Here is a 114,747-nt window from a genome sequence, read left to right on the forward strand (position 1 = left end):
TTCACGAGGCTCACCGAAAGGCGTAGCTCACGAGGCGGAGGCGGCCTCGGCGGTCTCCCGCGCCCACCGGTAGTCGGCCTTGCCCGCCGGCGAGCGCACCATCTCCGCCACGAACGCGTACGTCCGCGGCACCTTGAACCCCGACAGCCGCTCCCGGCAGTGCGCGTCCAGCTCGGCGGCCGTCACCGTGACGCCGGGACGCGGCTCGACCACGGCCGCCACCCTGCTCCCCCACCGCTCGTCGGGCACCCCCGTGACCACCGCGTCGAAGACCGCCGGATGCCCCTTGAGCACCGCCTCCACCTCCTCGGGGAACACCTTCTCCCCGCCGGTGTTGACGCACTGCGAGCCCCGGCCGAACACGTTGACCGTGCCGTCCGGGTCCACCGTGGCCAGGTCGCCCGTCAGCAGCCAGCGCGTCCCCTCGGCGTCGGTGACGAACGTGCGGGCCGTCTTGTCCGGGTCGTTGTAGTAGCCGAAGGCGATCCGCCCGGCCTTGGCCACGGTGCCGAGCTGCCCGGAGCCGGGCTCGACCGGCCGCAGCCGCTCGTCGAGCACCGCGATGCCGGCGTTCGGCCGGTAGCGCAGGCCCTTCTCCGGGGTCGAGCCGGGCACGCCGGAGGCGGTGAAGCCGGACTCGGTCGAGCCGAAGTTGTCGAGGATCATCACGTGGGGCAGCAGTTCCTGGAGCCGGTCGCGGACGGACCCGCTGAGGATGGCCGAGGTGGAGCTGACCACGCCGAGCGAGGACAGGTCGCGGCCGCCGCGGGCCAGCTCGTCGGCGAGCGGGCGGGCCATCGCGTCGCCGGTGATGTTCATCGTGAACACCTTCTCCCGCTCGACCGCCCGCCACACGCCCGCGGCGTCGAACCTGCGCACGTACACCAGCGTCGCGGCCATCCAGAAGCCGATGAAGGTGGCCATCTGCGCGGCCCCGTGCATGAGCGGCGGCGTGGCCATCATGACCAGGGGTCCCGCCGTGGCCGCCGCCCGCACCACCTCCTCGGGCGTGGCGCGCGGCTCGCCGTACGGGTTGCCGCCGCCGAAGGCCATGAACATGTCCTCGACCCGCCACATGGCGCCCTTGGGCATGCCGGTCGTGCCGCCGGTGTAGATGATGTAGACGTCCTGCCCGGAGCGCGGCGCGAAGCCGCGCTCGGCCTTGCCGCTCTCCAGCGCCATCCAGTACGGCACCGCGTCCGCCACGGCCGGAGGCCCGCCCACGGCGACGAGGTGGCGCAGCGTCGGCACGTCCTTGGCCACGGCCGCCACCCGGGCCTCGAACTCGACGTCGTAGATCAGGGCCCGGAGGTCGGAGTCGCGGTAGAGGTAGAGCAGCTCCGCCTCGACGTACCGGTAGTTGACGTTGATCGGCACGGCCCGGATCTTCAGCGCGGCCAGCAGCCCCGCGACGTACCCCACGCCGTTGTACAGGTGCAGCCCCACGTGCTGGCCGGGCTCGACGCCGCGCTCCAGCAGGAAGTGCGCCAGCCGGTTGGCCTCGGCGTCCAGCTCGGCGTAGGTGCGCCGCTCCTCGCCGCAGACGACGGCCACCCGGTCCCCGGCGACGTCGGCGACGCCCTCGAACAGGTCGGCGTGGTTGAACTCCATCAGGGCCGCTCCCGTCCGACGATCCACATCGCGAAGAACTGGGCGCCGCCGCCGTAGGCGTGGCCGAGCGCCAGCCGAGCCCCGTCGACCTGGTGCTCACCGGCCATGTCGCGCACCTGGAGCGCGGCCTCGGCGAACCTGATCAGCCCGGAGGCGCCGATGGGGTTGCTGGACAGCACGCCGCCGGAGGCGTTCCACGGGATGTCGCCGTCGAGGGCGGTGGCGCCCGACTCGGTGAGCTTCCAGCCCTCGCCCTCGGCGGCGAAGCCGAGGTTCTCCAGCCACATCGGCTCGTACCAGGAGAACGGCACGTACACCTCGGCCACGTCGATCTGCCGGCGCGGGTCGGTGACGCCGGCCTGCCGGTAGACGTCGGCGGCGCAGTCCTTGCCGCCCTGCGGGTTCACGGTGTCGCGGCCGGCCCGGAAGATCGGCTCGGAGCGCATGGCGGTGCCGTGGACCCAGGCGGGCGTGCCGGTGACGGCCGACTCCGAGGCCAGCACCATCGCGCAGGCGCCGTCGCTGGACGGGCACGTCTCCAGGTAGCGGATCGGCTCCCACAGCATGGGCGTCGACTCGACCATGGCCCGGTCGATGCCGGGGATCCTGAGGTGGGCGTACGGGTTCTTCAGCGCGTTGAGCCGGTCCTTGACCGCCACCAGCGTGCCGATGTGGTCGGGTGCGCCGGTCCTGCGCATGTACTCCCTGATGTGCGGGGCGAAGTAGCCGCCCGCGCCGACCACCAGCGAGGCGTTGAACGGCAGGTGCGTGGACAGGGCCCAGGTGGCGTTGGACTCCGACTGCTTCTCGAAGGCCACGACCAGCACCCGGTCGTGGACGCCGCCCTGCACCAGGCTCGCGCCGACCAGCGCGGTGGAGCCGCCGACGCTGCCCGCGGTGTGGACGCGCATCATCGGCTTGCCGGCCGCGCCGAGCGCGTCGGCGAGGTACGCCTCCGGCATCATGACGCCCTCGAACAGGTCGGGCGCCTTGCCGACGACGACGGCGTCGATGTCCTTGAACGTCAGGCCGGCGTCCTCCAGCGCCCGGAGCGCGGCCTCGCGCACCAGCCCGGCGATCGACACGTCGCGGCGCTTGGTCGTGTAGCGCGTCTGCCCCACGCCGATCACCGCACAGCGGTTGCCCATCTCAACCCTCCAGGACCGTGACGAGGTTGTGCTGAAGGCAGGGGCCGCCGGCGGCGTGTCCGACGGTGCGCGACGCGGTGCCGTCGTGGATGCGCGCGGCCGCCGCGCCGATACGGATGAGGCCGGCGGCCATGACGGGGTTGGCCGCCAGCGGGCCGCCGGACGGGTTGACCACCGTGTCGGCGGGCAGCTCCAGCGCCCGGCGCAGGATGATCTCCTCGTGGGCGAACTGGGTGTGCAGCTCGGCCACCTCGACGGGGCCCTTGCCGACCCCCGCGGCCCGGGCGGCGTCGGCCGCGGAGGCCGACCGGGCGAGGTCCCGCATCCCCAGGTAGTGGGGCTCGATGCGGTGAGCGATGCCCCTGATGTATGCGGGACGGGCGCACAGCTCCGCGACGGCGTCGCCGGCCGCGAGCACCACCGCGGCCGCGCCGTCGGTGATCGGCGCGACGTCGGAGGCCCGCAGCGGCTCGATGTCCGACACGCGCGACGGCACGACATCCGATGCGCGCGACGGCACGACATCCGATGCGCGCGACGGCACGACATCCGATGCGCGCGACGGCACGACATCCGATGCGCGCGACGGCACGACATCCGATGCGCGCGACGGCGCGACATCCGATGCGCGCGACGGCGCGACGGCGTCCGTGAGCTCGTCCGGCAGGTCCAGCGCGTACGGGTTGTCCCGCCCGGCGGCCCGGCTGCGCCGGACGATCGCGTCCAGCTCGGCCCGGTCCGCCCGGACGGCGGCGGCCTGGAGCGCGGCGAAGGACACCTGGTCGAGACCGAGGGGCGCCAGGTAGTACGGGTCGAGCTGGAGCGTCATGATCGAGCGCAGGTCGCCGAGCGACGACTTGCCGAAGCCGTAGACCAGGGCGGTGTCCACGTCGCCGTGCTGGAGCCGCACCCACGCCTCGTACAGCGCCCAGGCGCCGTCCATCTCGACGTGGCTCTCGGAGATCGGCGGCCAGGCGCCGAGCGCGTCGAGCGCGGAGACGAACGAGAACGGCGCGCCCGCGAGGTAGTCGCAGCTCCCCGAGCAGGTGAAGCCGAACCTGCGCAGGCCGGTCCGCTCCTTGACCTCCTCGATGACCGGCAGGATCAGCTCGGGCTCCGACTGGCCGCTGTCGGAGGCGGTGTGCTCGGTCTGGGCGAAGGCGACGATGGCCACGTCTCTCATGACAGCTCCGCGTCTTCCTCGCCGGTGGGGGTGAACCACCGGACGTTCGCCATGGACAGCGTCCGCTCGCTCTCCGGGACCCACTCGGCGCGCACCCGCATGCCCTGGCGCACCTCGTGCGCGGGCACGCCGCCGACGAGCGCGATCATGGGGATGTCCGCGCCGTCGAGCAGGATGTACGCCGAGACGAACGGCACCTCGGGGGCCCGCGGGTCGGGCAGGTTGTTGATGGCGAACGTGGTGATCGTGCCGGTGTCGGGCAGCTCGACCTGCTCGGCGATGCGGGTGCCGCACTCGGGGCAGGAGGCGCGGAAGGGCACGTACACCTTGGCGCAGGTGGCGCACCGGCCGCCGAGGAAGACGCCGCGCCGGACGCCTTCGAGGAAGGTCCGCAGCGCGCCGCCGGCCTGGATGCGGTACTCCGGCCGCACCGGCGAGACGATCATCGTCACCTCGGGCCGGAAGCAGGCGATGTCGGTGATCCCGCCCTCGCGCCGCTCCCGCCACACCGGCCAGACGCGGGCGCCGGGCCGCAGCGCCTTGGGGTCACCGGCGTCCACGGCGTGGACGAGGGTCGTGTCGGCGCCGTCCAGCCTGATCAGCGCCCAGGCGAACGGCCGGTCGAGCGGGTGCTCGGGGCGGGGCTCCTGGACCCACGCCGACGCGGTCACCGTGCCGGCCGGGCCGACCTCGACGTACTCGTCCGTGACGGGGTCGCCGGTCGCCGGGTCGTACTCCAGGGGCGGCACCAGCACCCGGCCCTCGGCGGTCCTGACCCCGACGATCCGGCCGGCGCGCAGCTCCGTGAGGAAGCGCCCGATCACCGGTCCCGTGGTCCGGGTGTACCCGCCGGGGAACTCCAGCACATGCCGGGCGACCAGCGGCTCGCTCGTCTCCACACGCCCTCCGCTCCGTTGTCGGTGCTCGGTCTCGGGTCCTCGTCAGATGGCGCGATCGCGCCCCTCCCAGTACGGCGCGCGCAGCTTGCGCTTGAGCAGCTTGCCGTTGGGCTCGCGGGGCATCTCCTCGATGAAGTCGACCGTCTTCGGCCACTTCATCCGGGCCAGCCGCCCCTCCAGCGACGCGAGCAGCTCGGCGGCCAGCTCCGGTCCGGGCTCGGCCCCGGGGGCGGGCTCGACGACGGCCTTGATCTGCTCGCCCCACTCGTCGTCGGGGATGCCGAAGACGGCCACGTCGGCCACCTTGGGGTGGATCATCAGCTCGTTCTCGATCTCGGCGGGGTAGATGTTGGCCCCGCCCGAGATGATCATGTCGGACTTGCGGTCGCACAGGTAGAGGTAGCCGTCCTCGTCCAGGTAGCCGACGTCGCCCACGGTGAAGTGGTCCTGGAGGCGGTTCTCCTCGGTCTTGGCCGGGTCGCCCTTGTACTCGAAGCCCGCGCCCATCATCTTCATGTAGATCGTGCCGGGGGTGCCGGTCGGTACGGGCTTGCCGTCGTCGTCCACGATGAGCAGCTCGCTGATGGGCCACGCCTTGCCGACCGTGCCCGGGTGGGACTTCCAGCCCTCGGGGGTGGCCAGGGTGCCGCCGCCCTCGGTGGCCGCGTAGTACTCGTAGATGCAGTCGCCCCACCACTCGAACATGGCCCGCTTCACCGGCACCGGGCAGGGGGCTGCGGCGTGGATCATCCACTTCAGCGAGGACAGGTCGTAGGCGCGCCTGGTCTCCTCGGGCAGCGCGAGGAGCCGCTTGAAGTGGGTCGGCACCATGTGGGAGTTGGTGACCCGGTGGCGCTCGCAGAGCCGCAGCGTATCCTCGGCGTCCCACTTGTCCATGTAGACGAGGGTGTGGCCCATGTGCAGGGCCGTGCCGCCGAACTGGGTGACGGCGGTGTGGTAGTTGGGCGAGGTGACGAGGTGCGCGTTCGGCCGGCCGGCCGTGATGCCGAACAGGCCGAGCAGGAACGTCATCATCTCGGCGGCGTCGTCGGGGTCGAGACCGCTCAGCGGGCGGCGGACGCCCTTCGGCTTGCCGGTGGTGCCGGAGGTGTAGTGCATGGTGAGCCCGGCCGTGCGGTCGGGCGGCGCGGTGTCCGGCTGCCCGCCGGTCAGGTCGGTGAGGGGCCGGAAGCCGGGGAGCTCCGCGCCCTCGGGCAGGGCGAAGCGGCGCTCGGGGGCGATGGCCTCGGCGCCCCGGGTGCCCTCGGCGGCGTAACGCGGGTGCACGAAGAACGCCTTGGCCTCGCTGTCGGAGACGATGTAGGCGATCTCGGGGCCGGTCAGGTGCCAGTTGACGGGCGTGTAGTACCACCCGGCCTGGAGGGCGGCCAGGTAGAGGACGAGCCCGTCGGCGCCGTTGGGCACCAGGCCGCAGATGCCGTCCCCCGGCCGCAGGCCGAGCTCGCGCAGGCCGTGGACGAGGCGGTTGGAGCGGGCGAGCAGGTCGCCGGCGCGATGCTGCGTGCCGTCGGGGTCCACGGCGGCGATCCAGCCGGGATCCGCCTGCGCCAGCCTCCAGAAACCGAGCGTGCCCATGGGTACTCCTCGTCAGTGGTCGAGGCGCCGGGAGACCGGGGATCGCCACAGGACTCCGGCCTGCCAGGCGGAAACGAGAACTTGTTCTCGTTTGCTTGGGCAGCGTAACCCGGTCGGAGAGAGCAGAGCAAGCGCTTGATCGCACGAGGACGGCACCTTTCGCGCGTCGCGCGCCGGGGTAGGATCACTGCCTACCAAGCGCTTGATACAAGCATCCGGAGGCGTCCGTGGAGCTCCTTCCGATCAGTACCCCGCACTGCCGCGTCGAACGCGACGGCCACGTCGTGGTCGTCACCATGAACCGCCCCGAGGCCCGCAACGCCCTGTCCTCGGACATGCTGGTCGGCCTCGCCTCGGCGTGGGCGTACGTGTCGGAGGAGGCGGGGGTCCGCGTCGCGGTCCTGACCGGCGCCGAGGGCACGTTCTGCGCGGGCGCCGACCTCAAGGCGATGGGCACGCCGTCCACCGACCCGGACGTGCAGGCGCGGGCCGCGCGCATCCAGAACTTCCACTGGAAGGGGCTGCTGCGCGAGGAGATGCCGACCAAGCCGGTCGTGTGCGCCGTCGAGGGGTACGCGGTGGCCGGCGGGACCGAGCTGCTGGTGGGCACGGACCTGCGGATCGTCGCCGAGTCGGCCACGCTGGGGCTGTACGAGGCCAAGCGGGCGCTGTTCCCCATGGGCGGCAGCGCCGTGCGGCTGCCGCGCCAGATCGCATACTGCCACGCCATGGACCTCCTGCTCACGGGCCGGTCGATCACGGCGGCGGAGGCGCTGGCGATGGGACTGGTCAACCGGGTGGTGCCGGACGGACAGGCCCTCGCCACGGCCCTGGAGGTGGCGGCCGACATCGCCGCCTCGGGGCCGCTGGCCGTCCAGGCCATCCTGCGCACGTACCGGGACACGCTCGGCCTGCCGGAGGTCGAGGCGCTGAAGGTGTCGGACGACCTGGGCTGGCCGGTGATCGGCTCCGCCGACGCCCGCGAGGGCGCCCGCGCCTTCAAGGAGAAGCGCTCGGCCCGCTACCAGGGCAGGTAAAGCATGTAGCCCCTCGCGCTACAGGGAGCTACAATACTGGCATGAAGGTCATCACTCAGCGCGAGTTCCGCAACGACTCCGCCTCGGTCATGGATCAGGTGGAGGCGGGCGAGGTCTTCCACATCACTCGCAACGGCGTCGAAGTGGCCGAGCTGCGGCCACTTCCCCGCCGACGCCGCCTCAGCGCCGAGGAGCTCATCGCCAAGCATCGCACTCTGCCCCGCGTCGACCACCCCGCGATGCGCCGTGAGGCCGACGAGTTCTTCGGCACCGAGGATCGCCTCGAAGCAGACCCCTGGGAGGGGCGCGATGCCTGACCGCCATCCTCGCGGAGTGATCGACACGTGCGTCTACATCGACCTCGCCGAGCTCTCTCCTGACGCACTGCCGGAGATCCCGGAACTCACCGCCCTCACCCTGGCGGAGCTCCACCAGGGTGTTGCCATGGCGAAGACCGCGGCTGCTCGCGCCGCTCGCGTCGAGAAGCTGGGGGCGGCCGTGGTCGATTTCGAGCCACTCGCCTTCGACGCCGAAGCGGCGGCACGGTACGGCAGTCTCGTGGCCCTGACCATCGAGGCCAAGCGGGATCCCCGGCCGCGACGCGTCGACCTGATGATCGCGGCGATCGCGTCGAGCCGGGGATTGCCCCTCTACACCCGCAACACCGATGACTTCGTCGGCCTTGAAGGGCTGGTCACCGTGGTGCCCGTGTGACCTTTCAGTCGCCGGTGATGCGCTCCAGGCGCTCCAGGGCCTCGCTGTACTGCTCCATCAGGGAGTACATGACGTCGCGGGTGGAGCGGACCTGGTTGGTGAGGCCGATGACCTGGCCCGCCGGGAAGGTCGCCAGCTCGGAGGCGCCCGAGCGGCCGATCCGGCGCAGGGCGTCCGACACCAGCATGAACTGCAGCGGCATCGGCAGCGTCCCCGGCGACTCCTGCGACTCCCAGGCGTCGGTCCACTCGTTCCTCAGCAGCCGGGCCGGCTTGCCCGTCCAGCTCCGCGAGCGCACCGTGTCGCGCGAGGTGGCCTCCAGGATGCGCTGCCTGGCCATCTCGGGCGTGTCGGCCTCCTCGACCGTCAGCCACAGCGAGCCCGTCCAGACGCCCTCGGCGCCCAGCGCCATGCCGGCGGCCATCTGGCGGCCGTCGCCGATTCCCCCGGCGGCCAGCACGGGCACGTCCACGGCGTCCACGACCTGCGGGATGAGCACCATGGTGGTGATCTCGCCCGTGTGGCCGCCGGCCTCGGTGCCCTGGGCGACCACCACGTCCACGCCGACCTCGACCTGCTTGCGCGCGTGGCGCGGGGTGGAGGCGAGCGCCGCCACCTTGACCCCGTGGGAGTGGGCCAGCTCGACGACGTCGGCCGGGGGCGGCCCGAGGGCGTTGGCGAGCAGCGCGATCGGGTGCCGGAGCGCGACCTCGACCTGCGGCCGGGCGGTGGCGTCGGTCCAGCCGAGCAGGACCTTGCCGGCCTCGGCGTCGGCCGACAGCGGCGGCACGCCGTACGAGCCCAGCAGGTTCTCGACGAACGCGCGGTGCCCCTCGGGGATCATCGACTGGAGCCGCCCGACCAGCTCCTCCGCGGGGAAGTCCGCCCCCTCGTACGAGGCCGGCATGACGACGTCCACCCCGTACGGCTTGCCGTCGACGTGGTCGTCGATCCACTTGAGCTCCATCTCGAGCTCTTCGGGGGTGAAGTAGAGGGCGCCGAGGACGCCCATCCCGCCGGCGCGGCTGACCGCGGCGACGACGTCCCGGCAGTGGCTGAACGCGAAGATGGGCAGCTCGATTCCGAACATGTCCGTGACACGTGTCCGCATGGCCCGACAATACGACCGGATTACGGCTAACTGCAACGCGTTCTACTCTAGAACCTTTGGTCGGTACCCGTCAGTAACATCGAATCGGAACGCGTTCTATTAACGCGGCGTGACACCGGGCCTCGCGGCGCCGCGAACGTCGTGACGCCGGAACGCGGAAAGGCCCGCGCCGTGGGCGCGGGCCTTTCCGGATCGGGGGCGGAGAGTCAGGCGGACGCCTGCGGGGAGCGACGGCCGAGCAGGATGCCGGCGCCCACCAGGGCGACGCCGACGATCAGCAGCACGAGCGGGACGATGTTCCGCAGCAGGTTGATCTTCGACTTGCCGTCCTCGGCCTGCGTGACCAGGTCGTTCACGGTGCGGTCGGTCATCTTGACGTCCGCGACGAAGGCGGGTGAGCGCTCGACGCCGTCCTGGGTCTTGAGCACCTCGTGGCGCTGCTGGTCCTGCCGGACCGGGCTGCCGGTGGTGGGCTCGATGTAGTACGTCACCTTGCCGTCGTACCAGCGGTCCACCTGCACCATCGCGGTGCCGGTCATGCCCAGCACGTTGGCCGGGGCGCTGCGGGTCTCGGTCTTGGTGGGCGGCACGGTCTGCTCGAAGACGTAGACGGGCAGGCCGTCGACGGTGTCCTCGCGGACGAACTGCGCGTCGAACGCCTTGCCGGCCGTGGAGTTGAACACCCGGTAGGTCTTCTTCTCCGTGTCGAACGGGAACTTGTAGATCTGCCCTTCCAGCGTCACCGGGGTCTTGCTGATGTTGACGTTGCAGCAGTTCATGCCGACGCCGGTGTACTTGTCGAAGGCGCTGCGCCGGTCGCTGATGACGATCTGCGGCCGGTGGTTGGTGACGTCGTTGACGATGGTCGCCTCGTCCCAGACGACCCGGCTGGAGTTGGCCTCCTTCACGTCGCCGCGCGTGGTGACGATGACGTCCAGGTCGGCGGTGAGGACCTTGAGATCCTGGGTGGAGAAGTACTGGGCTCCCTTGGCCTCCAGTCGCGTGACCCCCCACTGGTTCGCCGGGGCGGAAATGATCTTCCCCGCGGCCCAGAACTTCATGAGGGGCGCCAGGGCGATGAAGAAGGCACCGACCCCGATGAGGACGAGCGTGGAGATGCGACCCATCAAAGGCCTCCGCGATCCTAGAACCTGTTGTCGTCTTGCCGGAACATCCGGCATCAAAGTATGACAGTGAGTGACATGCGTCACTGGCCGGTACGGAGCCGCAATCAAATTGATAGAAACAGGTTCTATCGTGGTTCTCCCTATGAAAGCGGGAAATATGCCCATGCGCGCTGACTTGGCGCGGTCCATCCGGCTCTTCCGGGCGTTCCGCACGGAGCAGGGCGACCAGCAGGGCTACTACACGACGCTCGCGGCGGACACGGCCGGGCTCCTGCGCCGGTACGTGGACCTGCGTGACCGGCTCGTGCTCGACGTGGGCGGCGGTCCGGGCTTCTTCGCCTCGGAGTTCCGCGGTCACGGCGCCCGCTGCGTCTGCGTGGACGTGGACGCGGGCGAGCTGGCCGGCCAGGGCGCGCCCAGCGGCGGCGTGCTGGGCAGCGCGCTCGACCTGCCGCTGCGCGACTCGTCGGTGGACGTCTGCTTCTCCTCGAACGTGCTGGAGCACGTGCCGGAGCCGTGGCGGATGGCCTCCGAGATGGTCAGGGTGACCCGGCCCGGCGGCCTGGTCTTCCTCGCCTACACCAACTGGCTCTCCCCCTGGGGCGGTCACGAGACCTCGCCCTGGCACTACCTGGGCGGCCACCGCGCCGCCCAGAAATATCAGGAAAAGTACGGCAAGCCGCCCAAAAACCACTTTGGCCGGAGCCTCTACCCCGTCTCCGTCGCCCACGGCCTGCGCTGGGCGCGCGGGGACCGGCGGGTCGAGCTCGTCGACGCGTTCCCCCGCTACCTGCCCTGGTGGTACCGCCCGATGCTCAAGGTCCCGATCGTCAGGGAGTTCGCCACGTGGAATCTGGTCCTGGTCCTGAGAAAGCGCCCGTGACGACGGCATCCGCCCCGTCCTCCGAAGAAACCGCGCCCGCCCAGCCCGCGGTCCCCGAGGGGAGCACGCCGAAGGCGGCCGCCCCGAAGGAGGCCGCCCCCAAGGAGGCCACCTCGAAGGAGGCCGCCACGGAGGCCGCCCCCAGGGATGCCGCCCCGAAGGAGGCCGCCGCCGAGGGCGGGGAGCCGCCCGGGCCGCCCGGCGAGCTGCGCGTGGCGCCGCTCGACGCGCCCGCCCGGCGCGACACCGCCCTCGACGGCATCCGCGCCCTGGCCGCCCTCGGCGTGTGGGTGCTGCACGTGGCCGGCAACACCGGCGTGATGTACCGCGACGGCATGTTCGCCTGGATGACGACCCGGCTGGGCATCGCGGTCCCGATCTTCTTCCTGCTGTCCGGCCTGCTGCTGTACCGCCCGTGGGCGCGTGCGGTGCTGGAGGACACCCCCGCGCCCCGCGCCGGCGGCTACCTGTGGCGCCGCGTGCTGCGCGTCATGCCCGCGTACTGGGTGGTGACGACGCTCGCGCTGCTCGCGTGGAGCTCGCTGGACGCCGGCGGCTGGGCCAAGTGGCTGCTGCTGCTCCAGAACTACACCGAGCAGACCCGCGCCCCCGACGGCCTCTACCAGATGTGGACGATGCCGATCGAGATGGCCTTCTACCTGGTGCTGCCGGTGCTCGCCTGGCTGCTGCACCATTGGGCCCGGCGCGGCGGCAACCGGGCTGTCCGGCTGCTCGGCGGCATCGCCGTGCTCCCGCTGGTCTCGATCGGCAGCGCGGTCGCGGCGCACGTCTTCGACCAGCCGCAGCTCGCGCTCTGGCTGCCGCACCACCTCATCTACTTCGCCGCCGGCATGGCCATGGCCGTGCTGTCTGTGTGGATCAAGGAGAGCCGGGTCGTCGACGCGCTCGCGCCGCAGCTCCTCGTCCTCGCGCTGCTGCTGTACGTGGTGCTGAGCACCGAGGTGGCCGGCCCGCGCACGCTCGACCTGCCGAGCCTGTCGCAGTCGATCTGGCGGATGATCCTGGAGGCCACGGTGGCCGTGCTGGTCGTCGCGCCGTTCGCGCTGGCGGCCCGGCGCGACTCACTGCGGCACCGGGTGCTCGGCAACCCGGTCACCGCGTACCTGGGCCGGATCTCCTACAGCTTCTTCCTCTGGCACGCGCCGGTGATCACCCTGTACTACAAGGTGACCGACAGCCAGCCGTTCAGCGGCGACTTCGTCAAGGTGGCGATCCTGACGTTCGTCGGCTCGCTCCTCGTGAGCGTGGCCAGCTACCACCTCATCGAGGAGCGGGCCCTCAAGCTGACCGGGCGCCGGTCAGCATCGGCTCCTCCGCCGGAAGCTCCGGCGGAGCGCCCGGCTGAGCCGGTTCGCTGACGAGCCGGCCGAACAGCACGCCCATGGCGGCGCAGGCGACGAGCTGCGGGACGTGGTCGGTGAGCACGTCCACGTCCGCGCCGTAGTCGCGCAGCGCCATGGCCGCGGCCAGCGACGCGGTCGCGAGGCAGAACAGCAGCGCCGCGGCCCAGTGCGGGGCGAGCCACCGGGGCAGCGCCCGCCGGGCCGGGGTCCACAGGACGGCGACGACGGCGGCCAGCACCACGAGCATGCCGGCCCAGCCCGCCACCCAGGCGCCGAAGGCCATGCCCGCGGCGATCGCGTACGGCATGCGCCAGCCGGACAGCCGCGAGCGCCCGGCCTCGGCGGTCTCCATCACGTGCTCGGGGCGCGGGCCGCGCATCACCAGGGCGAGCAGCGCGAGCACGGCGATGCCGCCCAGGCCGAGCGCCAGGGCCAGCCAGTACGGCCGGTCGGGCCCGTACTCCAGCCGGACCGTCCCCGAGGTGCCGGCGGGCAGCTCCCACGCCTGCTTCCAGCCGTCGATGCGGACCGGCCGCAACGTCTGGCCGTCGAGGCTGGCCCGCCAGCCGGCGTTGTAGTTCTCGTTGACCACGAGGAAGGAGTCCTTGGGCGCCGTCACCCGGACCTCGCGCTCGGACTGCGTCCACGTGCCGGGGGCCGCGGCGCCCTCGACCTGGAGCGGCTGCTCGGGCAGCGCGCCGACCACCAGCCCGTCGACGGCGAACGGGTCCCAGCCGGCGGCCCGCACCCGGTTGTCGCCCGCCGAGAGCGTCACCCTGCCGCAGCCGGTGAAGCGGACGGGCCGCTGTTCGAGCAGGTCGGCGTAGGTGCCGGTGACCCGCGTCTGGACGACCTTGCCGTTGACCCGCAGCTCGGGGCCCTGGCCGCAGGGCAGCCGGAACGGGATGCCCTGGGGCCGGCTGGCCGGGCTGACGCCGGGGATGATCAGCTCGGTCACCTGGAGGCGCCGCGACACGGGGAAGAAGCGCAGCTTGAGCTGGCTCGTGGTGATCGGCTTGAACCTGATGACGCCACCGGCGTCCACGCGGCCGCTGCGCACCGGGCCCTTGTCGCCGGCGATGATCATGTCGAGCGGCTGCTTGTCGCCTCCGGGCCGGGCGACCTGGAGGCGGGAGATCGTTTTCTTGCCGTTCCAGCGCAGGGTGAGCGTGGGCTCGGCGTCGCTGGGCGAGGGCACCCAGGTGGTCGCGGCGTCGGCGTCGAAGGCCGATCTCGGCGCGACCACGGGGTCCTTGCTGATCTGCGAGGTGCCCTGGACGCGGGTGAGGTCGGCGCTGAGCCGGCTGTAGCGGTCGACGAGGGCGGAGTCGCGCAGGATCGCCGTGCCCTGCAGGGTGGCGGCGTGCCGGCGCTCGGCGGTGAAGGTGCGGTCGAACCCGGCGCCCTCCTCCCCCGGCCGGGCGAGCAGCGGGTTGCACACCCACCGGTCGCGGTTGCGCATGCACTGGGGGCGCGCGTCGAGCCCGCGGTCCATGACGTACGCGTCGCCGCTGCGGCCGGGCAGCCTGATCGTGCGGCCCGGCAGCACGCCGGGGATCGTCATCTCGGTGATGCCGACCCGCTGCACGAAGCTCCAGTCGCTGCCGTACGTGGCGAGGATCGTGATCTTCAGCCAGGTCGTCGTCCCGGGCGGGGCGTGCAGCGTCTGCGGCTCGTTGGTCTGCCGGACGTCCTGGACGAGCCGCCCGGCCTCGGTCTCCACGGCCACCCGCCTGATCGACTGGCCGAGCAGCACGTTGTTGGTGAAGGTGACCTTGAAGTCGGGGATCTCACGGGGCTGCGGCAGGTCGACGCGCAGCCACTCGCCCTGGGGGCGGTGCCAGCCGCCGCTCTCCCAGCCGGTCTCGTAGTCGCCGTCCATGGCCGCCCACGGGCCGCGGCCGGGGGTGCTCAGGCCGGAGATCGCGTCGGCGTCGGCCACCGAGGAGGAGGCGGTGATGGCGGAGATGCCGTCGTACTCGGCGGTCGCGGTCTCCTCCAGCCAGTCCTTCTCCAGCAGGTCGAGCGCGCGCACGCCGGTGAAGTCGGCGCGCCGGTCGGCGGTCAGCGTGGGCGTCCAGTTCGTCCGGATCTCGCCGAACTGCCGCTCGCGCAGCCGCAGGGCGTCGCTCACGACGGTCGGCACCTCGTACGTGCTCGCGTCGTCGTTGACCAGCACCGGGCCGGTGCCGAGCAGCCCGAGGTCGCCCATCGTGAGCAGCGAGTCGGGGCCGCCGCGCACGCGCACCGCGTCGCCCGCGGCCTCCACGCCGACCAGGTCGGAGTTGCCCGCCACCTCGTACAGCTCCAGGGCGGGCGCCGGCCAGTCCACGGAGTCGACCGCGTCGTCGGTGAAGCCGTCACCCACCTCGCCGCCGAACGCGCGGATGCGGCTGATGCCGGGCGACTCGCGCAGCGTCTCCTGGACGCGGGCGGGCCAGGCCCCCTGGAGGTTGGCGCGCATGAGGTCGTTGCGGACCAGCAGGTAGTGGACGCCGAGGCGGCGCAGCACCTCGGTGAGTCCGGCCGAGCCCTCGCCGGAGGTGAGGCGCTGGTCGACGGCGTCGAGCAGCCGGGTCAGGCCGACCGAGCCGGCGGCCGTGACCTGGCGGGTGGTCCAGCGGGCCTTGAACAGCGGCTGCATGGGGTCGTCCACCGGGCGGCCCCACAGGTACTCGCCGAACTTGGCTCCGGGCACGACCAGCACGCCGTCGTCGCCGGCGTTCTCGTTGATCCAGGCCGCGGCCTGCCGCCAGTAGAGCGGCACCTCCTTGAACGAGCCCGGCATGGCGAGCCCCTGGTTGAAGACCGGGAGCACGAGCCCGGCGACGGCGGCCAGGGCGACCACCCGCACGGGCAGCCGGACGTTGGCCCGCAGGCGCGCGGCCAGCGGCAGCCCGGCGGTGGGCCGCGCGGCGCGGGCCCGCCGATGGGTGACGGCGAGCAGGTGGGCCAGGCCGAACGCCATCGGCAGCCGCACCAGCGGGTCGAACTTGCGCAGGTTGCGCAGCGGCGCGAGCGGACCGTCGAGCAGCCAGCGCATCGGCTCGGCGACGATCGGCTCCAGCGCGCTCGTGTGCCCGGCGACCAGCGTGGTGACGCCCACGAGGAACAACGTGATCACGAAGCCGCGGCCGGGCAGGTCGCGGCGCACCAGCCCGGCCAGGCCGAGCGCGGCCAGCACGCCGGTGACCACGACCATGGCCGCCGAGGTGGCGATGGCGTAGCCGGGCGGCTGCTGGTCCACCCCGTTGACGGTCAGGAAGCGCACCCAGTCGGAGGTGCCGCGCAGCACGTTCGTCAGCGAGGTGACCGCCGTCGTCGTGGACGCGTTCTCGGTGTAGGGCAGGAACGAGAACGCGTACCGGCCGACGAGCAGCAGCGGCGCCCACCAGAACAGCGTGGCCACCGTGACCGCGCCCGACCACCAGCCGAGCATCCGCCAGCGCGGCACCGGCCTCGGCCGGGTCAGGATGTAGACGACCGGGGCGACGAGCACGGCGAGCACGGCGACGGCGTTCACGCCGCCGCACAGCGCCACGGCCAGCGCCGAGCGGATCGCGCCGCGGGCCCGCTGCCCGGTCTCCGAGGCGGTGAGCAGCGGGATGAGGATCCACGGCAGCATCGCGGCGGGCAGCCACTCGATCGAGATCTCGCCGAGGATGGACAGCGCGCGCGGGGCCAGCGCGTACGCCAGGGCGCCGGCGATCCGGGTGCCCGGCGTGCCGATGCCGAGCTGCCGCGTCAGCCGCTCCACGCCGAGGAAGGCCACGCTGAGCAGCAGCGTCAGCCAGAGCCGCTGGGTCACCCACGGCTCGACGCCGATCAGCTCGCCGAGGGCGAAGAAGGGGCCCATGGGGAAGAGGTAGCCGGCGGCCTGGTTCTGGAGCTGGCCGAAGTGCTGGAGGTCCCACAGGTGGGCGGCGCGCTCCAGCCAGCCGAGCGGGTTGAGCGCCAGGTCGATCTTGGTGTCGCCCATGATGCTGCCGGGCCTGGTGGTGAACGTCAGCACGGCGAACCCGAGGCAGCAGAGCAGCAGCCACAGCCGGTGCCGGGCCTTGTCGGTCACCACTCCCGCCGTCTCGGCGCCTACCACCGCTCCTCCCTCAGGGGCGCCGGGACGGCCCGCACGGGGGCCGGCGCCGGACGGCCGCGTATCAGCTCGGCCATGCGCTCCGCGCTGCTCTGCCACGAGAACCGGGCCGCCCACGACCGGCACCGGTCCGCGTACGCGTCGCTCCGGCCGCCGGCCAGCTCGTCGAGCGCGGCGGAGACGCCCTTGGCCAGGTCGGTGCCCTCGGGCAGCAGCCAGCCGGTCTCGCCGTGCCGTACGGCGTCGCGCAGCCCGTCCACGTCGAAGGCGACCGTCGGGACGCCGAGCGCGGCGGCCTCCAGCACGCACAGCCCCCAGCCCTCGCCCTGGGAGGCGTTGACCTGGAGCCAGGCGGAGGCGATGAGCCGTTCCTTGTCCGCTTCGGACAGGTATCCGTGCATGGTGACGCCCTCCGGCAGCCGGGCGCGCAGGCGCGCCTCATCGGGGCCCCGGCCGACGACGTCCACGGTGAGGCCGGGCCAGCGCTCCCTCAGCTCGGCCACGGCGTCGATGAGCAGGTCCACGCGCTTGTGCGCGACGAGCCGGCCGACGCAGACGAGCCGGGGGGCGGCGCTCTTGCGGATCTCGGCGGGCGCGCCGACGCTCACGCCGTTGGGGACGATGTGGATGGGTCCGGTCCAGCCGAGCCGCCCGCGCATGGCCTCCACGGTGGACGGCGAGACGGCCACGCTGCGGTGGCGGTGGTAGGTCCAGCGGGAGACCGGCCCCTCCAGGAAGCGGCCGACCGCGGCGAGCCAGCGCGGCAGGTGGACGCCGAACTGCCGGTCGTGGACGTGGTGGACCACGCAGATCACGCCGGTGCGGCGGGACAGCACCCACGGGGTGAAGAACGGGATCCCGTTCTGGCAGTCGAGCACCACGTCGAACCGCGAGCGGCGGGGCAGCAGCCAGGCCAGTACCCGGGCGTAGACGGAGAACGGCCCGCCCATGCGGGCCAGCCGTACCCCGTCGATCTCCTCGCGGGCGCGCTGCCCGGGGGCGCGCGCGGTCACGAAGTGAACGGTGTGGCCCGCCGCCGCGAGGCGGCGGGCCATCTCCCACGCGTAGGTCTCGGCGCCTCCGGCGGCCGGATGCCACGGATCGCGCCAGTTGACGACGGCGATGTTCACGGATATCCGACGGGGTCGAGCGGCGGCTCCCAGGCGGGAGCGGCCGCCGCGCGCGGCTCCAGGCGCAGCGTCAGCCAGATCCGGCCGAGCTCCAGCACGATGCCGGCGCTGTGCCGGGCCGGCGAGAAGCGCGAGCCGGGCATGTCGCGCCACTGCACGGGGATCTCCAGGATGTTCGCGCCCCGGTCGGCGCACCGGGCGAGCAGCTCGACGTCGAAGGCGAAGCCGGGCGTGCGCAGCCGGGCGGCGACCTCGCGGGCGAGCGCGCCGTCGAAGAACTTGAAGCCGCACTGGGTGTCGCTCACCCCGCGCACCAGCGCCCTGGCCAGCGCGCGGAAGCCGACGGCGCCCAGCTCACGAACCCGGCTGTGCCGGTTCTCCACGTCGGAGAAGGCGTGGGCGCGGGAGCCGACGACCACCCGCTCCCCGGAGAGCAGCAGACCGAAGGCGACGTCGATGGCACTCAGGTCGGTGGCCATGTCGGCGTCCAGGAAGCCGACGAACGGAGCACGGGTCTCCAGCAGGCCGGCGCGGACGGCGGCCCCCTTGCCGGGGACCTCGCACCGGGTCAGCCGGACCGGGACCTTCCCCCGCGGCCAGGTCCTGACGATCTCAGCGGTGGAGTCCGTGCTGTTGTTGTCGACGACGATGACGGCGGTCGGGAACGGCATGCGGGCAAGCTTCGCGCACAGCTGCAGGAGCCCCCCGGGGAGTCGTCCTTCCTCGTTGTAGGCAGGAATGACGATCTCGAGCAGTGGTGGTCGGCTCGTCCTCTCGTCCCCTTGGCGGGAGGGCGGCATGACGGTGGTGACTACCGGTCGCCGTAGTTGTAGAGCGGCTGGTTCACGGGCGTCGCGGTGGCGCCGGTGAAGGAGACCGTCGTGACGGTCGCGACGAGGGCGGCCACGGCGATGCCGATGATCGCTGCTAAGAGGATCTTTATCACTGGGGGGTTCCTCCTGGGGCGCGGCACTTGCGGGGGACCGTCACCAACCTAGAACCAATTCTCGCTACTCGGAAGTAGCTAAACGAAATCTTAATAAAGCCACTGATCAATGGACCTATTCGGACGAACCTTGAGCAATCGGCCCGCCGAAACGATACAGCCGCAGGTCAGGAGTGTCCACGAGCAGCCGGGCCCCCTGGAGCAGGCGGTCGAAGTCGCGGCGCTCGGCCGGGGTCCCCGCGTCCACGACGACGTACCGGAACCCCGCTCCCGCAAGGCGTGGAGCGGGCGCTTCTAGTACGCGTTCTACCATTTGCGCCCGTTCGTCCTCGCTGGGTACGACCATGTCGCCGACGCGGACGGTGTCGTTGGCGACCACCTCCCGGCCCCGGCCGCCGAAGAAGCGCTGCGCCGGGTCCAGCACCGGACGCCCGCCGTTCCAGGGGAAGCGCCGGTACGACTCGAACGGCAGGACGAGCACGTCGCCCGGCTCGGGGTCGCGGCGGATCGTCTCGCGGGCGGCCGTCCAGCCCGCCGGGTACGCCACCGCGCGCAGCGCCCCCGCCCCGCCCCACGCCATCGTGGGCAGCACGGCCAGAGGCACGGCCACCAGCACAGCAACCAGCACGGCAACCCACCGGCCGCCTTGCGCGAGCGCCCGGGACGCCGCGGCGGCGGCCAGCCCCAGGCCGGCGGCCTCCAGCAGCGCGAGGGGCGCGACGAACTGCTGGGCGTCCCGGAACACCGCGAACCCGCCCCAGAGGTGGATCAGCCAGGTGAGCACGGCCCGGCCCGGAGCGGTCACGCCCAGGCACGCCACCCCGAACCCGGCCACCGCCGCCGCCACCAGCCCCCACCGCCAGGGCACCTCCGTGTCCCGGAGTACGCCTGCGTCCCTGGGGACGGCGCGGCCCCGCCGGGAGAAGCCGGCGAAGGCCGCGAAGCCCGCGATCCCGGCCAGGGCGAGCAGCAGCCGCGCCGCCGCGCCGACCGGCGTACCGAACCCGGCCGGCACCGCGTACGCGTTCCAGATCCCGCCCAGCGCCAGCACGCTGCCCACCGCACCGAACGGCCCGTCCGCCCGCGCCGCGAACGCCTCCACCCCGACCCCGTCGCCCGTCACCGCGCCTGGCCGCAGCAGCGCCGGCACCAGCCACGGCAGGCTGAACGCCCCCAGCACCAGGCCCACCACGGCGACCCGGCGCACCCTCGGCCACCAGGCCGAAGGCGCACCCGGAAGGGCCGCGACAGGAAGAGCCGTCAGCGCCGTGACCGTCATGGCCGCGAACCCGCCCACCGCCGCGGGCAGCACCGCCACCGCGAGCCGCCTCACCCGCAGGGCCGGGGACGACGCCGCGGCCACCACCCACGGCAGCCCCGCGTACCCCAGCAGCAGCGCCCACTGCCCCATCAGCAGCCGCTCGGCCACGTACGGGTTCCACACGTAGAAGGCCCCGGCCACGAGCCCCGGCCCGACCCCGTCCGACGGCACCAGCCGCGCCGCGCCCGCGCAGCCGAGCACGAAGACCAGCAGCAGCACCGCCTTCTGCACCAGCTCACCCGGCAGCACGGCCGACAGCGCCGTGACCACCGCGTCGCTCGGCACCACCCGGGGCGCGCCGCCCGACAGCCCGAACGTGAAACGCGAGAACTCCGGGTCCGGCACGAACACCATGTCCTGCGCCAGCACGAACCCCCACCCCAGCGCGGGCCCGAGCGCGAGGCAGCCCAGCACGAGACCGAGCAGGGCGGCGGCCGGGGTGCGGGACATCCCGCTATGACATCACAACCACACAACGGGCATTCCACCTCAATCCCCGCCTGGATACGCTTCGCAGCGGGGAACCGGGGGGACCGCTCAGCGGGAGGACGGGGTGACGAGCGAGGAGGCGGCGGCGGCCCGCCCGAGGCAGGACGAGAAGACGGCGGCTCGGCCGCCGCAGGACCAGGAGACGCCGGCTCAGCCGCCGCAGGGCGAGACGGCGGCCCGTCCGCGCCGGCACGGCGACATCGTGCTGGCCGCGGCCATCGCCATGATCGCCGTCCAGCTCGTCTGGCGGTTCGACTTCATCCGCCGGACCTACTTCCGCCAGGACGACTTCACCTTCATCGCCCGCGGCCTGGAGCACGGCCTGACCTGGGACTACCTCATGCGGGTGGACTACGGGCACCTGATGCCGGGGCCGTTCGCCATCCACTGGGCGATGGGACGGGTCGGCGTCTACAACGACGTGCTCGCCCACCTCGTCACGCTCGGCCTGCTCGCGGCCGCCGCGTTCGCGCTGCTGAGGCTGCTGCGGCTGCTGTTCGGCACGCGGCCGGCGATCCTCGTGCCGCTCGGGTTCTACCTCCTGACGCCGCTGCTGGTCTCGTCGCTGTCGTGGTGGGCGGTGGTCATCGAGACGCTGCCGTTCCAGATCGCGCTGGCCATGGCGCTGGGCTCGCAGGTCCGCTTTGCCCGCACCGGACGCTTCCGGCACGCGCTGGCCGTGGCCGCCTGGGCGGTGCTCGCCATGGTGTTCTTCGTCAAGGCGCCGTTCATCCTCGTGCTGGCGTTCGTGCTGACGATCGGCTGGTTCCCCGGGGCCCGCCGCCGCGCCGGCGCCTGGCTGCTCCATCTGGCCGTCGTCGCGGGCTACGCGGTGGTGTTCTTCCGGCAGCTCTTCACCTCCGTGCAGCTCACCAACGACACGGTACGGCCGGCCTTCCCGGACCCGGGCGTGGCCGCGAGCTTCGCCTGGAAGCTGCTGTCCGCCGCGCTGGTGCCGGGAGCCCTGGGCGGGCCGTGGCAGTGGTACCCGATCAGCGAGGACTACGCCATCGCCGCCGCCCCGCAGGCGCTCGCCTGGGCCGCCCTGGGCGTCGCTGTGCTCGCGGTGGGCGTGTCGCTGTGGTACCGCAGGCGGGCCTGGCTGGCGTGGCTGACGCTGCTCGGCTACTTCGTGCTGGCCGACGTGGTGCCGGTCATGATCGGGCGCATCGTGCAGCTCGGCCCCGACCTCGGCGGGCAGGAGCTGCGGTACGTCTCCTCGACCGCGATGCTGCTCGCCGTCGTGATCGGTCTCGCGTACATCCCGGTCCTCGGCGAGCGGGCCCCCTGGCGGCGCCCGGCCCCCGGGCCGCGCCGGCTGCCGTGGGTGCGCGCCGCGCTGCGGTACGCGTGGGTGCCGGTGGCCGCCGCGTTCTTCGCCGGCTCGGTCTGGACGGCCGTCGCGTACACGCGGATGCCGCTCGGCGACCACGTGAAGAGCTACGTCGCGACGGGCCGCGCCGCGCTCGCCCGCGCCCCGATCAACGCGGTCATCCTGGACGCGCACGTGCCCGCGCGGGTGGTGCTGCCGTTGTTCTTCCGCGACTACGCGCTGGTCTCCCGGGTGCTCGGCCCCGTCGCGCCCAACCCGGTGACCTGGACCCGGCGGCTCACCGGCCCCGTGGCCAACCCGCTGGCCTTCGACGACGCCGGCCGCCTGCGCCCGGTGGACATCCAGGGCATGACGATCCCCCAGCGTGGCGGCTGCACGCCGGTCTCCTCCCGGGAGAAGCGTTTCCGGCTGCCCGCGGCCGTGCCGGACGGCGAGTGGACCGTGCAGGTCGGCTACCTCAACCCCACGCCGTCCACGATCGCGGTGCGGCTCGGGGGCGGGGTGACGACGGTGCCGGCGGGCAAGGACTTCGGCTGGACGTTCGCCACGGTCAAGGGCGGCGGCGCCGACGTGGCGATCCGCACGCTCGACGGCCGTACGGTGTGCGTGGGCGAGATCAGGCTCGGCGTGCCGCGCCCCGCGGCGAACGGCACCCCGACCCCGCTCCAGCCGGTCGGCCCCTGAGCCTCCCGGTCCGCCCCGCGGATCCCCCGTGGGGGGCCGGTCGATCGGTGGCCGGCCCCCACCCCTACGCGGCCCCCGCGGTCAGCGGCCGGGCTCCGGGTCCCGGGGCAGGCCGAGCATGCGCTCGCCGATGATGTTGAGCTGCACCTCCGTCGTCCCGCCGTAGATGGTCATGGCGCGCGTGGCGAGCACCGCCCGGTTCCAGTAGCCGGCGTCGCCGAGCGACATGTCGGCCGCCACCACCGCCGCCCGGCCCAGCAGCGAGACCGCGGTCTCCGACACGTGCTGGGCGTGGGCGGTGGACAGCAGCTTGCGCACAGACGCGTCGGCGCCCGGCTCCGAGCCGGCGAGCTGCTTGAGCGTCACCCGCAGCGACAGCGCGTTGATCGAGTGGCCCTCGCAGATCACCTCGGCGACCTGGTGCGCCTCGACCGGGGTGAGCTCTCGCCCGAGCCGGCCGGCCAGCCCCAGCAGGTCGGGCACCGACGCCCCGGTGCCGCCCGAGCCCGAGGAGAGCGAGACGCGCTCGTTGGACAGCGTGTTGCGCGCCACCCGCCAGCCGTCGCCGACCGCGCCGACCACCAGGTCGTCGGGCACGAAGACGTCGTCGAGGAACACCTCGTTGAACAGGTTCTCGCCGGTCATCTCGGTCAGCGGCCGGACCGTCACGCCGGGGGCCTTCATGTCGACGAGGAAGTACGTGATGCCCTCGTGCTTGGAGCCGGCCGAGGAGTTGCGGGCGATGCAGATGCCCCACTCGGCGACGTGCGCGACGGAGGTCCAGATCTTCTGGCCGTTGAGCCGCCAGCCGCCCTCGACCCGCTCGGCCTTCATCTGCAGCGAGGCCAGGTCGGAGCCGGCTCCGGGCTCGGAGAAGAGCTGGCACCAGATCATCTCGCCGCTGAGCGTCTGGGGCAGGAAGCGCTCCTGCTGCTCCGGCGTGCCGTACGAGACGATCGACGGCACCACCCACGCGCCGATGATCATGGCGGGGAGGCGTACCCGGGCGGCCTTCAGCTCCTGCGCGATCAGCACCTGCTCCAGGGGCGAGGCCGCGCGGCCCCACGGCTTGGGCAGGTGCGGCATGACGAAGCCGCGCGCGGCCAGCGCGCGCTTCTGCTCCGCGCCCTCCAGCGCCTTGATCTCGGCGATCTCGGCGCGGATGGACTCGCGCAGCTCCTCGGCGCCCTCCGGCAGGTCGATCTCCATCTCCCGGGACACGCCGCGCAGCGCCAGGTCGGTGACCGTGGCGGCCCAGCCGGCCGACGGGCCGAGGAGCGCGCGCAGCGTCAGCGCGCGCCGGTAGTAGAGGTGGGCGTCGTGCTCGAAGGTGTAGCCGATGCCGCCGAACGTCTGGATCGCGTCCTGGGCGCACCGCACGGCCGCGTCGGGCGCCATCACCCCGGCGATCGCGGCGGCGTACTCCAGCTCGGCGCCCTCGGCGCGGGTGGCGTCCCAGACGGTCGCGCGGGCCTGCTCCAGCGCCACCAGCATCCGCGACAGCTTGTGCTTGATGCCCTGGAACTGGCCGATCGGGCGGCCGAACTGGACGCGTACCTTTGCGTAGTCGGAGGCGGCGCGCACGCACCACGCGGCCAGGCCCGCGGCCTCGGCGCCGAGCAGGACGGCGGCCAGGTTGCGCACGTCGAGGCCCTCGACGCCCTCCAGCACCCGCCCGGCGGGCACGCTCACCTCCGCCAGCTCCACCTTCGCCGACGACCGGGTGAGGTCCAGGGACTTCAGCGGGGTGACGGCCGCGGCGGCGGCGTCGAGCGCGATCCACACCTCGCCGCCCCCGGCGGAGACGGGCAGCACCAGCACGTCCGCGGACGCCCCGCCCAGCACCGGCTCGACGGAGCCCGAGACCACCAGCGACCCGTCGTCGGCGAGCGTCCCCGTCAGCCTGTCGGCGTCGCCGAACGCCGCGCCGGTCAGCGCCACGGCGCCCGTGAGCGTGCCGTCGGCGAGGCCCTGGAGGAGGTCATGGCGCTTGGAGGCGTGCACCACCGCGCTCGCGAGCACGGTCGGCACGTACGGGCCCGGCGCCAGCCGCTCGGCCAGCGCCTCGACGGCCACCGCGGCCTCCAGCAGCCCGTAGCCGGAGCCGCCGGCCTCCTCGGGCAGGTGCAGCCCCAGCAGTCCCTGCTCGGCGAGCCCCGACCAGAACGAGGGCCGCTCGTCCGTCGGGGTCCGCGGCGGCTCGGCGGGGATGTTCCGCTCGGCCCAGCCGCTCACCGACTCGCGGAGCGCCTCGTGCTCCTCGTTCAACCCGATCGCCATAGCTCATCCTCCAGCCGCGGTCCCGGTCATGCCAGAACCATATTCTAGAGGATGCTTCTGGGGCTAAGGGAAGACGTTCACCAGGCGACGGCGGCCGGCATGAGACGCCGGTGCGCGGGCCCGCGCACCGGCGTCGCCGAGCAGTTGGATCTCCTGACCTCACCCTCTAGGCGGGGGCGATCCGCTCGGCCAGGGTGTTCAGGTCGCGCCAGCGGGACTTGCCGCTCTCCGGGATCGAGGCGAACAGCATCGCGGGCTTCGCCCGGCCCGCGTTCACGACCGAGACGAGGCCCTGGGCCACCCGCCGCCCGTCATCCGTCTCGTACGCCACCTCGAAGGCGAGCGTCCAGCCCTTGCCGAGGGCGGCCCGCTCGGAGCCCGTCCAGGTCAGGGTGGCGCCGGGCGGGTACTGGGCGGCGAGCGCCCACTTCGCGGCGCGCGCGGCGAGCTTGCGGTAGTCCGACTCCTTCGCCGGCGGGGTCGCGGGCGCGGCGCCCGGCAGCGGCGCCGAGCCGATCAGCGCGCCCGGCGTGCCCGGCGCGGCGGCCTTTCCGGCGCGCTGCGCCACCGTGAACGGCGCGACCATGGCCGTCTTCCACGGCGAGCCGAGGCGCGGGTAGGACAGGCCCGCCTTCTGGTCGTCCACCAGGCCGATCACGACCGAGGCCGTGCCGGGCAGCACGGCGTACTCCTTGGCGGCGGGCACGGACGGCAGCGCCGCCGCGACCTGCGACCGCGCCGCCGAGGCGGTGGCCGACGGGGCGGCGGCCGTCGGCTCGGCGGCGGCGGGCGGCGGCGGGATCGAGCCGCCCTGCGGCTGCTGGTCCTTGGGCACGTCGCCGGAGAAGAGGATGAAGATGAGGAGCACGGCGGCCACGGTGGCGATGATCGCGCCGAGGAGGTAGACGACCCGGATGGGGATGTCACCGATGCGGCTGACCAGGCCGGACTTGGGCGGCACCGGGGGAAGGGTCGGCGGCATGGGGTACTGCTGCGGCGAGGATCCCGGCCCCGAGCCCATCCGGGTCGCCGCGCCCGCCCACGTCCCGGCCCCCGACGGACCGCCCTGCGGGCCGGAGCGCGGCTGCGGGGTGTAGGGGGGAGCGCCCTGGGGTCCCGAACGGGGCTGCGGACCGTACGGCGAAGCGCCCTGGGGCCCCGAACGCGGCTGCGCGCCATAGGACGGACCACCCTGGGGTCCGGAGCGCGGCTGCGGACCGTACGAGGAACCAGCCTGAGGACCGGAACGAGGCTGCGGACCGTACGAGGAACCAGCCTGAGGACCGGAACGAGGCTGCGGACCGTATGGCGAGGCGGGCTGCGGGCCGGGCGGCGGGGTGGGCTGGGGGCCGGAGGGCGGGCTCTGCCGGGGCCCGGACTGCGGCGCCGGCCCCTGCTGCGGCCCCTGCTGCAGCGGCCGCGACGGCGGCTCCGTGGGACCGGACGGGCGGGGCGCGGGCGGCCGGGAGATCCAGACCGTCTCATCCGCGGCGCCGGCCGTCTCGTCCGCGGGCACGACGATCTTCCGGAAGGGGGTCGTGGGAGCATCTTGAGAGGGCTGCTGGTCACCGACGTCCGCCATGACCTTGAGGTTACGTCACTTCACGCCGGGATATTTCCGCCATGTCCTGCCCAGAATTTTATTCTGTAAGCGACGGCCCCCACCCGCACGCCGCGACACATCGGCAAACTCCCCCCGACCCCCTCCAACGGGACAAACGTCACAATGGCGTATCTTTCTCCGCACACCGGGCAGGTACCAGCGCATGAGGAAGATCGTCGCAGGATTCGCCATGACCATCCTGCTGACCGGCTGCGCGGCGCTCCAGTCCGCCGGCGCCGCCGGTCCCACGACGCCCTCTGGAGGCGCCCCGTCCACTGCCACGGCCACCGCCCCGTCCACCGCCCCGTCCACCGCGACGACCAGCCCTCCGGCCGGCGCGGGCGCCCCGCCGTCGCCCCAGGCGCTGGAGTCCGCGTACGAGCAGGTCATCAAGGAGGTCCTGCCGTCGATCGTGCAGATCACCACCAAGGTGGGCCTCGGCTCCGGGATCGTGTACGACACGGCGGGCCACGTCATCACCAACGCGCACGTGGTCGGCGAGGCCACGCGGATGCAGGTGACGCTCGCCACCGGCGGGGCCGGCCGCAGCGCCCGGCTGGTCAAGTCGTTCCCGGCCGGCGACCTCGCGGTGATCAAGGTGGACGACCCGAAGGGGCTGAAGCCGGCCCGGTTCGGCGACTCCGCCAAGCTGCGCGTCGGCCAGCTCGTGCTGGCCATGGGCAACCCGCTCGGCCTGTCGGGCAGCGTGACGGACGGCATCGTCTCCGCCCTCGGCCGCACGGTCAGCGAGCCGCAGGACCCGGAGTCGCCCGGCGCGACGATCGCCAACGCGATCCAGACCTCGGCCGCCATCAACCCCGGCAACAGCGGCGGCGCCCTGGTGGACCTCTCCGGCCAGGTCATCGGCATCCCGACGCTCGCCGCCACGGACCCGAACCTGGGCGGCGGGGCGGCGCCCGGCATCGGCTTCGCCATCCCCAGCAACACCGCGACGGACATCGCCGGCCAGATCATCCGCCAGGGCAAGGTCACCAACACGCACCGCGCCGCCCTCGGCGTCCGGGGCAGCACGGTCGTCGGCCAGGACGGGCAGCCCGCCGGGGTCGGGGTGATCAGCGTCGAGTCCGGCAGCGGCGCCCAGAAGGCCGGCATCCGGCCGGGTGACGTGATCGTCTCGATCAACGACACCGAGACTCCGACCATGGCGGCCCTGTCGGAGACGCTGACCACGCTCAAGCCCGGCGACCAGGTCAAGGTCGGCCTCGTCCGCTCCGACGGCGGCCAGGCCACCGTCACGGCCACCCTCGGAGAGCTGCCCGGCGACTGACGGCGATGGAGCGCGGGTCACTGGCGCGCGTCGAAGACGATCTCCACGCGGCGGTTGCGGGCGCGGTTGCCCTCCACGGGCTTGCCCTCGACGACGTTCGGCAGCTTGGGGCGGCTCTCGCCGTACCCCTGCGCCTGGAGCGTGACGTCCGCGCCCGCGAGCAGCCCGCGCAGCGCCTGCTCCACCGCCTGGGCGCGGCGCTGGGACAGCCGCAGGTTGTACGCGTCGGAGCCCTGGTCGTCCGTGTGCCCCTGCACCTTGACGACCCCGCCCGCGCCCTCGGCCTCGACCTGGTCGGCGACGCCCTGGAGCCGCTTGCGGGCGGCGCCGGTCAGCGCCCACTTGTCCAGCGCGAACAGCACGTCGCTGGTGAGCGCGACCGTGACCCGGGTGCCCTGCTTGGTCTCGCTCTGGGCGCCGTCGAGCGACTCGACCTCGCCGATGACGTCCTCGACGGGCAGCACGAGGTCCTCCACGGGCGCGTACGCGTCCGAGGGGACGGGCGGGACGGTGGGGCTGAACAACGGGGTCGCCGGCAGCAGCAGCCCGGCGGCGACGCCGAGCGAGGCGACGCTAAGAAATCGGGACATCGGTGAGCACGCCGATCATCGGCATCTCCACGTTGATCTTCGTGACGTCCGCGGGCGGAGCCGCGAAGACGGCGTAGAGCGAGCTGGTGGCGCCGTTCTCCAGGAACTGCCCCTGGGTCTTGGAGCAGACGCACTCGCTGTCGGCGTTCGTGCCGTTGCGGGCCACCCGGTAGCGCTTGGCGTTGACCGGGTCGATCAGCGAGACGGCGGACACCGTCATGTCGAGGGGACCGGCGCCCATGCCGTTGTGCAGGTTGACCTTGCCGTCGAGGGCGGTGACGGTCCAGGTGAGGGTGGCGGTCCTGCCCTGGCGCTTGAGGCCGGTGATGTCCACCCGCGCCTTGCCGCTCTGGCCGCCGGAGGTCGTGCTCGCCTCGCGGCTGGCGATCACCTGGGTCTGCTGGGGCGCGGCGGGGGCGGTGGTGGCGGGGGTGGTCTCGGTCCGCGCCGTGGTCTGCTGCGCCTGCCCGCTCTCGCCGCCGCCGCTCCGCTGACCACCGGGGATCACCCCGCAGCCGGTCAGCGCCACGGCCGTGACGGCCAGCGCGATCGTCTTCCGCATGATCGTGGATCACCTTTCGGGGGGAACGCCTCCGGCACCGGGAGCCCCGGATCACCGCAGGTGTAAGACTCTCCCACAATCGCCGCAAACGCCTCAACTTTCACTGTTGTCACTGGTCAGCGGCCATCAAGGCCCTCGCAACCGGCCCGTCCTCATAATCAGGGGCCAACCAGGCGAAAACCCAGACGCGGCCGCCAGACGAGGACACTGCCATGCGACGCCTACCGAGGGTGATCACACCCGCACTCGCCGGCCTGCTCATCGCGGGCCTGGCCGCCACCGCGCAGCCCGCCCAGGCCGCCCAGCTCTCCCCGCCCGCCCCGGTCGCGCGGAACGCCCAGGTCGCCCAGACGGCGCCGGGCGCTCCCGCCGCGCTCGCCGCTTACTACGGCCAGCGGCTGGCCTGGAGCGCGTGCGGCGGCGCCTACCAGTGCGCGAAGCTCAAGGTGCCGCTCGACTACGCCAAGCCGGCCGGCGACCGGATCGACATCGCCGTGACCCGCCTGCGCGCCACCGGCAGGCGGCTCGGGTCGGTCGTCATCAACCCCGGCGGGCCCGGCGGGTCGGGCATCGAGGCGGCCAAGAACGCCGACGCCTTCCTCTCCCCCGCCGTCCGCGCCCGGTACGACCTGGTCGGCTTCGATCCCCGCGGCGTCGGCGCCTCCACTGCCGTGCGCTGCTTCACCGACGCCCAGCTCGACGCCTACTACGCCATCGACCGGACGCCGGACACCGCCTTCGAGGTCAAGAACCTCGACCTGGCCCAGAAGCAGTTCGCCCAGGCGTGCAAGGCCCGTTCCGGCAGGCTGCTCCCCCACCTCGGCACCCCCGACGCGGCCCGCGACATGGACGTGCTGCGCGCCGCCCTCGGCGAGTCGCGCCTGACGTACGTGGGCTTCTCGTACGGCACCTTCCTCGGCGCCACGTACGCCGACCTGTTCCCCGGCAAGGTGCGCGCCCTGGTGCTCGACGGCGCCATGGACCCCACCCGGACCGGCGACGAGGTCGGCACCGGCCAGTCCGGCGGCTTCGGCGTGGCCTTCGACTCGTTCCTGCGCGACTGCTTCAGGCACGCGGACTGCCCGTTCCGCACGCACAAGCCGAGCGCGGCCAACACGAAGCTGGAGGCGCTGCTCAAGCGGGTGGACAAGGCGCCGCTGCGCAACGAGTACGACGGCAGGCAGGCCAGCGAGTCGATCGCGATCACGGGGATCATGTCGGCCCTCTACAGCGAGTCGGCCTGGCCCGTGCTGCGCCAGGCGCTGGCCGACGCGTTCCAGGGTGACGGGACCAGGCTGCTGCTGCTCGCGGACCTGTACAACGAGCGCCGGGCCGACGGGACCTACGCCAACAGCTTCGCCGCGCAGGAGGCCGTCGACTGCCTCGACCACCCGTCCACGCACAAGCCCGACCCCCGGAACGGGACCTCGCCGTGCGACTACTGGCCGGTCAGGCGGAAGACGTCGGTCCGGCCGCTGCGGGCCGACGGCGCGCCGACCATCCTGGTGATCGGCACCCTGCGCGACCCGGCCACGCCGTACAAGTGGGCGCAGGCGCTGGCCTCGCAGCTCTCGTCCGGCGTGCTGCTCACCTTCGACGGCGACGGCCACACCGCGTACCGCAAGGGCTCGGCGTGCGTGGACCGCTACGTGGACCGGTACCTGCTCACGCGGACCGCCCCCGCGAACGGCGCGAACTGCCCGAAGATCAAGCCCGCGACGTCCCGGTGACGCCGCCCGCCCCGGCGCCCGCCCGCGGCGCCGGGGCGCACGCATGCCCGCCCGCCCGGTCGCGGCCCCGGGGCACCCACGTGCCCGCTCAGTCCTCGCCCACGTACGGGCAGGCCCCGCTCAGTCCTCGCTCACGTACGACCAGGCCCCGTCGAGCCCGAGCCGCTCCCCGCTGCGGAAGGCCGCCCCGTACTCCCGCGGTCCCAGCGCCTCGCGGGTGCGCGCCACGCAGTTCTCGTGGTCGCGCTTGTGCGGCCAGAACGTGGCGGGCGAGGCGCCCATCTCCTGCCAGAGCGCGTTGGCCACCCCCAGCATGCGGGCGGCACGCTCGTACCGGCCGTACGCCCCGGCGATCCAGGCCAGGACCTCGACGCACTCGGCGAGCCCCCACCGGTCGTTGATGGTCCGCCTGATCGCCATCGCCTCCTTCAGCATCGCCTCCGCCCGCTCCGGCTGGCCCTGGTGCCAGGCGGTGACGCCGACGGCGAACAGCGCGTACCCGCGGGAGGGCTCGGCGCGCCGCTTCTCGCACAGTGTCAGGAACTCCTGGGCCAGCTCACCGGCGCGCTCGGGGTCCTGCTCGGCGCTGAACGAGGCGTCGTAGTACAGGTTGATGCCCAGGGCGCTGAGGTCGCCGCGGTCGACGTGCCCGGCCCGGGCCTTCTCCATGAGCTCCATCCCGGTCCCGGCGTCGCCCTCCGAGAAGGCGACCATGGCGGAGACCTGCGTCGCGAACGCCCGCGTCTCGTCGTCACCCGCCTCGCGCGCCAGCCGCTGGGCGTCCTCCAGCATGTCCTGCGCCTCGGCGCAGTCACCCTGGTAGAGGGCGAGCGTCGCGGCCGCCCACAGCCCCGTCCGGCGGGCCCGCGCGTCCGGCGGCACGAGAGCGAGTCCCCGGTCCATCCAGTGGCGGCCCTCCGTGACGGAGCCCGCGAGGATCCAGTACCCCCACATCGCGGATACCGTGTCGAGCCCGTCGGCGGCGTCCTCCGGCCGGGCGTACGACAGGTCGAGCGCGACGCGGATGTTGGGCAGCTCCGCCGCCAGCACGCGGTAGCGGGCGAGCTGCTCGGGCACCAGCCGGTCCACCCGCCGCTCGGCGGTCAGCCGCCGGTAGTGGTCGCAGAAGCGCCGCCGCAGCGCCTCCTCCTCGCCGCTGTCCGCCAGCTTCTCCCGGCCGTACGAGCGGATGCTGTCGAGCATGTGGTAGCGGACGCCGTCCTCGTGCGGCTCGGCGACCAGGATGGACTTGTCCACCAGCCCGGCCAGCAGCTCGAACACGTCCGCCGGTTCGATGCCGTCGCCCTGGCAGACCTCCTCGGCCGTCTCCACCTCGACGCCGCCCGCGAACATCGACAGCCGGCACCACAGCCGCTGCTCGGCCCGCGTGCACAGGTCGAAGCTCCAGTCCACGGCCGCGCGCATCGTCTGGTGGCGCGGCGGCCCGCCGCCGCCCGCGCCGGCGTCGAGGACCTCGAACCGCTCGTCGAGGCGGCGTTCCAGCTCCTCCACCGGCGTGGAGGCGAGCCGTCCGGCCGCCAGCTCGATGGCGAGGGGGATGCCGTCGAGCCGGCGGCAGAGCCGGGCGAACACCCGGGCGTCCGCGCGGTCCAGGGTGAAGCCGGGACGCACCCGCGCCACCCGGTCGGCCAGCATGCGGACGGACTCGCTGCGCGTGATGTCCCGCGGCGCGGCGGCGGGGTCCGGCACGGACAGCGAGGGCACCACGAGCACCTGCTCGCCCGCCACTCCGAGGGTCTGCCTGCTGGTGGCCAGGACGCGCAGCCGGCCGGCGCCGCGCAGCAGCCCGTCGATGAGCTTCGCGCACGCGTCCAGCAGGTGCTCGCAGTTGTCGAGGACGAGCAGCACGCGCCGCTCGGCCAGGTAGTCGACCAGCACGCTCATGGGGGACGGCCCCGCGTCGCGGACGCCCAGCGCCGTCGCGACCGTCGGCACCAGCAGCTCCGGGTCCTCCAGGGAAGCCAGCTCGACGATCTCCACCCCGTCGTCGTAGGCCGGCCGCAGCGCCTCGGCCACCCGCATCGCCAGCCGGGTCTTGCCGACCCCGCCGGCGCCGGTCAGCGTCAGCAGACGCCCCCGCGCCAGCAACCGCCGGGCCGCGGACACCTCGCCCCGGCGCCCGATGAACGTGGACGTCTCAGCGGACGTCAGCACTGGATGTAGCACGGCCTGTACACGCTCTCGCCGCCCCCTGCCGGCTCCCCCACCGGTCACGCGGTCAGCCGATGACCGGCACCGTTCCTCCAGGTTAAGCGCAGAGCGCGAGGAACGCATCAGTGCGTTCCCGTCGGCGGCTCGGTCGCCGGCGCGGCGGACACCTGTCCACCGCGCCGGCGACCGTCCTCACCACCAGTACCGCCGCCCGCCCACGGGTCGCCCGACCGAGCCGAGAACCAGGAAGACGACGCCGATGAGCAGCAGGATGCCGCCGATCGTGTAGAGGATCGAGATGCCGAGCAGCCATCCCAGCACCACGAGTATCAGACCAAGAATGATCACATTGCCCTCCATGGACAACCGGGACTGCCCCGGACTCGCTTCTCCACTTCCCCACCGTCGGCCTCTAATCCCGCTCCGTCCACATGAGCCTCTGACCTGCGCTTTCGTGCCCGATTTCGGATGAGGGCCCGTGCACGCGGGCTTTACGCCGTGAGAAGATCCGCCAAGAACGAAACGCCATGGGCCATGGGTCCGCTCCCGGCTAGATTGCCGGGATGCGCGAAGTGATCACTTCGGACGGCCGCACGCTCGCCGTCGAGGAATGGGGCGTGCCCGACGGCACGCCGGTCCTGTATCTGCACGGCAGCCCCATGAGCCGGTTGGCCCGCCATCCCGACGACTCCCTGTACACGGGTCTCGGCATCAGGCTGATCACCTTCGACCGTCCCGGGTTCGGCGGCTCCACCGCCCGGCCCGGGCGGCGCGTCGTGGACGGCGCCGACGACGTCGCCGCCGTCGCGGACGCCCTCGGGCTCGGCCGGTTCGCCGTCTACGGGGTCTCCGGCGGCGGCCCGCACGCGCTGGCCTTCGCCGCCCGCCACCCGGACCGCGCGCTGCGCGTCGCCTCGCTGGCCGCGCTCGCTCCGCGCGACGCCGACGGGCTCGACTGGACGGCCGGGATGATGGACGGCAACGTCCGCAGCTCCGAGGTGGCCCTGCTGGACCGCGACGCCATGACGGCCCACCTCGGCGCGGACGCCTCGGCGCCGCCCAAGCTCCCGGACACCGAGGCCGCCGTCCTCAGCCGTCCCGAGGTCAGCGCCATGCTCGGCGCCGCGTACGCGGAGGCGGTGCGCCCCGGCCTCGGCGGCTGGGCGGACGACGTGATCGCGCTGTTCGGCAGCCCGTGGGGCTTCGACCCGGGCTCCATCACCGTGCCGGTGCGGCTCTGGCACGGCGAGCTGGACTCCGTGGTGCCGGCCGCCCACGCGCGCTGGCTCGCCTCCCGCATCCCCACCGCCACGCTCACGGTGCAGCCGGACGCGGGACACGCCGGCCACTTCGACGCCACCCCGGCCACGCTCGCCTGGCTCCTGGAGCCGTCCTGACGCGGATCCTGATCAGCTAGTGGGGGCGCACAGGGCGGCGTCGAAGGCGGCGAAGAGGTGGCCGTCGTCCTTCGGGGTGCCCGTGACGTACACGGTCGCGGCCCGGCCGGCGCGGTCGCGCCCGCTGAGCACCCGCACGCCCGGCAGCCCGCCGTCGTGCATCCAGACGGGTCCGCAGCTCAGCGGGTAGGTGTAGACGCCCAGGCCGTAGCGGCTGCCCTTGGGGTCGTCGCCCGGGACCGCGTGGGCGGTCATGGTGCGCAGCGTCGCCTCGGGAACGGACTGCCAGAAGCGGTTCAGGTCCTCGGGGGTGGAGATCAGGCCCCCGCCCGCCCCGAACGCGTGGCCGGGCAGCCGGGTCTGGTCCGTCTCCCCCGCGTCCGGGGCGGTGGGGTTGACGCCGTACGTGTGGGCGTGCCGGCCCCGGATGGGCAGCTCGCCGCTCTTGGGCCAGTACGTGCCGGGCAGGCCCTTCAGCACGCCCTCCTCGGTGACCCGGCGGAAGTCCTCGCCGGTGACCTTCTCGATGAGCATGCCGGCGACCAGGTAGTTGGTGTTGGAGTAGGACCACCGCTCGCCGGGCTTGCCGACGGGCTCGCGGGTCAGGGCCAGCTTGAGGTGCTCGGCCGGGACCGCGGGCTTGGTCCAGTCGACCAGGTCGAAGTACTCGGGCAGGCCGCTGGTGTGCTGGAGGAGCTGGCGGACCGTGATCGGCGCGCCGCCCAGCGCGCCGGGCAGGTACCGCTCGACCTCGGCGTCCAGGTCCACCTTGCCCGCCTCGACCAGGCGCATGACCGCGGCCGCGATGACGGGCTTGGTGACGCTGGCCGCGCGGAACCGGCCGTCGCCGCCGACCATCGGGGCGCCGGTGCCGCGCCGCGCGGTTCCCGACGTCCAGGTGGTGGTCCGGCCGTTCCGGTCGCGTACGGACAGGACCGCTCCCGCCATGCCGTCCCGGGTGGTCAGCCGGTCCAGCCGCGCCTGGACGCTCTCGCGAGGGGCCGCGGCGGTGTGGACGCTCTCGCGGGCGGCGGCGAGGGCCGGGGAAGAGGCGCTCAGCAGGACGATCGCGGCGGTGGCCGCGGCGAGGTACTTACCCACCATCGTGGACATCTCCTTGTTTCCGGGTGACGTCCTCATCCTTGATCGTCCAGCGTCCGCGATCAGTCACGCGGCCCGGCCTCTCGTGGTGGGGCAGGCACCACCCGGAAAACCGATCGCCGTCGCGTGACCACGCCCACGACAATGGCGCGATGCTGAGCAAGCGCCCCTACGTCGACGCCGACCTGCCCCTGCTCCAGGAGGGCATGGCCGGCTGGATCGCCTGCGCCGGCCGCTGCGGTTACGACCACATCGGCGAGCTGCCCCACCGCATCTACGAGAACCTGCGCGGGCGCCGTCCCGTCGGCGAGGTCGTCCACGTCTGGGAGCACGCCGGCACGCCGGCCGGGCTGACCGTCAACACCCGCTTCGGCAACGCCTTCGACGTCTTCACCGCCCCCGGACTGCGCGGCGCCGAAGCCGAGATCACCATGATCGAGGACGCCGCCGCCACCACCGGCCGGGACGCCGACGAGGTGCTCACCGACGTCTGGGACTGCGACCACATCCGCATCGAGCTGCTGGAACGCCTCGGCTTCACCCGCTTCCGCGTCTGGGACGACGTCCAGGAGATGGCGCTCGCCGGCACCCCGCCGGAGCCGGAGCCCCCCGCGGGCTTCACCGTCCGCCAGGCCCGCCTGTCAGACGCCGCCCACCTGGCCGAGGCCCGCAACGGCGCCTTCCAGGCGGGCTGGACCACCGCCGAATACCTCGACGAGGTCATGCGCAAGCCCGGCTACGACCCCGCCCGCGAGATCGTCGCCGAGGCCCCGGACGGCCGCATCGCGGCCTTCGCCGTCTACTGGACCGACGACCGCAACGGCCTGGGCCACTTCGAGCCCGTCGGCACCCACCCCGACTTCCGGCGCCGGGGCCTGGCCCGTGCGGTGATGCTGCACGCCATGCACCGCATGCGGCCGCTGACCACCGTCACCGTCAACCACAACGCCGAGAACCTCGCGGCCCGCAAGCTCTACGAGAGCATCGGCTTCACCCCGCGCCACCAGACCTACGGCTACCGCCGACACCCGTGACCGCGCAGGACGCGCCCTGGCGCCCGTGCGACATGCCGCTCCTCAGTAGTAGGCGCGCATCAACTCGGTCACCCAGGACGGCTGCACGACCTCACCCTGCGGACCGAACTCGACCATGTACGGCTTGATGTCGAGAACCGGGGTGCCGTCGATGGCGTCGAGGCCGCGCACGCGCACGTCGAGACCGTCCACCCCGAGCAGGCGGCAGCGGGAGACGCCCAGCCGGTTGGGGCGGTTCTTGCCCCGCTGCGCGAAGATCCCCACCAGCGGCCAGTCCGGATTGCCCCGGGGCCGGCGCGCGGCCGTCTGCACCGATTCCGGGTCCACGCGATGAAACTGGAAGACCACTTCCAGGTGCGAGAACGTCTCCAGGCCCGCCAAGGACTCCGGTCCGAAGCGCTCGCCATCCAGGCGGATCACCGCCTCCTCGGCGTTCCAGTCGTCGTCGTAAGGCTCGGCGCGTCCGCCGACCACGGTCCCCAGCGGGTACAGCTCGATCGTCATGGCCGTGACTGTACGGGGTGCCGGGCCCTCGCCGGAATCCGTCATGATGCCGGTCTGCCCGTCGGGACGTCAGGTGACCATCCCGGGGAGAGGGACGCCAGACCTGCCGAGGCGTAGAGCACGACGATCAGGCTCAGCACGGTCGCGAAACAGGCGACCGTGACGACCGGGCCGAGGGCGGCGTAGCCGTACTCCGCCAGCACACCGGGCCAGCCCAGCGCGACCACGGCCCAGCGCAACACGTCGAGGAGCGCGGCCCTGGAGGCGTCGCCGCCGGAACGCACCCGTCGGACGACAGGGTCGGCCACCAGCCAGACCGCGGCCAGGGCGCCGGCGGCGATGAGGGCGCCGACCGCCCGCCTGACCGGCGAGTCACTCGGGCCGGCTATGGACAGGGTGAAGGAGGCGATCTCCACCCAGACCATGGCGACGGCCATGCCATGGGCCCGGTCGAAGCCGTCGTCGGCGGATCGCCGCAACTGCGCCAGCCCGGACGCGCACAGCCCCCATCCCACGGGGTCGAGCAGCAGGTCGAAGCCGTTGATCCGCAGAGCGACGAAGGCGATGGCCAAGCCTATGGCGATCTTCGTGACCGGCAGCAGTCCCGCCTGGGCGGACTCGGGTGGCGGGCCTTTCACCATGCCGGGCTCACCGCCTCGTTGCAGATCTTGCCGGCGAGCCCGCGCTGCCAGGCGATCGGCAGGCTCTTCGAGGGGCCGTCCAACCGCCCCGAGTCCCAGATCACCTCCGCGGATCCCCCGCCGAGCCAGGTTCGGTACGTGAAGCGGATCGGCCGAGGCTCGTGCGGCACCGCGGCGCAGTCGGTGATGACCACGCGTCTCCTGAGAACCTCCATGTCACCGCGTCGCGCGGTGAGCGTGGCGGGTTCCTGGCGCCCTTCGTCCGGAGGCAGGAAACGCAGGCCGGGAATGTCCGCCGAGATCCCGGTGAGCGTGAAGGTCGCCCACCCTTCATTCTCGACTTCGATATCGACGTCGCCGTAGAGGACACCATTCGCGTCCACATCGGCGCGGGTGAACAACGTGTCGACGCCCCACCGGATATGCGGGGTCATCGCCCCCGTCCACCACAGACCCGCGGCCATGACCAGCGACGCCAGGCAACAATGGACCACGATCTGTAATCGCACGCGGTAGGCATGCCACGAGGCGATACCTAATTGCTTCCATATATCGTCCGGAGTCACGATATCGAACCATATATGGTGGCAACTCGTGACGATACTCTCCTGGACTGCCGGCATGATCACGGTTTTCGTGGCGGCCATGCCGGTCACTCGGGAGCGGCTCACCCGCTTCGCCGCGCTCGCCGGCCTGTCCGTCACGCCGGACAACGCCCGCCGGATCATCGACCACGTCGCCCGCCTGCGGCGACGGCGCCTGATCGCCGTCATACCGGCCGCTCTCGCGACCGGGCTCACCGACGACCCCTTCTATCTGGTCGTGGGCTGGTCCGCCGTTCCCCTCATCGACGCGATACGGCGACCACCCACGCACGGACAGGAGATCTATCGGACGGCATGGCTGCTGGGTTCCGGCGGAGCCGTGGTGGCGTCCGGCTTTCTGCTGCTGAACCAGGGCCCCACTCCGGCGCGTCTCGCGCACGCCGCCATCGTGCTCATTGTGGCGGCGACCGTACTTCTGGCCGCCGCCCGGAAAGCCGGAACTCCCGATGAAATCGGAGAATGGTCGACCCGAAGCCTTTATCTTTCCGGGACCGTCATCGCGTTGTCGGGTGCGCTGCTCACCCCTGGGCAACCGACAGAGCCGGACCTCCCCGAATATTCGACGCCCGCACCGGTTTCCTCCTCAACGGGCTCCTTCACTACGGTGAACAGCATCAAAGACCCGAAGTGCCCGTGGTTCGACGAAATGGACGAACCGTGCCGGTGGTGGCTGGTGAACGGCAGCCCGTTCCCGCAGGCCGCGCCGTACACCATCCGCACGGGCGGAGCCCCGCAGCGAGCCCCCCTCGTCCGCAGCCCCGACCACAAGGCGCTCGTCTACCTGGACAGACGCGAGCGTCGCATGAGCTACCAGGACGCCGACCGCACCCGTGCGCTCACGGGCGTCCTCGCCGACAGCGCGGTTCCCAGCGTCACCTTCGCCCACCAGAACAGGTACGTCGCCCTCGCCAAGGACGACGCACAGGTCACCGACACCCGAACGTGGGCCACGATCACCATCCCCGGCGCCCGGCAGGTGCACGACATCAACCAGCACGGCATCGTGGCGACGACGGCGTCCCACGTCCTGGTGGTCGATCATCTCGGCCGGACCCGCATGACCCTGCCTCGGAGACATCCCCAGGCCACCTATCTCCTTCACCCGGACGGAGCCCTGCTCGCGATCGTCCGGAACGCCGAAGAACGCGTGGACACCTATCTGGTCAAGACCGGCGAACACCTCTCCGGGGTGGCCCTCAGGTTCCCCGGCGACGAGTATCTCGGCGCCGGCCTCGGCTGGTCGAAGGAGGGACCCTTCCTCGTCCGCGGGTCCCTGCACGAACGCGTCTACTACGTGGACCTGACGACAGGCAAGCTCTGGCGCCGCAAGCACTGACACGGTGGTGCCAGCCTTACCGGCAAGAGGCCGGTCCACGGGATCGAGACGGCGCGGGCCGATCCCTACGGTTGAACGCATGAACAAGCTCTCCCTACTGACGTTCGGCCTGGTCGCGGCGCTGGCCGCGCCGATCCTGGCCACCCCGGCCCACGCCACTTCCGCCAAGTCCGACAAGTCCGACAAGGGGGTCGTGGCCGGGCTCGACCGGTACGCCCGCCCACTGAGCGACTTGGACGCGCTGTCCGAGATGACCCGCGACGCCTCGATCGTGGGTATCGGCGAAGTGACCCACGGGTCAAAGGAGCTGTTCACCGTACGCAATCGGATGTTCCGGCACCTGGTCAGCAACCAGGGCTTCACCACGATCGCCCTTGAGGCGCCCTGGTCGGCGGGCGTCCGGCTGGACGAGTACATCCGCACCGGAAAGGGCGACCTGCGCACGATCATGCGCGAGGACTTCCAGCAGGCCTACGGCTTCTGGCAGACCAAGGAGTGGATGGACCTCTACACCTGGATGCGCGAGTACAACCGCACGGCCCGCCACAAGCTGCGGGTCATGGGCTTCGACATGGGCGACGTCCATCCGGACCAGTACCGGCGAGTGATCGCCTGGGCCGAGAAGAACAAGCCCGCGATCGCGCCCGAGCTGCGCCGCCGTTACGCCGATCTGCTCGCCCTTCCCGGCGGTACGGCGGAGCGCATGGACGCCCTCGCCGCCCTCCCGGCGGAGCGGCACAAGACCCTGGCCGAGAACGCCGAGGCCGCCTACCGCCTGGTGGAGAAGGCTCCTCCGATCGTGGCCCAGGAGGCGCGGGTCATCGCGCAGATGGCCACGCTGTACACCCTGGACGGCCCCGCCATGCACCGCCACCGCGACAGGTCCATGGCGGAGAACACATGGTGGTGGAACCGGCACACCGGCCTGAAGACGGTGGCGGCGGCCCACAACGGCCACATCGGCTACGTCTCGGCCTGGCCGGACATGTACCCGGTCACCCAGGGCGCCCATCTGCGCGCGATGGCCGGCAAGTCCTACGTCGCCATCGGCACCACCATCCACAGCGGCCGGTTCCGCGCCATGGATCCGAAGACCGGCAAGATCGGGGTCTTCGACACCGGCGCCCCGGGCACCGGCAGCAGCGAGCACACGCTCGACAAGGTCCGCCACCGCGACTATCTCCTGAGCCTGCGCCAGGCCGGCCAGAACCCGGCGGTCCGCACCTGGCTGGACACCGCCCGCCCCACCTACACGATCCCGGCCACGTACATGCCCGAGATGTTCACCAAGCCCCTGGCCCTGGGCAAGGCCTACGACTCGCTGATCCACCTCCACCGTGTGAAGGCGGCCGACCCCCTCTGAGCCGCGCTCCTGCGCGTACAACGCAAAAACGGCGGTGTCCGTGAGGACACCGCCGTTTTTGACATGAGTGGAGGTGGCGGGAATCGAACCCGCGTCCTTCAACCCCAAGACAGGGCTTCTCCGGGCGCAGCCTGCTGTGCTTTTCTCAGCCCCGGCGATCTCGCAGGCGAGTCACCGACGGGCTCAGCCACTGTTTGGTTTCCCGATCACCCCCGTGGCCGGGTTGATCGGTTGAGCCTTCTAGCGATGCCAGATCCCGGGCCGAAGGCGCTCCCGGGCTGACAGTGGTTTCGCTACTTAGGCAGCGAGGCCCAGGGAGTCCTGGGCTACCACAGTGCGCTTGGAATTGGCACTTGTTGTTTGCGGTCACAGGATTAACGAGGTTATGTCCGCAGTCCTCGGCCCGCTTCACCTGACTTGCAAGGTCAAAGTCGAAGCCAGTCACCCCCTGTGCAATTGTCAACACGGTCTCCGCGCTTGCACGCGATGACCGAGCAACATGAAGATACAACCCACAACGCCTGCGACGCCAACTTGATTCCCGGTGTCCCCCAGGTTCGCCTGTCACCAAGACGGCGAAACCCCCGGGAACGCGGCTCGAAGCGCACGCTCCCGGGGGCCGACCGGCAGGGTCGAGCCGGTCCGACGGCAGGACTTCCCCCGAGATGAAGTCCTGGTCTCATCGCGACGACTGGAACCGCAACCCCCCGAGCGGCCCAGTCATTCTGTAAGACGCCGCCGGAGGCCCCGCGGGTTGCTTCCCGGCGTCAGCGTTGCTTCAGGACCTCGCCATGGAACGGCATGGCCGCACGCGCCCCGCTCCGGGCGCCCCCGTGGAACGCGCCGAACGCCCCGGAACCGAGCCTCAGCCCTGGTCGCGCAGCGCGCCGAAGAAGTCGCCCGCGATGGCCGCCGGGTTGTAGTTCTTGGCCAGGACGGCGATCGCCAGGTCGCCCTGCCAGCCCACGAACCAGCGCTGCCGGCTGTCCTCGTCACCCGCCGCCGCGGACACCCCGTACACCTGCCCCTTGCCCGCCTGCGCGGGCGAGCCCTTGGCGCCCGCCTGCATCATCGCGGTCAGGGCCGCGCGGACCTTCGGGTCGAGCGGCACCGGCTGCGGCGCCGGCGCGGGCGCGATCTCGCCCGTGGGGTCGGGCGACTTGGGGTCGGTCACCAGCACGGGCGGCCGCCACGTGCCGGAGCCGACGGCCGCCGCGACCAGCGCCATCGACAGCGGGCTCACCTGGACGCTCTGGCCCGCGATGGCCCTGGCCTTGTCCGCGTCGCTGCCGAGCTCGCCGACCGAGCCGCTGAACGACTTGAGCGGGAGCTGCCACGGCTGCCCGAAGCCGAACGCCTTGGCGCTCTGCGCGAGCGCCCCCGCGTCCACCCGGCGGGCGAGCGAGGCGAGCGCGGTGACGCAGCCCCTGGCGAAGTTCTCGGTGAGGGTCGGCGCCGGCTCGCTCACGCCCGCCGCCTGGCCCACCTCGACGAACCGGGCGCCGCCGACCGTGCGCTCCGCCGGGCACGCCAGCCGCAGCTTCGGGCTCACGTTCCCCTTGACGAGGGCGTCGGTGGCGACGATGGAGAACGCGGTGCCGGCCGGGAACTTGCCGGCCAGGGCGTCCTTCTCCTGGTTCATGCCGCTCGTGGCGACCGCCCGGATCTCGCCCGTCGCCTTGTCGACCGCGACGAGGGCGCCGCTCTGGCTCTGCTCGACCGCCTGGTCGGCGGCCTGCTGGACGGCGCTGTCGATGGTGGTCTTGACCGACTGGTTCGCGCGGCCGGGCCACTCCTTGAGCACCGCGACGTCCTTGCCGGTCTTGGCGTCGAGGATGACCACCTTGGTCTGCGTGGAACCGGTCAGGTAGTCCTGGTACGCCTTCTGCAGACCGCTCTGCCCGATCGAGTCGCCCGCGCGCTGCGGGCCGCCGAGCTTCGCCTCGTCCTCGGCGGTGATCGCGCTGACCTTGCCGACCAGGTCCTTGGGCTCCTTGGGGGCGAGCGGCTGCGGCTGCTCCTGCACCGTGAGCTGCTCGATCTTGTCGAGCTGGTTCTTCAGCGCCAGGTACCGGGTGCGGCCGAAGTGGGCCAGCGGCACGAACTGGTGCGGCGGGGACGACCGGATGCGGTTGAGCAGCCGGTCGTGAGGGAACCCGGTGTACTTGGCGAGCTGCTGCACGACCTCCTCGGCCTGCGCGCCGAGCTGCGAGGGCACCACGCCGGCCACGTACAGCACCTGCGGGCTCTGCAGCGAGTCGCCGTTGCGGTCGTTGATCGGCTGGCGCGGGATCGCCTCGGGGTCCACGGCGAACCGCTGCCCCTCCTTGAGCTGCGGGTGGATGACCGAGGGCGACCAGCGCACCTTCCACACGCCGTCGACGAGGTGCAGGGGCAGCACGCCGTCGTAGCCCCAGAGCGGGCTGTTCTCGCCCAGGTCCACCTCGGCCCGGAAGTCGGCCCGCGACTCGTCGCCGTTCAGGCTGACGTTCTTGATCTTGAAGCGGAAGGAGGCGGCGTCCAGCTCCAGCTTCACGTCGGCCAGCGTCTTGCGGACCGCCGCCTCGTCGCCGTCGGTGCGGCGGGCCGCGAGCTCGTAGTCGCCCGTCTGCCAGCCCACGAGGAAGTCGCGCAGCGCGTCGTGCGGCGACGACTCGTCGAAGCAGCCGGTCAGAGTCGTGGACGCGACCGCGAGCGTGGCGAACGCGGACAGCGTACGGCGAAGGCGGGGACGGCTCATCGGTTGCGGTGGCGCAGTGCCCTGGCCATCTCCCGCTTTGCCTGCTGCTCGGCCAGCGTCTGCCGCTTGTCCCAGTCCTTCTTGCCGCGCGCCACGCCGATCTCGACCTTGGCCCGGCCGTCCTTGAAGTACAGGGAGAGCGGCACGATCGTCAGGCCGCCCTCCTTCACCTTGGCGGACAGCTTGGCGATCTCCTTGCGGTGCAGCAGGAGCTTGCGCTTGCGGCGGGCGGCGTGGTTGGTCCACGTGCCCTGGGTGTACTCGGGGATGTGGACGTTGAGCAGCCACGCTTCGCCGTCGTCGATGGTGGCGTATCCGTCGATGAGCGAGGCGCGTCCCTCGCGCAGGGACTTGACCTCGGTGCCCTGCAGCACGAGGCCGGCCTCGTAGGTGTCCTCGACGTGGTAGTCGTGCCGAGCACGCTTGTTCTGGGCGATGACCTTCCGCCCCGTCTCACGTGGCATGCCTCGACCTTACCGGCGTTCCTCTAGACCCTGAGATAGCGGCGGAGCGTCACGAACGACGCCAGGACACAGATCAGCACGCCGATCACCATGGTGAGGGTGATGGAAGTCGCCACCTCGTCCCAGCCCAGCGGCGCGCCGATGGCGATGAACTTGGTGATCTCCTCGAACATGAACACCTTGGCCGCGATGAGCAGGACCGCGGCGAGCACACCGCCGATCAGGCCGGCGATCATGCCTTCCATCACGAACGGCAGCTGGATGTAGAGGTTCGAGGCGCCGACCAGGCGCATGATGCCGGTCTCACGGCGGCGGTTGAAGGCCGACAGCCGGACGGTGTTGCCGATCAGCAGCGCGGCGGCGAGCACCAGGATGATGGCGATGGTGATCGCCGCCCAGCGGAGCGTGTCGAGCATGCTGAAGAACTTGCCGATCAGCTCTCTCTGGTTGATCACCTGAGAGACGCCCGGCAGCACCTCCGCCGCCTTCACAATCGGCTCGTAGTTCTCCGGATCGGTCAGCTTGAGCCGGAACGAGGTCGGCATGTCCTTGACCGTCGCGGCGTCGATCAGCGCCTTGTTGGTGGCGAAGGACTGCTTGAAGTTCTCGTAGGCCTGCTGCTGGTTCTCGTAGATCACCCCACCGGGGGCGACGCCGGGGATCTTCTCGAGTTGGGCCTTCAGGGCGGTGGTCTCCTCGTCGGTGATGCCCTTGCCCTTGCACCTCTCGGAAGCGGTGCCCTGGTTGCAGAGGAAAACCGAGACCTCGACCTTGTCGTACCAGTAGCTCTGCATCATCGAGACCTGCGAGTTGATCATCAGGCCGACGCCCAGCATCGCCATGCCGACCGCCACAGTGATCACCACCGCGATCGTCATGGTCAGGTTGCGACGGAGGCCGATCCAGACCTCGGAGAAGATGAAATTCGCCCGCATGGTTTGCCTGCTGCTCCCTGTCAGTACGCCTGGCCGTAGACGCCACGCGACTGGTCGCGGACGATCTTGCCGTCCTCCAGCTCCACGACACGCTTGCGCATGGAGTCGACGATGGCCGCGTCGTGCGTGGCCATGACGACAGTAGTGCCGGTTCGGTTGATGCGGTCCAGCACCTTCATGATGCCGATGCTCGTCGCCGGGTCGATGTTGCCCGTCGGCTCGTCGGCCAGCAGGATCATCGGCCGGTTGACGAACGCGCGCGCCATGGCGACACGCTGCTGCTCGCCGCCGGACAGCTCGTCGGGCATGCGGTGCGCCTTGCCCTCCAGGCCGACCAGCTCGATGACCTCGGGCACCACCTTGCGGATGAAGCGCCGCGGCTTGCCGATGACCTCCAGGGCGAACGCCACGTTCTCGTAGACGTTCTTGTTCGGCAGCAGCCGGAAGTCCTGGAAGACGCAGCCGATGCGGCGGCGCAGGTGCGGCACCTTGAAGTTGGAGAGGCGAGCCAGGTCCTTGCCGGCGACATGAATGGCGCCGGAGTTGGGCCGCTCCTCCTTGAGGACCAGTCGCAGGAACGTGGACTTGCCTGATCCCGAAGGACCGACGAGGAACACGAACTCGCCCTTGTCCACGTCAACGGAGACGTGGTCGAGCGCGGGCCGGTTCTGGTTCGTGTAGACCTTGGTGACATTATCGAAATGGATCACGAGAGCATCACGGCATGCCAGTCTAGGGGTCAGGACGGAAGCGAGGGTGGCACATGCCCACTTCCCGCCGCTCGGCCGTCGGGGACGTCTTTCTTTACCGATGATCGACGTTCCGATTGGCCAGGGGACAGTCTAGGGGGAAGACTGGCATGGAACGTCCATAACGGAAACAAAACGATTGTGCGGCTACACTTGGGGCTGACATGAGTTGCCAACACCTCGTCTGCGCGCAGTGCGCCCACCCGGTCATCGAGGGTCGCTGCGCGGTCTGCCGCGCCAACCGCGAGCGGATGCACAACCACGGCTTCGCCGGGCTGTCACCCGCTCTCATCGCCGGGCTGCTGCTCGCGCTGTTGTTCCTGACCCTCGTGCTGAAGCACCTGAGCGGCCTCTAGGAGCCCCGGGCGCCCGGCGCCCGGGTCGGCCTTCGGACGGCCCCTAGAGGGCCGCTTCCGACTCCTGCCGGCGCATCCAGCGGATCTCCGACTCGATGAACTGGTCGAGGTCGCCGTCGAGCACGGCCGACGGGTTGCCGGCCTCGGTGCTCGTGCGCAGGTCCTTCACGATCTGGTACGGGTGCAGCACGTAGTTGCGGATCTGCGTGCCCCACGACGTGGTCGTGGCGCCGCGCAGCTCCGACATCTTCTCCGCCTCCTCCTGGCGCTTGCGCTCCAGCAGCTTGGCCTGGAGCACGGCCATGGCGGTCGCGCGGTTCTGGAGCTGGGAGCGCTCGTTCTGGCAGGAGACCACGATGTTGGTCGGCAGGTGCGTGATGCGGACGGCCGAGTCGGTCGTGTTGACGCCCTGGCCGCCGGGGCCGGAGGAGCGGTAGACGTCGACGCGGATCTCGTCCTCGTTGATGTCGATGTGGTCGGTCTGCTCGACCACCGGCACGATGTCCACGCCGGCGAACGACGTCTGGCGGCGGCCCTGGTTGTCGAACGGGCTGATGCGCACCAGGCGGTGGGTGCCGTGCTCGCCGCGCAGCGTGCCGTACGCGTAGGGGGCCTTGACCGTGAACGTGGCCGACTTGATGCCGGCCTCCTCGGCGTAGGAGGTCTCGTAGACCTCGGTCGGGTAGCCCTTGCGCTCGGCCCAGCGGAGGTACATGCGCAGCAGCATCTCGGCCCAGTCGGCGGCGTCGACGCCACCGGCCTGCGAGTTGATCGTCACCAGCGCCTCGCGGGCGTCGTACTCGCCCGACAGCAGGGTGCGGACCTCCAGCGCGCCGATGTCGGAGCGCAGCGTGGCGAGCTCCTTGTCGGCCTCGGCCCGCGTGTCGTCGTCGCCCTCCTCGGCGGCCAGCTCGTAGAGCACGCCGAGGTCGTCCAGCCGGCGCGCCAGCCCGTCGACGCGGTTGAGCTCGCCCTGCAGGTGGGACAGCTTGCTCGTGACCTTCTGCGCCTGGTCGGGGTCGTCCCACAGGTCGGGGGCGGCCACCTGCTGCTCCAGCTCCTCGATCTGCTTGCGCATCGCGTCGAGGTCGAGCACGTCCTGGATGCTCCGGAGCGTGCCCGCGAGCTCGTTGATCTCTTCTGCCGGATCGATGACTGCCACGTCTCCCAAGGGTACGCGACCCTCACGCGCACGAATAACATGGCGAGGTGCGTGCATCCGGTCGGCTCAGGACACTGGCGCTCGCCGCCGGGCTGCTGGCCGGCGCGACCGCCTGCTCAGGCGGCTCCGCCGCGCCCTCGGCGGCGCCCGTGACGCGCGCCGCCGTCAGCTCGTCGGCGACCGCCACGCCGGCGCTGCCGCCCCCCGAGGTCACCCGGGCCGAGGCGGGCGAGGTGTTCTCCACGCTGACGGCCACCGACGACGTGCTGCGGGCCGCCGCGCCCAAGCTGCACGACGGCACCCTGCGCGACGCGCTCGACCTCACCCGCGACGCCGAAGCCCAGCTCACCACGGCCGCCTACCAGTCCACGGGCTACCATCCCCCCCGCTACGAATGGGGCTCGCCCGTCCTGTACGTGCCCCGCTTCCCCGCCGGCTCGGAGTCGCCGTGGTTCACCGCCCTGGTGGCCCGCGACGGTCATCCGACGCTGCTGACCTTCGCCAAGGTCAACAAGGACGCCAAGTGGCAGATCAGCGCGGTGACCCGGCTGCTCGACGGGCAGGACCCGCCGCCGGTCCAGCTCGACGCCGAGGGCTACGCGACGGCGCTCGACCCGGGCGACAAGAGCGTGACCATCAGCCCGCAGTACATGGGGCCGCTGCACGCGACGGCGGCCGAGGCGGGGGCCACCGGCGTGGCGGCCGGCCTGATCGCGCCCGGCCCCTACACCACCGACCTCGCCGAGGAGATCAACGACGAGCGCAAGGCGGCCAAGGACGCCGGGCTCAGCTACGACTCGATCTTCAGCGGCAACGACTACCCCGTCTACGCGCTGCGCACCCGCGACGGCGGCGCGCTGATCCAGTACTCCCTGTCGCGCAACACCACCACGACGGCGGCGACCAACGTGAAGGACTTCATCCCGGTGCCCGACGACGCCCAGTGGGCGATCGACGAGCCGAAGGTCCGGCGCACGCTCAAACTGACCGAGACGCACCAGTACGCCACGGCCGTGCCGCCGGCGTCGGCGCCGGCGGCGGCCCGGGTCATCGCCCACGAGGGCGGCCTCACCCGCGCCTCGGGCGAGTGATCTCCGGCACGTGACAGCAGGCGCCGGGCGGCGCCTCGGGTGGGTGGTCCCGCCCGAGGCACTCCTACGGCGCCGCCCTCACTCCTCCCCGTGCGGCAGGTTGCTGGTCGCGACGAGCGTGCGGACGGCGCGCAGCGCGACCGACAGCGTGGCCAGGTCGAAGTTGTCGCTCTCCCAGATCTCCGACAGCGTCTGCCGGGCACGGCCCACGGCGGCCGAGTTGGCGTCCGTCCAGAGAGCCAGCCGCTCCTCCGGCGACAGGCCCGGCGTGCTGTGCGTCAGCACGTCGCGGGTGAGCGAGGCGTGCGCGGCGTAGAGGTCGTCGCGCAGCGCCGAGCGGGCCATCGAGTTCCACCGGTTGTCGCGCGGCAGGGAGATGACGCGCTCCCTGAGCCGGGCGAGCTGGAGCCGGTCGGCCAGGTCGAAGTACACCTCGGCCACCTCGTTGACCGGCCGTCCCGTGAGCGAGGAGATCTCCACCAGGTCGAACGTCGAGTAGGCGGGCACCATCGCCGCCACCCGCTCGGCCAGGTCCACGGGCACGTCCCGGGCCACGAAGGCGTCGCGGCGCTCCTCGAAGGCGGCCAGGTCCGGGCCGGCGAGGAGCTTGGGCATGTGCGTGAGCAGGCCGTTGACGCCCTTGACGAAGAACCCGGCCGCGGCGGCGAGGTCGAGCGGCGGGCGGCGGTTGGTGAGCAGCCAGCGGGTGCCCCGCTCGGCCAGCTTGCGCGCCTCCAGCAACATGGCGATCTGGGTGCTCGTGTCCACGACGTTGTCCAGCGCCTCCACCTGGCGGTAGAAGCTGGGCAGGTCGAAGACCTCGCGGGCGACGAGGTAGGCGCGCACGATGTCGGGCGTCGAGGCGCCGGTCTCCTCCGCGAGGCGGAACATGAACGTGGTGCCCATGGAGTTGACCAGCTCGTTCACCACGCAGGTGGTGATGATCTCGCGGCGCAGCGGGTGGGCGTCCATGTACTCGCGGAACCGCTCGCGCAGCGCCGACGGGAAGTACGACACCAGCCACGAGGCGAGGTACGGGTCGTCGGGCAGGTCGGAGGCGAGCAGCTCGGCGTCCACCACCAGCTTGGTGTAGGCGAGCAGCACCGAGAACTCCGGCGCGGTGAGCCCGAGCCGCGCCTGGCGGCGCTCGGCCAGCGTCTTGTCCGACGGCAGGAACTCCAGCTCCCGGTTGACCAGCCCGTCGCGTTCGAGCCGGCGCAGGTAGCGGGCGTGGATGTGGAGCATCTCCACGGCCTGGGAGCGGGCGGCGGCCAGCACCACGTTCTGCGCGTGGTTGTCGCGCAGGACCAGGTCGGCGACCTCGTCGGTCATCGAGGTGAAGACCTCGTTGCGCTGGGTGTCGGTGAGCCTGCCGTCGCGGACGACCTGGTCGAGCAGGATCTTGATGTTCACCTCGTGGTCGGAGGTGTCGACGCCCGCGGAGTTGTCGATGAAGTCGGTGTTGACCAGACCGCCGTTGAGCGCGAACTCGATGCGGGCGAGCTGGGTGAAGCCGAGGTTGCCGCCCTCGCCGATGACCTTGCAGCGCAGCTCGGCGGCGTCGACGCGCAGCGGGTCGTTGGCCTTGTCGCCGACGTCGGCGTGGGACTCGACGCTCGCCTTGACGTAGGTGCCGATGCCGCCGTTCCACAGCAGGTCGACCGGGGCCTTCAGGATGGCGCTGATCAGGTCGTTGGGCGCCATGGACGTGACGCCGGCCGGCAGGTCGAGCGCCTCGCGCATCTGCGGGGTGATGGAGACGGACTTGGCGGTGCGCGGGAAGACGCCGCCGCCCGCCGAGATCAGCTCGGCCGAGTAGTCGGCCCACGAGCTGCGGGGCAGCTCGAACAGGCGCTGCCGCTCGGCGAACGAGGTGGCCGCGTCCGGGTCGGGGTCGATGAAGATGTGCCGGTGGTCGAAGGCGGCGACCAGGCGGATGTGCCGCGACAGCAGCATGCCGTTGCCGAACACGTCGCCGGACATGTCGCCGACGCCGGCCACCGTGAAGTCGGTGGTCTGGACGTCGACGCCGGTGGTGCGGAAGTGGTACTTGACCGACTCCCAGGCGCCGCGGGCGGTGATGCCCATGGCCTTGTGGTCGTAGCCGATGGAGCCGCCGGAGGCGAAGGCGTCGCCGAGCCAGAAGCCGTAGTCCTTGGCCACGCCGTTGGCGATGTCGGAGAACGTCGCGGTGCCCTTGTCGGCGGCCACGACCAGGTAGGGGTCGTCGCCGTCGTGCCGGACGACGTCGGCCGGCGGCACGACCTTGCCGTCGACGAGGTTGTCGGTGACGTCGAGCAGGCCCGAGATGAACGTCCGGTAGCAGGCCACGCCCTCGGCCAGCACCTCCTCGCGGGAGCCGGACGCCGGGGGCCGCTTGACGACGAACCCGCCCTTGGACCCGGTCGGCACGATGACGGTGTTCTTGACCATCTGCGCCTTGACCAGGCCGAGGATCTCGGTGCGGAAGTCCTCCATGCGGTCGGACCAGCGCAGGCCGCCTCGGGCCACCTTGCCGAAGCGCAGGTGGACGCCCTCGACCCGCGGCGAGTACACGAAGATCTCGAACTTGGGCCGCGGCAGCGGCAGCACGCTGATCGCCTGCGAGTCGAACTTGAGGGAGATGTAGTCCTTGCGGACCCCGTCGACGCTCTGGAAGTAGTTGGTGCGCAGCGTCGCCTCGATCATCTCGAGGTACGCCCGCAGGATCCGGTCCTCGTCGAGCGAGGCGACCTCGTCGAGCGCGCCCAGGACCTCCTCCCGCAGGGCGTCGGCCAGGTCGTCGCGCGCGTCCTGCGGGCGCCGCGGGTCGAGCCGGGCCTCGAAGAGGCTGACCAGCAGCCGCGACAGCCGGACGTTGCCGATCAGCACCCGCTCCATGTAGCGCTCGGAGAAGGCGCTGCCGGCCTGGCGCAGGTACTTGGCGTAGACCCGCAGGATCTCGACCTGCTCCCAGGTCAGCCCGGCGCGCAGGATCAGCGCGTTGAAGTTGTCGGCCTGGACGCGGCCCCGCCACAGCGCGAGCAGGCCGGCCTCGAACAGCCGCTTGACGTCGTCGCCCGTGGCCGCCTCGGAGGCGGTGAAGCGCAGGCCGAAGTCGTAGATCCAGCAGTTGCGCGTGTCGTCGTCCGCCGTGGCGGCCGGGGCGGCCGAGTCGGGGGCGGCCCTGCGATAGGTGTCGATCTCGTACGGGCGCTCGTCCACGACCTCGACGCCGAGCCGCTGGATGAGCGGCAGCGCCTTGGACAGCGAGATGGGCTCGCCGACCTTGTAGATCTTCAGCCGGCGCTGGCCCTCCTCGGCGTCGTCCGGCACGTACAGGTCGATGTCGACGGCGTCGCCGTCGCTCCCGGTCACCAGCCGCTCCAGCCGGCGCACGTCGGCGACGGCCGTCTCGGGCGTGAAGTCGGCCTTGTAGCCCTCGGGGAACGCCTGCTGGTAGCGCCGGACCAGCCGGGGCGCCTGGTCGTCGGAGACGGTGTCGGTGAGCGCCACCGCCAGGTCGTCGGCCCAGGAGCGGGTGATCGCGGCCAGCCGCGCCTCCAGCTGCTCGACGTCCACCTCCGGCTGCGGGAGCTGCTTGCCCCGCTCGCCGCGGATGACCACGTGCAGGCGGGCCAGCGCCGACTCGCCGATCATCGCGCTGTAGTCGAGCGACCTGCCGCCGAGCGCCTTCAGCAGCACCTCCTGCATCTTCAGCCGCACCTGGGTGGTGTAGCGGTCGCGCGGCAGGTAGATGAGGCAGGAGATGGAGCGGCCGTAGTCGTCGGGGCGCAGGAACAGCTTGACCTGCTTGCGCTCGCGCAGCCGCAGCACGCCCAGCGCGATCGGCAGGAGCTGCTCGACCGAGGTCTGGAACAGCTCGTCGCGGGGGAAGGTCTCCAGGATCTCGATGAGGTCCTTGCCGTCGTGGCTGTCGGCGGCGAGCCCGGCCATCTCCAGCACCGCGGCCAGCTTGCGGCGCAGCACGGGGATCCGGGAGATCGACTCGTTGTAGGCCACGTGGGTGAACAGGCCGAGGAAGCGGCGCTCGCCGATGACCTCGCCCATGGGGGAGAACAGCTTCACCCCGATGTAGTCGAGGTAGGCGGCCCGGTGGACGGTGGCGCGGGAGTTGGCCTTGGTGATGATGAGCTGCCGCTTCTCGCGCGCCTTGGCGCGCACCTCGGGCGGCAGCACGGAGAAGCTGGCCGAGCCGATCTTGTCGTCGCGCAGGATGCCGAACGCGGTGCCGGGCAGCGCGCGCAGCGCGTCGCCCTCGTCGGTGCTCTCCAGGCGGTACTCGCGGTAGCCGAGGAAGGTGAAGTGCCCGTCGGCGAGCCAGCGCAGCAGGTCGATGCTGTCCTCGACCTCGGCCGGCTCCAGCGGCGGCGGGTTCATCGACAGGTCCTCGGCGGTCTGCTCGGCCAGCGCCCGCATCTTGGAGAAGTCCTCGACCGCGTGCCGGACGTCGGTCAGCACCCGCTGGAGGTCGTCCTCCAGCCGCTTGAGCGCCTCCGGATCGGCCTGCCGGTCGATCTCGATGTGGATCCAGGACTCGACCATGAGCTGGCCGGTGACGTCCTCCTGGCCGCGCCCGAGCATGCGGCCCGTCATGTCGCGGCGCACCCGCATCTGGGGGTGGACGAGCAGGCGGATGCCGATGTCGTGCCGGTCGAGCTCCATCGTGACCGAGTCGACGAGGAACGGCATGTCGTCGGTGACGACCTCCACGACGGAGGCGCCCGGGTCCCAGCCGTGCTCGGCCACCGTGGGGGTGTAGGCCCGGACCGCCGGGCGGCCCTGCGGGCGTACCGCGGCCAGCCGTCGCTGGGACATCGCGGGACCGTAGACCTCGACGGGACCGCGGTCGAGCAGGTCCTCCGGCGCCACGTGCCGGTAGTAGACCCGCAGCAGGCCCAGCGCCTCGTCGGGACTCGTGTCGTCGCTCACGGCCGCGTATCGCTGCGCGGCTCGCTGGAGCAACTCGTCCTTGGCCTCGTCGAGCTTGGCCTCGTCGAGCGGCATGTCGCTCTCACTCCTTTGTGAGGGTTTGCCATACATGTTCATAGCCAGGCCTCTGGTTCCCCAAAAGGCGGGAAATAGTGCGCGCGCTTCATCGCCCACGCACGGGAGGGGCCCGCCGGTCCGCCCGTGCCCGGCGTGGCGCCGGTCGGACGCCTGGCCGCGCCTCGTGGGCGCACGGGCACGCCGGACGAATCCGGTGCCGCCGGCATGCCGGGGCCGCCGCTGTGGAGCGGCAGGCCACGCTGGGGAAAGACGGTGCTACCAGCATCCCACACCTGGGGCGCACCCGCCGTACGGCACGGACGCCGAAGTGGGCCGCCGTCCTCGCCGGCCCACCCGTACGGGAGGATGGGCGCAGCCGTGTCGGGCCCCACCGAACACCTCCCCCAGATCGCCCGGCCATGGACAGCCGGACGCATGCCTTGCCGTACCGATATCACCCGAAAAGGGCGAAGACGTCAACGTGACATCGACATGGGGGGATCGTCTTCGGAGGCGGAGGGGTGCTTGAGCTCGTCGAGCTGACCGGGGAGCGCGGTCAGGTCCTTGAGCTCCTCCTGGCATGACGGGCACGTGTCGAGGTGGCGCTCGAACGCCTCCAGGTCCTCTTCGTCGAGGACACCGAGGACATAGGCGGCCACCTCTTCGTGCATCAGCCGGCAACCCCCTTGTCCCGCAGCAGCTCGCGCAGAGCCCGAATCCCGTAATAGAGCCTGGACTTCACCGTACCCGGCGGGATCCCCAGAATCTCCGCCGCCTCATTAATCGTACGGTCCCTGAGATAGGTCTGCTCAATGACTTCGCGGTGTTCTTCCGACAGGCTCCGCAGCGCGTCGGCGACGACTATCGCCGACAACGCCCGCTCGGAGCCGTCAGGTACCGCCAACATGTCGACTTCGGGGGGCTCGACCTCATGGGGCCGGACGCTCTTGCGCCGGCGACCGTCGATCACGATGCGGCGGGCCACGGTCAGCAGCCACGCCCATATGAGGCTCGGTTCCCATTGCAGTCTTGCCGAGTTACGCCAGGCCCGGACGAGCGTCTCCTGCACGACGTCCTCGGCCCATTGCAGATCGTTGCCGGTCGACTTGCGTATGTGGCGCAGCAGAGGGCCGCCGAACTCCTGGTAGAGCACCGCGATGCGGTGCTCCGCCTCGGCATCCGCACTCTCGAACCTGCCGTCGAGGTGACTTAGCACGGGGCACATCTTTACACCTTCGTTATGAGTCCGGTAGCCACTCCGATAACTCCAGTCATTTCTGACTATTCGCCGCTAGAAGTGAACCGGTCCCCGAGGCTCCGCGTACCTCCGACCATGCACAGGCTTCTACGCGGTGAGGTCCTCATGTTCGGCGGCTTCGCCGTGGCCGCGGTGGCGACGATTTTCCTGGTCATGCCATCGTCGGCCGCGCCCGTGTCCGCCGAGTGGACGGTGCTGCCCTCCGGCCCGCTGGGGCCGGCCGACCGCGACCTTCTGGTCAAGGTACGTCAGGCAGGCCTATGGGAGATACCCGTCGGACGGTACGCGCAGGAGCGCGCGGCGTCCCAGCGGGTCAAGGACGTCGGGATGCACCTGGTGGAGGACCACTCCAAGCTGGACGTGGTCACCCGCCAGTACGCGGCCAAGCTGGGCGTGCCACTGCCCGACCAGCCCAATCCCGACCAGCAGAGCTGGATGGCTCAACTGGCGGCCGAGAACGGCCCCGCCTTCGACCGGGACTTCGCCAACCTGCTGCGCGCGGCGCACGGGAAGGTCTTCACCGTCGTGGCGGGCGTCCGGGCAGGAACGCGCAACAGCGAGGTGCGCAAGTTCGCCCAGCAGGCGGTGACCGTGGTCATGAAGCACATGACGCTGCTCGAGTCCACCGGGCTGGTGGACCACAACGCGCTTCCCGAACCCCCGACCCCCTCGGCCACTCCACCCGCCCCCGCGGCGGTCGAAACAAGGAGACAACCATGAGTAGATCGAGACGCATGGCCGCGGCCGTGTCCGCCCTGGCCATGGTGGCCGGCGGTCTGGTGTCCGCGGCCGTCTTCAGCGTCAGTCCGGCCTTCGCCGACCACTGCGACCCCGCCGAGCAGCATCAGGGGCAGCAGACGACCCGGGCGCAGCGGCAGGGGCAGGACGAGCAGGCGCCGGACGGCCAGGACCAGGGGCAGCAGGACCAGGGCCAGAACGACCAGGACGGCCAGAACCAGGACCAGGGCCAGAACCAGGACCAGGGGCAGAACAACCAGGACCAGGGCCGTAACCAGGATCAAGGCCAGAACCAGGACCAGGGGCAGCAGCAGCAGAACCAGCAGCGCGACAACCGCCGCAACAACCAGCAGCAGGGCTTCCAGCAGCAGGGCACCGGCGGCGGGGCGCTCTCCCCCGCGCCCGACCCGACCGGCCAGAACCGCAACGGCCAGAACCGGAACGGTCAGGACCAGAACAACAACCAGGACCAGGGGCAGAACAACAACCAGGACCAGGGCGACCAGCAGGCCGACCGGAACGGCCAGAACCAGGACGACCAGCAGGCCGGCGAGCCGACCCAGGACCCGAACACCCTGTTCCGCCGGCGCGGCCGGGGCAACCAGCAGCAGCCCACCCGCCGGCCCACCCCGTCGCCCTCCCCCACGGCCGGCGGCGAGGACGAGTGCGCCGACCTGGGCCCGTTCCTGACCGACTTCGTCGACATCCGGCAGGTCCAGCCCACCTCGATCGACCCGCCGCGCGGCCGGGGCGGCTCCCGCGGCACGTTCGTCTCCGCGTGCGGCACCAACCGCAACGGTCACAACAACCCGGACAACTTCATCGTCGCGCCGGGTGTCTCGAACGGCGCCCACCACCTGCACGACTACGTGGGCAACCTGTCCACGAACGGCTTCTCGACCGACGAGAGCCTCTCGGCGGCGGGGACGACGTGCCGGTTCGGCGACAGGTCGACGTACTTCTGGCCGGTGCTGCGCGACCGCAAGGTCGACGTCAACACCGGCGACCCGGACGGCAACGTCGGCCAGGTGCTGCGTGCCCGTGCGGTGACGCTCCAGTTCCGGGGCAACGCGGTCTCCCGGGTGACGGCCATGCCGCGGTTCCTGCGGTTGATCACCGGTGACGCCAAGGCGGCCACGAACGGCGGGGCCAACGCCCGCGCGGCCTGGACCTGCACCGGCTTCCAGAACCGAATCACCACGAAATACCCGCTTTGCCCGCGCGGTACTGGGGTCGTGCGTATTCTGGACTTCCCGAGTTGCTGGGACGGGCAGAACACCGACAGCGCCAACCACCGGACGCACGTGGTCTTCCCCGACCAGAGTGGTGCCTGCCCCGGAGGCATGAAGGCTGTTCCGCAGCTGCGGATGACCCTCGTCTACAGCGTTCCCCAGGGTCCCTCCTTCGCCGTGGACGCCTTCCCCGAGCAGCAGCACAACCCCATCACCGACCACGCCGACTTCGCCAACGTCATGCCCGACCGGCTGATGGCCTTCGTGGTCAACTGCATCAACCGGGGCCGCCGCTGCTGACCTGACCACGCGCCGTCCACCGGGTCGCCCGCCGGCCCGCCACCCGACGCCACCCTCTCCCGCCGCACCGGCACGCGGGCCCGCCTCCCCGGGCCCGGCCGGAACGAGCCCGGCCCTCCTCCCCCGAGGGGCCGGGCCGAGCGGGGCCGGGCCCTCTGTCCCGAGGGCCGGGCTCCCCGGCGAGCCGGAGCGGCGGTCACGGGCCGGCGGAACCGGACGGGCGATCTGGGTGGACGGCGCGGTCAGGACGGCCCGGACCCTCCCGAGGCGCACCCTCAACCGACCTTGGAGGGAATGAATGCTCCACAGACGACACCCCCGGCACGCGCCGGCCAAGCTGGACACCCGCAACGTCCGGCTGGGCCTGAGCGTGGCCATCATGGCGCTCGGCCTGTCGGCCTTCGCCCTGACCAGGACCGATCGCGGCATGTCCGTGTTCGGTCAGGGGGTGAGCTTCCTCGAGTTCTACGCCGGGGTCTTCGCCCTGGTGCTGCTGACCGCCACCGTCGGGCTCGGCCTGCTGACGACCGAGCGCGTCTTCCTGTCCCCGTCGAACCGCGTCCGGGCCCAGCTCGCGCATCGGGCCACCGCCGCGATCGGCATGGGGTACATGTTCACCCACATCGGTCTCATGATCAGCCTCGGCCACGTCCCGCCGGCCGCGGCCGTGATCCCCGTGGCCGGGATCTGGGTGGGCTTCGGCGCCCTCGCCTCGAACCTCATGATCGCGGTCGTGGTGACGGGCGTCATCCGGGGACGGTTCGCGGTGACGGGCAAGCCGTGGATGTGGCGGACGCTGCACGGCGGCGCGTACCTGGCCTGGCCGGTGTCCATCCTGCACGGGCTGACCGCCGGCCGTACCGCCGCCGGCTGGGTCACCTGGTCGTACGCGGCCTGCCTGGCCGCGGTCGGCTCGGCCCTGCTCGTCCGGGTGCTGGCCACGATCCTGCGGCCGTCCACGCGGGCCGAGGTCGTGCCGACGCCCGCGGTCTCCGACGCGCCCGCGGCGCGCCGCCCGAAGGAGGTCAACGCGCCGGTCAGCCTGGCCGCCGCCGCCGCGCGGCGGAAGTACCGGGAGGCGGGATGATCCCGCTCCGCGCCTCCCAGGAGTCCCCCGCCCGAAGGGGACTCCGCCGCTCCCAGGAGCCGCCCGCCCCCGCGGGCCACCGCGGCTCCCCCGAGAAGGCCCCCACGCCCAGGGGCCTTCGCACCACCAAGGAGATCACTCTCCTCGCCCCCCAGGAGACGACCATCCAGGAGACGTCGTGATCCCGCACCGAGCACCGGACGTGCTACGGCTGGGCCCCGCCCGGCTGACCGCCGGGCTGGACCACACCAGGCGGCTCGACCTGCCGGCGCACCGCACGCTGCACGGCGAGCCCTCCCCCCGCGACATCGAGACCCTCATCGCGGAGGTGAACGAGGTCGACATGCGCGGCCGGGGCGGCGCCGCCTTCCCCTTCGGCCGCAAGCTGCGCGCCGTCGCCGACGCCTCCGGCTCCCGCGAGTGCGTGGTGCTGGTCAACGGCGCCGAAGGCGAGCCGGCCAGCTCGAAGGACGCGATGCTGCTCATCCGCGCCCCCCATCTCGTCCTCGACGGCGCCGTGCTGGCCGCCGAGGCGCTGAACGCCCGCGAGGTGGTCGTCGCCACCGCCCGCGGCGAGGTGGCCGAGTCCTCCATCGCCGCCGCCGTGGCCGAGCGGCGCGCCGCCAAGGTGGCGGGCGCGACCGAGAGCCACATCCCGATCCGCGTGGTCGGGCTGGAGGAGCGGTTCATCTCCGGCGAGGGCGGCGCGCTCGTCCGTGCCGTGAACGGCCTGGAGGGGATCCCGCCGGGCCGCAAGAAGCGCGCCGCGACGAGCGGCGTGGACGGCCTGCCCACGCTGCTGTCCAACACCGAGACCTTCGCCCAGCTCGCCGTCCTCGCCGAGCTGGGCCCCGAGAAGTACGCCGAGGTGGGCACCAGCAAGGAGCCCGGGACCGTGCTGCTCACGGTCAGCGGCGGCGCCGCGACCAACGCGGTCATCGAGGCGCAGACGGGCACGCTCCTGGCCGACGTGCTCGACCTCTGCGACGCCGAGCCGGGTGAGGGCGTGCTCATGGGCGGCTACCACGGCGCGTTCCTCACGCCCCAGGCCGCCGTGTCGGCGGTGATCTCCCGTGAGGGCATGAAGCAGGCCGGCGCCGACCTCGGGGCGGGCATCATCGTGCCGCTCGGGGAGGCGACCTGCCCCCTGGGCGAGGCGGCCCGCGTGGCCGCGTACCTCGCCGCGCAGTCGGCCGGCCAGTGCGGCCCGTGCCGGCTGGGCCTGCCGGACGTGGCGCGCCAGATCCTCGCGCTCGTGGACGGCACCGGCTCGACCGACGCCGTGCGCCGGTCCGTGCGGGCCGTCGAGCGGCGCGGCGCGTGCTTCCACCCGGACGGCACGGCCAGGTTCGTGCTGTCGGCGCTGGACGCGTTCGAGAACGACATCGCGCTGCACCTGGAGTTCGGCTCGTGCGGCCGGCCGGTGCTCGGCGTGCTGCCGCTGCCGGAGCAGGAGGTCGAGCCGGAGTACCGGCTGGACGTGGACTGGAGCCGCTGCGAGGGGCACGGGCTCTGCGCCCACCTGCTGCCGGAGTTCGTGGAGCTGGACCAGTACGGGTTCCCGTCCTTCAAGACCGTGCCGGGCTGGATGGCGAAGGAGGCGCGCCGGGCGGTGGACATGTGTCCCGCGCTGGCGTTGCGCCTGGCCGAGTCGTCGATGGCCCGCACGGGCTGACCGCCCCGGGCCCGCCGGGAGGGGCTCCGGCGGGCCCGCGGGCCCTCCCTCCGGCATCAGATTGTGATGAACCCGTCCATCCGCGACTGCATCTCAACGGATGTGCTGAACGATGACCGCGGGGAGCCGACCATGGACCGCCGCCATTTCCTCCGCGCCGCCGCCCTGGCCCCGGCGCTGATCACGGCGCCGGCCCTGGTGGCCGCCCGCCCCGCGCGGGCGCAGGCGCCCGACTGGGCGAAGCTGCGGCGCGGCCTGTCGGGCACGCTCGTGCTGCCCGGCGACTCCGCCTACGGCACGGCCCGCCGCCTGTTCAACCCGGTCTTCGACCGGATCAGGCCGAGCGGCGTCGCCTACTGCGAGAGCGCCGCGGACGTGGCGGCGAGCCTGGCGTTCGTGCGCGCGCACGGGCTGCCGGTCACCGCCCGCTCGGGCGGCCACTCCTACGCGGGCTGGTCCACCGGCACCGGCCTGGTCGTGGACGTCTCCCGGATGAACAAGGTCCGCTACGCGGGCGGCCGGGCGACGGTCGGGGCGGGGGCCAAGCTGATCGACGTGTTCTCCACGCTGGCCGGGCACGGGGTGGGCATCCCCGCGGGCACCTGCCCCACGGTCGGCGTGGGCGGCCTCGCGCTGGGCGGCGGCATCGGCGTGCTGTCCAGGAAGTACGGGCTGACCTGCGACACGCTGGAGTCGGTACGGATCGTCACGGCCGACGGGCGGGTCCTGGACTGCGACGAGCGGACCCACCCCGACCTGTTCTGGGCCTGCCGGGGAGGCGGCGGCGGCAACTTCGGCGTGGCCGTGTCGTTCACCTTCCGCACCCACGCCACCCGTGACCTCAACGTCTTCTTCCTGCGCTGGCCGTGGGCCAAGGCGGCCGCCGCGCTGACGGCCTGGCAGGCGTGGGCGCCCGGCGCGCCCGACGACCTGTGGTCCACGCTGCACCTCACCCGCGACCCGGGCGGTCCGGAGGTGCGGATCACCGGCGTCCACCTGGGCTCCAGGGCCGAGCTGGACCGGCTGCTCGCGCCCGTCGTGGCCCGGATCGGCCGGCCGGTCTCCCGCACCGTCTACCGGACGTCGTACCTCCAGGCGATGAAGGTGATGGGCGGCTGCTCCTCGCTGACCGTGGACCAGTGCCACCCCTCGCCGCACGGCCGGCTGGGCCGGGCGAGCTTCGCCGCCAAGTCGCACCTGGCCTACCGGCCGCTCACCCCCGACGGGGTGCGCGCGATGGTGGCCGAGGTGGGCCGGCCCGGTCCGCACTCGGTGCTGCTGGACGCCATGGGCGGCGCCGTGGCGCGGGTGCGGCCGGAGGCGACCGCCTTCCCGCACCGGTCGGCGCTCTACAGCGTGCAGTACTACCAGGAGGGCAGCGACCGGTCCTGGCTGCGCCGGATCCACACCGCCATGGCGCCGCACCTCGGCGACCACGCCTACGTCAACTACATCGACCCGGACCTGAAGGACTGGCGCGCCGCCTACTACGGGCCGAACGCCGCCCGCCTGGCCCAGGTCAAGACCGCCTACGACCCGTCACGCCTGTTCCGGCTCCCGCAGGGGGTCTGAGGGCCGGAAGTGCTCCAGGACCTCCGGGTTGGCCATGGCGTCGGGGTTGGCGGCCTGCTCGACGGGGGTGCCGAGCAGGATCTTGCGGACCGGCACCTCCAGCTTCTTGCCCGACAGCGTGCGCGGGATCCCCGGCACGGCCCGGATCTCGTTGGGCACGTGCCGGGGCGACAGCTCGTCGCGCAGCGCGGCGCACAGGGCCCGGGTCAGCTCGTCGGTCATCTCGGCGCCCTCGGCCAGCGTCACGTACAGCAGCAGCCGCCCCTCCTGGCCGAGCACGCCCGTGTCGATGACCAGGCTGTCGGCGACCTGCTCGAACCGCTCGACCACCCGGTAGAACTCGCTGGTGCCCATCCGGACGCCGCCCCGGTTGAGGGTCGAGTCGGAGCGGCCGTAGATGACGCAGCTCCCGTCCTCGTCGACCCTGATCCAGTCGCCGTGGCGCCAGACGCCCGGGTAGACGTCGAAGTAGCTGTCGCGGTAGCGCGCGCCGTCCGGGTCGTTCCAGAACATGACCGGCATCGACGGCATCGGCCGGGTGAGCACCAGCTCCCCCACCTCGCCGGTGACCGGCCGGCCCTCGGGGTCGTACGCCTCCACCGCGGCGCCCAGCGAGCGGCACGGGATGACGCCCGCCCGGATCGGGTGCGTGATGGTCGCGCCCACGAAGCCGGTGCACACGTCCGTGCCGCCGGAGAACGAGCCGATCGGCACCTCCGGCAGCTCCTCGTGCACCCAGGCGAAACCCTCGGGCGGCAGCGGCGAGCCGGTGGAGCCGACGCCGCGCAGCCGCTCCAGCCCCTCGGGGTGCAGCCCCGCCTTCAGCGAGGCCATGATGTACGGCGCGCCCACCCCGAAGTACGTCACGCCCTCCGAGGCGGCGATCCGCCACAGGGTGGCCGGTGAGGGATGGGCGGCCGAGCCGTCGTAGAGCACCGGGACGGCCCCCACCAGCAGGGCGCCGATGAGGTAGTTCCACATCATCCAGCCCGTGGTGGTGTACCAGAAGAACACATCCCCCTCACCGAGGTCCTGGTGGAAGGAGAGGGACTTCAGGTGCTCCAGGACCACGCCGCCGTGGCCGTGGACGATCGGCTTGGGCAGGCCGGTGGTGCCGCTGGAGTACAGGATCCACAGGGGATGGCCGAACGGCACCCGCTCGAACTCCAGCGGCCCGGACTCCGCGCGCAGTCCCTCCCAGCCGATCACCTCGCCGTGCGGCACGGCGCGCGCCGGGCCGGGGGCGGGCTCGGCCCGCTGGGGCGGCAGCCCCTCGGCCGCGGCCGACAGGTACGGGATCCACACCGTGGCGCGCAGCGAGGGCAGCGCGGCGGCGATCTCGTTCACCGCCTCCGAGCGGTCGTAGGCCTTGCCGTTGTAGCGGTAGCCGTCGACGGCGATGAGCACCTTGGGCTCGATCTGCCGGAAGCGGTCCACGATGCTGGCCACCCCGAAGTCCGGGGAGCCGGCCGACCAGATCGCGCCGAGGGAGGCGGTGGCCAGGAAGGCGACGAGCGCCTGCGGGATGTTGGGCAGGTACGCCGCGACCCGGTCGCCGCGGCCGACGCCGAGCCGCGCCAGCCCGGCCCGCACGCGGGCGACCTCCTCGCGCAGCTCGTCGTGGCTGATCTCCTGACGGGCGCCGTCCTCCGAGACGAACACCACGGCCGTGCCGCCGGAGTGGCGCAGCGCGTTCTCCGCGTAGTTGAGGCTGCTTCCGGCGAACCACTCGACGTCCGGCATCGTCCCGGAGAGGACCGGTCCGTCACCACGCTCGCCGACCACCTGGAAGTGGTCCCAGATCGACGTCCAGAACTCCTCGGGACGCTCGACGGACCACCGCCACAGGTCCTCGTAGTCCGCCCCCGCCTTCCCGATCGACTCCTTGTATCGGGTGAGCTTGGCGCGCTTGACGATCTCTTCGGTCGGCTCCCAGAGAAGTGCCCCTTCAGCAACCATGTGCCCCATCCTGTCGCCCGGTCGGGCCGAAGTCATACCCGCTTCGCCACACAACTAGCTAGCGCCTTAGGTGGTCCACCGCCATACGCGCGGCCGTGCCGATCACCGCGTCGGCGCGCGGCTGGTTGACCGCGGGGCTGAAGGACCGGGTGAACACCGCCACCGCGTAGCGGCCGCCGTCGGGGTACTCGACCACCCCGGCCTCGGCGCGCAGCGTCGGCAGCGAGCCGGTCTTGCCGCTGACGTCCACGTCGTCGTACGGGAAGCCGGAGGCCAGCCGGTGCGGCCACACCTGCTTGTTGAGCACCGAGCGCATCCAGGCGCAGGAGGCGGGCGAGGCGGCCTCGTCGCGCCAGATCAGCCCGAACAGCTCGGCCGTCTCGCCCGGCGTGCTGCGGTTGGTGCGCGGCGGGTCGAGCACGCTCAGCCGGTCGATCTCCTCCGGATCGAGGTACGGCCAGCCGTGCCCGGTGTCCTCGGCCATGCTCGCGTACAGGTCGGCCGACTTCTGCTGGACGAAGGTGCCCGTCAGCCCGAACCCCTCCAGCATGGCGTTGACCGCCTCGAACCCGACCCGGGCCGACAGCACGTCCGCGGCGGTGTTGTCGCTGACCGCGATCATCAGGTAGGCGAGGTCCCGCAGCGACATCGTGACGTCGTCCAGCATGGCCGACAGCCCGGTGGGCCCGAAGGCGCGCTCGTCCGCCCGCACGGTCACCCGCGCGGCCGGGTCGAGCAGCCCGGCGTCGGCCTGCCGGCAGAACGCGACCAGCAGCGGCACCTTGAACACCGACGCGGTCGGCACCGGCACGTCGGAGCCGTGCCCCACGTGCCGGCCGGTGTCGATGTCCGTCGCGTGCAGCCAGCCGGTGACGCCCGCCGCGCGGAAGACCGCACCGAAGTCCGGCTCGTTCATGCCAGCACCCCCGGCCGACGGCTGACCCGCCGCACGGGCACCGCGCCCTCGTCCGCCATACCGGCGCGCTCCTTCAGCGTTCGTACGGCCACCGCCGAGAAGGCGGCGACCGCTTCTGTCTCGACCCGCCAGGCCGTGGAGACCCGACCGGCGATGGGCGAGCCTAGCAGCGGGCGCCAGGCCAGCCCCGGCAGGTCCGTACGCGGCCCGAAGGCCACCGCGGCCCCCGCCAGCACCAGGCCCAGGCCGGCGCCCTCGTGCACCTGCGGCGGCACGTAGCCGTGGCGGCGGCACTCGGCCAGCACCTCGGCGTGGACGCCCGGCTCGCCCTCGCGGGGCGGCATCAGCAGCTCACGGCCGCCCAGGTCGGCCAGGTGCAGCTCGCCGCCCCGGGCCAGCGAGTCGTCCTCGGCCAGCAGCACGCCCTGCGACTGGATCAGGGGCGGGCCGAACAGCAGGCCGGGCGCGGCGAGGGGGTGGCGCACGATGCCCACGTCGATGGCGCCCTCGGCCAGCGCGGCGACCTGCTCGGCCGTCCAGATCTCGGCGGGCGCGAGCCGTACCTCGGGATGGCTCTCCCGGAAGCCGGCGACGAGCCCGGCGATCACGGCGGGCGCCAGGTCGGGCGGGACGCCGACGCGCAGCACGGTGCCCTGGCCGTGCCGGGCCAGCTCACGCAGCCGGTCGGCCCGGGAGACGATCTCGCGGGCCTCGCCGAGCAGCAGCCGCCCGGACTCGGTGAGCCGGACCTGCCGGGCGGAGCGGTCGAACAGCCGGACCCCGAGCTCCTCCTCCAGGCGCTTGATCCGCTGGCTGAGGGGCGGCTGCGCCATGCCGAGCCGGATCGCGGCGTTGCCGAAGTGGAGTTCCTCCGCGACCACGATGAAGTAGCGAAGGTGCCGGACGAGGTCCATGAGCAGCAACTATAGCCAAACTCATATGCATGGTCGGCTCATATCGGTATTGGACAGCACCGCGAGGGCTCTGGTCTTCTCACCCCATGGCACCACCAACGGGGACAATCTACGCCCACCTCAGGGAGGACGAGCGGCGTCCGCGCAGAAGGCGCAGGTGGCGGTGGGTCGCCGCGGCGCTGCTCGTCCCGGCCCTCGCGGCCGGTGGCACGCTCTGGCTCCTGCGCACGGAGGGCACGCCCGAGCAGACCGCCGACGACTACCTGGACGCGTGGACGGACCAGAGCTACGCCGAGATGCGCGAGCTCGTCGCCGACCCGCCCGCCGACTTCGAGCAGTGGCACCGGCGCTTCCTCACCGACCTCCAGGCCGAGCACATCTCCTTGCGGCGCCCCCTACCGAACGGGGTCTTCGCGAGCACCGTGGGGGACGACGGCGCCGTGACCTTCCACGCCGTCGTCCAGGGCAGGAGGGACTGGGACTACGACGGCGAGCTCAAGCTCGTCGAGCGCGGCGGCAGGTGGAAGGTCGCCTGGACCCCGGCCACCATCCACCGCCTGCTCAAGAAGGGCAGGTCGCTGCGGGCGATCACCCGGCCGGGCGAGCCCGCGCACGTCCTGGCCGCCGGCGGCGAACGCATCGACACCCCGGACACGCCCGGCTCGGTGCAGCAGCTCGTCGAGGGCCTCAAGCGGACGTACCCGGACTGGTTCGCCCCCTACAAGGAGACCACGATCGAGCTGTACGAGGGCGACAGACCGGTCGAGACGCTCGTCGGGGCCGGCGGCAAGGTGCCGCTGAAGACCACGATCGACCTCAAGGTGCACCGGGCGGGGGCCGCCGCACTGGAGGGCGTGGACAAGCCCGCCTCGCTGGTGGCGCTGCGGCCCTCCACCGGCGAGATCCTCGCCGTGGTCAACAAGCCGGGCGGCTTCAACCGGGCGCTGCTCGGCAAGTACCCGCCCGGTTCCACGTTCAAGGTCGTCACCGCCTCGGCGCTGGTCGCGGACGGCGCGAAGCCGGACGCGCGGGTGACCTGCCCCGCCGAGCAGAACATCGGCGGCTTCCCCTTCCACAACGCCGGTTTCAAGGACTACGGCACGCTGGCCTTCCGCGACGCCTTCGCCCACTCCTGCAACACCACGTTCGGCGCGATGAGCGTGGACCGGCTCGGCGCCGACCGGCTCGCCAAGGTGGCCGCCAGCTTCGGCTTCGGCGCGGCGATCACGCCGGGCGTGCCGGCCGTGAAGGCGGAGTTCCCGGCGCCGAAGGACGACACGGACCTCGCCTCCGCCTCCATCGGGCAGGGCAGGGTGCTGGCCAGCCCACTGAACATGGCCTCCGTGGCGGCGGCCATCGCCGCCGGCGCTTGGTGGCCGCCCCGGCTGGTGCCGGAGGAGCGGATGCCGGACCACACGCTCCGGCCGCGCCGCCTGGAGGACGACGTGGTGCGGGCGCTGCGCGACCTCATGCCGGCCGTCGTCACCGACGGCACGGCCCAGGCCGTCAGCTTCCCGGAGGGCACGGCGGGCAAGACCGGCACGGCGGAGTACGGGTCGGGCAAGGAGCCGCCCGCGCACTCGTGGTTCGTCGGCTACCGGGGCGACCTGGCGTTCGCGGTGATCGTGGAGGGCGGCGGGGCCGGCTCGGCCGTGGCGGCCCCGGTCGCGGCCCGCTTCCTCAAGGCGCTCGCCTGAGCCCCGGACGGGCTGAGGTCAGGGCGGGGTGGTGAGGCGCGCGACGGCGGCCACCACCTCGGCGGCGTCGGACAGGTCGGGCAGCACGACGTCGGCCCCGGCCTCGCGCAGCTCGCCCGCGGTCGAGCGGCCCGACGCGACCGCGATCATCGCCGCGCCGCCGATGCGGGCGGCCTGGACGTCGCGCGCCGAGTCGCCGATGACCACGGTGTTGGCCGCCGTGAACGGCGTGCCCAGCCGCTGCCGGGCCCGCCCCTGCGCGACCTGGAGCAGCGTCGCCTTCGGGTAGGCCTCCTCGCCGTAGCCGCCGAGCTCGAAGTCGATGTGCTTGTCCAGCCCGAACGCCTTGAGCTTGTGGACGGCGTTGCCCTTGATGGTGCCGGTCAGCACCGACTGGACCACGCCGTCGAGCCGGGCCACGGCCTTGAGCGCGGCCTTGGCCCCGGACATCGCCCTGCCCTCCCGCGGCAGCCTGCCGCGCCGGTCGGCGAAGGCCGCGGCCAGCGCGTCGAGGAACTTGGGCAGGTGGGCGTCCTCGGCCACGACGCCGTTGAGGGCGAGGGTCTCGAAGACGATCTCGGAGTCGGGGCGGCCCAGCGCCGGGGCCAGCTTGACCAGCGGGCGGCCGGTCACGGCGCGGAACGCCTCGGCGTAGGCGTCACGGGTGACGATGGCCACGTCGACCAGGGTCAGGTCGATGTTCCAGAGCACTAGGCGGTTGATGGCGGCCTCCTGGGGGGACCCTGCAAGGGTACGGCCAACCCGGCGAATCCGGCGCCCCGGTCCGCCGGGACCGTCCCGCTGTCGGGCGTGACCGCTGTCAGATGTGGTCGATGGCCTCGGCCAGCGTGTCGACGACCGGCAGGCCCGTGGCCTCCAGGTCGGCCCGCGAGGTCATGCCGCCCGTGTAGAGCACGGCCCGCGCGCCCACGTGGCGGGCGGCGATGCCGTCGTCGACGCTGTCGCCGATCACCAGCACCTGCCCGGGCTCGACGTCGAGCGCCTGGATGTGGGCGGCCATGTGCGCGGCCTTCTCGCCGCCGGTGGCCCCGACCAGCCCGTCGACCCGGTTGAAGTGGCCGGTGATGCCGAAGGTCTCGATGATCGTCAGCAGGTGGGAGTGGGGGGCCATCGAGCACAGCGACTGCGTGCCCGTCCAGCTCGCCAGCGTGGCCAGCGCGCCCTCGGCCAGGCCGCACACCCCGCTCAGCCGGTAGTAGTGCTCGTGGAAGCCCGCGTCGAGCGTCTCCCACTCTCCTTCGTTCAGCGGACGGCCGAGCAGCCGCTCGTAGGCCAGCCAGATGGGGCGGGTGTAGACGGCGCGGAAGCCGTCGGCCGTGAGGGGGGCCAGTTCGTAGGCTCTGAAGACCTCGTTGGTGGCTCCGACGACGGCGTCGATGTCGTGGAAGAGGGTGCCGTTCCAGTCCCAGATGATGTGTTTCGTCATGACAGGCTTCAGGGTAGCCGGGCCCTGTGACAAAACGGTGAACGGACCGCCGCGGCGCACGGGGCCGCGGCGGTAGTCCGTGCGTGCGGAGTTACTTGCAGGCCTGACCGGTTCCGCCGGTGCCGACCTGACCGCCCATGCCGCTGCCCCACTTCACGCTGGCGCTGCCCCAGGCGCACATGTTGTTGCCGTTGACCATGTTGCCCCAGTGGCGGCCGCCGTTGCCCTTCCTGAACTGGAAGGTGTCGATGGTGCCCCTGGCGTTCTGGACGGTGATCGAGCCGTAGCCGGCGGTGATCGTGTTGATCTCGATCCAGTTGGTCTTGCACGAGAACGAGTACATGAGCTTGACCGTGCCGATCTTGCCCTCGAGCCGGCTGTTGATGTTGCCGGTGCGGACCGCGCGGGCGGAGTTGCCACAGCCGGTCTGGTACGGGTCCTTGTGGTCGTATCCGCGGGCCTGGGCGGTTGCGGCCTGCGCGGGCGACATGACGACCACGGCCGCGGCCACCGCGCCGACCGCGGTCACGACTGCTCGGAGCTTCACAGGAACCGACTCCTTCTGTAGGGGACGTAGTCCGGCCTGTGATCCTAGCGACCTTGGTCAAGAAAAGGTCAAGGACCCTTACTGCCGATTTAACATGCCCCTAATGATCACCATGCAGGAGATGCGGAATCTCCTGCGTCGCGTACCACATGAGCTCGTGCGCCTCGGCGCCGTCCACGGTGAAGCGGGCGTCGTCGTCGCCCGCGTCGGAGGCGGGCAGCGCGGCGACGGCCGCCCCGACGTCGGGCACGGCGTACAGGTCGTCCACGTGCACCGAGGCGACCTTCGCCATCGGCACCGGGCGCGACAGGCGCACCGTGGCCCGCTCCTCCAGGTCGGCGCCGGCCGTCAGCGTGCCGTCGGGCACCTCGGCGGCCACGACCACGCGCCGGGGCACCCACACGGAGCCGTCCTCGTTCTTGACCGGCTCCGCGTGCTGCCCGGCGTCGCCGGCGGGGCGCTCGGCGGCCAGCAGCCGCAGGGAGGCGCGGGCGGCCTCGGTGAGCGCGACATATTCGAGCTCCTCGGTGTCGCCCGAGGCGTACCACTCGGTCAGCGCGGGCGTCACCGCGTAACCGGTCAGCGGGGCCGGGCCGAGCTCGCCCGCCTCCACCGCGCGGGCGAGGGCGGACAGCGTGCACGGCAGGTAGACGCGCATCAGAAACCTTTCACAACGTGCGGAGGCACCATCATGCCGGTCGGAGGGGGATCTGGAGCAGCGACTCGAGCTGCGCGATCGTCGTCTCGGCGTCGCGGTGGTGGATGCCGTGGATGCCCAGGGCGCGGGCCGCGGCGATGTTGGCCTCGAAGTCGTCGATGAACACGCACGACTCGCCCGGCAGCGCCAGCAGGTCGAGGGCGTGCCGGAAGATGCGGGGCTCCGGCTTGCGCATGCCGACCTCGCCGGAGATGACCACCGCGTCGAAGAGCTCGTCCCAGCCGTCGCGCGGGTAGGCGTTGGACCACGAGTTGGACAGCAGGCACGTGCGCACCCCGTGGCCTCTGACCGCCCGCAGCATGTCGTGCATGGCCTCGACGCGCTCGAAGCCGGCGAACATCCGCTCCAGCAGGCCCTCCGCCTCCGGCGGCACCCCGTCGAGGGTCAGCAGGCGGGCGGCCAGGTCGCGCTCGAAGGCCGAGCCGTCGAGCTCGCCGCGCTCCAGCGCGTGGACCACCGTCTCCTGCGAGCCCTCCGCCGCGCCGTCGTACGCCTGGCGGACCAGCTCGCTCATCACCGCGTGGTAGTGGGCGTGGTCGATGCGGTCGGCCACGATCCACCTGGCGATGGAGTCGGACAGGCTGGTGGTCAGCACGCCGCCCCAGTCGATGAGAACCCCGGCTACCACACCGCCTCCTCGGACAGGTCAGGCTCCAAGCCTAGAGCGTCGCGCTAGCTGCCCTCACGGGTCACGCGGGCGGCCAGCCGGCGGTGCTCGGCGGAGCGCAGCACGCCGGCCGCCTCGGCCGCCGAGGCCCGCGGCGCCTCGCGCAGGAAGCCGCGCTTCTGCCGCAGGGTCAGCAGCCGCGTCACGGACTGGTCGAGCCGGGCGCGGCTGATCCGGCCGGACTTCACGGCCGCCGTCACCGCGGTGTACGCCTTCGACAGGTCGTTCGGCATGAGGAGCAGGTCGGCGCCCGCGAGCACGGCCCGCACGGCCACCTCCCCGTCGCCGTACTTCTTGCGCACGCCCTCCATGTTGAGCGCGTCGGTCGAGACCACGCCCTTGAAGCCGAGCTTCTCGCGCAGCAGCCCGGTCAGGATGGGCCTGGACAGCGTCGCCGGGTCGCCGGACGAGTCGAGCTTGGGGAACACGATGTGCGCGCTCATCACCGCGTCGACCCCGGCCGCGACGGCGGCCTTGAACGGCGGCGCGTCGATCCGCTCCCACTGCGCGCGCGTGTGCTTGATCACCGGGAGCCCGGTGTGGCTGTCGACGTCGGTGTCGCCGTGGCCGGGGAAGTGCTTGGCGCTGGAGGCCACGCCCGCGTCGCCGAAGCCCTTGACCGCGCCCGAGACCATCGCGGCCACCTTGGCCGGGTCGTCGCCGTAGGCCCGGCGGCCGATCACCGGGTTGTCCGGGTTGACGTTGACGTCGGCGACCGGGGCGAAGTCGAGGTTGACGCCGAGCGCGCGCAGCTCCTCGCCGGTGGCCTTGGCCACGGCCCGCGAGCGCGCCGGGTCGCCGGTGGCGCCCACGGTGGCGGCGCCGGGGAACCTCGTCATCAGCGCCCCCATCCGGGACACCAGGCCGTTCTCCTGGTCGGTGCCGATGATCAGCGGCACGCGCGGGGAGGCCGCCTGGAGGCCGTTGGTCAGCGCGACGACCTGGGAGACGCTCTTGACGTTGGCCGGGAAGAGGATGACGCCGCCGAGGTGGTACTTGGCGATCACCTTGGCGGGGGTCTGGGCGCCGTATCTGGCCTGGTTCTCGCCGGAGACCGAGTCGGCCGCGGTGCCGTACAGGACGGGCATGAAGAGCTGGCCGACCTTCTCCTCCACGCTCATGCGGGCCAGCACCCGGCTCACGTCGCCGTTCGCGGCGGGGACGCGGCTCGGCACGGCGGTGCCGGTCGTGTCCGCCGGGGTGTCCTGAGTGGCGGTGGCCGTGGGGGCCGCCGGGGCGGTGGGGGTGCCGGGAGCGCGCGTGCCGGGGGTCGCCCCCGCCGTGCCGCCTCCCCCGCACGCCGTGAGCGCGAACACGAGCAGCCCTGCCATGCCGATCCGTCCAGACATGCCCTCCACCGTATCCAGGCCGCGACACCCCCGAAGCCCGATCCGGGAGTGATGTCCGATCACGGCCGCCCTCGGTCCCCGGCGGGCCTCCGGGCGGTCTCGGGAAGGCGTGCTCAGAGGCCCAGGCGGTCGAGAGCGGGCAGGCAGGCGCGGGCGGCGGCGCGCGCCTGCCCCGGGCCGCCGGCCGAGCGGGCCGCCTCGGCCGCCTCGCGGCACTGCTCCAGCGTGTGCTCGCCCAGCCCGGCCCGTACGGCCGGCAGCGCCGCGGCCGCCATCGACAGCGAGGTGACCCCGAGCCCCACGAGCACGCAGGCCAGCGCCGGGTCGGCCGCCGCCTCGCCGCACACCCCGCACGGCCGCGCCGCCTCGGACGCCCCGGCCGCGGCCAGGCGCACGAGGTCGAGCAGGGCGGGCTGCCACGGGTCCTGGAGGTCGCCGAGCGTGCCGAGCTCCCGGTCGGCGGCGAACGCGTACTGCGCCAGGTCGTTGGTGCCGATCGACAGGAAGTCCACCTCGGCGGCCAGGCTCGCGGCCCGCAGCGCCGCCGCCGGCACCTCGACCATCACCCCGGCCTTGCGCAGGCCCCTGGCCCGGCACGCCTCCGCGAACCAGGCCGCCTCCTCGGCCGTCGCCACCATGGGCGCCATGACCTGGAGCTCGGCCGTCTCGGACGCGGCCGCCCGCGCCAGGGCGCCGAGCTGGGCGTCGAGGACGTCACCGAAGCGCCGCAGCAGCCGCAGGCCGCGCTCGCCCAGCGCCGGGTTCGGCTCCTCACCGGGCGGCGGCAGGAAGGCCAGCGGCTTGTCGGCTCCGGCGTCGAGGGCGCGCACCACGACGGTGCGGCCGGGGAAGGCGGCCAGCGCCGCGCGGTAGGCCCGCTCCTGCTCCTCGGCGTCCGGCGCGTGCCGCCTGCCGAGGAAGAGGAACTCGGTCCGGTAGAGGCCGACGCCCTCCGCCCCGTGGCGCAGCGCGGCGTCGAGGTCCTGGGGGCCGCCGATGTTGGCCAGCAGCGGCACGGGGCGGCCGTCACGGGTCGCGCCGCTCTCGCCCGCCCGGGCCAGCGCCGCGCGGCGGGCCTTCTCGACGCCCGCCACCCGGGCCAGGTCCTCGGCCGAGGGGTCGGGCCGTACCTCGCCGGAGGAGCCGTCGACCAGCACGGTGGCGCCGGGCGGGATGGCGGTCGCGCCGGCGCAGCCGACGACGGCGGGCACGCCCATCGCGCGGGCGAGGATCGCGGTGTGGCTGGTCGGGCCGCCCCGCTCCGTGACGAACGCGGCGACCACCTCGCGCGACAGCAGCGCGGTGTCCGCCGGGGCGAGGTCGCGCGCGACCAGCACGTACGGCCGGGGCGCGCCGCCGGGCTCGGCGGGCGGGGCGGGCTCGGCCGGAACGCCCGGCAGGGGCTGGCCGGTGAGCGCGGCGATCGCACGGTCGCGGACGTCGTCGAGGTCCGCGACCCGCTCCCCCAGATAGCCGCCCGCGCCCGCGAGCGCGTCGCGGTACTTCACGAAGGCGGAGAAGACCGCCCGCGGCGCGGCGACCCCCTCGTCGACGAGCGCCTCCACCTCCACGGCCAGCCCGGGGTCGACGGCCATGAGCGCCTGCGCCCGAAGGATGTCGGCCCCCTCGCGGCCCGTGCCGCCGGAGGCCGGGTCGTCCGGCCGCTCCAGCCGCGCCGCGCGGGCCTCCAGCTCGTCCGCCACCTGGCGCAGGGCCGCCAGGGCGCGTTCCTTCTCGGCGTCCGCGCCGCCCGTGTGGGCGGAGTCCTCGGGGGGTTCGGGAACGGATGCCGTCAGGATGTACGCGGGGCCGTGTCCGGCGCCCGGGCTCACCCCTGCCCCCGTCAGCGTCACGGCGATCCGGCGATGCCGGCGAGCTCGTCGAGGACCGCGTCGGCGCCGTCGCCCTCGGCCTTGATCACGACCATCTCGTCCTGCTGCACGTCGAGCGCGAGGATCTGCAGGATGCTCTTGGCGTTGACCGGGTCACGGCCCGGCTTGGCGATCCAGACGTCCATCGGCGCCTTGGCCGCCGCCCGTACGAACGTGGCCGCCGGTCTGGCGTGCAGCCCGACGTCCGCGACCACGGTGACCTTGCGTTCAGGCATGGGTCTTCTTCCTCCTTCGCCGGTCCGGACCACGCCGGACCTCTCTGCCGCCCCGGCGGAGTGCCGGGTCTCGTACCATCATCGACGCCGGGACGGCGCCGGAGCCACACGGGTCAGAGCCAACGGAACAACTCCTCCCCTGCCCGCACGCTTCCCGGTGCCACACCCCGGACCGCGGCGGCGTCCGCGTCGAGCGCGACCACCGCGCAGACCGGCGACCGGCCGCCCGCCTCGATCGCGGCCGGGTCCCAGGCCACGACGGGCTGGCCGGCGCCGACCCGGTCGCCCTCCGCCGCGAGCAGCTCGAAGCCCTCGCCCTTGAGCTGCACCGTGTCGATGCCGAGGTGAACCAGCACACCTCTGCCGTCGTCCCCGACGATCACGTAGGCATGCGGATGCAGTTTCATGATTTTCCCGGCTATGGGAGCCACGGCCTTGCCGGGCTCCCGCAGCGGGTCGATCGCCGCTCCGGGGCCCACCATCCCCGCGGAGAACACCGGATCGGGCACGGCCGCCAGCTCCACTGCCGCCCCCTCGACGGGGGCGAGAACAGTCGTCATGGTCTCGCCCTCTAGCCGATGAGGTCCTCGATGTCGCTGGCGATCGTGTCGGCCTCCGGCCCCACGACGACCTGGACGACGTTGCCCGCGGCCATCACGCCGTGGGCGCCGGCCGCGTACAGGGCGTCGCGGTCGATCTTGGACACGTCACGCACCTCGGTCCGCAGCCGGGTGATGCAGGGCTCGATGTCGATGATGTTGCCGGCACCGCCGAGCCCGGCGATGATCGCGCTCGCATCCGCCGCCATCCGTCCTCCTCCTCACTGTCCGACCAGATTAGACGGCTGTCCGACCAGGCCGGACGACCGTGCGCGATCAGTCGGTCTGCGTGACCTTGTTCAGGCCGCGCGGGGCGTCGGGGTCCACGCCGAGCCGCCGGGCCAGGGCCTCGGTCAGGAGCTGGCCGGGGACGATCAGGCCCATCGGCGCGACCCACTCGGGCAGGTCGGGGCCGTTGAGGGAGGCCGTGCCGGCCGCGGCGAGGGCCGCGCCGCCGCCGATCGTGAACGCGGGCGCGCCCGCCGCGACGACCCGCTCGGCCAGGGCGACCGTGCCGGGCAGCGTGGGGCTGTTCTCGGCGGCGAGCAGCAGCGCCGGGGTATCGGCGTCCACGACCGCGATCGGGCCGTGCAGCAGGTCGGCGTACGAGAGCCCCATGGCGTGCAGGTAGCACGCCTCCTTGAGCTTCAGCGCGGTCTCCAGCGCGGTGGAGAAGGCCAGGCCGCGGGCCGAGACGACCGCGCCGGGCTTGTCGGCCAGGCCCTCGACCACGGCGTCCAGGTCGCCCGGCGCCTCGATGAGCCGCTCGACGGCGTCCGGCACCCGCTGGAGGTCCTTCTCGTCCACCTCGGCGCCGAGGCCGAGCGCGAGCACCGCCAGCGCGGCGAGCTGGGTGGTGTAGGTCTTGGTGGCCGGCACGGCCTTCTCCTCGCCGGCCAGCGTGCACAGCGCCAGGTCCGCGGCCTGCGCGAGGGGGCTGTCGGGGCCGCCGTTGGTGATGCCGACGGTCTTCGCCCCGCAGTCGCGCGCCCAGGCCAGCGTCTCGACGATCTCCTCCGTACGGCCGGACTGGGAGATCGCCACGGCCAGGACGCCGTCCAGGTCGAGCTTGCGCCGGTAGGTCGTCGCGATGGACGGCGCGGCGAGCGCGGCCAGCCGGCCCGCGCGCGACTCGATGAGGTAGCGGCCGTAGACTGCGGCGTTGTCCGACGTGCCGCGGGCGATGAACAGCAGCTGACGGGTCTGCCCGCCCAGCGCTCGCACCTCGTCCACCCGGGGCAGCAGCGCGTCGAGTGTGGCCCTCAGCGCCGCGGGTTGCTCGGCGATCTCGCTGCGCATTCTGCTGGTCATCTCACGCTCGCAATCGTTACCGTCTGGACTTGACCCTGTTTTGCGACATGTGGTCTAGTCCGGACTAGACCAGTACGAACCATAGCCCATTGCCCAGGTCAGATCGAGGGGAGGATCCGTGGCCCACATCGATCCGGACAGCCCGGTGCCCAAGTACTTCCAGCTGCGCGAGATCCTGCTGGACCTCATCGACAGCGATGAGCTGCGCATCGGCGCGGCCATCCCCTCCGAGCGGGAGCTGTGCCAGCGCTTCGGCCTGTCCCGGATGACGGTGCGCCAGGCGGTCGACCACCTGGTGTCCGAGGGAAGGCTGCACCGGGTGCCCGGCAAGGGCACCTTCGTCGCCCGGCCCAAGATCGAGCTGGCCCTCCAGCTCACCTCGTTCACCGACGACATGCGCGCCCGCGGCATGGAGCCCGGCTCGCGCGACCTCGACCGGCGCGTCGTGCGGGCCAGCGCCCACCTGGCCAAGGAGCTGGGCATCCAGCCGGGCGAGGAGGTCCACTTCATCGAGCGGCTGCGCACCGCCGACGGCGAGCCGCTGTCCATCGAGCGCGCGCACATCCCCGTGCGCCTCGCCCCCGGCCTCGGCGACCTCGACCTGGCCGACAAGTCGCTGTACGAGCTGCTGGAGACCCGCTACGGCCTCGTCATGGACGCAGGGGAGCTGACCATCGACGGGGGCATCGCCGACCCGAGCGACGCCGACCTGCTCAAGCTGCCGCGCGGCGGCGCCGTGCTGCTGCTGCAGCGCAGGTCCTTCTCCGGGGGCGTCTGCGCCGAACTGGGCGTCTCGACCTACCGCGCCGACCGCTACCAGTTGCGCACCAGCCTGGAAATGCCCGCCAGACGGGGGTGAGGGCCCGGCTCCCACCCTCAGGAGGAACGTCCGGTGAACGAGACCACCGCCCGGCCTTCGCCGTTCGCCCGCGCCCTGACCGCCCTCCGGCCCCGGCTCGCGCGGGTGATGAGCGTGCTCCAGCGGCTGGGCCGCTCCCTCATGCTGCCCATCGCCGCCCTGCCGGCCGCCGCGCTGCTCGTCCGCTTCGGGCAGCCCGACATGCTCGGCTCCAACGGCCCGGCCCCCGGCGGCCTGGCGGACGTGGCCGGGTTCGCGTGGATGGCGCGGGTCGCCCCGGTGCTGGCCGCGGCGGGCGGCGCCCTGTTCGACAACCTGCCGCTGCTGTTCGCCGTGGGCGTGGCCATCGGGTTCGCCCGCAAGGCCGACGGGACGACCGCGCTGGCGGCCGTGGTCGGCTATCTGGTGTTCGACCGGGTGTCCAAGGTGATGTTCTTCGGCTCGTCCATCCGCGGCACCGTGCTGCTGCGCAAGGTCGAGGACGGCGGGATCAACGAGGTCGTCGACCACGGGCTGCAGAACCCGACCAAGGTGCTCGGCGGCATCATGATGGGGCTCGTCGCCGCCCTGCTGTGGCAGCGCTTCCACCGGATCAAGCTGCCGTCGTGGCTGGCGTTCTTCGGCGGGCGGCGCTTCGTGCCCATCGTGACCGCCATCGTGGCGCTGGTGCTCGGCGTCGTCATCGGCTGGATCTGGCCGGTCCTGGGGGGCTGGATCGGCGACGCCGGCCAGGCCCTCACCACGCTCGGACCGCTCGGCACCGGCATCTACGGGGTGATCAACCGGCTGCTCATCCCGCTGGGGCTGCACCACTTCGTCAACTCGATCGTGTGGCACGTGGTGCCGCAGTGCGAGGTGGGTGGGCGGGTCCTCGGCGGTGACTGGAACTGCTACTTCGGCGGGGCCGAGCACTCCGGGCAGTTCATGGCCGGGTTCTTCCCCGTCATGATGTTCGCGCTGCCGGCCGCCGCGCTGGCCATGTGGCGGGCCGCGCCGCCGCACCGGCGCCGGGCCGTGGGCGGCATCATGCTCTCGGCCGCGCTCACCTCCGTGGTCACGGGCATCACGGAGCCGATCGAGTTCGCGTTCATCTTCGTCGCGCCGCTGCTGTTCGTCGTCCACGCGGTGCTGACCGGGATCGCGATGGCGGTGACGATGCTGGTCGGGGGGCAGCTCGGGTTCGGCTTCTCCGCGGGACTCCTCGACATGCTGCTGAACGTGAGCAAGTCCAACACCCGCAACCTGCCGGGGATCCTGGCGATCGGGGTCGTGTACGGGGTCGTGTACTACGTGGTGTTCAGCTTCCTCATCCGGCGGCTGAACATCCTGACGCCGGGACGCGAGCCGGAGCCGGACGTGGACTCCGGCGAGCCGCGCACCCCCCGCGACAGGGCCGCCCGCCCGTCCCCCTCCCAGCCGGAACCGTCCGGAACCGGGACGGAGACGGGGACGGGAGCTGAGACGGGCGGGGGAACGGGCGCGGGACCGGACACGGGCAGGGACACGGGCTCGGGCGCGGGACCGGACACGGGCAGGGACATGGGCGCGGGCGCGGGACCGGACACGGGCGCGGGGCCGGCGGGCGACCGGGACACGGGCTGAGCGAGGGCGGGCCGGGGATTTCCTGTCGGCCGTTTCGCTCTTATTCTCCGGGCCGGAAGTCTTGCGGACCGCCCGATGTCGTGACGCGCACGACCGGAAGGCCGCGGGCAACGCGCGGGCACCACTCCAGCTCCGGGTGATCTTCTCCGCCAACTCCCCCGAACCGCCGCCCCGATCCGGAAAGCTGGCGGCCGACGTATCCGGGGGCCGGGCCGAAAACTCCTTGTAGCGATCGTCTCCCCCGCGATTCTGGAGGACCCATGCCGCCCCTTCCCCGTACGCCCTTCGCTCGCGACACGCCCTTCGCTCGCACACGAGCCGCAGACGCCGAACCGCCCGAGGTGGTGGGCTCGCTCGCCCTGGACACGCGGCATCTGGTGTGGGGCCCGCCGGGCTCGGCGCCGGACGAGCGAGCTCTGCGCCTGCTCGGCCAGGCCCTGGCCGAGGTGCTCACCGGCCGCCGGCCGCCCGAGACGGTGGCCGACCGGCTCACCGACCAGGCGTACCGGGAACTGCTGCGGGCGGGACGCATGCTGGACACGCGCCGCCCGCCGTTCGCGGCCGTCCCCCGCGTGACGGAGCCCGCGGACGGGGTGGTGGAGATGTGCGTGCTGCTGCACTGCGGCGAACGCAGCCACGTCCTGGCCGTACGCCTGGAACGACGCGGCGTGCAGTGGCTCGTCACCGACTTCGAGACCGCCTGACGGCCTCCCGGACGGGACAAGCCGTCCGGCGGCCGCCCCTTGACGGGGAACGGCCCCGCTCCCCTCGCCTGAGCGAGAGCAGCGGGGCCGTGAAACCTCAGCCGCGGTCGACCGGGTCAGGCCGCGTTGCGCGGGTCGCCGTGGCAGCGCTTGTACTTCTTGCCGGACCCGCACGGGCACGGCGCGTTGCGCTCGACGTTGCCGTAGGCCGCCCGCTCCGCCGCGGTGGTGCGGACGCGGGTGTGCTCGACCTCGCCCTGCTCGCCCGGCGCGGAGTACTCCAGCTCGGCGGGCCGCTCGGGACCGCGCAGGCCGCGCGCGATGATGGAGCGGGTCTCCGCCACCATCGCGTCCTCCTCCGCCTCCTCGACGATCGGGTTCTGCTGGACCTCGACCTCGATGTTGAACAGGAACCCGACCGAGTCCTCCTTGATGCCCTCGAGCATCGCGGCGAACATCTCGAAGCCCTCGCGCTGGTACTCGATCTGCGGGTCCTTCTGCGCGTAGGCCCGCATGCCGATGCCCTCGCGCAGGTAGTCCATCTCGTACAGGTGCTCGCGCCACTTGCGGTCGAGGACGGACAGGATGACCCGGCGCTCGAACTCGCGCATCGCCTCGGAGCCGAGCTCCTGCTCGCGCCGGTCGTAGGCCGCCAGCGCGTCCTGCTTGATCTTCTCGCTGATGAACTCGGCGGTGAGCTCCTCGCGCGAGCCGGCCTCCTCGACGAGGTTGTCGACGGTGACCTGGATCGGGTAGAGCTCGCTGAACGCCTTCCACAGCTTGTCGAGGTCCCACTCCTCGGCGAAGCCCTCGGAGGTGGCGCCCGCGACGTAGCCGTCGATCACGTCGCCGACGAAGCCGCGCACCTGCTCGTGCAGGTCGGCGCCCTCCAGCACCCGGTGGCGCTCGGCGTAGATGACCTTGCGCTGGCGGTTCATCACCTCGTCGTACTTGAGAACTTCCTTGCGGATCTCGAAGTTCTGCTGCTCGACCTGGTGCTGGGCGGAGGCGATGGCCTTGGAGACGATGCCCGACTCGATCGGCTGGTCGTCGGGGATGTTGAGCCGCGTCATGATCATCTCGACGCGGGCCGAGTTGAACAGGCGCATCAGGTCGTCGCCGAGCGAGAGGTAGAAGCGCGACTCGCCGGGGTCGCCCTGACGGCCGGAACGACCGCGGAGCTGGTTGTCGATGCGGCGCGACTCGTGGCGCTCGGTGCCGAGGACGTAGAGGCCGCCGATCCGGGTGACCTCGTCGTGCTCGGCCTTGACCGCGGCGTTGGCCTTCTCCAGCGCCTCGGGCCAGGCCTTCTCGTACTCCTCCGGTGTCTCGACCGGGTCGAGGCCGCGCTGGCGCAGCTCCAGGTCGGCGCGGAACTCGGGGTTGCCGCCGAGCATGATGTCGGTGCCGCGGCCGGCCATGTTGGTGGCGACGGTGACGGCGCCCTTGCGGCCCGCCTCGGCGATGATCGCGGCCTCACGCGCGTGGTTCTTCGCGTTGAGCACCTCGTGCGGAACGCCCTGGCGCTTGAGGGCCCGCGACAGCCGCTCGGACTTCTCGACCGAGGTGGTGCCGACGAGCACCGGCTGGCCCTGCTCGTAGCGGTCCTTGATGTCCATGACCACGGCGTCGAACTTGGCGTCCTCGGTCTTGTAGACCACGTCCGCCTGGTCCTTGCGGATCATCGGCCGGTTGGTGGGGATGGGCACCACGCCGAGCTTGTAGGTCTTGTGGAACTCGTTGGCCTCGGTGACGGCGGTGCCGGTCATGCCGGACAGCTTCTCGTAGAGGCGGAAGTAGTTCTGCAGCGTGACGGTGGCGAGAGTCTGGTTCTCGTCCTTGATCTGCACGCCTTCCTTGGCCTCGATGGCCTGGTGCATGCCCTCGTTGTAGCGACGGCCGTGCAGGATGCGCCCGGTGAACTCGTCGACGATCAGGACCTCGCCGTCGGCGACGATGTAGTCCTTGTCCTTCTTGAACAGCTCCTTGGCCTTGAGCGCGTTGTTCAGGAAGCCGACCAGGTGGGTGTGCTCGGGCTTGTAGAGGTTGTCGATGCCGAGCCAGTCCTCGACCTTGGTGACGCCCGCCTCCAGCACGCCGACCGTGCGCTTCTTCTCGTCGACGACGTAGTCGCCGGTGCTCTCCTCGCCGGGGTTCTTCGCCTCGACGCCCCGGCGCAGCCTGGGCACGATCTTGGCGAACTCGGCGTACCACTTGCCGGACTGCTCGCCGGGACCGGAGATGATCAGCGGCGTGCGGGCCTCGTCGATGAGGATGGAGTCGACCTCGTCGACGATCGCGAAGTTGTGGCCGCGCTGGACGCACTCGTCGAGCGACCAGGCCATGTTGTCGCGCAGGTAGTCGAAGCCGAACTCGTTGTTGGTGCCGTACGTGATGTCGGCCTCGTACTGCTTGCGGCGCTCGTCGGGCTGCTGACCGGCCAGGATCACGCCGACGTCGAGCCCGAGGAAGCGGTGGATGCGGCCCATCTTCTCGGCGTCGCGCTTGGCGAGGTAGTCGTTGACCGTGATCACATGGACGCCCTTGCCGGCCAGCGCGTTGAGGTAGGCGGGCAGGGTGCAGGTGAGGGTCTTGCCCTCACCGGTCTTCATCTCGGAGATGTTGCCCATGTGGAGGTTGGCGCCGCCCATGATCTGGACGTCGTAGGGGCGCTGGCCGAGCACGCGGCGGGCCGCCTCGCGCACGGTGGCGAACGCCTCGGGAAGCAGGTCGTCGAGCGACTCCCCGTCTTTGTAGCGCTGCTTGAACTCGTCCGTCAGCGCGCGCAACTCCGCGTCGGACAGGCTCGTGAAGTCGTCCTCGATGGAGTTGACCTGGTCTGCGATCCGCTTGAGCTTGCGGAGGATCTTGCCCTCGCCGGCACGCAGGATCTTGTCGAGAATGGCTGCCACTTTATGTAAAGCTCCTCGCAGGTCTACCCCGGCGGCGCCGCCAGGAGGAGAGGCCGAGACAAACTTCCCCGTTGCCATGGTAGGCGGTTCCGCCAGCAGACACAGCCACCGCGACATCGAGGGCGCAGGTGATGTCTGGGAGAATGGGGCGAGGCAGAGGGTATGCCGGTTGACAGCCGGCTCGCACCAAATAGCGGGATATCCGGCAAAGGGAAGGATTTTGTCATGGTTGAGGGCCAGAAGAGCGAGCAGACTGAGCATCTCGGCAGTCACGGCGGGCGCGCGTCTTCGTGGCTCGCGGTCACCGTCATGCTGATCGGGTTCATCGTCGGCGGTGTCGGGCTGACCCTGGCGAGCTGGACGCTCGTCTGGGTCGGCGCCGGGGTGATCGTCGTGGGCGGCATCCTGGCGCTCGTCTTCGACATCTTCTCCGACGTCGTGATCGACGCCCCCCGCGTCGGCATGTCCGTCGAAGACCACCGCTGACCCCGAGCCCAGACGGTCTTCCAGGCGCAGGAGCGGCGTCACACCACGCGACGCCGCTCCTTCGCATGTCGTCGTTCTGTCGCTGACACCCCACGCGCTCTCCTTGGCGTCTCCGCACGCGACTGATGCTGACCTTCAGGCGCTCCGCGCTCCTGTCGCCCCGTCCCAGAGCGCGGGCGAGGGCGGCCGTTGTCCCTCCCCGGCCTCGGGCGTGTCGTCGACCCGGCGTCCCCTCCCAGGCCGCCCGGCCCGATGTCTGCTCTCGGGCGTGCGGCCGGCCCCACATCACGCTGCCGGGCGCGCCGCGAAGCCGGCCGCGGTTTCTCGGGCGCCGCCGTCGCGGGCCTTCGGGCGCGGACGGCCCTGAGCGTGGAGAGCGTCGTTCTCGGAGGCGGGCGTGCGGCGAAGCGGCCAGGTTTGTGGTGGACGCTCCGACCCGGCTACCTGCGGAGAGGTTCCTCCAGATTCTCCCCAGCCGCCCCGCGCTCGCGTTTCTGTCGGTGGGCGGCGCTAGCATGCGCCGCATGCTCGCCTGCCGTACGGAACCGCTGACTTGACTTCCTCCCCATGCCTAAGGGCAGGGGATGCCAACCTTCACAGGTTGGGGTTCCTGATTCCCAGGCGACTGCACCCGGAGGGCCCCGGAATGTCTGACGTCACCTCCACAGGCAGTCACGGCAAGACCTGCCGCCAGGATGTTCTTCGCGGCGTTGACGTCCCGGTCGTGCCGGGTGCCGCAGGACGGGCACTGCCACGTCCGGATGCCGAGCGGAAGCTGCGTGAGCAGGTGCCCGCAGGCCGAGCAGGTCTTGGAGCTGGGCAGCCAGCGGTCGACCACGATCAGCTGACGGCCGTGTCTGGCCGCTTTGTATTCGAGCATGCGGCGGAAGGCGCCCCACCCGCAGTCGGAGATGGCCTTGGCCAGCTTCCGGTTGCGGACCATGTTGGCCACGGCCAAGTCCTCGATCACGATCACGTCGTGGTCGCGCACCAGCCGCGTGCTGGTCTTGTGCAGGAAGTCCGTCCGGGACGCGCGCACCTTCCGGTGGGCGCGGGCAACCTTCGCTCTCGCCTTGCGGTGGTTGCTCGACCCGCGAATCTTGCGCGCTTGGCGGCGCTGGTAGCGGGCCAGGTTGCGGTCCCGCCTGGCCAGATGGCGCGGGTTCGGGATCCTTTCGCCGTCGGAGGTGATGGCGAAGTCCTTCACCCCGAGATCAACAGCGACCATGGCTCCGATCACGGGCAACTGGTCCGGGGCGGGGACGTCGATGGCGAAGGAGACGTACCACCGTCCGCACGGATCCTTGGAGACGGCCACCGTGGTCGGGTCGATCGACGCCGGGTCAACCTCGGGCCAGGACCAGACGAAGGCCAGGGGCCTGTCCATCTTCGCGAGGAGCAGCCGCCCGTCGCGGTAGCGAAACCCGGACCGGGTGTATTCGGCCGACTGCCGTCCAGTGCGAGACTTGTAACGCGGGTATCTGGCGCGTCCGGCGAAGAAGTTCGCGAACGCCGTCTGCTGGTGGCGGATCGTCTGCTGCAGTGGGACCGAGGAGACCTCGTTCAGCCATGCCAGCTCGTCGGTGGCCTTCATCGCGGTGAGATGGGCGTTGGCCTGGATGAGACCGGTCTTCGCCCGCTGGGTGCGATAGCGGTCGTGCCGCCAGGCCAGGGTGCGGTTCCAGACGACGCGTACGCAGCCGAACGTGCGATTCAGCACGCCGGCCTGCTCAGGCGGCGGGTACGCCCGGCACTTGTACGCCGTTCTCACAAATCCATTTTGACGAATCACGCACTCAAGAACACCCGCTTGGCGTGAAGCATGTGCAGGTGGTGTCCAGCTTTTCCTCCCCAGGGCTGAGGCCCGGGGGCTCCAGCCTTAAGGAGTTTTGATGACCGACCTGACCGCCGACGAGGCGCGCCGGATCATCCTGCGCGCGCAGGGCCTGCTCGGCGCCGAGGGGCGCAAGGGCGGCCCGCGCGGCATGCTGCGCAGGCTCGGCGCGGTGCAGCTCGACACGATCTCGGTCCTGGCCCGGTCCCACGAGCTGGTCGCCTACGCGCGCCTCGGAGCCGTCGGCAGGGCGGCGGTCGAGCGCGCCTACTGGCACGACCCGGCGCAGAGCTTCGAATACTGGTGCCACGCCGCCTGCATCCTGCCGATCGAGCACTGGCCGCTCTACGCCTTCCGCCGCCGCGCCTACCGGGAGCGGGGCTTCCGCTGGCACGATGTCCCCTACGACCAGGTCGAGAAGCTGCTGCGGCAGGTGCGCGAGTCCGGCCCCGTCACCACCGCCGAGGTGGGCGGCGCGCGGGCGGCCAGGCGGTCCGACGGCGACGGGCAGGCCGGCGAGTGGTGGGACTGGTCCGAGTCCAAGATCGCGCTGGAGTGGCTGCTCGACATCGGCGAGCTGGTCTGCACCCGGCGCGTCGGCTGGCGGCGGGTCTACGACCTCGCCGAGCGCGTCGTCCCCGCCGACCTGCTGGCCGAGGACCTCACCGACGAGGAGTGCGTCGTACGCCTCGCGCGTGTCGCCGGCCGCGCGCTGGGCGTCGCGACCCGGGGCGATCTGATCGACTTCCTGCGGCTCAAGGGCAAGTACGCCGCGATGCTCGACGAGTGCCTGCTCAGCGGCGCGGCCGGGCTCGTGCCGGTGACCGTGTCGGGCTGGCCGGTCCGGGACGCGCCGCGCGGCGGGAGCGCTAACGGCGGGAGCACGAACGGCGGCGGCGCGTCCGGCGGGAGCGCTGACGGCGGGAGCGCGTCCGGCGGCGGCGCGAGCGCGGACGGCCGGAGCGCGGGCGACGGCGATGCGAGCGGCAGCAGCGGCAGCGGCAGCGGCAGCGGCAAGGTGACGATCGCGGTCAACGGGCGGGCCGCGGGTTCAGGCCGGGCCGCCGTCCGGGCCAAGACGGTCAAGGGCGCCGCCGCGTGGGCCGACCCCGAGGCGCTGGCCGCCGAGCCGCGCGGCCGGCACCGCACCACGCTGGTCTCGCCGTTCGACTCGCTCATCTGGCACCGGGGCCGCACCGAGCGGGTCTTCGGCTTCGCGTACACGCTGGAGCTGTACGTGCCGCGCCACAAGCGCGTGCACGGCTACTTCACGATGCCCGTGCTGGCCGGGGGCAGGCTGATCGGAAGGGTCGATCCCGCGCGCGAGGGTTCCACGCTGGTGGCGCGGCAGCTCAGTCTGGAGCCCGGGCTGAGCGGCGCCCGGTGGGCCGACGCGCTGCGCGACGCCCTCTGGTCGGCCGCCGAGTGGGTGGGCTGCGACGCCGTACGGGTCGAACGGGCCGCCCCGGGCCTCGCCGCCCACCTGGAGACGGCCGTCAGGTGATCTCCAGCATGCGCTCGCGCACGGCGTAGACCACGGCCTCCATGCGCGAGTGCAGCTGCAGCTTGTCCAGGATGTTGCGGACGTGGTTCTTCACCGTGTTCTCGCTGATGAACAGCTGCTTGGCGATCTCCCGGTTGTTCATGCCCTTGGCGACCAGGCGCAGCACCTCCATCTCGCGCTCGGTGAGCCGTGGGACCGGCAGCTGGGGGGGCCGCTCGGCCTCCTTGCGGCTCATGTTCGCGAACTCGGTGATGAGCTTGGCCGCCATGGCCGGGTTGATGAGCGACTGGCCCTCGTGGACGCCGCGCACCGCCGCCGGGACGTCGTTGATCTGGACGTCCTTGAGCAGGTAGCCCGTCGCACCGGCCTTGATGGCCTCGAAGAGGTCCTCCTCCTCGTCGCTCACCGTCAGCATGATGATGCGGGTGCTCGGCACCGAGGCCCGGATGCCCTTGGTGGCCTCGATGCCGTCCTGCCGGGGCATGCGGACGTCCATGAGCGCCACGTCGGGCATGAGGCGGTCGGCCAGTTCGACCGCCTCCTGCCCGTCGCTCGCCTCTCCGACCACGTCGATGTCCGGCTCCGCGGCCAGCGCCAGAGCCAGGCTCCGCCTGATCAGCTCGTGGTCGTCCACGATCAGCACGCGGATCGGCTCGCCGCCGGGCGCGCCGCCCTCGTCGGGCTCGGTCACGAGGCCTCCTCGGTCAGCATCGCGACCTCGCTTCGCTCGCTCACACGCACCTGACTGAGCTCGCTCACGTCTCCTCCTCGTCGGGGGGGCCAGAGCCGTTGGACCGATGATGACACGAGTGCCGGGTCCTCGGTTGGTCGAGAAGATCCTTTAAGACGCTATCAGGGCTCGACGAGCCGCAACACGCCGTAGTTGTACCCGCGCCGGTTGTAGACGACGCACGGCTGCCCGCTCTCCTTGTCTCGGAACAGGTAGAAGTCGTGCCCGACCAGCTCCATCTCGAGGAGGGCCTGGTCGATGGTCATGGGCTCGGCTCGGTGGAACTTCTCCCTCACGATGAGGGGGCCGTCACCTTCCATCTCGATGGGGACGATGTCGTCGTAGCGCCGGTCGTCGTACTGGGTGTCGTCGGGAAGCTCGCCGGTCTCGGGCTCGGGTGCCTCGGTGGCGAGCGGGGATGGGGCGGGTGCGAGATCCGCGGCGTCAGGGAGCGACGCGGTGAGCTCCGCCACGGAGGGCGGGCAGTGGTTGCCGTGGTGGACCTTGCGCCGGTCGGCGAGCCTGCGCAGGCGGCCTTCCAGCTTGTCCAGGGCGATGTCGAGGGCGGAGAAGCGGTCGTCGGCGGAGGCCTCGGCCCTGATGGCGGGCCCCCGGGAATGGATGGTCAGCTCGACGCGCTCGCGTTGCGCGGCGAGGCGCGGATTGCGCTCTTTCGACACCTCCACGTCGACTCTGATCAGTTTGCTGTCGAGACGCTCGATCCTGGCCAGCTTGGTCGTCACTTGGTCGCGGAACCGATCACTCACTCCTGTGTGCCGGCCCTTGACGATGATGTCCATGCAACAGCCCCCCTTCGCCTAACGACTGAGATAGAGCGCCCGGCGACGCGCCTGCCGGGCAGGGTCTTCTGTTTGCCTCCTGTTCACCGTTCCCCGCTTTCGGCCTTCCATCACCGGAGTTTCGGGCGGCACCCGTTCGGCCGACCTGGTCTTCGACCCCACATCCGCCTGCTGAGGGTTTCGCAGCTCTGATGCCACTACTGCCCTTCTCTTCTGACGAGGGACATCTGGACCCTCGGGAAGGCAGGACTTACCCCTAAGCCGCACCGTGATCGGTCGACAAAGAGTCGCCTTACGTGGACCGTTTCGCCTGCGGCTGGCATCGGCTAGCAGAGCCGGGACTCCCGGCTCTACGCAACCACGGACCCGAACGGGTGCCATGTCAGAACGCTATCCGGATCGGACCCGAATGTCAGCCTGGGGATTGCTCAAAGGATCACTTTCTGTGATTTTCGCTTGGTGTGACTCGGGGGAAAGTTGCCCCCGTTTAGGATCTCCCTACCTTTATGTACCTCATGATGATCTCTCTGAGCTGGCTCTCGTCCGCACAGGGGGTAGTCACATGTGACCCACACGTGAGCACTCCGCGCGGCCGGTCGTCACCCACGGTGACCTTCGGACATTTCAGGATCTTCGGCGTGTCGCGGCCACGGTCGCGGCGCACACCACGTCCGACCCCTGCTCCCGGAGCGCCCGGGCCGCCTCCGCCAGCGTGGCGCCGGTGGTCACCAGATCGTCCACGAGCACCACGGGTATGCCGGGCTTGGCGGGCGTCCGAAAGTTGTCCGTCCCGTGACCATGGAGGGTGAGCGGTGCCGGGGCCGCGGCGGCCGCCTTCGGCCCCTCCTCGCGTCCGGCGCCCCGCAGAGAGCCGGCCACGTTCGCGGCAACGCGTAGAGAGCTGGCCTGGTTCGCGGCGCGGCCGGTGACACGCAGGGAGCCCGCCAGGTTCGCGGCGCGTTCGGCCGCGTCGAGCCCCGCCTGGTCGGCCACGCGTCGTGCCGGTGTCAGGGCCCGCCACAGCACGGCCGGACGGCCGAGCCGCGTCAGGGCGTGGACGGCCAGCTCGGCGAGCCGCCCCATGGGGTCGTGGCCCCGCGAGCGCAGGGCGCGGCGGGCGCTCGGCACCGGCACGACCGCGAACGGGCCCTCGATCGGGCGGCCGGCCGCGAACGGGCCCTCGATCGGGCGGCCGGCCGTGAGAGCCGAGGCCACGGTGAAGGCGAGCAACGCGGCCAGGGGGACCGCCAGGCCGGTCTGGGCGCGTTCCTTGTAGGCGATCACGGCTCGCCGCAGCGGGCCTTCGTACCAGGTGGCGGACCAGCAAACCGGGAGCCCGGCGGGGCGCGGGGACGGTGTCCGGGCCGCCGGGGCGACGAGCGGCGCGAGGCACGCGTCGCACAGGGGCGCCCCGGCGGCGCCGCACCCCACGCAGGGGCGCGGCAGGAGCACGTCGAGCACGGCGGTCAGCACGCGCCCCAGCATGCAGGACGCCACCGACATTCCCGCCGGGGTCGTGAGGCCCCGGTCGCGATCCCCGCGTACCGTCGCCGCCGCAGGTGTGTGCAGGTCGCGTGAGTCCCTTCGCGCCGAGCGCGTTCGCACACCGTCCCGCCCCTCCGCACGCCCCCATGCAGGGCGCGTGCACCCCGTCGCGCCTCCGCACGCCCCGTGCAGGGCGCGTGCACCCCTTCGCGCCAGGCGCGTTCGCGTCCCGCCGTGCCCCTTCTGCGCGGCCCCTGCGTCCCTTCACGCCGGGCACGTTCACGCCCCCCGTGCCCCTTCTGCGCGGCCCCGTGCGTCCCTTAACGCCGGGCGCGTTCAAGCCCCCCGTGCCCCTCTGCGCGGCCGGTGCAGGGCGGTGGAGCTGAGGGGTGGTAGGCCCGGTGGGGGTGAGGGGAGCGGGTGAGGGCGGGCGGGATGGTGCGCCCGGTTGGGCATGGAGGGAAGCCGGTGAGGAGGCGGGATGGTGGGCCCGGTGGGGACGGCGCGAGTGTGGTGTCCAGCCGGGAGGACCGGAGACCGACACGCCTGACAGCACCGGCAGGCCGGTCAGCGGGAAGGCCGGAGGGCGGAGGGCCGGAGGGGGCGGAGGGGGCGGAGGGGGGCAGAGGGCCGGAGGGCGGACAGCCCCTGCGGGCCCGTCAGCCTGGGGGTCAGTCGGCCTGGGCAGGGCGGCCAGCCTGGGCGGGTCGGCCAGCCTGGGCGGGTCGGCCAGCCTGGGCGGGGCGGTCAGCCTGGGCCGGGCGGTCGGCCTGGGCGGGGCGGTCAGCCCAGGGAGAAGATGGGGTTGGCGGCGTCGCCCTCGTCGACCTTGGACACCCACCCCTGCTTGTCCTGGTTGAACTCCAGGATCCCCTTGCGGCCCTCCGTGGCCGCCAGCAGCCGCTGTCCCAGGGCGCTGATCGACTCCAGCCGCTTGTTGGTCGCCGGGAGCTCCGTGCTCTGCCCGTCGCCCACGTAGATCTCCCTGACGCTCTGCGCGTTCTTGCTCTGGATGAGCACCAGCAGCCGCTCGCCGTCGCGCCAGGCGATGTCCCTGATCTCCTCGTCGGTCACCGTGATCAGCGTCTGGAAGTTGCCCAGCATGGGCGCGCCGCCCCCGCCGGTGATCGCGCCGACCCGGACCTCGTTCTTGCCGACCGTCACCGCGACCCGCACCCCGTCGCGCGAGACGCGCAGCCGCGTGACGTCGAGACCGTCGAGGCCCGGCGCGGCCACCCGCTCGGGCCCCCGGCCGGAGGCGGGGTCGCAGCGCAGGACGGTGTCGTTGGCCCGGTCGTAGGTCCACAGCGTGCCGTCGCGGTGCCAGGAGGGCGGGGTGAGGTCCTCCTGACGGCCCTGGATCCAGCGCTGCCACCGGCCGTCGGGGGCGACGCGGGTGACCCAGATGCCGCCCCCGGCCGCCGGCGTGCCGCGCGCCGCCACCATGGCGCCCCCGTCGGACATCGACAGGCGGCTGTAGAGCTCGTTCGGCTGGCCGGCGGGGCCCTGGACGGCGTTGCCCGGCCGGTCGTCGCCCAGGGAGTGCACGGCGCCCCGGCTGACGTAGTAGGCCGGGCTGACGTTGCTGCCGAGCCAGTCCTCGCGCATGTCGTCGGCGCGGATGACGAGCGGGTCGGAGGAGTAGAACGGCTCGCCGTCGAGCTGCACCTCGATGGTGCGGCCGTTGGCCATGTCGTTGTTGTTGAGCGTCCACTTGAGCTGTGCCTTGAGCCCGTCGGTGTACAGGTCGTCGGGCGCGATGGGGCCGTGCAGGTCGACCACGACGCGGTCGTCGTCGGAGCGGACCGAGCGGATGCTCATGCCCTGCGGGAAGACGCTGCCGACCGCGCCGTGCAGCGCCTTGCTGGGCCCCTCCAGGAGGCGGCGGACGATGGTCTGCGCGAAGTTCTCGGTCGGCTTGACGCGCAGCCACACCCGGTCGACGACGAGCCGCCGCTCGGCGAACAGCCGGCTCGGTCCGGGCGGCCCGGCCAGGAAGTACAGCTTGGTCGGCCGGTAGGCGCGGGCCACGTCGTCCATGGTCAGCAGCAGCCCGACGCCCCGCTCGACCGACTGGACGTGGTAGCCGCCCTGCGCGTCCTTGACCAGGGTGAAATCGACGGAGATGTCGCCCACGGCGGCCGAGTACGGCATGTACGTGTCGTCGGCCTCGATGCGGGCGACCGGGGTGCCGGTGAGCCGGATGACCACCTGGTCGCCATCGCTTTTGCCGACATAGTCGTACTTGGGGCGGTTGGCGATGACCGTGATGGGACCATCCGGTTTCCAGGTCTTCGCGGCGGCGGGCGTGAGGTACGTGGACAGCACGTCGGGCTCGTCGGCGTAGGCCGCCATCGCGGCCTGGAGCCCCTGGACGACCTGAAGGGGCGCCCAGGCCGGCTGCGGCGAGACGGCGATCATGCGCTGGAACGGCTTGCTCATGGGGTCGCCGCCGCCGGCCTCGTCCACCGGGAACGGGCCGCCGACCGGGATCACCGCGCACCCGGAGCCCGCCCACGCCGCGACGGCGAGGGCCAGGGCGGCGGCCAGCCGCCTAGAGCTCCTCATGTCCGGCTCCGTCTCCCGACGCCGGCAGCAGCACCGGGGTCATCTGGCCTCGCCAGGTGCGGCGCATCTCGATCTCGGGGGGCACCAGCGACAGCGGCGACCCCTTGAGGTCGGCGCCCGCCGTCCTGGGCAGCGTGAGCCTGAACTGGGTGCCCTCGCCGGGCTGCCCCCACGCCTGCAGCCAGCCGCCGTGGAGCGTGGCGTCCTCGCGCGAGATGGCCAGCCCGAGCCCGGTGCCGCCGATGGTGCGCGCCCGCGAGGGGTCGGCCCGCCAGAACCGGTCGAACACCATCGTCTCCTCGCCGGCCTTCAGGCCGATGCCGTGGTCGCGCACGGCGACGGCGACGGCGTCGCGGTCGGCGCCCACCGTGACCACCACGTCGCGGCCCTCGCCGTGCTCGATCGCGTTGAACAGCAGGTTGCGCAGGATCCGCTCGACCCGGCGGTTGTCGATCTCGGCCATGCACGGCTCGTTGGGCAGCCGCAGCTCGAAGCGGGTGGAGTGGCGCTCGGCCAGCGCCTCGGAGTCGGCGATGGCGCGCAGCACGACGTCGCGCACGTCGACGGGGTCGAGGTCGAGGGTGGCGGCGCCGGCGTCGTAGCGGCTGATCTCCAGCAGGTCGGCCAGCATGGACTCGAAGCGTTCGAGCTGGGCCTGCATGAGCTCGGCGGAGCGGGCGGCCATCGGCTCGAAGTCCTCGCGGGCGTCGTAGAGCAGGTCGGCGGCCATCCGCACCGTGGTGAGCGGGGTGCGCAGCTCGTGGGAGACGTCGGAGACGAACTGGCGCTGCACCTGGGACAGCTCCTCCAACTGGTGGATCTTGAGCGCGAGGTTGCCGGCCATCTCGTTGAACGAGGTCGCCAGCCGGGCCAGGTCGTCCTCGCCGCGCACCTTGAGCCGTTCGTCGAGCTTGCCGGCGGCCAGGCGCTCGGCGGCCTGGCGGGCCAGCCGCACGGGGGTGACCACCTGGCGCGCCACGAGGTAGGCGATCGCGGCGAGCAGCAGCACGAGCCCGAAGCCCACCACGACGATCGCCAGGCGGACGTTGGAGAGCATCTGCTCTTCGTCGTTGAGCGGGAAGAAGTGGTAGACCTCGTAGCTGGCGCCCGCGTCGGGCGGGATGAGACCGCCGATGACCAGCGTGAGCCGGGGTTGGGTCTCGCCGCTGAAGCGGATGAGCGCCTGGTGCCGCAGCGGCTTGTCGTAGCGCAGGTTCTTGGCCTGCCGTTCGAGGCCCTGTCGCAGGGCCAGGGGCACGTCGCGCGGCGACACCTTGCCGGAGGCGCGCGAGGCGCCCGGGGTGGCGGTGTTGAGGACGAGCACCTCGTAGCGCTTCTTGGAGCCGTTCTCGCCGGAGCCGGTGATGGTGTTCATCACGGCGTCGAGGGGGTCGGCCGGCGCGCTCTTGCCGGTGTCGGCGGGCTTGGCCTGGTCGTCGGGCTCCTGGCTGAGCGCGGCGGCGATCTGGACCCGGTCGGCGAACGCCTCGCTGGCGGCCGACGCCTGGCTGCTCGCGATGACCGACTTGTTGATCTGGTCGGACAGGAACACGCCGAGGACGACGACGACCGTCACGGAGATGACCAGCGTGCTCGTGACGACCTGGAGCTGGAGTGAGCGCCGCCAGGCCCGGCGGACCGCTCCCACCGCACGCCGCGCCCGCCGGCGGACCCCGCCCAGGATCTGGCGGAGCGTCCGCCGACGGAGAGATTTCCTCGTCGTCGGGGGCATGGCGCGCGGAAGTGCCCGCTAGGCGGGGCCGGCCTTGTACCCCACGCCGCGGACGGTGACCACGATCTCGGGGTGCTCGGGGTCCTTCTCGATCTTGGCGCGGAGGCGCTGCACGTGCACGTTGACCAGGCGCGTGTCGGCGGCGTGCCGGTAGCCCCAGACCTGCTCCAGCAGGACCTCGCGGGTGAACACCTGGCGCGGCTTGCGGGCGAGCGCGACGAGCAGGTCGAACTCCAGCGGCGTGAGGTTGATGGTCTCCTCGGCCCGCTTGACGGAGTGGCCCGCGACGTCGATCGTGATGTCGCCGATCTGCAGGATCTCGGGGGTCGGCTCGTCGGTGCGGCGCAGCCGCGCCCGCACCCGCGCCACCAGCTCCTTGGGCTTGAACGGCTTGACGATGTAGTCGTCGGCGCCCGACTCCAGGCCGAGCACGACGTCGATCGTGTCGCTCTTGGCGGTGAGCATGACGATCGGGACCCCGGATTCGGCCCTGATCCTGCGGGCCACGTCGATGCCGTCGGCCCCCGGGAGCATCAGGTCGAGCAGCACCAGATCCGGGCGCGTGTCCCGGAACGCGTCAAGCGCCTTGTCGCCGTCGGAGACAAAGGATGGTTCGAAGCCCTCTCCGCGCAACACGATGCCCAGCATCTCGGCGAGAGCGGCATCGTCATCGACGACCAGCACGCGACCTTTCATGGCCCCTCATTCGTTCTACGCATTCTGGGACATACCCGCACGATCGCTGAAGGTTACCCTTGGTCGGCTCATGTGTGGGACAGGGGACCTTCAAAAGACCAATTTTAGACTCGCCCCACGATCGCCATATCAGTCTGCGGTAACCGACCGCCTTTCTGCCATCCCTAGACGAGATCACGCCGTGATTCGCCCGGGAATGGGGGCAACCGTCGCGCCGAATGCCCTCCCCGACACCACCGCGTCCCCCAGCGTGCCAGGATTGGGATATGTCTGACGGTCACGGCCCCTCGCCCGAGACGCCACCAGGCTGGGCGGCCGAGCAGCCCCCACCCTACGGCCCTTCGCAGGCCTCGCCGTGGACCGCCCCCGGCTCCGCCCCGGGAGCTCCGCACGGCGCCGGCCCCCAGGCCCCCTTCCAGCAGGACCCTCACGCTCCGTACCCGCCCCATCCCCCGCAGCCGGGCGGCCCCGGCCACGGGCCGGGCCACGGGTACGCCTACGGCATCCCGCAGGCGCCGCGCCCGGGGATCATCCCGCTGCGTCCGCTGCGCCTCGGCGACATCCTCGACGGCGCCATCAAGCTGGTCCGCTCCAACCCCAAGGCGGTGCTCGGGCTCTCGGCCGTCGCCGCGCTGCTGGCCTCCCTGCCGGTCGCCGTGGGCCAGGCGTTCGTGCTCGGCTCGATGCGCTCGACCCTCCGCGAGACCTACACCGACCCGTACGCGGCGACCGACCCGACCGGCCTGTACGGCGGCTTCGCCGCCCAGTACGGAGGCGCCGCGGTCTCCGCGGCCGTCAGCTTCGTGGTCGTGACCGTGCTGACCGGCGTGCTGACGCGCATCCTCGGCCGGGCCGTCTTCGGCGGCTCCATCACCGCGGGCGAGGCGTGGCGGCTGACCCGGGGGCGCCTGCCCGCGCTGTTCGGCATGGTGGGGATCCTCGTCGCCGTGCTGCTGGTCCCCCTGGTGGCCTTCGTCCTGATCCTCGTGGCGCTGTACGCCACCAGGTCGGTCTCCGGCGGCGGCCTGGCGGCCGTCGTGCTGGTGATGGTCCTTCTGTACCTGCCCTACCTGGTGTTCTTCCGCACCAAGTTCGGTCTCGCGGCCCCGGCGGTGGTGCTGGAGGGCATGGGCCCGGTCGCGGCCCTGCGGCGCTCCTGGCAGCTCGTCAGCGGCGACTTCTGGCGGGTCTTCGGCATCATGCTGCTCACCTCCCTCATCGTGGGCGTCGTCGCGAGCATCCTGCAGGTGCCGTTCACCTTCGTCGGCACGTTCCTGGGACTGCTGGGCGACGGCGCGGGTGCCACGGTCGGCGCCACGGTGCTCATCACCGTCGGAGGCACGGTGGGCGCGATGATCAGCTACCCGATCGAGGCCGGCGTGTCGGGCCTGCTGTACGCCGACCGCCGCATGCGCAGCGAGGCGTTCGACCTCGTCCTGCAGACCGCGGCCGTGGAGCAGCAGCGGCAGGGCTGGGTGCACGCCTCGGCGGACGACCTCTGGCGTCCGACCCACACCCCGGCCCCGTGATGGTGGTCCTGGCGAGCCCGATCGGCCGCGACGAGGCCGCGCGCCGCGCCGCCCAGGAGCTCGCCCGGCCCGAGTACGCCCACGAGTCGCTGCTCGACCAGCTCTACCGGCACTTCATGCAGTTCCTGAGCGACCTGCTGGACGCGGTGGCCGGCGGCGGCACCGCCGGCGGCTTCGTCGCGGCCATCCTCATCACGCTCGTCCTCGTGGGCCTGGTCGCGCTGGGCGCCTGGCGGCTGCGGCGCGCGGCCCGCGAGAACGCGCCCGCGCACGGCGTGTTCGGCGCGCGGGTGATGACCGCCGCCGAGCACCGGGAGGCGGCCGAGCGCGCCGCCGCCGAGGGCCGCCACACCGAGGCGATCCAGGAGCGGCTGCGCGCGATCGCCCGCGACCTGGAGGAGCGCGCGCTGGTCGACGGCCAGCCCGGCCGCACGGCCGACGAGCTGGCGGCCGAGGCGGGCCGGGCGCTGCCGGACTTCGCCGGCGACCTCGCCGCCGCCGCGCGCTCGTTCGACGACGTGACCTACGGCGGCGTGGCCGGCACCCCGGCCGCGTACGCGGCGATGCGCGACCTCGACGAGCGCCTGCGCCAGGCCCGGCCCGCACCTCTGGGAGCCCCGGCGTGAGCGCCCGCGAGCGGCGCGGGGAGGGCCGGGCATGAGTCTCACCGGCATGGGACCGGCCGAGACGCGGCAGTCGGCGCCCACCTCGCCCACGGCCCGCTCCCTGTGGCGGGCGAGCCGGATGGCGATGCTGCTCGGCCTGCTCATCGTGGCCGCCGCGGTCGCCACCGTCGCCCTCGGCGGCGGCGGCGGCCCGTCGCGCCGGCTCGACCCCGACGACACCTCCCTCGCCGGCTCCAAGGCGCTGGCCCAGCTCCTGCGCGCCCGCGGCGTGACCGTGGACCGGGCCGACTCGGTGACGCGCGCCCGCGAGCTGGCGCGCAGCGGCGACCGGGTGCTGCTGATCACTGACACGAGCTACGTCCTGGACCCGGCCGGGCTGGCCACCATTCCCGGCGACCGGGTCGTGGTGGGCGACCTCTACCGCGTCGACCTGCTCGCCCCGGGCGTGCGCAGCTCCGCGCAGGTCGGGGAGCGCTCGCGCGAGCCGGAGTGCCCGCTGCCCGCCGCGCGGGCCGCGGGCAGCGCCTTCATCGGCGGCGCGTCCTTCACCGCCCCGCGCGGCGCGACCGGCTGCTACCCGGCCGACGACGACGGCTGGACCCTGGTCAGCATGCCCAACGCGGGCGGCACGACCACGGTCGTCGGCAGCGGCGAGTTCATGACCAACCGGCGCCTGGCCGAGGACGGCAACGCCGCGCTCGCGCTCAACCTGCTGGGCTCGGCCAAGGCCGTCACCTGGCTGGTCGAGCCGCCGGAGGACGGCGCGGGCGACACGGTGGCGGGCCCCGACGGACAGTCGGTCTACGACCTGATGCCACCGGGCGTCGGCTGGGCGGTGGCCATGGCGGCCGTGGCCGTGCTGGTCACCGGCCTGTGGCGGGGCAGGCGGCTCGGCCCGGTGGTGACCGAGCGGCTGCCGGTCGTGGTGCGGGCCGCCGAGACCGTCGAAGGACGCGGCCGGCTGTACCGGGCCAGGCGCGCGCGGGGCCGCGCGGCCGACGTGCTGCGGGCCGGCGCGATCGACCGGCTCCTCCCCCGGCTCGGGCTGGCGCCCGACGCGGGCCGCAACGAGGTCGTCGCGGCCGTCGCCGCGCGCACCGGTCAGGACGCGGTCCAGGTCGGCGCCGCGCTGTACGGCCACGAACCCACCGACGACGCCGGGCTCGTCGCCCTGGCCCAATACCTCGACTCCATCGAAAGGACGGTCGGTGAACACTGAGGAGACCACCCGCGTGACGGGCCGCGGCGAGGCGGCCCGCGAGGCGCTGGGGGCGCTGCGGGCGGAGGTGTCCAAGGCCGTGGTCGGCCAGGACGCGGCCGTGACCGGGCTGGTGATCGCGCTGCTGTGCCGGGGGCACGTGCTGCTCGAAGGCGTGCCGGGCGTCGCCAAGACGCTCATGGTCCGCACGCTGGCGAAGGCGCTCGACCTGGGGTCCAAGCGGGTGCAGTTCACGCCCGACCTGATGCCGGGCGACGTGACGGGCTCGCTGGTGTACGACGCGAGGACGGCGGAGTTCGAGTTCCACGAGGGGCCGGTGTTCACCAACCTGCTGCTCGCCGACGAGATCAACCGCACCCCGCCGAAGACCCAGGCGGCGCTGCTGGAGGCCATGGAGGAGCGGCAGGTCACCGTCGAGGGCGACGCCCGGCCGCTGCCCGACCCGTTCGTGGTCTGCGCCACCCAGAACCCCGTCGAGTACGAGGGCACCTACCAGCTTCCCGAGGCCCAGCTCGACCGGTTCCTGCTCAAGCTGACCGTGCCGCTGCCGCCGCGCGACCAGGAGATCGCGGTGCTGGAGCGGCACGCGCTCGGGTTCGACCCGCGCGACCTGTCCCACGTGCGCCCCGTGGCGACGGCGGCCGACCTGGCCGCCGGCCGCGAGGCGGTGGCGGCGGTCCACGTGGCCCCCGAGGTGCTCGGCTACATCGTGGACGTGGCGCGCGCCACCCGTAACTCGCCGTCGCTCCAGCTCGGCGTCTCGCCGCGCGGCGCGACCGCGCTGCTGGGCGCCGCGCGGGCCTGGGCGTGGCTGTCGGGCCGCGCGTACGTGACGCCCGACGACGTCAAGGCGCTGGCCCGGCCCGCGCTGCGGCACCGGGTGCAGCTGCGGCCCGAGGCGGAGCTGGAGGGCGCCACCGCGGACGGCCTGCTCGACGGCATCCTGGCCTCGGTCCCGGTCCCGCGCTGATGGCTCTGACGGGACGCGCCGCGCTGGTCGCGGCGCTCGGCGTCGTGGTGGTGCTGGTCGCGCCCCGGCCGGGGGCGGCCCTGGCCGGGGTGTGCCTGGTGCTGGCCGCGGCCATCCTGGTGGACCTCGCGCTGGCCGGGTCCGTCCGGCCGCTGCGCCTCCACCGCTCCGGCGAGACGCTCGTGCGGCTGGGCCAGCAGGCCGCGGTGGAGCTGGTCGTGGAGAACCCCGGCTCGCGCCGGGTCCGCGGCGTGCTGCGCGACGCCTGGCCGCCGTCGGCGGGGGCGTCGCCCCGGGTGATGCGGCTGGACGTGCCGCCGGGCGAGCGCCGCCGGCTCACCGTGACGCTCACCCCGACCCGGCGCGGCGACCGCGAGTCCGTGGCGGTGACCGTGCGCTCCGTCGGCCCGCTCGGGCTGGCCGCCCGCCAGGGACGGCACCGCTCGCCGTGGGCGGTGCGCGTGCTGCCGCCGTTCCTGTCGCGCAAGCACCTGCCCGCGCGGCTGGCCCGGCTGCGCGAGCTGGAGGGCCGGCATCCGGCGCTCGTGCGCGGCCAGGGCACCGAGTTCGACTCGCTGCGCGAGTACGTGGTGGGCGACGACGTGCGCTCGATCGACTGGCGGGCCACCGCCCGCCGTCACGACGTGGTCGTACGGACCTGGCGGCCCGAGCGGGACCGGCGGGTGCTCATCGTCCTCGACACCGGCCGCACCTCGGCGGGCCGGGTGGGCGAGGCGCCGGTCCCGCTGGCCGGGGCCCCCTCCGAGGGAGGCGGGCCGGTGGGCGGGCACGGGGCGGCCGCGGCGGCGCGGCCGGTGCCCGGCTGGCCGCGGCTCGACTGGTCGATGGACGCGGCGCTCCTGCTGAGCGCGCTCGCCGCCCGCGCCGGCGACCGGGTCGACTTCCTGGCCCACGACCGCGCCGTACGCGCCTGGGTGTCGGGCGCCTCCCGCACCGAGCTGCTGTCGTCGCTGGTCAACGCGATGGCGCCGATCGAGGCGGAGCTGGTGGAGGCCGACTCGCGCGGCATGGTGTCCGCGATCCTGGCCCGGGCCAAGCGGCGCTGCCTGGTGGTGCTGCTGACCGACCTCAACGCCGCCGCGCTGGACGAGGGGCTGATGCCGGTGCTGCCGCAGCTCTCCTCCCGCCACCTGGTGCTGGTGGCCGCCGTCTCCGACCCCCGGGTGGCGGACATGGCGGCGCGCAAGGGCACGGCCGAGGAGGTGTACGACGCGGCGGCGGCCGAGCGCACCCGGCTGGACCGGCGCCGGATCACCGCGCGGCTGCGGCGGCACGGGGTCGAGGTGGTGGACGCGCCGCCGGAGGACATCGCGCCCGCCCTGGCCGACGCGTACCTCGCGCTCAAGGCCGCGGGCCGCCTCTAGCCCGCTCGCGGGCCCTCCGTGCGTCAGGTGCTGGGGGCGACGTCGGGGGCGTGCTCGATGTCGCCCGTCTCGTCCCGGCGGGCGGCCCGCCGCCCGAACACCAGCACGTACGCGATGAAGACCGCCTCGGCCAGCGCCCCGATGCCGATGCGCGCCCACGTGGGCAGCCCCGACGGGGTGACGAACGCCTCGATCAGCCCCGACACGAACAGCACCACGACCAGCCCGAGCGCCACGCTCATCACGGCTCGCCCCTGCTCGGCCAGCGCCTCGGCGCGCCTGCGCGGCCCCGGGTCGATGACCGTCCAGCCCAGCCGCATGCCCACGGACGCCGCCAGGAACACCGCGGTCAGCTCCAGCAGGCCGTGCGGGGTGATCAGGCCGAAGAAGATGTCGAGCTTGCCGTGCGCGGCCATGAGGCCGCCGGAGACGGCGACGTTGGCCGCGTTCTGCCACAGCACGTACGGGATGGGCAGCCCGAGGAAGACGGCGTAGACGATGACCTGCGCCGACACCCACGCGTTGTTGATCCACACCCGGCCCGCGAACGACGCGGCGGGGTTCTCGGAGTAGTAGTCGGCGAAGTCGTGCTCGACGAGCTGCTTGATCTGGTCGGGACTGGCGATCGCGGCCTGCACCTGCGGATCGCCCGCAATCCACGCGCCCATGACCCACGACACGGCGAGGAACGCCACGGCGGTGGCCAGCCACCACCACCGCGCCCGGTAGGCCACCACGGGGAACGACACGGTCGCGAACCTGACCAGCTCGCGCCAGGCCGGCGCGTGCGCCCCGGTGACGGCCGACCTGGCGCGGGCGACCAGCGCGGACAGCCGCCCGGCCAGCATCGCGTCGGTCGACGAGGAGCGCACGATCGACAGGTGGGTGGACACCCGCTGGTAGAGGTCGACCAGCTCGTCCACCTCGGCCCCGCTCAGGGACTTGCGGTGCTTGACGAGATGGTCGAGCCGGTCCCAGGCCCCGCGGTGCGCCGTGACGAACGCGTCGATGTCCACCCGACCATTGTGGCCGGTCGATCAACGGGCCATTGCCGTTAGGCTCCACATATGTCTGAGGTCGTGACCGGGGACGCCGTCGTCGTCGAGGTACGGGTGGCGCAGCTCCCGTCCCGCGCGCTGGCGCTCGCCATCGACATGGTCGTGCAGCTGACGGTGCTGATCGGCGCGCTCGTCGCGGTGCAGGCGTTCGCGATCGTCAGCGACCCGGCGCTGCTCGCCGCGGTCATGATCATCTTTACGGTGCTCGTGCTGGTCGGCTATCCGGTGATCTTCGAGACGGCAACCCGGGGGCGCAGCCTCGGCAAGCTGGCGCTGGGCCTGCGGGTCGTGGGCGACGACGGCGGGCCCGAGCGGTTCCGGCAGGCGCTGTTCCGCGGGCTGGCGGGCATGCTGGAGATCTGGGCGTTCACGGGGGCGCCGGCGCTGATCTCCTCGCTGATCTCGCAGCGGGGCAAGCGGCTGGGCGACGTCTTCGCCGGCACGATCGTGATCGCCGAGCGGGCGCCGCGCGACAACGGCCACCTCATCGTCATGCCGCCGCCGCTCGCGGCGTGGGCGGCGACGCTGGAGCTGTCGCAGCTCCCCGAGGAGGCGGCGACGGCCGCCCGGCAGTACCTCCTGCGCTGGCACGACCTCGCGCCCGCCGTGCGGCACGAGATGGGGGTGCGCATCGCGACGCAGGTCGCGGCGTACGTCTCGCCCGCGGCCCCGGCGGGGGTGCCGCCGCACGCGTACCTGAGCGCGGTGCTGGCCGAGCGGCGGCGGCGCGAGGAGATCCGGCTGGCCCGCGTGACGGGCCCCTGGGGCCGCCAGGCGCCCCCGCCGCACACGCAGGGTTTCCCGCCGCCGCAGGGTTTCCCCCCGGCACAGGGTTTCCCGCCGGCGCAGGGGTTCCCGCCTCCGCCCCTCGCTCCCCCGCCGTCCTTCGCTCCCCCGCCGCCCTTCACGCCGGAGCCGCCCTCCGAGGGGCCGCAGAGCACCCCCGGAGGGTTCGCCCCTCCGCAGTGAGTTCCTACTGGGTCTGCGGGTTGAGCACCTTCAGCCGCTTCCCGGCCGCCGAGTCCGTGCGCGGGTCGGTGATGCGCAGCACGTCCAGACCCTTCTGGATGTCGCTGCTGTAGATGTGGCCGTTGTAGTAGTACGCCGACCACGCGCCGCCGAAGTCTCGCGGCGAGAGCGGGCCCCGGTCGAAGTAGGCGATCTCCTGGGGCTTGGTGGCGTCGGTGAAGTCGACGACCGACACGCCGCCCTGGTACCACGCCTGGACCATGATGTCGCGCCCCTTGGCCGGGATCAGCGAGCCGTTGTGGGCGACGCAGTTCTCGCCGGCGCTCTGGTGCCGCGGGATCTTGAAGTACGCCTGCTTGACGAGCCGGCCGCCCTCGACGGTGTAGATGGCGTCCGCGCCGCGCTGCGGGCCGACGGCCTGGGTGCAGGCGGCGCCGAGACCGCCGCCGAGCTCGTCGGTGAAGACGACCTTGTCACCGGCGGCGTTGAAGGTGGCCGAGTGCCAGAACGCGAAGTTGTCGTCGGTCACCCGCGCGGTGACCTTCGGGCGCTCGCGGTCGGAGATGTCCATGAGCACGCCGTCGCCCATGCAGGCGCCCGCGGCGAGGTTCCTGCGGGCGAAGACCGTGATGTCGTGGCAGCCGCTGGTGGGCGCGAGCAGCGTCTCCTGCTTCTCGTTGCCGCCCTCGGGGAAGAGCACGGGCTTGGCGACCACCTTGGCCGCCGTGGGACGGTCCAGCGGCACCTTGACGATCGAGATGCTGTCGTGGGGCGGCTTGCAGTGCGGGAAGTCGTTCTGCGGTCCGTACGAGGACACGTACAGGTAGACCGCCTTGCCCGTCTTGTCGGGCACGAGGGTGTTGGTGTGCGAGCCGCAGTCGGTCCGGACGGACTTGATGTACTTCGGGCGGGACTTGTCGGAGATGTCGAAGATCCGGATGCCCTCCCACGCGGACCTGAACGCCGGCGACGTCGGCTCCGCGCGGCAGGAGTCGCCCTTGACCGGGTCGTCCACCGACAGGAACAGCAGGTCGCCGTGGACCGACACGTCGTTCTGGCCGCCGGGGCAGGAGACACGGCTCACCACGGCCGGCTTGGCCGGGTCCTTGATGTCGTAGACGGTGAAGCCGTGGTAGTTGCCCTGGAAGGCGTAGCGTCCCTGGAACGCCAGGTCCGTGCTGTAGGCCTCGGACGCGGCGAAGGCCCCCTTCTTGGGGATGTTGGCCACGTGCTTGATGGTGGAGCTGGTCCTGGCGCCGTCGTCGCGGGCCTGGGCCGCGGGTGTCACGAGACCCAGCACCGCTCCCGTCAGCACGAGGACACGGCCCAGCTTGAGGACACGGCCGATTCTGGACGCCACGGAGGACCTCCTGGTCGGGGATGAAGTCAGCCGCCCCACTATCGCAGGAAAATCATCTTCTGTGGTGCATGGGGGTCCGGGCATGGCGAGGGCCGGCCCGCGGAGGAGGCGGGCCGGCCCTACGCTCACGAGACCGCCCGGCACGCCGGGCCGGTCACGCCTGTGAGGTCAGCCGGTTCGGGAGAGGGTCAGTCGTGCCCCCAGCCACCTCCCCGGTAGGACTCCTGGGTCTGGACGTTGAGGCGGTCCGTGCGGACGCGCTCGGCGCCCCTGACCAGCGGATCGTCGATCTTGATGACGTCGAGCCCCTGGTGGAAGTCCGCCGCGTAGATGTGGCCGTTGTAGTAGTACGCCGACCAGACGCCGCCGCCGCTGCCGTCGGCGCGCGGGCCGCGCTCGAAGTAGCCGATCTCCCTGGGCTTGCTGGAGTCGGTGAAGTCCCAGATCGAGACGCCGCCCATGTACCACGCCTGGACCATGATGTCCTTGCCCTTGACCGGGATCAGCGAGCCGTTGTGGGCGACGCAGTTCTCGCTGTCGGCCTGGTAGCGCGGGATCTTGAAGTAGCTCTTGAAGACGAGGCCGCGCCGCGTGACGTCGTAGATGGCGTCGGCGCCCCGGTTCGGGCCGGTGGCCTCGTTGCAGGTGGCCGCGCCGCCGCCGCCGAGCTCGTCGGTGAAGACCACCTTGCGGGCGTCGTTGCTGAACGTCGCCGAGTGCCAGAAGGCGAAGTTCGGGTCGGTGACCCGGGCGGTGACCCGCGGGTTCAGCCGGTCGGAGATGTCGAACAGCACGCCGTCGCCCATGCAGGCGCCCGCCGCGATGTCCTTCTCCGCGTACGCGGTGATGTCGTGGCAGCCGCTGGTGGGCAGGAGCAGGCCGGGCTGGGTCTCGTTGCCGCCGTCGGGGAAGACGACCGGCGTCGCCGCGACCGCCGCGGCGGTCGGGTCGTCCAGCGGCACCTTGATGATGGAGATCTTGTCGTGCGGCGGCTGGCAGTCGGGGAAGTTCGCCGCCGGGTTGTACGAGGAGACGTACAGGTAGACGTTGCGGTGGCGGTCACGCCCCTTGCCCGGCACCAGCGTGAGGGTGTGGGAGCCGCAGTTCGTCTCGACCGACTTGATGTACTTGGGGGCGGCCTTGTCGCTGATGTCGAAGATGCGGACGCCTTCCCAGGCCTCCTTGTGGTCGGCCGACAGCGCGGTGCTGTTGCACGAGTCGTCGCTGCGCGAGCTGTCCACGGCGCTGAAGAGCAGGTTGCCGTAGACGCTGACGTCCATCTGGCTGCCCGGGCAGACGACCGAGCTGACCGGCTTGGCCTGCTTCGGGTCGCGGACGTCGTAGATGGAGAACCCGCCGTAGTTGCCGACGTACGCGTACCCGCTCTGGAACGCGATGTCGGTGTTGATGGTGCCCGCGATGGGCGCCGGCTTCGGGATGTTGAGCACGTGGGAGACGTTGGGGCTGGTCACCACGGTGTCGGCCGGAGGGATGTCCGCGGCCGAGGCGGGCATCGCCATCGCGCCTAAGGCGACGGCCGCAGCCACGGCTACGAGACTCCTTCGCAGGGTGAGCACTCGGAGGCTCCTCTCGGAGGATAAAGCCTATATAAATGACAAAATTCTGACCCGTCTTGTCATCTGTCGCCTAGCGAGCACTATGTCAAGAAATTTGCTGACTTGCCGTATTTACGGGCGGTTGCTGGACCGTCTACAGTGCAACGTCGCAACTCCCCGCGGTCAAGGAGGTCGGGTGCGCAGCGCACTCATCGTCGGCGCCTGCGCCTACCTGCTGGTCACCGGCTGCACGGACGCCCCCACGGCCGCTCCCCCGGTCCCCACGGTGACCGACACGGCGCCCGTCCTCGCCCCCGGGAAGCCCGGCGAGGAGGCCCGCACGCTGGCGCCGAGCGAGGCGGCCACCGCCGTGCCGCCCCAGCGGGCCAACGCGGCCGACGTCCGCTTCATGCAGAACATGATCATTCACCATCGGCAGGCGCTGGACATGAGCCTGCTGGCCGGCTCCCGGGCCGAGGGCGACGCGGTCAAGCGGCTGGCCGCCCGCATCAACGACGTGCAGGGCCCCGAGATCGCGATGATGACCGACTGGCTCAAGGCGCAGGGCCAGCAGGTGCCCGACCACCACGCCGCGCACCAGGGCATGCCGGGGATGGCCACGCCCGAGCAGATGGAGGCCCTGAAGGCGGCCAAGGGCGCCGCCTTCGACCGCCTGTTCGTCCAGCTCATGACCGCCCACCACCAGGGGGCGCTCACGATGTCGGCCGAGGTCCTCACCAAGGGCTCGCACCAGCGGGTCCAGGAGATCGCCGAGGACATCTCCGTCAGTCAGTCCGCCGAGATCCGCCGCATGTCCGCCATCCGCTGAGGGACGGCCGCGCCGGACGGGTCAGGAGCCGGCGCGCCAGGAGTGGAGGTAGGACTCCTGCTCCTCGGTGAGCGCGTCGATGCCGATGCCCGTGGCCGCCAGCTTGAGCCGGGCCACCTCCTGGTCGATCGCCTCGGGCACGTCGTAGACCCCGGGCGCGAGCCCGGCCCGCTCCCCGGCGAGCCAGGCCACCGCGAGGGCCTGCGCCGAGAACGACATGTCCATGACCGCCGCCGGATGCCCCTCCGCGGCCGTCAGGTTCACCAGGCGGCCCTCCGCCAGCAGCAGCAGCCTCCGGCCGTCGGGCAGGACGTACTCGTCGGTGTTGGGCCGCACGCCGCGGTGGACCTCGACGGCCAGCTCGTCGAGCGCCCGCACGTCGATCTCCACGTCGAAGTGCCCCGCGTTGGCCAGGATGGCGCCGTCCTTCATGACGGCCAGGTGCTCGGCCCGGATCACGTCGCGGTTTCCCGTCACGGTGATGAACAGGTCGCCGGCCGCGGCGGCCTCCGCCATGGGCCGCACCTCGTAGCCCTGCAGGGTGGCGTCGAGCGCCTTGACCGCGTCGATCTCGGTCACCACGACCCGCGCGCCGAACCCCTTGGCCCGCTCCGCCACGCCCCGTCCGCAGAACCCGAACCCCGCCACCACCACGGTCCGCCCCGCGAGCATGGTGTTGGTGGCCCGCATGATCCCGTCCAGCGTGGACTGCCCGGTGCCGTAGCGGTTGTCGAACATCCGCTTCGTCCGCGTGTCGTTCACCGCCACGACCGGGAACCGCAGCGCGCCCTCCGAGGCCATCTGCCGCAGCCGGATGATCCCCGTGGTCGTCTCCTCGCAGCCGCCGCTCACTCCGTCGAGCAGGTCGGTGCGCTCGGTGTGCAACGTGTTGACCAGGTCGCAGCCGTCGTCGAGCACCAGGTCGGGCCCGAGGTCGAGGGCCTGGTGGATGTGCCGGTAGTAGGTGGCCCGGTCCACGCCGGCCCGCGCGTGGACCGCGATGCCGTAGCCGCGCAGCGCCTCGGCCACGTCGTCCTGCGTCGACAGCGGGTTGGAGGCGGCCAGCGCGATCTCGGCGCCGCCCGCCCTGAGCGCGCCCATGAGCACCGCGGTCTCGGCGGTGACGTGCAGGCACGCGGCGATCCGCAACCCCTCCAGCGGCCGCTCGGCCCCGAACCGCTCCCCGATCGCCGTCAGAACAGGCATCGACCGAGCAGCCCAGGAGATCTGCCGCTCACCACTGTCCGAGAGATCCACGTGCCAAGCCCCAACCGAAGAACACGGCCAAGAGTGCGCTCGTAACGGCGCGCATGCCGTGAGCCCTCACGACCGGCCATGACAGACGGAGGGGACGTCGGCGAGTGCGGGTGACTTGGCCTGCCGTAAAAGAAAATGATCTTAAACCGGCTCCGGAGGGAAAGCCCCTCCGGAGCCTCGGCACGAGAAATCAGTACCGGTAGTGGTCGGGCTTGTACGGGCCCTCGACGTGGACGCCGATGTAGGCGGCCTGCTCCTTGGTCAGCTCGGTGAGCTTGACGCCGAGGGCGTCGAGGTGGAGCCGGGCGACCTTCTCGTCCAGGTGCTTGGGCAGCGTGTAGACGCCGATCGGGTACTCGCCGGTCTTGGTGAACAGCTCGATCTGCGCGATCACCTGGTTGGTGAACGAGTTGGACATCACGAAGCTCGGGTGGCCGGTGGCGCAGCCGAGGTTCATCAGGCGGCCCTCGGCCAGCACGAGAATCGAGTGGCCGTCGGCGAAGACCCACTCGTCGACCTGCGGCTTGATGTTGCGCTTCTCGATGCCCGGCAGCTTGGCGAGGCCGGCCATGTCGATCTCGTTGTCGAAGTGGCCGATGTTGGACACGATCGCCTGGTGCTTCATCCGCGCCATGTGGTCGGCGGTGATGATGTTGAAGTTGCCCGTGGTGGTCACGAAGATGTCGGCGATGCCGACGACCTCGTCGAGGGTGGTGACCTGGAAGCCGTCCATGGCGGCCTGCAGCGCGCAGATCGGGTCGATCTCGGTGACGATGACGCGGGCGCCCTGGCCGCGCAGCGCGTCGGCGCAGCCCTTGCCGACGTCGCCGTAGCCGCAGACCACGGCGACCTTGCCGCCGATCAGCACGTCGGTCGCCCGGTTCAGGCCGTCGATGACCGAGTGGCGGCAGCCGTACTTGTTGTCGAACTTCGACTTGGTGACCGAGTCGTTGACGTTGATCGCGGGGAACAGCAGCTGGCCGTTCTTGTGCATCTCGTACAGGCGGTGGACACCGGTGGTGGTCTCCTCGGTGACGCCCTTGATCTGCTCGGCGATCCGGGTCCACTTCTTGTCGTCACCGACCGTGCGGGTGAGCAGGTCGATGATGACGTGCCACTCCTCCGGGTCCTCGGCCGTGGCGGCGGGGACGGCGCCGGCCTTCTCGTACTCGGCGCCCTTGTGGACGAGCAGGGTGGCGTCGCCGCCGTCGTCGAGGATCATGTTGGGGCCGTCGTCGCCGGGCCAGGTGAGGGCCTGCTCGGTGCACCACCAGTACTCCTCCAGCGTCTCGCCCTTCCAGGCGAAGACGGGGACGCCCTTGGGGTCGTCGACCGTGCCGTCGCGGCCGACGACGACCGCGGCGGCGGCGTGGTCCTGCGTGGAGAAGATGTTGCAGCTCACCCAGCGCACCTCGGCGCCGAGGTCGACCAGCGTCTCGATGAGGACGGCGGTCTGGATGGTCATGTGCAGGGAGCCCATGATCTTCGCACCGCGGAGGGGCTGCGCGGCCGCGTACTCCTTACGGATCGCCATGAGCCCGGGCATCTCGTGCTCGGCGAGCCTGATCTCCTTGCGGCCGAAGTCGGCAAGTGAAAGGTCGGCGACCTTGAAGTCCATGGTTTCCCCTCGCATCGGGACGGTGTCTCGCATCGGGACGGTGTCGCCGACGAGTCTAGGCGTCATTCCGGCGAGGTCGCATCTCGGCACCCCCGAAACTGACGTAAGAATGTAAGGATGCGTATCACGGAGGCCGCGCGACGGCTCGGCATGTCCCCTCGGATGCTGCGCTACCGGGAGGCGCTCGGTCTGCTGCCCCCGGTTCGCGAGCAGGGCGCCCACCGGCGGTTCGGGCCGGAGGAGCTGGCGGCCGTGGCCCAGGGCGTCGAGCTGGAGAAACGCTTCGACGTCTCCCCCGCCGAGCTGGCGTTCGCGCTGCGGGTGCTCAGCGAGCCCACCGTCGCCGCGGCCGTGCGCGACCTCGGCATACGGATCGGGCGGATCGCGGTGCCGCGCCGCGCGCTCGACTTCGAGAAGGAGAAGGCGCTGCGGCTGCTTCGAACCAGCGCCCCCGCGCATACGTCTAAGAAATCATGAAAGAGCTCTTAGTGGCCACCGTCCTCGCGCTCTCCCCGGCGCAGGCGGCGGGCTCCCCGGCGGCGCACGCCCCGGACTCCCCGGTCCAGGCCGCCCAGGCCGGCGGTGCGGCCGGCACGCCCCACGAGGTCAAGGTGTACTTCTCCAAGGGAGACGGCATTCCCGGCAAGGTCGTGGCCGTGACCCGTAAGGCGCCGGACCGGGGGGTGGCCAGGTTCGCCGTCCAGCAGCTCATCGCCGGCCCCACCAAGGCCGAGCGGCGGCGCGGCCTGCACTCGGAGTTGACGGGCAAGCTGCGCGGCCGGTCGTCGTGCGGCGCCGACTTCACCGTCGCGTTCAAGAAGGGCGTGGCGACGCTGCGCTTCTGCCGCACCGTCGTGGGCGACGGCGTCGGCGGCGACGCGCGGGCCCTGCACACCATCGACAGGACGCTCAAGCAGTTCGACGGCGTGCGCAAGGTGGTCAGCCTGGACAAGAAGGGCCGCTGCCTGTTCGACCAGAGCGAGAGCGGCACGTCCTGCCTGACCGGGCACGAGTAGGACGCCGCCGCGAGCGGCGCCCCCGGACGCGTCAGCCGGGGGCGCCGGTGGACGGGCCGCCGCTGGGGGCGGCGGTGGACGACGGGGCTTCGCCGCTGGGGGCGTGGAGCTGCTGGGCCAGCCACGGCAGGGCCTGCGGCAGCTCCCGGTTCCAGGTGTTGAAGTTGTGGCCGCCGCTGGGCAGGATCAGCGACGACGCCTGCATGGGCGGCTTGACCGCGGCCAGGAAGGCGAGCGTCGAGCGGTAGTCGCTCTCCCCCTTCCGGCTGCTGGTGACGAGCACGTTGACCGGGGGCGCGGGCAGCGTCGCCAGCCGCCACATCAGGTCGTTGTCGTGCTCGAGCGCCTGCTGCCCGCCGAACAGGTCGCCCGTGGTGCCGTCGATGATCGTCCGGTAGTAGCCCGACAGCGACACCGCCGCCGAGAACGCCTGCGGATGGGTCATGGCGAGCTTGAGCGCGCAGTACCCGCCGGTCGAGCCCCCGATGATCCCCCAGTACTCCCTGCCCGGCGCCACCCGGTACGCGGTCGTCATGTCCCGCCGCACGTCGTCGGCGAAGTACTTCTGGATCTGCGGCCCGCCCGGCACGTCCACGCACTCGGTGTCACGCGGCAGCACCACGCTGGGCCGCATCATCACGAGGACGGCGGGGGGCACCTGGTGGCGGCTGATGGCGGTCGCGAGCCGGCCGGGCAGGTCGAGCCGGGTCATCAGGTTGCGCGGGTCACCCGGGTAGCCGGTCAGCGCGAGGATCGCGGGGAAGCGCCGCCGGTGGTCCGTGAGGTAGGCCGTGGGCAGGAAGACGTACGCCTGCTCGCTGAGGTGCGTGGTGGGGCCGGGCATGATGACGTGCTCGATCCGCCCGCCGCGCACCGCTTGGCTGTCCAGCACCTGGAGGCCCTGCCCGGCGATCGTGATGGCCGCCGTGCCGGGGTCGGTGCCGAGCAGGTCGTCCCACGAGCCGTAGAAGCCGAAGTAGTTGTTGACGAACAGTCCGAGTGCCGCCAGGGTCAGCACCTGGTTGCCCGCCAGCACCCCCGCCCGTGCCAGGACGGCGGTCCAGCGCCGTCCGGCCAGTCGCCCGGCCAGCCGCGGCCACGCCCAGACCGTGGCGACGAGCGCGCCGATCGCCAGCGCGCCCGTCATAAGCTGGAGGGGAAGCGAAGTGAGTCCCATCTTCCAGAGGCTTACCCGCCACGCCGTAAGACCGTGGTTAACACGCGGATTATCGCCTTGGGCGTTGAATCCGGATGGTGAAGAAGATCTCGCATCCCTGGGTGCCCGCCGTCGCGGGCTACGCGGCCCTGATGGTCGGACTCCTCGACATCGTCAAGGCCGTGGCCCCCCGCCTGGGCCGCAGCGGGATGGCGGCGTGGTCGGACGCGCTGCCCGGCATCGTGACGACCGTCGCCCGGGCCACCTCCCTCGTGGTGGGCATCCTGCTCATCATGCTCGCGCACGCCCTGCGCCGCAGGAAGGTGCGCGCCTGGCGGGCGGTCGTGGCGCTGCTGCCGGTCAGCGCGATCCTGGCCCTGATCCATCTGCGTCCCGTCACGGCGGCCATCAGCCTGCTCTTCCTCGTGGCGCTGCTCATGAACCGCCGCGAGTTCTACGCGCTGTCCGATCCGCGCAGCCGGTGGCGGGCGCTGTGGAACCTGCTCGCGTTCGGCGCCCTCGACCTCGCCCTGGGGTACGTGATCGTCAGCCTGCGCCCCCGGGCGATCGCCGGCGATCCCGGCGTCCTCGACCGGCTCCAGCACGTGGTCCTCGGCCTGGTCGGCATCGAGGGCCCGGTCACCTTCGTCGCGCCGCGTGTGGGCGACCTGGTCTACTTCTCGCTGCTCGCGCTCGGCACCCTGACCGCCGTCACCACCGCCTACCTGGCCCTGCGCCCCGAACGCCCGGCCGCCGAGCTGACCGACCAGGACGAGAGCCGCCTGCGCGAGCTGCTCGACCGGCACGGCGCGCGCGACTCGCTCGGCTACTTCGCGCTCCGCCGCGACAAGAGCGTGATCTTCTCGCCCTCCGGCAAGGCGGCGATCGCCTACCGGGTGGTCTCGGGCGTCATGCTGGCCAGTGGCGACCCGATCGGCGACCGGGAGGCGTGGCCGGCGGTGATCAAGGTCTTCATGGCCGAGGCGAGGAGGCACGCCTGGGTGCCGGCCGTGATCGGCTGCAGCGAGACGGGCGGCGAGGTGTGGACCCGCGAGGCCGGGCTGTCGGCGCTGGAGATCGGGGACGAGGCGGTGGTCGAGGTCGCCGACTTCACCCTGGAGGGACGGGCGATGCGCAACGTCCGCCAGATGGCCAACCGGACCGAACGGGCGGGCTACACCTGCCTCGTGCGCAGGGTGGGCGAGCTCACGGAGGAGGAGAAGGAACGGATCAGGGCGGCCTCCGCCTCCTGGCGCGGCGCGGAGACCGAGCGCGGGTTCTCGATGGCGCTCGGCCGCTTCGGCGATCCCGGCGACGGCCGCTGCATGGTGGTCACGGCGCACAAGGACGGCCAGATCAGGGCCGTGCTGCACTTCGTGCCCTGGGGGCCGCGCGGCATCTCGCTCGACCTGATGCGCCGCGACCGCGACGCCGATCCCGGTCTCAACGAGCTGCTGATCGTCAAGACCCTGCAGGCGGCGCCCTCGATGGGCGTCGACCAGGTCTCGCTCAACTTCGCGATGTTCCGGGCGGCCCTGGCGCGGGGCGAGCGGCTCGGCGCCGGGCCGGTGCTGCGGGCCTGGCGCGGCCTGCTGCTCTTCCTGTCGCACTGGTTCCAGATCGAGTCGCTCTACCGGTTCAACGCCAAGTTCCGCCCGGTCTGGGAGCCGCGCTTCGTCGTCTATCCGAACGCGCGCGACCTGCCGCGCATCGGCGTGTCGGCGCTGCAGGCCGAGGCGTTCATCACCCTCGGCCGGCCGCGCCTCGGACGCCGGAGCGCGCGCCTGGTCGGGAACGAGGCGGCACCGCTCACCTGAACACCGACCCCGGGCACCCGGCGGTGAGCGCCGGGTGCCGGACGACGAGGGCCGGGCGCGCGGCGGTGAGGGCCGGGTGTCAGGCGGTGGTGGTGCGGGAGCGGTCGAGGTCGGGCTCCAGGTAGATGACCCGGGCGATCGGCACGGCCTCGCGGATACGCCGCTCCGCCTCGTCGATGCCCCGCGCGACCTCCGACGCCGTGTCGTTGTGCGCGACCGCGATCTTGGCCGCCACCAGCAGCTCCTCCGGCCCGAGGTGCAGCGTCCGCATGTGGATCACCCGCTCGACCTCGTCGGCGGCCTCCAGCGCGTCGCAGATCTGGCGCTCCATCTCGGGGGTGGCGCTCTCGCCCAGCAGCAGCGACTTCGTCTCGACCGCCAGGATGACGGCGATCACCGCGAGCAGCAGGCCGATCATGATCGTGCCGATGGCGTCCCAGACGGGGTTGCCCGTGATGACCGCCATGGTGACGCCGAACAGCGCGAAGATCAGGCCGAGCAGCGCGCCGAGGTCCTCCAGCAGGATGACCGGCAGCTCGGGCGACTTGGAGCGGCGGATGAACGCGAACCACGACTGCTGCCCGCGCAGCGGTGCGGCCTCGCGGATGGCCGTGCGGAACGAGAAGCCCTCCGCGATGATCGCGAAGATCAGCACGGCGAACGCCCAGATCGGCGACTCCACCCCCTCCTCGGAGGAGAGCTTGTGGATGCCCTCGTACAGGGAGAAGACCGCGCCGATCGTGAACAGCACCACGGCCACCACGAACGCGTAGAAGTAGCGCTCGCGGCCGTAGCCGAACGGATGCTCGCGATCCTGCCCGCGCTGCGCCCGCTTGCCGCCGATCAGCAGCAGCAACTGGTTGCCCGAGTCGGCCACCGAGTGGATGCCCTCGGCCAGCATCGACGACGAGCCGGTGAAGAACGCGGCCACGAACTTCGATGCGGCGATGGCCAGGTTGGCCGACAGGGCCGCGATGATTGCTTTCGTACCGCCGCTCGCGCTCACCGGTCTGCTCCACTCATAAAGATCATGTACTCATTGCCCCGGGAAGGGGATCCTATTCCGCAATCCTGGCCTTCAGCTCGGTGATGGCCGACACCGGGGTCGGGTCAATGCCGTACCCGAGGGCGAGGTAGACACTCGCGTAGTCGGCGATCCCGATGAGCGAGGCCATCCGGACCAGCGGATGCTCCCCCTCGGCGGCCAGCTCGCTGACCGGCACGTCGCGCTCGTGGGCCAGCCGCGCCGACGCCTCGCGGCGGCGCGTCACCTGGGGATGCTCCTCGCTGTCGCGCACGAGCACCAGGCGCAGACCGCGGCCGGGCTCGTCGGAGAAGATGTCGCGCTGGGCGAACGGGCCGTCGAAGGCGACCACCTGGTTGTGGTTGGCCTCGGGCAGCTCGCCGAAGACGGCGGGGTACTTCGCGTTCTCGTTGAGCTGGCAGGCCAGCCGGTAGCCGGCGACCGCGGCGAGCGGCGAGGTGCCCCAGATCATCGGCACGCTCTCGGCCAGCTCCATGGCCAGCGTCTTGCCCGGGTTGATGAACGACTCGCTGGAGGGCCGGCACCGGTGGGCGATGGCCTCCAGCGTCACGGCCACCTCCTCGAACAGCGAAGCCTCGGCCCGGACCAGGCCGAGCGCGGACGCGGCCACGATCAGCGGGACGGTCAGCAGCCAGACGTTCGCGCGCGGCTGGCCGACCGCGGGCACCGGCACGAACGGCGCCGACGCCTGCCGGGCGATCGCCTCCAGCGGCGAGTCCGCGCTGCCCACCGCGAGCAACCGGCAGCCGCGCCGCACGGCCTCCGTGGTCGCCGACAGCGTCTCCTCCGTACGGCCCGAGCAGGAGACGGCGATCACCAGGTCGGCGGCGCCCACCCAGCCGGGGAGCTGGTAGGAGCGCACGGTGACGATCGGCAGCGGCGCGCCCCGGCCGGCCACGGCGGCGAGGATGTCGCCCGCGATGGCCGAGCCGCCCATGCCGACGACCACGACGGCGCGCGGCCGGTACTGCCCGACCCGGCCGGGCAGTCCGGCCTCGACGGCGACGCGGTGCCCGGTGCGCACCTGGGCCGCTGACGCGGCGACCGCGAGCAGCATGCCGCCCGGGTCGCCGTCGGTCAGGTGTTGCTGGTCGTCGAGCCGGTCAGGCTCCCAGATCACGGCTTCCTGGCCTCGTCGACGAGAAGCACCGGGATGTCGTCGCGCACGGGGTAGACCAGGCCGCACCCGGTGCAGGCGAGCTCCCCGGCCTCGTCGCCGGCCCCGCCCTCGGCACGCAGCGGTGACTTGCACGCCGGGCAGGCCAGGATCTCCAGCAGCCAGTCGTCGATCTTCACTCTGACACCCTTCTTACGACGGCGAGCACCTCGTCGGTGATCGCCTTCATCGTGGTCTCGTCGGCCGCCTCGGCGTTGAGCCTGAGCAGCGGCTCGGTGTTGGACGCGCGCAGGTTGAACCACCAGCCGGAGCCGGTGACGGTCAGCCCGTCGAGCTCGTCGAACCCGCCCCGGCCCGCGAACTCCTCGCGCACCCGGCGCAGCGCGGCCCCCTGGTCGTCGACCGTGCTGTTGATCTCGCCGGAGGCGTGGTAGCGGGCGTACGCCCCGACCACCTCGGACAGCGGCCGGTCCTGCTCGCCGAGCGCGGCGAGCACGTGCAGCGCGGCCAGCATGCCGGAGTCGGCGTACCAGAAGTCGCGGAAGTAGTAGTGGGCGGAGTGCTCGCCGCCGAAGACCGCGCCGGCGCGCGCCATCTCGGCCTTGATGAACGAGTGGCCCACGCGGGTGCGCACCGGCCGCCCGCCCTGCTCGCGGACGATCTCGGGGACGCCGAGCGAGGTGATGAGGTTGTGGATGATCACGGCGCCGGGGTGCTTGGCCAGCTCGCGGGTGGCGACCAGCGCGGTGACCGCCGACGGGGAGACGGACTCACCCCGCTCGTCCACGACCCAGCAGCGGTCGGCGTCGCCGTCGAAGGCCAGGCCGAGGTCGGCGCCGCTGTCGACGACCGCG

98 protein-coding genes and 1 other RNA gene (1 of these 99 only partly in view) are annotated in these 114,747 nt (G+C 72.2%); 36 read left to right on the forward strand and 63 right to left on the reverse strand.

The genetic code is table 11. From position 1 onward, the window contains the following. Nucleotides 1-27: 27 nt before the first annotated feature. From HTZ77_RS01055 to HTZ77_RS01080, 5 genes are read right to left on the reverse strand one after another with little or no spacing between them, the layout of a single operon-like run. Nucleotides 28-1,611 carry an acyl-CoA synthetase gene (locus HTZ77_RS01055; RefSeq protein WP_175587512.1) on the reverse strand — a complete coding sequence of 528 codons (1,584 nt, stop codon included), beginning with the start codon at nt 1,609-1,611 and terminating at the stop codon, nt 28-30. Then, nucleotides 1,611-2,759 carry a thiolase domain-containing protein gene (locus HTZ77_RS01060; RefSeq protein WP_175587513.1) on the reverse strand — a complete coding sequence of 383 codons (1,149 nt, stop codon included), beginning with the start codon at nt 2,757-2,759 and terminating at the stop codon, nt 1,611-1,613. The genes HTZ77_RS01055 and HTZ77_RS01060 overlap by 1 nt, the downstream gene beginning before the upstream one ends. A gap of 1 nt (nt 2,760) precedes the next feature. After that, nucleotides 2,761-3,942: a lipid-transfer protein gene (locus HTZ77_RS45710; protein ID WP_235994115.1), complete on the reverse strand. Its 1,182-nt coding sequence runs from the start codon at nt 3,940-3,942 to the stop codon at nt 2,761-2,763. Continuing rightward, entirely contained in the window at nt 3,939-4,841 is a 903-nt protein-coding gene (locus tag HTZ77_RS01075; protein WP_328808353.1) for a Zn-ribbon domain-containing OB-fold protein, read from the reverse strand. The genes HTZ77_RS45710 and HTZ77_RS01075 overlap by 4 nt, the downstream gene beginning before the upstream one ends. A gap of 42 nt (nt 4,842-4,883) precedes the next feature. Then, the gene (locus tag HTZ77_RS01080) at nt 4,884-6,437 is read right to left on the reverse strand and encodes an acyl-CoA synthetase (protein WP_175587514.1); all 1,554 of its coding nucleotides are present in this window, start codon (nt 6,435-6,437) and stop codon (nt 4,884-4,886) included. Nucleotides 6,438-6,664: 227 nt separating this feature from the next. On the opposite strand from HTZ77_RS01080, the gene HTZ77_RS01085 reads away from it, so the two are divergent. The 3 genes from HTZ77_RS01085 to HTZ77_RS01095 are packed head-to-tail and all read left to right on the forward strand — an operon-like array spanning nt 6,665 to nt 8,188. Then, nucleotides 6,665-7,474 carry a crotonase/enoyl-CoA hydratase family protein gene (locus HTZ77_RS01085; RefSeq protein ID WP_175587515.1) on the forward strand — a complete coding sequence of 270 codons (810 nt, stop codon included), beginning with the start codon at nt 6,665-6,667 and terminating at the stop codon, nt 7,472-7,474. Between the two features lie 41 nt (nt 7,475-7,515). Next, nucleotides 7,516-7,791: a type II toxin-antitoxin system Phd/YefM family antitoxin gene (locus tag HTZ77_RS01090; protein ID WP_175587516.1), complete on the forward strand. Its 276-nt coding sequence runs from the start codon at nt 7,516-7,518 to the stop codon at nt 7,789-7,791. Nucleotides 7,792-7,807: 16 nt separating this feature from the next. After that, a complete protein-coding gene (locus HTZ77_RS01095; RefSeq protein ID WP_328808354.1) occupies nt 7,808-8,188 on the forward strand; it encodes a type II toxin-antitoxin system VapC family toxin in 381 nt (126 codons plus the stop codon). A 4-nt stretch (nt 8,189-8,192) separates the two neighbouring features. Here HTZ77_RS01095 and HTZ77_RS01100 read toward each other — a convergent pair whose 3' ends face one another. Together HTZ77_RS01100 and HTZ77_RS01105 are read right to left on the reverse strand one after the other, a co-directional pair. Then, nucleotides 8,193-9,299, reverse strand: a complete 1,107-nt coding sequence (locus tag HTZ77_RS01100; RefSeq protein ID WP_175587518.1) for an NAD(P)H-dependent flavin oxidoreductase — start codon at nt 9,297-9,299, stop codon at nt 8,193-8,195. Between the two features lie 206 nt (nt 9,300-9,505). Beyond that, nucleotides 9,506-10,426, reverse strand: coding sequence for a DUF3068 domain-containing protein (locus HTZ77_RS01105; RefSeq protein WP_175587519.1), 921 nt, complete (start codon nt 10,424-10,426; stop codon nt 9,506-9,508). 157 nt (nt 10,427-10,583) lie between these two features. Here HTZ77_RS01105 and HTZ77_RS01110 point away from each other — a divergent pair, with 157 nt between their 5' ends. Together HTZ77_RS01110 and HTZ77_RS01115 are read left to right on the forward strand one after the other, a co-directional pair. Continuing rightward, nucleotides 10,584-11,309 carry a class I SAM-dependent methyltransferase gene (locus HTZ77_RS01110; RefSeq protein WP_235994116.1) on the forward strand — a complete coding sequence of 242 codons (726 nt, stop codon included), beginning with the start codon at nt 10,584-10,586 and terminating at the stop codon, nt 11,307-11,309. After that, on the forward strand, nt 11,306-12,688 hold the full coding sequence (locus HTZ77_RS01115) for an acyltransferase family protein (RefSeq protein WP_175587521.1): 1,383 nt from the start codon (nt 11,306-11,308) through the stop codon (nt 12,686-12,688). The genes HTZ77_RS01110 and HTZ77_RS01115 overlap by 4 nt, the downstream gene beginning before the upstream one ends. On the opposite strand, the gene HTZ77_RS01120 is transcribed toward HTZ77_RS01115, so the two are convergent. The 5 genes from HTZ77_RS01120 to HTZ77_RS01135 all read right to left on the reverse strand — a co-directional run bounded on the left by HTZ77_RS01120 (nt 12,609) and on the right by HTZ77_RS01135 (nt 20,613). Then, complete coding sequence (locus HTZ77_RS01120) at nt 12,609-16,769, reverse strand: alpha-(1->3)-arabinofuranosyltransferase domain-containing protein (protein ID WP_175587522.1); 4,161 nt, start codon at nt 16,767-16,769, stop codon at nt 12,609-12,611. The two genes, HTZ77_RS01115 and HTZ77_RS01120, sit on opposite strands and share 80 nt — an antisense overlap. Then, nucleotides 16,763-17,896 carry a glycosyltransferase family 4 protein gene (locus HTZ77_RS01125; RefSeq protein WP_175587523.1) on the reverse strand — a complete coding sequence of 378 codons (1,134 nt, stop codon included), beginning with the start codon at nt 17,894-17,896 and terminating at the stop codon, nt 16,763-16,765. The genes HTZ77_RS01120 and HTZ77_RS01125 overlap by 7 nt, the downstream gene beginning before the upstream one ends. Continuing rightward, the gene (locus HTZ77_RS01130; RefSeq protein WP_175587524.1) at nt 17,893-18,696 is read right to left on the reverse strand and encodes a glycosyltransferase; all 804 of its coding nucleotides are present in this window, start codon (nt 18,694-18,696) and stop codon (nt 17,893-17,895) included. The genes HTZ77_RS01125 and HTZ77_RS01130 overlap by 4 nt, the downstream gene beginning before the upstream one ends. Before the next feature lie 11 nt (nt 18,697-18,707). Then, complete coding sequence (locus HTZ77_RS47215; protein ID WP_268959883.1) at nt 18,708-18,842, reverse strand: hypothetical protein; 135 nt, start codon at nt 18,840-18,842, stop codon at nt 18,708-18,710. Between the two features lie 115 nt (nt 18,843-18,957). Next, nucleotides 18,958-20,613: a hypothetical protein gene (locus HTZ77_RS01135; RefSeq protein ID WP_175587525.1), complete on the reverse strand. Its 1,656-nt coding sequence runs from the start codon at nt 20,611-20,613 to the stop codon at nt 18,958-18,960. A 103-nt stretch (nt 20,614-20,716) separates the two neighbouring features. On the opposite strand from HTZ77_RS01135, the gene HTZ77_RS01140 reads away from it, so the two are divergent. Next, the gene (locus tag HTZ77_RS01140; protein ID WP_175587526.1) at nt 20,717-22,669 is read left to right on the forward strand and encodes a hypothetical protein; all 1,953 of its coding nucleotides are present in this window, start codon (nt 20,717-20,719) and stop codon (nt 22,667-22,669) included. Nucleotides 22,670-22,750: 81 nt separating this feature from the next. Here the strand turns inward: HTZ77_RS01140 and HTZ77_RS01145 are convergent, their stop codons facing one another. Next, nucleotides 22,751-24,949 carry an acyl-CoA dehydrogenase gene (locus HTZ77_RS01145; protein WP_175587527.1) on the reverse strand — a complete coding sequence of 733 codons (2,199 nt, stop codon included), beginning with the start codon at nt 24,947-24,949 and terminating at the stop codon, nt 22,751-22,753. Nucleotides 24,950-25,115: 166 nt separating this feature from the next. After that, entirely contained in the window at nt 25,116-25,931 is an 816-nt protein-coding gene (locus HTZ77_RS01150) for a hypothetical protein (protein ID WP_175587528.1), read from the reverse strand. 784 nt (nt 25,932-26,715) lie between these two features. Between HTZ77_RS01150 and HTZ77_RS01155 the strand changes: the two genes are divergently transcribed. Further along, nucleotides 26,716-27,840 carry a S1C family serine protease gene (locus HTZ77_RS01155; RefSeq protein ID WP_205301946.1) on the forward strand — a complete coding sequence of 375 codons (1,125 nt, stop codon included), beginning with the start codon at nt 26,716-26,718 and terminating at the stop codon, nt 27,838-27,840. A gap of 17 nt (nt 27,841-27,857) precedes the next feature. On the opposite strand, the gene HTZ77_RS01160 is transcribed toward HTZ77_RS01155, so the two are convergent. Both HTZ77_RS01160 and HTZ77_RS01165 read right to left on the reverse strand, forming a co-directional pair. Further along, complete coding sequence (locus HTZ77_RS01160; RefSeq protein ID WP_175587529.1) at nt 27,858-28,430, reverse strand: OmpA family protein; 573 nt, start codon at nt 28,428-28,430, stop codon at nt 27,858-27,860. Beyond that, nucleotides 28,414-28,992 (reverse strand): hypothetical protein, encoded by a 579-nt coding sequence (locus HTZ77_RS01165; RefSeq protein ID WP_175587530.1) that lies wholly within the window; start codon nt 28,990-28,992, stop codon nt 28,414-28,416. The genes HTZ77_RS01160 and HTZ77_RS01165 overlap by 17 nt, the downstream gene beginning before the upstream one ends. 212 nt (nt 28,993-29,204) lie before the next feature. Between HTZ77_RS01165 and HTZ77_RS01170 the strand changes: the two genes are divergently transcribed. Beyond that, nucleotides 29,205-30,722, forward strand: coding sequence for an alpha/beta hydrolase (locus HTZ77_RS01170; protein WP_175587531.1), 1,518 nt, complete (start codon nt 29,205-29,207; stop codon nt 30,720-30,722). Nucleotides 30,723-30,842: 120 nt separating this feature from the next. Here the strand turns inward: HTZ77_RS01170 and HTZ77_RS01175 are convergent, their stop codons facing one another. Both HTZ77_RS01175 and HTZ77_RS01180 read right to left on the reverse strand, forming a co-directional pair. Further along, nucleotides 30,843-32,897, reverse strand: coding sequence for an ATP-binding protein (locus HTZ77_RS01175; RefSeq protein WP_175587532.1), 2,055 nt, complete (start codon nt 32,895-32,897; stop codon nt 30,843-30,845). A 189-nt stretch (nt 32,898-33,086) separates the two neighbouring features. Continuing rightward, on the reverse strand, nt 33,087-33,242 hold the full coding sequence (locus HTZ77_RS01180) for a hypothetical protein (protein ID WP_175587533.1): 156 nt from the start codon (nt 33,240-33,242) through the stop codon (nt 33,087-33,089). 215 nt (nt 33,243-33,457) lie between these two features. Between HTZ77_RS01180 and HTZ77_RS01185 the strand changes: the two genes are divergently transcribed. Beyond that, nucleotides 33,458-34,291 (forward strand): alpha/beta fold hydrolase, encoded by an 834-nt coding sequence (locus HTZ77_RS01185; RefSeq protein WP_175587534.1) that lies wholly within the window; start codon nt 33,458-33,460, stop codon nt 34,289-34,291. Nucleotides 34,292-34,303: 12 nt separating this feature from the next. Here the strand turns inward: HTZ77_RS01185 and HTZ77_RS01190 are convergent, their stop codons facing one another. Beyond that, nucleotides 34,304-35,404 (reverse strand): serine hydrolase domain-containing protein, encoded by a 1,101-nt coding sequence (locus HTZ77_RS01190; protein WP_205301947.1) that lies wholly within the window; start codon nt 35,402-35,404, stop codon nt 34,304-34,306. A gap of 140 nt (nt 35,405-35,544) precedes the next feature. On the opposite strand from HTZ77_RS01190, the gene HTZ77_RS01195 reads away from it, so the two are divergent. Further along, entirely contained in the window at nt 35,545-36,426 is an 882-nt protein-coding gene (locus tag HTZ77_RS01195; protein WP_205301948.1) for a GNAT family N-acetyltransferase, read from the forward strand. Between the two features lie 42 nt (nt 36,427-36,468). Here HTZ77_RS01195 and HTZ77_RS01200 read toward each other — a convergent pair whose 3' ends face one another. The 3 genes from HTZ77_RS01200 to HTZ77_RS01210 are packed head-to-tail and all read right to left on the reverse strand — an operon-like array spanning nt 36,469 to nt 38,218. Then, nucleotides 36,469-36,930, reverse strand: a complete 462-nt coding sequence (locus HTZ77_RS01200; protein ID WP_175587535.1) for an SAM-dependent methyltransferase — start codon at nt 36,928-36,930, stop codon at nt 36,469-36,471. Between the two features lie 41 nt (nt 36,931-36,971). Beyond that, nucleotides 36,972-37,571 (reverse strand): hypothetical protein, encoded by a 600-nt coding sequence (locus HTZ77_RS01205; RefSeq protein ID WP_175587536.1) that lies wholly within the window; start codon nt 37,569-37,571, stop codon nt 36,972-36,974. Further along, nucleotides 37,565-38,218, reverse strand: a complete 654-nt coding sequence (locus HTZ77_RS01210; protein ID WP_175587537.1) for a hypothetical protein — start codon at nt 38,216-38,218, stop codon at nt 37,565-37,567. The genes HTZ77_RS01205 and HTZ77_RS01210 overlap by 7 nt, the downstream gene beginning before the upstream one ends. Here HTZ77_RS01210 and HTZ77_RS01215 point away from each other — a divergent pair. Next, nucleotides 38,193-39,512, forward strand: coding sequence for a hypothetical protein (locus HTZ77_RS01215; protein ID WP_175587538.1), 1,320 nt, complete (start codon nt 38,193-38,195; stop codon nt 39,510-39,512). The two genes, HTZ77_RS01210 and HTZ77_RS01215, sit on opposite strands and share 26 nt — an antisense overlap. Nucleotides 39,513-39,591: 79 nt before the next feature. Continuing rightward, a complete protein-coding gene (locus HTZ77_RS01220) occupies nt 39,592-40,875 on the forward strand; it encodes an erythromycin esterase family protein (RefSeq protein ID WP_175587539.1) in 1,284 nt (427 codons plus the stop codon). A 65-nt stretch (nt 40,876-40,940) separates the two neighbouring features. Here the strand turns inward: HTZ77_RS01220 and ssrA are convergent. The 5 genes from ssrA to ftsE all read right to left on the reverse strand — a co-directional run bounded on the left by ssrA (nt 40,941) and on the right by ftsE (nt 45,724). Further along, nucleotides 40,941-41,324, reverse strand: a transfer-messenger RNA (tmRNA) gene (gene ssrA, locus HTZ77_RS01225). A 416-nt stretch (nt 41,325-41,740) separates the two neighbouring features. Then, nucleotides 41,741-43,615: a penicillin-binding transpeptidase domain-containing protein gene (locus HTZ77_RS01230; RefSeq protein ID WP_175587540.1), complete on the reverse strand. Its 1,875-nt coding sequence runs from the start codon at nt 43,613-43,615 to the stop codon at nt 41,741-41,743. After that, complete coding sequence (smpB, locus tag HTZ77_RS01235) at nt 43,612-44,079, reverse strand: SsrA-binding protein SmpB (protein ID WP_175587541.1); 468 nt, start codon at nt 44,077-44,079, stop codon at nt 43,612-43,614. The genes HTZ77_RS01230 and smpB overlap by 4 nt, the downstream gene beginning before the upstream one ends. A 23-nt stretch (nt 44,080-44,102) precedes the next feature. After that, a complete protein-coding gene (ftsX, locus tag HTZ77_RS01240; protein ID WP_175587542.1) occupies nt 44,103-45,014 on the reverse strand; it encodes a permease-like cell division protein FtsX in 912 nt (303 codons plus the stop codon). A gap of 20 nt (nt 45,015-45,034) precedes the next feature. Next, nucleotides 45,035-45,724, reverse strand: coding sequence for a cell division ATP-binding protein FtsE (ftsE, locus tag HTZ77_RS01245; protein WP_049564761.1), 690 nt, complete (start codon nt 45,722-45,724; stop codon nt 45,035-45,037). A 203-nt stretch (nt 45,725-45,927) separates the two neighbouring features. Between ftsE and HTZ77_RS01250 the strand changes: the two genes are divergently transcribed. Then, complete coding sequence (locus HTZ77_RS01250) at nt 45,928-46,119, forward strand: hypothetical protein (protein WP_175587543.1); 192 nt, start codon at nt 45,928-45,930, stop codon at nt 46,117-46,119. Nucleotides 46,120-46,162: 43 nt separating this feature from the next. On the opposite strand, the gene prfB is transcribed toward HTZ77_RS01250, so the two are convergent. Then, nucleotides 46,163-47,281, reverse strand: a complete 1,119-nt coding sequence (gene prfB, locus HTZ77_RS01255) for a peptide chain release factor 2 (protein WP_175587544.1) — start codon at nt 47,279-47,281, stop codon at nt 46,163-46,165. A 47-nt stretch (nt 47,282-47,328) separates the two neighbouring features. Here prfB and HTZ77_RS01260 point away from each other — a divergent pair, with 47 nt between their 5' ends. After that, entirely contained in the window at nt 47,329-48,372 is a 1,044-nt protein-coding gene (locus HTZ77_RS01260; protein ID WP_175587545.1) for a hypothetical protein, read from the forward strand. Between the two features lie 78 nt (nt 48,373-48,450). Here the strand turns inward: HTZ77_RS01260 and HTZ77_RS01265 are convergent, their stop codons facing one another. From HTZ77_RS01265 to HTZ77_RS01275, 3 genes are all read right to left on the reverse strand, one after another. Continuing rightward, entirely contained in the window at nt 48,451-53,379 is a 4,929-nt protein-coding gene (locus HTZ77_RS01265) for an NAD-glutamate dehydrogenase (protein WP_175587546.1), read from the reverse strand. A gap of 458 nt (nt 53,380-53,837) precedes the next feature. Next, nucleotides 53,838-54,032 carry an anti-sigma factor family protein gene (locus HTZ77_RS01270; protein ID WP_205301950.1) on the reverse strand — a complete coding sequence of 65 codons (195 nt, stop codon included), beginning with the start codon at nt 54,030-54,032 and terminating at the stop codon, nt 53,838-53,840. Next, nucleotides 54,032-54,577, reverse strand: a complete 546-nt coding sequence (locus HTZ77_RS01275; protein ID WP_175587547.1) for a sigma-70 family RNA polymerase sigma factor — start codon at nt 54,575-54,577, stop codon at nt 54,032-54,034. The genes HTZ77_RS01270 and HTZ77_RS01275 overlap by 1 nt, the downstream gene beginning before the upstream one ends. 117 nt (nt 54,578-54,694) lie before the next feature. On the opposite strand from HTZ77_RS01275, the gene HTZ77_RS01280 reads away from it, so the two are divergent. The 6 genes from HTZ77_RS01280 to HTZ77_RS01305 all read left to right on the forward strand — a co-directional run bounded on the left by HTZ77_RS01280 (nt 54,695) and on the right by HTZ77_RS01305 (nt 61,223). Next, nucleotides 54,695-55,339 (forward strand): DUF4142 domain-containing protein, encoded by a 645-nt coding sequence (locus HTZ77_RS01280; RefSeq protein WP_175587548.1) that lies wholly within the window; start codon nt 54,695-54,697, stop codon nt 55,337-55,339. Next, complete coding sequence (locus HTZ77_RS47220) at nt 55,336-56,889, forward strand: DUF1996 domain-containing protein (protein WP_268959885.1); 1,554 nt, start codon at nt 55,336-55,338, stop codon at nt 56,887-56,889. The genes HTZ77_RS01280 and HTZ77_RS47220 overlap by 4 nt, the downstream gene beginning before the upstream one ends. Nucleotides 56,890-57,187: 298 nt before the next feature. Then, nucleotides 57,188-57,976: a hypothetical protein gene (locus tag HTZ77_RS01290; RefSeq protein WP_175587549.1), complete on the forward strand. Its 789-nt coding sequence runs from the start codon at nt 57,188-57,190 to the stop codon at nt 57,974-57,976. Further along, on the forward strand, nt 57,973-58,158 hold the full coding sequence (locus tag HTZ77_RS01295; RefSeq protein ID WP_175587550.1) for a hypothetical protein: 186 nt from the start codon (nt 57,973-57,975) through the stop codon (nt 58,156-58,158). The genes HTZ77_RS01290 and HTZ77_RS01295 overlap by 4 nt, the downstream gene beginning before the upstream one ends. Then, the gene (locus tag HTZ77_RS01300) at nt 58,155-59,651 is read left to right on the forward strand and encodes an NADH-ubiquinone oxidoreductase-F iron-sulfur binding region domain-containing protein (protein WP_328808355.1); all 1,497 of its coding nucleotides are present in this window, start codon (nt 58,155-58,157) and stop codon (nt 59,649-59,651) included. Before HTZ77_RS01295 ends, HTZ77_RS01300 begins: the two co-directional genes overlap by 4 nt. 132 nt (nt 59,652-59,783) lie before the next feature. Beyond that, nucleotides 59,784-61,223 (forward strand): FAD-binding oxidoreductase, encoded by a 1,440-nt coding sequence (locus HTZ77_RS01305; RefSeq protein ID WP_175587551.1) that lies wholly within the window; start codon nt 59,784-59,786, stop codon nt 61,221-61,223. Here the strand turns inward: HTZ77_RS01305 and HTZ77_RS01310 are convergent. From HTZ77_RS01310 to HTZ77_RS01320, 3 genes are read right to left on the reverse strand one after another with little or no spacing between them, the layout of a single operon-like run. After that, on the reverse strand, nt 61,191-63,182 hold the full coding sequence (locus HTZ77_RS01310) for an acetoacetate--CoA ligase (protein WP_175587552.1): 1,992 nt from the start codon (nt 63,180-63,182) through the stop codon (nt 61,191-61,193). The two genes, HTZ77_RS01305 and HTZ77_RS01310, sit on opposite strands and share 33 nt — an antisense overlap. 58 nt (nt 63,183-63,240) lie before the next feature. Further along, nucleotides 63,241-64,098 carry a serine hydrolase gene (locus tag HTZ77_RS01315; RefSeq protein ID WP_175587553.1) on the reverse strand — a complete coding sequence of 286 codons (858 nt, stop codon included), beginning with the start codon at nt 64,096-64,098 and terminating at the stop codon, nt 63,241-63,243. Then, a complete protein-coding gene (locus HTZ77_RS01320) occupies nt 64,095-65,012 on the reverse strand; it encodes a LysR family transcriptional regulator (RefSeq protein WP_175587554.1) in 918 nt (305 codons plus the stop codon). The genes HTZ77_RS01315 and HTZ77_RS01320 overlap by 4 nt, the downstream gene beginning before the upstream one ends. A gap of 86 nt (nt 65,013-65,098) precedes the next feature. Here HTZ77_RS01320 and HTZ77_RS01325 point away from each other — a divergent pair, with 86 nt between their 5' ends. Then, nucleotides 65,099-66,709 (forward strand): penicillin-binding transpeptidase domain-containing protein, encoded by a 1,611-nt coding sequence (locus HTZ77_RS01325; RefSeq protein WP_175587555.1) that lies wholly within the window; start codon nt 65,099-65,101, stop codon nt 66,707-66,709. Between the two features lie 18 nt (nt 66,710-66,727). On the opposite strand, the gene HTZ77_RS01330 is transcribed toward HTZ77_RS01325, so the two are convergent. The 11 genes from HTZ77_RS01330 to HTZ77_RS01380 form a co-directional block, all read right to left on the reverse strand. Beyond that, nucleotides 66,728-67,420: an HAD family hydrolase gene (locus HTZ77_RS01330; protein ID WP_175587556.1), complete on the reverse strand. Its 693-nt coding sequence runs from the start codon at nt 67,418-67,420 to the stop codon at nt 66,728-66,730. A gap of 109 nt (nt 67,421-67,529) precedes the next feature. Further along, on the reverse strand, nt 67,530-68,156 hold the full coding sequence (locus HTZ77_RS01335; protein WP_175587557.1) for an HAD family hydrolase: 627 nt from the start codon (nt 68,154-68,156) through the stop codon (nt 67,530-67,532). Nucleotides 68,157-68,247: 91 nt separating this feature from the next. Beyond that, nucleotides 68,248-68,703, reverse strand: a complete 456-nt coding sequence (locus HTZ77_RS01340; RefSeq protein ID WP_175587558.1) for a DUF2690 domain-containing protein — start codon at nt 68,701-68,703, stop codon at nt 68,248-68,250. A 100-nt stretch (nt 68,704-68,803) separates the two neighbouring features. Then, on the reverse strand, nt 68,804-69,361 hold the full coding sequence (locus HTZ77_RS01345) for a DUF6912 family protein (protein ID WP_175587559.1): 558 nt from the start codon (nt 69,359-69,361) through the stop codon (nt 68,804-68,806). A 31-nt stretch (nt 69,362-69,392) separates the two neighbouring features. Further along, a complete protein-coding gene (locus tag HTZ77_RS01350) occupies nt 69,393-70,049 on the reverse strand; it encodes an HAD family hydrolase (RefSeq protein ID WP_175587560.1) in 657 nt (218 codons plus the stop codon). Nucleotides 70,050-70,093: 44 nt separating this feature from the next. Next, nucleotides 70,094-71,437, reverse strand: coding sequence for a glycoside hydrolase family 3 protein (locus tag HTZ77_RS01355; RefSeq protein WP_175587561.1), 1,344 nt, complete (start codon nt 71,435-71,437; stop codon nt 70,094-70,096). Between the two features lie 113 nt (nt 71,438-71,550). Further along, nucleotides 71,551-73,290: a phosphoenolpyruvate--protein phosphotransferase gene (ptsP, locus tag HTZ77_RS01360; protein WP_328808356.1), complete on the reverse strand. Its 1,740-nt coding sequence runs from the start codon at nt 73,288-73,290 to the stop codon at nt 71,551-71,553. Beyond that, nucleotides 73,287-73,544, reverse strand: a complete 258-nt coding sequence (locus tag HTZ77_RS01365; RefSeq protein ID WP_175587562.1) for an HPr family phosphocarrier protein — start codon at nt 73,542-73,544, stop codon at nt 73,287-73,289. Before HTZ77_RS01365 ends, ptsP begins: the two co-directional genes overlap by 4 nt. 113 nt (nt 73,545-73,657) lie before the next feature. After that, nucleotides 73,658-74,104, reverse strand: a complete 447-nt coding sequence (locus HTZ77_RS01370) for a PTS sugar transporter subunit IIA (RefSeq protein ID WP_175587563.1) — start codon at nt 74,102-74,104, stop codon at nt 73,658-73,660. 11 nt (nt 74,105-74,115) lie between these two features. Further along, complete coding sequence (locus HTZ77_RS01375) at nt 74,116-74,352, reverse strand: glucose PTS transporter subunit EIIB (RefSeq protein ID WP_175587564.1); 237 nt, start codon at nt 74,350-74,352, stop codon at nt 74,116-74,118. Nucleotides 74,353-74,419: 67 nt separating this feature from the next. Continuing rightward, nucleotides 74,420-75,454 (reverse strand): SIS domain-containing protein, encoded by a 1,035-nt coding sequence (locus HTZ77_RS01380; RefSeq protein ID WP_175587565.1) that lies wholly within the window; start codon nt 75,452-75,454, stop codon nt 74,420-74,422. A 118-nt stretch (nt 75,455-75,572) separates the two neighbouring features. Between HTZ77_RS01380 and HTZ77_RS01385 the strand changes: the two genes are divergently transcribed. The 3 genes from HTZ77_RS01385 to HTZ77_RS01395 all read left to right on the forward strand — a co-directional run bounded on the left by HTZ77_RS01385 (nt 75,573) and on the right by HTZ77_RS01395 (nt 78,619). Next, the gene (locus HTZ77_RS01385; protein WP_175587566.1) at nt 75,573-76,313 is read left to right on the forward strand and encodes a GntR family transcriptional regulator; all 741 of its coding nucleotides are present in this window, start codon (nt 75,573-75,575) and stop codon (nt 76,311-76,313) included. Between the two features lie 33 nt (nt 76,314-76,346). Further along, nucleotides 76,347-77,915, forward strand: a complete 1,569-nt coding sequence (locus tag HTZ77_RS01390) for a PTS transporter subunit EIIC (RefSeq protein ID WP_407940466.1) — start codon at nt 76,347-76,349, stop codon at nt 77,913-77,915. Nucleotides 77,916-78,259: 344 nt separating this feature from the next. Beyond that, nucleotides 78,260-78,619, forward strand: coding sequence for an Rv3235 family protein (locus HTZ77_RS01395; RefSeq protein ID WP_328808357.1), 360 nt, complete (start codon nt 78,260-78,262; stop codon nt 78,617-78,619). A 116-nt stretch (nt 78,620-78,735) separates the two neighbouring features. Here the strand turns inward: HTZ77_RS01395 and secA are convergent, their stop codons facing one another. Further along, entirely contained in the window at nt 78,736-81,531 is a 2,796-nt protein-coding gene (secA, locus tag HTZ77_RS01400) for a preprotein translocase subunit SecA (protein WP_175587567.1), read from the reverse strand. A gap of 162 nt (nt 81,532-81,693) precedes the next feature. Between secA and HTZ77_RS01405 the strand changes: the two genes are divergently transcribed. Beyond that, complete coding sequence (locus tag HTZ77_RS01405; protein ID WP_235994117.1) at nt 81,694-82,017, forward strand: HGxxPAAW family protein; 324 nt, start codon at nt 81,694-81,696, stop codon at nt 82,015-82,017. Between the two features lie 571 nt (nt 82,018-82,588). Here the strand turns inward: HTZ77_RS01405 and HTZ77_RS01410 are convergent. Then, on the reverse strand, nt 82,589-83,788 hold the full coding sequence (locus HTZ77_RS01410) for an RNA-guided endonuclease InsQ/TnpB family protein (protein WP_175587568.1): 1,200 nt from the start codon (nt 83,786-83,788) through the stop codon (nt 82,589-82,591). A gap of 121 nt (nt 83,789-83,909) precedes the next feature. On the opposite strand from HTZ77_RS01410, the gene HTZ77_RS45715 reads away from it, so the two are divergent. Then, on the forward strand, nt 83,910-85,355 hold the full coding sequence (locus tag HTZ77_RS45715) for a winged helix-turn-helix domain-containing protein (protein ID WP_235994118.1): 1,446 nt from the start codon (nt 83,910-83,912) through the stop codon (nt 85,353-85,355). On the opposite strand, the gene HTZ77_RS01425 is transcribed toward HTZ77_RS45715, so the two are convergent. The 6 genes from HTZ77_RS01425 to mtrA form a co-directional block, all read right to left on the reverse strand. Further along, nucleotides 85,348-86,046, reverse strand: a complete 699-nt coding sequence (locus HTZ77_RS01425) for a response regulator (protein ID WP_175587569.1) — start codon at nt 86,044-86,046, stop codon at nt 85,348-85,350. The two genes, HTZ77_RS45715 and HTZ77_RS01425, sit on opposite strands and share 8 nt — an antisense overlap. 161 nt (nt 86,047-86,207) lie before the next feature. Beyond that, nucleotides 86,208-86,885, reverse strand: coding sequence for a ribosome hibernation-promoting factor, HPF/YfiA family (hpf, locus tag HTZ77_RS01430; RefSeq protein ID WP_175587570.1), 678 nt, complete (start codon nt 86,883-86,885; stop codon nt 86,208-86,210). Nucleotides 86,886-87,509: 624 nt separating this feature from the next. Next, entirely contained in the window at nt 87,510-88,358 is an 849-nt protein-coding gene (locus HTZ77_RS01435; RefSeq protein WP_175587571.1) for a ComF family protein, read from the reverse strand. Nucleotides 88,359-89,153: 795 nt separating this feature from the next. Further along, on the reverse strand, nt 89,154-90,938 hold the full coding sequence (locus HTZ77_RS01440) for an LpqB family beta-propeller domain-containing protein (protein WP_175587572.1): 1,785 nt from the start codon (nt 90,936-90,938) through the stop codon (nt 89,154-89,156). After that, a complete protein-coding gene (mtrB, locus tag HTZ77_RS01445) occupies nt 90,925-92,670 on the reverse strand; it encodes an MtrAB system histidine kinase MtrB (protein ID WP_175587573.1) in 1,746 nt (581 codons plus the stop codon). The genes HTZ77_RS01440 and mtrB overlap by 14 nt, the downstream gene beginning before the upstream one ends. 18 nt (nt 92,671-92,688) lie before the next feature. Beyond that, nucleotides 92,689-93,366: an MtrAB system response regulator MtrA gene (mtrA, locus tag HTZ77_RS01450; protein WP_175587574.1), complete on the reverse strand. Its 678-nt coding sequence runs from the start codon at nt 93,364-93,366 to the stop codon at nt 92,689-92,691. Nucleotides 93,367-93,632: 266 nt separating this feature from the next. Here mtrA and HTZ77_RS01455 point away from each other — a divergent pair, with 266 nt between their 5' ends. The 5 genes from HTZ77_RS01455 to HTZ77_RS01475 are packed head-to-tail and all read left to right on the forward strand — an operon-like array spanning nt 93,633 to nt 99,095. Next, nucleotides 93,633-94,895, forward strand: coding sequence for a glycerophosphoryl diester phosphodiesterase membrane domain-containing protein (locus tag HTZ77_RS01455; protein WP_175587575.1), 1,263 nt, complete (start codon nt 93,633-93,635; stop codon nt 94,893-94,895). After that, nucleotides 94,895-95,521 (forward strand): DUF4129 domain-containing protein, encoded by a 627-nt coding sequence (locus HTZ77_RS01460; protein WP_175587941.1) that lies wholly within the window; start codon nt 94,895-94,897, stop codon nt 95,519-95,521. The genes HTZ77_RS01455 and HTZ77_RS01460 overlap by 1 nt, the downstream gene beginning before the upstream one ends. A 31-nt stretch (nt 95,522-95,552) precedes the next feature. Next, complete coding sequence (locus HTZ77_RS01465) at nt 95,553-96,740, forward strand: DUF4350 domain-containing protein (RefSeq protein WP_175587576.1); 1,188 nt, start codon at nt 95,553-95,555, stop codon at nt 96,738-96,740. Then, nucleotides 96,730-97,710 carry an AAA family ATPase gene (locus HTZ77_RS01470; protein ID WP_328808359.1) on the forward strand — a complete coding sequence of 327 codons (981 nt, stop codon included), beginning with the start codon at nt 96,730-96,732 and terminating at the stop codon, nt 97,708-97,710. Before HTZ77_RS01465 ends, HTZ77_RS01470 begins: the two co-directional genes overlap by 11 nt. After that, a complete protein-coding gene (locus HTZ77_RS01475) occupies nt 97,710-99,095 on the forward strand; it encodes a DUF58 domain-containing protein (RefSeq protein ID WP_175587577.1) in 1,386 nt (461 codons plus the stop codon). Before HTZ77_RS01470 ends, HTZ77_RS01475 begins: the two co-directional genes overlap by 1 nt. Before the next feature lie 23 nt (nt 99,096-99,118). Here HTZ77_RS01475 and HTZ77_RS01480 read toward each other — a convergent pair whose 3' ends face one another. Further along, nucleotides 99,119-100,111 (reverse strand): stage II sporulation protein M, encoded by a 993-nt coding sequence (locus HTZ77_RS01480; RefSeq protein ID WP_175587578.1) that lies wholly within the window; start codon nt 100,109-100,111, stop codon nt 99,119-99,121. Nucleotides 100,112-100,162: 51 nt separating this feature from the next. Here HTZ77_RS01480 and HTZ77_RS01485 point away from each other — a divergent pair, with 51 nt between their 5' ends. Continuing rightward, entirely contained in the window at nt 100,163-101,122 is a 960-nt protein-coding gene (locus tag HTZ77_RS01485; protein ID WP_175587579.1) for an RDD family protein, read from the forward strand. A 4-nt stretch (nt 101,123-101,126) separates the two neighbouring features. Here HTZ77_RS01485 and HTZ77_RS01490 read toward each other — a convergent pair whose 3' ends face one another. Further along, nucleotides 101,127-102,512 (reverse strand): LVIVD repeat-containing protein, encoded by a 1,386-nt coding sequence (locus HTZ77_RS01490; protein ID WP_407940473.1) that lies wholly within the window; start codon nt 102,510-102,512, stop codon nt 101,127-101,129. Between the two features lie 158 nt (nt 102,513-102,670). Further along, nucleotides 102,671-104,002: an LVIVD repeat-containing protein gene (locus tag HTZ77_RS01495; RefSeq protein WP_205302009.1), complete on the reverse strand. Its 1,332-nt coding sequence runs from the start codon at nt 104,000-104,002 to the stop codon at nt 102,671-102,673. A gap of 232 nt (nt 104,003-104,234) precedes the next feature. Between HTZ77_RS01495 and HTZ77_RS01500 the strand changes: the two genes are divergently transcribed. Further along, nucleotides 104,235-104,867 (forward strand): DUF305 domain-containing protein, encoded by a 633-nt coding sequence (locus HTZ77_RS01500; RefSeq protein WP_328808361.1) that lies wholly within the window; start codon nt 104,235-104,237, stop codon nt 104,865-104,867. A gap of 21 nt (nt 104,868-104,888) precedes the next feature. On the opposite strand, the gene HTZ77_RS01505 is transcribed toward HTZ77_RS01500, so the two are convergent. Continuing rightward, nucleotides 104,889-106,124: an adenosylhomocysteinase gene (locus HTZ77_RS01505; protein ID WP_175587582.1), complete on the reverse strand. Its 1,236-nt coding sequence runs from the start codon at nt 106,122-106,124 to the stop codon at nt 104,889-104,891. Nucleotides 106,125-106,314: 190 nt separating this feature from the next. Then, on the reverse strand, nt 106,315-107,742 hold the full coding sequence (gene ahcY / locus HTZ77_RS01510; RefSeq protein WP_175587583.1) for an adenosylhomocysteinase: 1,428 nt from the start codon (nt 107,740-107,742) through the stop codon (nt 106,315-106,317). 117 nt (nt 107,743-107,859) lie between these two features. On the opposite strand from ahcY, the gene HTZ77_RS01515 reads away from it, so the two are divergent. After that, nucleotides 107,860-108,219, forward strand: a complete 360-nt coding sequence (locus HTZ77_RS01515) for a MerR family transcriptional regulator (protein ID WP_175587584.1) — start codon at nt 107,860-107,862, stop codon at nt 108,217-108,219. Beyond that, entirely contained in the window at nt 108,216-108,758 is a 543-nt protein-coding gene (locus HTZ77_RS01520) for a GerMN domain-containing protein (protein WP_175587585.1), read from the forward strand. Before HTZ77_RS01515 ends, HTZ77_RS01520 begins: the two co-directional genes overlap by 4 nt. A gap of 31 nt (nt 108,759-108,789) precedes the next feature. Here HTZ77_RS01520 and HTZ77_RS01525 read toward each other — a convergent pair whose 3' ends face one another. Further along, nucleotides 108,790-109,935: an alpha/beta hydrolase gene (locus tag HTZ77_RS01525; protein WP_175587586.1), complete on the reverse strand. Its 1,146-nt coding sequence runs from the start codon at nt 109,933-109,935 to the stop codon at nt 108,790-108,792. 77 nt (nt 109,936-110,012) lie between these two features. Between HTZ77_RS01525 and HTZ77_RS01530 the strand changes: the two genes are divergently transcribed. Continuing rightward, nucleotides 110,013-111,731, forward strand: coding sequence for a phosphatidylglycerol lysyltransferase domain-containing protein (locus HTZ77_RS01530; RefSeq protein ID WP_205301952.1), 1,719 nt, complete (start codon nt 110,013-110,015; stop codon nt 111,729-111,731). A 79-nt stretch (nt 111,732-111,810) separates the two neighbouring features. Here the strand turns inward: HTZ77_RS01530 and HTZ77_RS01535 are convergent, their stop codons facing one another. The 4 genes in view from HTZ77_RS01535 to HTZ77_RS01550 are tightly spaced (at most 52 nt apart) and all read right to left on the reverse strand, a layout consistent with a single transcriptional unit that may run on beyond the window. Next, nucleotides 111,811-112,737, reverse strand: coding sequence for a cation diffusion facilitator family transporter (locus HTZ77_RS01535; RefSeq protein WP_175587588.1), 927 nt, complete (start codon nt 112,735-112,737; stop codon nt 111,811-111,813). A 52-nt stretch (nt 112,738-112,789) separates the two neighbouring features. Next, nucleotides 112,790-113,896 carry a bifunctional phosphoglucose/phosphomannose isomerase gene (locus HTZ77_RS01540; protein WP_328808362.1) on the reverse strand — a complete coding sequence of 369 codons (1,107 nt, stop codon included), beginning with the start codon at nt 113,894-113,896 and terminating at the stop codon, nt 112,790-112,792. Further along, nucleotides 113,893-114,072, reverse strand: a complete 180-nt coding sequence (locus tag HTZ77_RS01545) for a Trm112 family protein (RefSeq protein ID WP_175587589.1) — start codon at nt 114,070-114,072, stop codon at nt 113,893-113,895. The genes HTZ77_RS01540 and HTZ77_RS01545 overlap by 4 nt, the downstream gene beginning before the upstream one ends. After that, a protein-coding gene (locus HTZ77_RS01550; RefSeq protein WP_175587590.1) for a phosphomannomutase/phosphoglucomutase crosses the window boundary here: on the reverse strand, nt 114,069-114,747 show its final stretch. The gene runs 686 nt beyond the window's last position; only the last 679 of its 1,365 coding nucleotides appear in the window; its start codon lies off the right edge, out of view; its stop codon occupies nt 114,069-114,071. Before HTZ77_RS01550 ends, HTZ77_RS01545 begins: the two co-directional genes overlap by 4 nt.

It is taken from the genome of Nonomuraea montanisoli (genome assembly GCF_013363975.1).
Classification (GTDB): Bacteria; Actinomycetota; Actinomycetes; order Streptosporangiales; family Streptosporangiaceae; genus Nonomuraea; species Nonomuraea montanisoli.

Coding starts and splice junctions, on each gene's coding strand:
- HTZ77_RS01110 (WP_235994116.1), top strand. CDS start 10,584: ATGCCCATGCGCGCTGACTTGGCGCGGTCCATCCGGCTCTTCCGGGCG.
- HTZ77_RS01375 (WP_175587564.1), bottom strand. CDS start 74,352: ATGGCGGCGGATGCGAGCGCGATCATCGCCGGGCTCGGCGGTGCCGGC.
- HTZ77_RS01370 (WP_175587563.1), bottom strand. CDS start 74,104: ATGACGACTGTTCTCGCCCCCGTCGAGGGGGCGGCAGTGGAGCTGGCG.
- HTZ77_RS01190 (WP_205301947.1), bottom strand. CDS start 35,404: ATGTCCACGATGGTGGGTAAGTACCTCGCCGCGGCCACCGCCGCGATC.
- HTZ77_RS01365 (WP_175587562.1), bottom strand. CDS start 73,544: ATGCCTGAACGCAAGGTCACCGTGGTCGCGGACGTCGGGCTGCACGCC.
- HTZ77_RS45715 (WP_235994118.1), top strand. CDS start 83,910: ATGACCGACCTGACCGCCGACGAGGCGCGCCGGATCATCCTGCGCGCG.
- HTZ77_RS01170 (WP_175587531.1), top strand. CDS start 29,205: ATGCGACGCCTACCGAGGGTGATCACACCCGCACTCGCCGGCCTGCTC.
- HTZ77_RS45710 (WP_235994115.1), bottom strand. CDS start 3,942: ATGAGAGACGTGGCCATCGTCGCCTTCGCCCAGACCGAGCACACCGCC.
- HTZ77_RS01305 (WP_175587551.1), top strand. CDS start 59,784: ATGGACCGCCGCCATTTCCTCCGCGCCGCCGCCCTGGCCCCGGCGCTG.
- HTZ77_RS01525 (WP_175587586.1), bottom strand. CDS start 109,935: ATGGGACTCACTTCGCTTCCCCTCCAGCTTATGACGGGCGCGCTGGCG.
- HTZ77_RS01515 (WP_175587584.1), top strand. CDS start 107,860: ATGCGTATCACGGAGGCCGCGCGACGGCTCGGCATGTCCCCTCGGATG.
- HTZ77_RS01465 (WP_175587576.1), top strand. CDS start 95,553: ATGAGTCTCACCGGCATGGGACCGGCCGAGACGCGGCAGTCGGCGCCC.
- HTZ77_RS01090 (WP_175587516.1), top strand. CDS start 7,516: ATGAAGGTCATCACTCAGCGCGAGTTCCGCAACGACTCCGCCTCGGTC.
- HTZ77_RS01405 (WP_235994117.1), top strand. CDS start 81,694: ATGCCGGTTGACAGCCGGCTCGCACCAAATAGCGGGATATCCGGCAAA.
- HTZ77_RS01195 (WP_205301948.1), top strand. CDS start 35,545: ATGCTGAGCAAGCGCCCCTACGTCGACGCCGACCTGCCCCTGCTCCAG.
- HTZ77_RS01220 (WP_175587539.1), top strand. CDS start 39,592: ATGAACAAGCTCTCCCTACTGACGTTCGGCCTGGTCGCGGCGCTGGCC.
- HTZ77_RS01280 (WP_175587548.1), top strand. CDS start 54,695: ATGCACAGGCTTCTACGCGGTGAGGTCCTCATGTTCGGCGGCTTCGCC.
- hpf (WP_175587570.1), bottom strand. CDS start 86,885: ATGGACATCATCGTCAAGGGCCGGCACACAGGAGTGAGTGATCGGTTC.
- HTZ77_RS01295 (WP_175587550.1), top strand. CDS start 57,973: ATGATCCCGCTCCGCGCCTCCCAGGAGTCCCCCGCCCGAAGGGGACTC.
- mtrB (WP_175587573.1), bottom strand. CDS start 92,670: ATGCCCCCGACGACGAGGAAATCTCTCCGTCGGCGGACGCTCCGCCAG.
- HTZ77_RS01320 (WP_175587554.1), bottom strand. CDS start 65,012: ATGGACCTCGTCCGGCACCTTCGCTACTTCATCGTGGTCGCGGAGGAA.
- HTZ77_RS01380 (WP_175587565.1), bottom strand. CDS start 75,454: ATGACCAGCAGAATGCGCAGCGAGATCGCCGAGCAACCCGCGGCGCTG.
- HTZ77_RS01475 (WP_175587577.1), top strand. CDS start 97,710: ATGGCTCTGACGGGACGCGCCGCGCTGGTCGCGGCGCTCGGCGTCGTG.
- HTZ77_RS01315 (WP_175587553.1), bottom strand. CDS start 64,098: ATGAACGAGCCGGACTTCGGTGCGGTCTTCCGCGCGGCGGGCGTCACC.
- HTZ77_RS01230 (WP_175587540.1), bottom strand. CDS start 43,615: ATGAGCCGTCCCCGCCTTCGCCGTACGCTGTCCGCGTTCGCCACGCTC.
- mtrA (WP_175587574.1), bottom strand. CDS start 93,366: ATGAAAGGTCGCGTGCTGGTCGTCGATGACGATGCCGCTCTCGCCGAG.
- HTZ77_RS01200 (WP_175587535.1), bottom strand. CDS start 36,930: ATGACGATCGAGCTGTACCCGCTGGGGACCGTGGTCGGCGGACGCGCC.
- HTZ77_RS01160 (WP_175587529.1), bottom strand. CDS start 28,430: ATGTCCCGATTTCTTAGCGTCGCCTCGCTCGGCGTCGCCGCCGGGCTG.
- HTZ77_RS01345 (WP_175587559.1), bottom strand. CDS start 69,361: ATGCGCGTCTACCTGCCGTGCACGCTGTCCGCCCTCGCCCGCGCGGTG.
- HTZ77_RS01355 (WP_175587561.1), bottom strand. CDS start 71,437: ATGTCTGGACGGATCGGCATGGCAGGGCTGCTCGTGTTCGCGCTCACG.
- HTZ77_RS01155 (WP_205301946.1), top strand. CDS start 26,716: ATGAGGAAGATCGTCGCAGGATTCGCCATGACCATCCTGCTGACCGGC.
- HTZ77_RS01105 (WP_175587519.1), bottom strand. CDS start 10,426: ATGGGTCGCATCTCCACGCTCGTCCTCATCGGGGTCGGTGCCTTCTTC.
- HTZ77_RS01210 (WP_175587537.1), bottom strand. CDS start 38,218: ATGGCCGCCACGAAAACCGTGATCATGCCGGCAGTCCAGGAGAGTATC.
- HTZ77_RS01290 (WP_175587549.1), top strand. CDS start 57,188: ATGCTCCACAGACGACACCCCCGGCACGCGCCGGCCAAGCTGGACACC.
- HTZ77_RS01270 (WP_205301950.1), bottom strand. CDS start 54,032: ATGCACGAAGAGGTGGCCGCCTATGTCCTCGGTGTCCTCGACGAAGAG.
- HTZ77_RS01055 (WP_175587512.1), bottom strand. CDS start 1,611: ATGGAGTTCAACCACGCCGACCTGTTCGAGGGCGTCGCCGACGTCGCC.
- HTZ77_RS01130 (WP_175587524.1), bottom strand. CDS start 18,696: ATGCCGCCCTCCCGCCAAGGGGACGAGAGGACGAGCCGACCACCACTG.
- HTZ77_RS01060 (WP_175587513.1), bottom strand. CDS start 2,759: ATGGGCAACCGCTGTGCGGTGATCGGCGTGGGGCAGACGCGCTACACG.
- smpB (WP_175587541.1), bottom strand. CDS start 44,079: ATGCCACGTGAGACGGGGCGGAAGGTCATCGCCCAGAACAAGCGTGCT.
- HTZ77_RS01165 (WP_175587530.1), bottom strand. CDS start 28,992: ATGCGGAAGACGATCGCGCTGGCCGTCACGGCCGTGGCGCTGACCGGC.
- HTZ77_RS01100 (WP_175587518.1), bottom strand. CDS start 9,299: ATGCGGACACGTGTCACGGACATGTTCGGAATCGAGCTGCCCATCTTC.
- ahcY (WP_175587583.1), bottom strand. CDS start 107,742: ATGGACTTCAAGGTCGCCGACCTTTCACTTGCCGACTTCGGCCGCAAG.
- HTZ77_RS01520 (WP_175587585.1), top strand. CDS start 108,216: ATGAAAGAGCTCTTAGTGGCCACCGTCCTCGCGCTCTCCCCGGCGCAG.
- HTZ77_RS01335 (WP_175587557.1), bottom strand. CDS start 68,156: ATGACGAAACACATCATCTGGGACTGGAACGGCACCCTCTTCCACGAC.
- HTZ77_RS01145 (WP_175587527.1), bottom strand. CDS start 24,949: ATGGCGATCGGGTTGAACGAGGAGCACGAGGCGCTCCGCGAGTCGGTG.
- HTZ77_RS01440 (WP_175587572.1), bottom strand. CDS start 90,938: ATGAGGAGCTCTAGGCGGCTGGCCGCCGCCCTGGCCCTCGCCGTCGCG.
- HTZ77_RS01080 (WP_175587514.1), bottom strand. CDS start 6,437: ATGGGCACGCTCGGTTTCTGGAGGCTGGCGCAGGCGGATCCCGGCTGG.
- HTZ77_RS47220 (WP_268959885.1), top strand. CDS start 55,336: ATGAGTAGATCGAGACGCATGGCCGCGGCCGTGTCCGCCCTGGCCATG.
- HTZ77_RS01185 (WP_175587534.1), top strand. CDS start 33,458: ATGCGCGAAGTGATCACTTCGGACGGCCGCACGCTCGCCGTCGAGGAA.
- HTZ77_RS01150 (WP_175587528.1), bottom strand. CDS start 25,931: ATGCCGCCGACCCTTCCCCCGGTGCCGCCCAAGTCCGGCCTGGTCAGC.
- HTZ77_RS01460 (WP_175587941.1), top strand. CDS start 94,895: ATGGTGGTCCTGGCGAGCCCGATCGGCCGCGACGAGGCCGCGCGCCGC.
- HTZ77_RS01495 (WP_205302009.1), bottom strand. CDS start 104,002: ATGGCGATGCCCGCCTCGGCCGCGGACATCCCTCCGGCCGACACCGTG.
- HTZ77_RS01485 (WP_175587579.1), top strand. CDS start 100,163: ATGTCTGAGGTCGTGACCGGGGACGCCGTCGTCGTCGAGGTACGGGTG.
- HTZ77_RS01455 (WP_175587575.1), top strand. CDS start 93,633: ATGTCTGACGGTCACGGCCCCTCGCCCGAGACGCCACCAGGCTGGGCG.
- HTZ77_RS01325 (WP_175587555.1), top strand. CDS start 65,099: ATGGCACCACCAACGGGGACAATCTACGCCCACCTCAGGGAGGACGAG.
- HTZ77_RS01250 (WP_175587543.1), top strand. CDS start 45,928: ATGAGTTGCCAACACCTCGTCTGCGCGCAGTGCGCCCACCCGGTCATC.
- ftsX (WP_175587542.1), bottom strand. CDS start 45,014: ATGCGGGCGAATTTCATCTTCTCCGAGGTCTGGATCGGCCTCCGTCGC.
- HTZ77_RS01310 (WP_175587552.1), bottom strand. CDS start 63,182: ATGGTTGCTGAAGGGGCACTTCTCTGGGAGCCGACCGAAGAGATCGTC.
- HTZ77_RS01215 (WP_175587538.1), top strand. CDS start 38,193: ATGATCACGGTTTTCGTGGCGGCCATGCCGGTCACTCGGGAGCGGCTC.
- HTZ77_RS01265 (WP_175587546.1), bottom strand. CDS start 53,379: ATGCCGCTCGACGAGGCCAAGCTCGACGAGGCCAAGGACGAGTTGCTC.
- HTZ77_RS01135 (WP_175587525.1), bottom strand. CDS start 20,613: ATGTCCCGCACCCCGGCCGCCGCCCTGCTCGGTCTCGTGCTGGGCTGC.
- HTZ77_RS01205 (WP_175587536.1), bottom strand. CDS start 37,571: ATGGTGAAAGGCCCGCCACCCGAGTCCGCCCAGGCGGGACTGCTGCCG.